The 109,411-nt window shown below is 63.3% G+C and carries 120 protein-coding genes and 1 tRNA gene (2 of these 121 cut by a window edge); 79 read left to right on the top strand and 42 right to left on the bottom strand.

Annotated elements, in window-relative coordinates; translation table 11 throughout:
* Positions 1-65 carry the end of a hypothetical protein gene (locus tag AABF56_RS06565; protein ID WP_272805346.1) on the top strand. Its footprint begins 214 nt before the window's first position, so only the last 65 of its 279 coding nucleotides appear in the window; its start codon lies beyond the left edge, outside the window; the stop codon is at positions 63-65.
* A gap of 208 nt (positions 66-273) precedes the next feature.
* Here AABF56_RS06565 and AABF56_RS06560 read toward each other — a convergent pair whose 3' ends face one another.
* Both AABF56_RS06560 and AABF56_RS06555 read right to left on the bottom strand, forming a co-directional pair.
* Positions 274-750, bottom strand: coding sequence for a DUF2938 domain-containing protein (locus AABF56_RS06560; RefSeq protein WP_272805345.1), 477 nt, complete (start codon positions 748-750; stop codon positions 274-276).
* Between the two features lie 69 nt (positions 751-819).
* Positions 820-1,104: a hypothetical protein gene (locus AABF56_RS06555; RefSeq protein ID WP_244765641.1), complete on the bottom strand. Its 285-nt coding sequence runs from the start codon at positions 1,102-1,104 to the stop codon at positions 820-822.
* Between the two features lie 164 nt (positions 1,105-1,268).
* Here AABF56_RS06555 and AABF56_RS06550 point away from each other — a divergent pair.
* A tRNA-Asn gene (locus tag AABF56_RS06550) sits at positions 1,269-1,343 on the top strand.
* 84 nt (positions 1,344-1,427) lie between these two features.
* Here the strand turns inward: AABF56_RS06550 and AABF56_RS06545 are convergent.
* Complete coding sequence (locus AABF56_RS06545) at positions 1,428-1,619, bottom strand: hypothetical protein (RefSeq protein WP_244765642.1); 192 nt, start codon at positions 1,617-1,619, stop codon at positions 1,428-1,430.
* Between the two features lie 77 nt (positions 1,620-1,696).
* Positions 1,697-1,906 (bottom strand): hypothetical protein, encoded by a 210-nt coding sequence (locus AABF56_RS06540; RefSeq protein WP_244765643.1) that lies wholly within the window; start codon positions 1,904-1,906, stop codon positions 1,697-1,699.
* Positions 1,907-2,135: 229 nt separating this feature from the next.
* Here AABF56_RS06540 and AABF56_RS06535 point away from each other — a divergent pair, with 229 nt between their 5' ends.
* The 8 genes from AABF56_RS06535 (at position 2,136) to AABF56_RS06500 (ending at position 9,305) form a co-directional block, all read left to right on the top strand.
* Positions 2,136-3,401, top strand: a complete 1,266-nt coding sequence (locus AABF56_RS06535) for an SAM-dependent methyltransferase (protein ID WP_272805344.1) — start codon at positions 2,136-2,138, stop codon at positions 3,399-3,401.
* A 125-nt stretch (positions 3,402-3,526) separates the two neighbouring features.
* Positions 3,527-4,567: a cysteine synthase A gene (locus AABF56_RS06530; RefSeq protein ID WP_272805343.1), complete on the top strand. Its 1,041-nt coding sequence runs from the start codon at positions 3,527-3,529 to the stop codon at positions 4,565-4,567.
* Between the two features lie 5 nt (positions 4,568-4,572).
* Positions 4,573-5,310 carry an alanyl-tRNA editing protein gene (locus tag AABF56_RS06525; protein ID WP_272805342.1) on the top strand — a complete coding sequence of 246 codons (738 nt, stop codon included), beginning with the start codon at positions 4,573-4,575 and terminating at the stop codon, positions 5,308-5,310.
* A gap of 117 nt (positions 5,311-5,427) precedes the next feature.
* Positions 5,428-6,282 (top strand): 3-mercaptopyruvate sulfurtransferase, encoded by an 855-nt coding sequence (gene sseA / locus AABF56_RS06520; protein ID WP_272805341.1) that lies wholly within the window; start codon positions 5,428-5,430, stop codon positions 6,280-6,282.
* On the top strand, positions 6,282-6,872 hold the full coding sequence (locus AABF56_RS06515; protein ID WP_272805340.1) for a GNAT family N-acetyltransferase: 591 nt from the start codon (positions 6,282-6,284) through the stop codon (positions 6,870-6,872). Before sseA ends, AABF56_RS06515 begins: the two co-directional genes overlap by 1 nt.
* Before the next feature lie 99 nt (positions 6,873-6,971).
* Positions 6,972-7,532: an OmpA family protein gene (locus AABF56_RS06510; RefSeq protein ID WP_244765649.1), complete on the top strand. Its 561-nt coding sequence runs from the start codon at positions 6,972-6,974 to the stop codon at positions 7,530-7,532.
* Positions 7,533-7,731: 199 nt separating this feature from the next.
* A complete protein-coding gene (locus AABF56_RS06505; protein WP_272805339.1) occupies positions 7,732-8,766 on the top strand; it encodes a phosphotransferase enzyme family protein in 1,035 nt (344 codons plus the stop codon).
* 71 nt (positions 8,767-8,837) lie between these two features.
* A complete protein-coding gene (locus tag AABF56_RS06500; protein WP_272805338.1) occupies positions 8,838-9,305 on the top strand; it encodes a DUF1203 domain-containing protein in 468 nt (155 codons plus the stop codon).
* A 48-nt stretch (positions 9,306-9,353) separates the two neighbouring features.
* On the opposite strand, the gene ald is transcribed toward AABF56_RS06500, so the two are convergent.
* A complete protein-coding gene (gene ald / locus AABF56_RS06495; protein WP_272805337.1) occupies positions 9,354-10,472 on the bottom strand; it encodes an alanine dehydrogenase in 1,119 nt (372 codons plus the stop codon).
* 164 nt (positions 10,473-10,636) lie between these two features.
* On the opposite strand from ald, the gene AABF56_RS06490 reads away from it, so the two are divergent.
* Positions 10,637-11,098, top strand: coding sequence for an Lrp/AsnC family transcriptional regulator (locus AABF56_RS06490; RefSeq protein ID WP_244765653.1), 462 nt, complete (start codon positions 10,637-10,639; stop codon positions 11,096-11,098).
* A gap of 37 nt (positions 11,099-11,135) precedes the next feature.
* Here the strand turns inward: AABF56_RS06490 and AABF56_RS06485 are convergent, their stop codons facing one another.
* From AABF56_RS06485 to ilvA, 3 genes are all read right to left on the bottom strand, one after another.
* Entirely contained in the window at positions 11,136-12,383 is a 1,248-nt protein-coding gene (locus AABF56_RS06485) for a GGDEF domain-containing protein (protein ID WP_244765654.1), read from the bottom strand.
* A gap of 153 nt (positions 12,384-12,536) precedes the next feature.
* On the bottom strand, positions 12,537-12,851 hold the full coding sequence (locus AABF56_RS06480; RefSeq protein ID WP_244765655.1) for an HlyU family transcriptional regulator: 315 nt from the start codon (positions 12,849-12,851) through the stop codon (positions 12,537-12,539).
* A gap of 114 nt (positions 12,852-12,965) precedes the next feature.
* Positions 12,966-14,213, bottom strand: a complete 1,248-nt coding sequence (ilvA, locus tag AABF56_RS06475) for a threonine ammonia-lyase (RefSeq protein WP_272805336.1) — start codon at positions 14,211-14,213, stop codon at positions 12,966-12,968.
* A gap of 260 nt (positions 14,214-14,473) precedes the next feature.
* Between ilvA and AABF56_RS06470 the strand changes: the two genes are divergently transcribed.
* From AABF56_RS06470 to AABF56_RS06455, 4 genes are all read left to right on the top strand, one after another.
* A complete protein-coding gene (locus AABF56_RS06470) occupies positions 14,474-15,928 on the top strand; it encodes a TrkH family potassium uptake protein (RefSeq protein WP_244765657.1) in 1,455 nt (484 codons plus the stop codon).
* Between the two features lie 80 nt (positions 15,929-16,008).
* Positions 16,009-16,587: a hypothetical protein gene (locus AABF56_RS06465; protein ID WP_272805335.1), complete on the top strand. Its 579-nt coding sequence runs from the start codon at positions 16,009-16,011 to the stop codon at positions 16,585-16,587.
* Positions 16,588-16,702: 115 nt separating this feature from the next.
* Complete coding sequence (locus AABF56_RS06460; RefSeq protein ID WP_244765659.1) at positions 16,703-17,347, top strand: DUF47 domain-containing protein; 645 nt, start codon at positions 16,703-16,705, stop codon at positions 17,345-17,347.
* Positions 17,347-18,354 (top strand): inorganic phosphate transporter, encoded by a 1,008-nt coding sequence (locus tag AABF56_RS06455; protein WP_272805334.1) that lies wholly within the window; start codon positions 17,347-17,349, stop codon positions 18,352-18,354. The genes AABF56_RS06460 and AABF56_RS06455 overlap by 1 nt, the downstream gene beginning before the upstream one ends.
* Before the next feature lie 71 nt (positions 18,355-18,425).
* Here the strand turns inward: AABF56_RS06455 and AABF56_RS06450 are convergent, their stop codons facing one another.
* Positions 18,426-19,229, bottom strand: coding sequence for a hypothetical protein (locus tag AABF56_RS06450; protein WP_272805333.1), 804 nt, complete (start codon positions 19,227-19,229; stop codon positions 18,426-18,428).
* Between the two features lie 500 nt (positions 19,230-19,729).
* Between AABF56_RS06450 and AABF56_RS06445 the strand changes: the two genes are divergently transcribed.
* The 7 genes from AABF56_RS06445 (at position 19,730) to AABF56_RS06415 (ending at position 25,294) form a co-directional block, all read left to right on the top strand.
* The gene (locus AABF56_RS06445; protein WP_272805332.1) at positions 19,730-21,145 is read left to right on the top strand and encodes a tyrosine-type recombinase/integrase; all 1,416 of its coding nucleotides are present in this window, start codon (positions 19,730-19,732) and stop codon (positions 21,143-21,145) included.
* Complete coding sequence (locus tag AABF56_RS06440) at positions 21,138-21,440, top strand: helix-turn-helix domain-containing protein (RefSeq protein WP_272805331.1); 303 nt, start codon at positions 21,138-21,140, stop codon at positions 21,438-21,440. The genes AABF56_RS06445 and AABF56_RS06440 overlap by 8 nt, the downstream gene beginning before the upstream one ends.
* Before the next feature lie 112 nt (positions 21,441-21,552).
* Positions 21,553-21,933 carry an XRE family transcriptional regulator gene (locus AABF56_RS06435; RefSeq protein ID WP_272805330.1) on the top strand — a complete coding sequence of 127 codons (381 nt, stop codon included), beginning with the start codon at positions 21,553-21,555 and terminating at the stop codon, positions 21,931-21,933.
* On the top strand, positions 21,926-22,840 hold the full coding sequence (locus AABF56_RS06430; RefSeq protein WP_272805329.1) for an ABC-three component system protein: 915 nt from the start codon (positions 21,926-21,928) through the stop codon (positions 22,838-22,840). The genes AABF56_RS06435 and AABF56_RS06430 overlap by 8 nt, the downstream gene beginning before the upstream one ends.
* Complete coding sequence (locus AABF56_RS06425; RefSeq protein WP_272805328.1) at positions 22,837-23,082, top strand: ABC-three component system middle component 6; 246 nt, start codon at positions 22,837-22,839, stop codon at positions 23,080-23,082. The genes AABF56_RS06430 and AABF56_RS06425 overlap by 4 nt, the downstream gene beginning before the upstream one ends.
* Positions 23,079-24,842, top strand: coding sequence for an ABC-three component system protein (locus tag AABF56_RS06420; RefSeq protein ID WP_272805327.1), 1,764 nt, complete (start codon positions 23,079-23,081; stop codon positions 24,840-24,842). Before AABF56_RS06425 ends, AABF56_RS06420 begins: the two co-directional genes overlap by 4 nt.
* Before the next feature lie 8 nt (positions 24,843-24,850).
* Positions 24,851-25,294, top strand: a complete 444-nt coding sequence (locus tag AABF56_RS06415; RefSeq protein ID WP_272805326.1) for a hypothetical protein — start codon at positions 24,851-24,853, stop codon at positions 25,292-25,294.
* 232 nt (positions 25,295-25,526) lie between these two features.
* On the opposite strand, the gene chrA is transcribed toward AABF56_RS06415, so the two are convergent.
* The 6 genes from chrA to AABF56_RS06385 all read right to left on the bottom strand — a co-directional run bounded on the left by chrA (position 25,527) and on the right by AABF56_RS06385 (position 29,899).
* Positions 25,527-26,726: a chromate efflux transporter gene (gene chrA / locus AABF56_RS06410; RefSeq protein ID WP_272805325.1), complete on the bottom strand. Its 1,200-nt coding sequence runs from the start codon at positions 26,724-26,726 to the stop codon at positions 25,527-25,529.
* A gap of 66 nt (positions 26,727-26,792) precedes the next feature.
* Positions 26,793-27,509, bottom strand: a complete 717-nt coding sequence (gene arsH / locus AABF56_RS06405; RefSeq protein ID WP_272805324.1) for an arsenical resistance protein ArsH — start codon at positions 27,507-27,509, stop codon at positions 26,793-26,795.
* Complete coding sequence (gene arsB, locus AABF56_RS06400; RefSeq protein ID WP_272805323.1) at positions 27,509-28,564, bottom strand: ACR3 family arsenite efflux transporter; 1,056 nt, start codon at positions 28,562-28,564, stop codon at positions 27,509-27,511. The genes arsH and arsB overlap by 1 nt, the downstream gene beginning before the upstream one ends.
* A gap of 9 nt (positions 28,565-28,573) precedes the next feature.
* Positions 28,574-28,999: an arsenate reductase (glutaredoxin) gene (gene arsC, locus AABF56_RS06395; protein ID WP_272805322.1), complete on the bottom strand. Its 426-nt coding sequence runs from the start codon at positions 28,997-28,999 to the stop codon at positions 28,574-28,576.
* Between the two features lie 8 nt (positions 29,000-29,007).
* The gene (locus AABF56_RS06390; RefSeq protein ID WP_272805321.1) at positions 29,008-29,535 is read right to left on the bottom strand and encodes an arsenate reductase ArsC; all 528 of its coding nucleotides are present in this window, start codon (positions 29,533-29,535) and stop codon (positions 29,008-29,010) included.
* Positions 29,528-29,899, bottom strand: coding sequence for an ArsR/SmtB family transcription factor (locus AABF56_RS06385; RefSeq protein WP_046845536.1), 372 nt, complete (start codon positions 29,897-29,899; stop codon positions 29,528-29,530). Before AABF56_RS06385 ends, AABF56_RS06390 begins: the two co-directional genes overlap by 8 nt.
* Before the next feature lie 204 nt (positions 29,900-30,103).
* On the opposite strand from AABF56_RS06385, the gene AABF56_RS06380 reads away from it, so the two are divergent.
* From AABF56_RS06380 to AABF56_RS06305, 16 genes are all read left to right on the top strand, one after another.
* Positions 30,104-31,525, top strand: coding sequence for an IS1182 family transposase (locus AABF56_RS06380; protein ID WP_272805320.1), 1,422 nt, complete (start codon positions 30,104-30,106; stop codon positions 31,523-31,525).
* A 168-nt stretch (positions 31,526-31,693) separates the two neighbouring features.
* Complete coding sequence (locus tag AABF56_RS06375) at positions 31,694-32,656, top strand: ArdC family protein (protein WP_272805319.1); 963 nt, start codon at positions 31,694-31,696, stop codon at positions 32,654-32,656.
* Positions 32,653-33,024: a DUF2958 domain-containing protein gene (locus AABF56_RS06370; protein ID WP_272805318.1), complete on the top strand. Its 372-nt coding sequence runs from the start codon at positions 32,653-32,655 to the stop codon at positions 33,022-33,024. The genes AABF56_RS06375 and AABF56_RS06370 overlap by 4 nt, the downstream gene beginning before the upstream one ends.
* On the top strand, positions 33,024-33,371 hold the full coding sequence (locus AABF56_RS06365) for a hypothetical protein (RefSeq protein WP_272805317.1): 348 nt from the start codon (positions 33,024-33,026) through the stop codon (positions 33,369-33,371). The genes AABF56_RS06370 and AABF56_RS06365 overlap by 1 nt, the downstream gene beginning before the upstream one ends.
* Positions 33,372-33,473: 102 nt before the next feature.
* Entirely contained in the window at positions 33,474-35,633 is a 2,160-nt protein-coding gene (locus AABF56_RS06360; RefSeq protein WP_272805316.1) for a ParB/RepB/Spo0J family partition protein, read from the top strand.
* Positions 35,634-35,714: 81 nt separating this feature from the next.
* On the top strand, positions 35,715-36,020 hold the full coding sequence (locus AABF56_RS06355) for a hypothetical protein (protein ID WP_272805315.1): 306 nt from the start codon (positions 35,715-35,717) through the stop codon (positions 36,018-36,020).
* A 378-nt stretch (positions 36,021-36,398) separates the two neighbouring features.
* Positions 36,399-36,563, top strand: coding sequence for a hypothetical protein (locus AABF56_RS06350; protein ID WP_162854490.1), 165 nt, complete (start codon positions 36,399-36,401; stop codon positions 36,561-36,563).
* A gap of 197 nt (positions 36,564-36,760) precedes the next feature.
* Entirely contained in the window at positions 36,761-37,072 is a 312-nt protein-coding gene (locus AABF56_RS06345; protein ID WP_272805314.1) for a hypothetical protein, read from the top strand.
* A 1-nt stretch (position 37,073) separates the two neighbouring features.
* Positions 37,074-37,490: a hypothetical protein gene (locus AABF56_RS06340; protein ID WP_272805313.1), complete on the top strand. Its 417-nt coding sequence runs from the start codon at positions 37,074-37,076 to the stop codon at positions 37,488-37,490.
* Positions 37,483-38,127, top strand: coding sequence for an antitoxin of toxin-antitoxin stability system (locus AABF56_RS06335; protein ID WP_272805312.1), 645 nt, complete (start codon positions 37,483-37,485; stop codon positions 38,125-38,127). Before AABF56_RS06340 ends, AABF56_RS06335 begins: the two co-directional genes overlap by 8 nt.
* A 159-nt stretch (positions 38,128-38,286) precedes the next feature.
* Positions 38,287-42,636, top strand: coding sequence for a strawberry notch family protein (locus AABF56_RS06330; RefSeq protein WP_272805311.1), 4,350 nt, complete (start codon positions 38,287-38,289; stop codon positions 42,634-42,636).
* Entirely contained in the window at positions 42,637-43,674 is a 1,038-nt protein-coding gene (locus tag AABF56_RS06325; protein WP_272805310.1) for a DUF7146 domain-containing protein, read from the top strand.
* A 369-nt stretch (positions 43,675-44,043) separates the two neighbouring features.
* Positions 44,044-44,979, top strand: coding sequence for a DUF2493 domain-containing protein (locus AABF56_RS06320; protein ID WP_272805309.1), 936 nt, complete (start codon positions 44,044-44,046; stop codon positions 44,977-44,979).
* Between the two features lie 163 nt (positions 44,980-45,142).
* A complete protein-coding gene (locus tag AABF56_RS06315; RefSeq protein WP_272805308.1) occupies positions 45,143-45,559 on the top strand; it encodes a hypothetical protein in 417 nt (138 codons plus the stop codon).
* 28 nt (positions 45,560-45,587) lie between these two features.
* Positions 45,588-45,836, top strand: a complete 249-nt coding sequence (locus tag AABF56_RS06310) for a hypothetical protein (RefSeq protein WP_272805307.1) — start codon at positions 45,588-45,590, stop codon at positions 45,834-45,836.
* A gap of 601 nt (positions 45,837-46,437) precedes the next feature.
* Positions 46,438-46,839, top strand: coding sequence for a single-stranded DNA-binding protein (locus AABF56_RS06305; RefSeq protein ID WP_272805306.1), 402 nt, complete (start codon positions 46,438-46,440; stop codon positions 46,837-46,839).
* Positions 46,840-47,017: 178 nt separating this feature from the next.
* On the opposite strand, the gene AABF56_RS06300 is transcribed toward AABF56_RS06305, so the two are convergent.
* Complete coding sequence (locus AABF56_RS06300) at positions 47,018-47,257, bottom strand: hypothetical protein (protein WP_272805305.1); 240 nt, start codon at positions 47,255-47,257, stop codon at positions 47,018-47,020.
* A gap of 353 nt (positions 47,258-47,610) precedes the next feature.
* Here AABF56_RS06300 and AABF56_RS06295 point away from each other — a divergent pair, with 353 nt between their 5' ends.
* From AABF56_RS06295 to AABF56_RS06225, 16 genes are all read left to right on the top strand, one after another.
* Entirely contained in the window at positions 47,611-47,862 is a 252-nt protein-coding gene (locus tag AABF56_RS06295) for a helix-turn-helix domain-containing protein (protein ID WP_272805304.1), read from the top strand.
* Between the two features lie 99 nt (positions 47,863-47,961).
* Positions 47,962-48,225, top strand: a complete 264-nt coding sequence (locus AABF56_RS06290; RefSeq protein ID WP_272807451.1) for a DUF2285 domain-containing protein — start codon at positions 47,962-47,964, stop codon at positions 48,223-48,225.
* An 83-nt stretch (positions 48,226-48,308) separates the two neighbouring features.
* Complete coding sequence (locus tag AABF56_RS37755; RefSeq protein WP_443021093.1) at positions 48,309-48,665, top strand: transcriptional regulator domain-containing protein; 357 nt, start codon at positions 48,309-48,311, stop codon at positions 48,663-48,665.
* Entirely contained in the window at positions 48,550-49,110 is a 561-nt protein-coding gene (locus tag AABF56_RS06285) for a DUF2285 domain-containing protein (protein ID WP_272805303.1), read from the top strand. The genes AABF56_RS37755 and AABF56_RS06285 overlap by 116 nt, the downstream gene beginning before the upstream one ends.
* Before the next feature lie 135 nt (positions 49,111-49,245).
* Positions 49,246-49,524 carry a helix-turn-helix transcriptional regulator gene (locus tag AABF56_RS06280; RefSeq protein ID WP_272805302.1) on the top strand — a complete coding sequence of 93 codons (279 nt, stop codon included), beginning with the start codon at positions 49,246-49,248 and terminating at the stop codon, positions 49,522-49,524.
* 20 nt (positions 49,525-49,544) lie between these two features.
* Complete coding sequence (locus tag AABF56_RS06275; protein WP_272805301.1) at positions 49,545-50,708, top strand: replication initiator protein A; 1,164 nt, start codon at positions 49,545-49,547, stop codon at positions 50,706-50,708.
* Positions 50,705-51,343: a ParA family partition ATPase gene (parA, locus tag AABF56_RS06270; protein WP_272805300.1), complete on the top strand. Its 639-nt coding sequence runs from the start codon at positions 50,705-50,707 to the stop codon at positions 51,341-51,343. Before AABF56_RS06275 ends, parA begins: the two co-directional genes overlap by 4 nt.
* Positions 51,340-52,098 (top strand): DNA-methyltransferase, encoded by a 759-nt coding sequence (locus AABF56_RS06265; RefSeq protein ID WP_272805299.1) that lies wholly within the window; start codon positions 51,340-51,342, stop codon positions 52,096-52,098. The genes parA and AABF56_RS06265 overlap by 4 nt, the downstream gene beginning before the upstream one ends.
* Entirely contained in the window at positions 52,095-52,361 is a 267-nt protein-coding gene (locus AABF56_RS06260) for a ribbon-helix-helix protein (RefSeq protein WP_272805298.1), read from the top strand. The genes AABF56_RS06265 and AABF56_RS06260 overlap by 4 nt, the downstream gene beginning before the upstream one ends.
* Positions 52,358-52,879, top strand: a complete 522-nt coding sequence (locus AABF56_RS06255; protein ID WP_272805297.1) for a DUF2840 domain-containing protein — start codon at positions 52,358-52,360, stop codon at positions 52,877-52,879. Before AABF56_RS06260 ends, AABF56_RS06255 begins: the two co-directional genes overlap by 4 nt.
* Positions 52,876-53,421 (top strand): S26 family signal peptidase, encoded by a 546-nt coding sequence (locus tag AABF56_RS06250; protein ID WP_272805296.1) that lies wholly within the window; start codon positions 52,876-52,878, stop codon positions 53,419-53,421. The genes AABF56_RS06255 and AABF56_RS06250 overlap by 4 nt, the downstream gene beginning before the upstream one ends.
* Positions 53,400-53,828, top strand: coding sequence for a DUF736 domain-containing protein (locus AABF56_RS06245; RefSeq protein ID WP_445190517.1), 429 nt, complete (start codon positions 53,400-53,402; stop codon positions 53,826-53,828). The genes AABF56_RS06250 and AABF56_RS06245 overlap by 22 nt, the downstream gene beginning before the upstream one ends.
* A gap of 3 nt (positions 53,829-53,831) precedes the next feature.
* Positions 53,832-54,617 carry a lytic transglycosylase domain-containing protein gene (locus tag AABF56_RS06240; protein WP_272805294.1) on the top strand — a complete coding sequence of 262 codons (786 nt, stop codon included), beginning with the start codon at positions 53,832-53,834 and terminating at the stop codon, positions 54,615-54,617.
* Positions 54,618-54,867: 250 nt separating this feature from the next.
* Entirely contained in the window at positions 54,868-56,631 is a 1,764-nt protein-coding gene (locus AABF56_RS06235; protein WP_272805293.1) for a relaxase/mobilization nuclease domain-containing protein, read from the top strand.
* Positions 56,632-56,662: 31 nt separating this feature from the next.
* Positions 56,663-58,654: a conjugal transfer protein TraG gene (locus tag AABF56_RS06230; protein ID WP_272807450.1), complete on the top strand. Its 1,992-nt coding sequence runs from the start codon at positions 56,663-56,665 to the stop codon at positions 58,652-58,654.
* Between the two features lie 3 nt (positions 58,655-58,657).
* Positions 58,658-59,107 carry a CopG family transcriptional regulator gene (locus AABF56_RS06225; RefSeq protein WP_272805292.1) on the top strand — a complete coding sequence of 150 codons (450 nt, stop codon included), beginning with the start codon at positions 58,658-58,660 and terminating at the stop codon, positions 59,105-59,107.
* A 144-nt stretch (positions 59,108-59,251) separates the two neighbouring features.
* Here AABF56_RS06225 and nhaA read toward each other — a convergent pair whose 3' ends face one another.
* Positions 59,252-60,466 (bottom strand): Na+/H+ antiporter NhaA, encoded by a 1,215-nt coding sequence (gene nhaA / locus AABF56_RS06220; RefSeq protein WP_272805291.1) that lies wholly within the window; start codon positions 60,464-60,466, stop codon positions 59,252-59,254.
* 329 nt (positions 60,467-60,795) lie between these two features.
* Between nhaA and trbB the strand changes: the two genes are divergently transcribed.
* The 11 genes from trbB (at position 60,796) to AABF56_RS06165 (ending at position 70,381) form a co-directional block, all read left to right on the top strand.
* On the top strand, positions 60,796-61,785 hold the full coding sequence (gene trbB / locus AABF56_RS06215; protein ID WP_272805290.1) for a P-type conjugative transfer ATPase TrbB: 990 nt from the start codon (positions 60,796-60,798) through the stop codon (positions 61,783-61,785).
* Complete coding sequence (locus AABF56_RS06210; RefSeq protein WP_272805289.1) at positions 61,782-62,114, top strand: TrbC/VirB2 family protein; 333 nt, start codon at positions 61,782-61,784, stop codon at positions 62,112-62,114. The genes trbB and AABF56_RS06210 overlap by 4 nt, the downstream gene beginning before the upstream one ends.
* On the top strand, positions 62,114-62,395 hold the full coding sequence (locus AABF56_RS06205; protein WP_272805288.1) for a VirB3 family type IV secretion system protein: 282 nt from the start codon (positions 62,114-62,116) through the stop codon (positions 62,393-62,395). The genes AABF56_RS06210 and AABF56_RS06205 overlap by 1 nt, the downstream gene beginning before the upstream one ends.
* Before the next feature lie 13 nt (positions 62,396-62,408).
* Positions 62,409-64,865 carry a conjugal transfer protein TrbE gene (gene trbE, locus AABF56_RS06200; protein WP_272805287.1) on the top strand — a complete coding sequence of 819 codons (2,457 nt, stop codon included), beginning with the start codon at positions 62,409-62,411 and terminating at the stop codon, positions 64,863-64,865.
* Positions 64,862-65,641: a P-type conjugative transfer protein TrbJ gene (gene trbJ / locus AABF56_RS06195; protein ID WP_272805286.1), complete on the top strand. Its 780-nt coding sequence runs from the start codon at positions 64,862-64,864 to the stop codon at positions 65,639-65,641. The genes trbE and trbJ overlap by 4 nt, the downstream gene beginning before the upstream one ends.
* A gap of 10 nt (positions 65,642-65,651) precedes the next feature.
* Entirely contained in the window at positions 65,652-65,939 is a 288-nt protein-coding gene (gene trbK-alt, locus AABF56_RS06190) for a putative entry exclusion protein TrbK-alt (RefSeq protein WP_272805285.1), read from the top strand.
* Positions 65,940-65,942: 3 nt separating this feature from the next.
* Entirely contained in the window at positions 65,943-67,301 is a 1,359-nt protein-coding gene (gene trbL, locus AABF56_RS06185; protein WP_272805284.1) for a P-type conjugative transfer protein TrbL, read from the top strand.
* A complete protein-coding gene (gene trbF, locus AABF56_RS06180) occupies positions 67,298-67,987 on the top strand; it encodes a conjugal transfer protein TrbF (RefSeq protein ID WP_272805283.1) in 690 nt (229 codons plus the stop codon). Before trbL ends, trbF begins: the two co-directional genes overlap by 4 nt.
* Positions 67,984-68,967, top strand: a complete 984-nt coding sequence (gene trbG / locus AABF56_RS06175) for a P-type conjugative transfer protein TrbG (RefSeq protein WP_272805282.1) — start codon at positions 67,984-67,986, stop codon at positions 68,965-68,967. Before trbF ends, trbG begins: the two co-directional genes overlap by 4 nt.
* Positions 68,968-69,035: 68 nt before the next feature.
* Positions 69,036-70,163 carry a TrbI/VirB10 family protein gene (locus tag AABF56_RS06170; protein WP_443021152.1) on the top strand — a complete coding sequence of 376 codons (1,128 nt, stop codon included), beginning with the start codon at positions 69,036-69,038 and terminating at the stop codon, positions 70,161-70,163.
* The gene (locus tag AABF56_RS06165) at positions 70,160-70,381 is read left to right on the top strand and encodes a DUF2274 domain-containing protein (RefSeq protein WP_272805280.1); all 222 of its coding nucleotides are present in this window, start codon (positions 70,160-70,162) and stop codon (positions 70,379-70,381) included. Before AABF56_RS06170 ends, AABF56_RS06165 begins: the two co-directional genes overlap by 4 nt.
* 24 nt (positions 70,382-70,405) lie before the next feature.
* On the opposite strand, the gene AABF56_RS06160 is transcribed toward AABF56_RS06165, so the two are convergent.
* The 13 genes from AABF56_RS06160 to AABF56_RS06100 all read right to left on the bottom strand — a co-directional run bounded on the left by AABF56_RS06160 (position 70,406) and on the right by AABF56_RS06100 (position 84,672).
* Positions 70,406-71,383, bottom strand: a complete 978-nt coding sequence (locus tag AABF56_RS06160; protein WP_272805279.1) for a LysR family transcriptional regulator — start codon at positions 71,381-71,383, stop codon at positions 70,406-70,408.
* A 164-nt stretch (positions 71,384-71,547) separates the two neighbouring features.
* Complete coding sequence (locus tag AABF56_RS06155) at positions 71,548-72,000, bottom strand: PTS sugar transporter subunit IIA (RefSeq protein WP_272805278.1); 453 nt, start codon at positions 71,998-72,000, stop codon at positions 71,548-71,550.
* 46 nt (positions 72,001-72,046) lie between these two features.
* Entirely contained in the window at positions 72,047-72,742 is a 696-nt protein-coding gene (locus AABF56_RS06150; protein WP_272805277.1) for a response regulator transcription factor, read from the bottom strand.
* Positions 72,739-75,444, bottom strand: a complete 2,706-nt coding sequence (locus tag AABF56_RS06145; RefSeq protein WP_272805276.1) for a sensor histidine kinase — start codon at positions 75,442-75,444, stop codon at positions 72,739-72,741. The genes AABF56_RS06150 and AABF56_RS06145 overlap by 4 nt, the downstream gene beginning before the upstream one ends.
* 57 nt (positions 75,445-75,501) lie before the next feature.
* Positions 75,502-76,074 carry a potassium-transporting ATPase subunit KdpC gene (gene kdpC, locus AABF56_RS06140; RefSeq protein WP_272805275.1) on the bottom strand — a complete coding sequence of 191 codons (573 nt, stop codon included), beginning with the start codon at positions 76,072-76,074 and terminating at the stop codon, positions 75,502-75,504.
* A 72-nt stretch (positions 76,075-76,146) separates the two neighbouring features.
* The gene (kdpB, locus tag AABF56_RS06135; protein WP_272805274.1) at positions 76,147-78,216 is read right to left on the bottom strand and encodes a potassium-transporting ATPase subunit KdpB; all 2,070 of its coding nucleotides are present in this window, start codon (positions 78,214-78,216) and stop codon (positions 76,147-76,149) included.
* 226 nt (positions 78,217-78,442) lie between these two features.
* A complete protein-coding gene (gene kdpA / locus AABF56_RS06130) occupies positions 78,443-80,146 on the bottom strand; it encodes a potassium-transporting ATPase subunit KdpA (RefSeq protein WP_272805273.1) in 1,704 nt (567 codons plus the stop codon).
* Between the two features lie 616 nt (positions 80,147-80,762).
* Positions 80,763-81,011, bottom strand: a complete 249-nt coding sequence (locus AABF56_RS06125) for a hypothetical protein (RefSeq protein ID WP_272805271.1) — start codon at positions 81,009-81,011, stop codon at positions 80,763-80,765.
* Positions 81,012-81,063: 52 nt separating this feature from the next.
* Positions 81,064-81,258, bottom strand: coding sequence for a hypothetical protein (locus AABF56_RS06120; RefSeq protein ID WP_272805270.1), 195 nt, complete (start codon positions 81,256-81,258; stop codon positions 81,064-81,066).
* A gap of 153 nt (positions 81,259-81,411) precedes the next feature.
* Positions 81,412-82,386 carry a 4-hydroxy-tetrahydrodipicolinate synthase gene (gene dapA / locus AABF56_RS06115; RefSeq protein ID WP_272805269.1) on the bottom strand — a complete coding sequence of 325 codons (975 nt, stop codon included), beginning with the start codon at positions 82,384-82,386 and terminating at the stop codon, positions 81,412-81,414.
* The gene (locus AABF56_RS06110; RefSeq protein ID WP_272805268.1) at positions 82,383-82,745 is read right to left on the bottom strand and encodes a hypothetical protein; all 363 of its coding nucleotides are present in this window, start codon (positions 82,743-82,745) and stop codon (positions 82,383-82,385) included. Before AABF56_RS06110 ends, dapA begins: the two co-directional genes overlap by 4 nt.
* A 423-nt stretch (positions 82,746-83,168) precedes the next feature.
* A complete protein-coding gene (locus tag AABF56_RS06105; RefSeq protein WP_338341904.1) occupies positions 83,169-83,456 on the bottom strand; it encodes a hypothetical protein in 288 nt (95 codons plus the stop codon).
* Between the two features lie 70 nt (positions 83,457-83,526).
* Positions 83,527-84,672, bottom strand: coding sequence for a porin (locus AABF56_RS06100; protein WP_272805266.1), 1,146 nt, complete (start codon positions 84,670-84,672; stop codon positions 83,527-83,529).
* Positions 84,673-84,992: 320 nt separating this feature from the next.
* Here AABF56_RS06100 and AABF56_RS06095 point away from each other — a divergent pair, with 320 nt between their 5' ends.
* On the top strand, positions 84,993-85,769 hold the full coding sequence (locus AABF56_RS06095) for a 2-keto-4-pentenoate hydratase (RefSeq protein WP_272805265.1): 777 nt from the start codon (positions 84,993-84,995) through the stop codon (positions 85,767-85,769).
* A gap of 18 nt (positions 85,770-85,787) precedes the next feature.
* Here AABF56_RS06095 and AABF56_RS06090 read toward each other — a convergent pair whose 3' ends face one another.
* Positions 85,788-86,060, bottom strand: a complete 273-nt coding sequence (locus AABF56_RS06090; protein WP_003168944.1) for a hypothetical protein — start codon at positions 86,058-86,060, stop codon at positions 85,788-85,790.
* A gap of 765 nt (positions 86,061-86,825) precedes the next feature.
* On the opposite strand from AABF56_RS06090, the gene AABF56_RS06085 reads away from it, so the two are divergent.
* Complete coding sequence (locus AABF56_RS06085) at positions 86,826-87,317, top strand: hypothetical protein (RefSeq protein WP_272805264.1); 492 nt, start codon at positions 86,826-86,828, stop codon at positions 87,315-87,317.
* Positions 87,318-88,083: 766 nt separating this feature from the next.
* Here AABF56_RS06085 and wrbA read toward each other — a convergent pair.
* Positions 88,084-88,683 (bottom strand): NAD(P)H:quinone oxidoreductase type IV, encoded by a 600-nt coding sequence (gene wrbA / locus AABF56_RS06080; protein ID WP_272805263.1) that lies wholly within the window; start codon positions 88,681-88,683, stop codon positions 88,084-88,086.
* 171 nt (positions 88,684-88,854) lie between these two features.
* Between wrbA and AABF56_RS06075 the strand changes: the two genes are divergently transcribed.
* The 4 genes from AABF56_RS06075 (at position 88,855) to AABF56_RS06060 (ending at position 91,899) form a co-directional block, all read left to right on the top strand.
* The gene (locus tag AABF56_RS06075; RefSeq protein WP_272805262.1) at positions 88,855-89,610 is read left to right on the top strand and encodes a competence/damage-inducible protein A; all 756 of its coding nucleotides are present in this window, start codon (positions 88,855-88,857) and stop codon (positions 89,608-89,610) included.
* 65 nt (positions 89,611-89,675) lie between these two features.
* Entirely contained in the window at positions 89,676-90,518 is an 843-nt protein-coding gene (locus tag AABF56_RS06070; RefSeq protein WP_272805261.1) for a universal stress protein, read from the top strand.
* 122 nt (positions 90,519-90,640) lie between these two features.
* A complete protein-coding gene (gene gpt / locus AABF56_RS06065; RefSeq protein ID WP_064329880.1) occupies positions 90,641-91,138 on the top strand; it encodes a xanthine phosphoribosyltransferase in 498 nt (165 codons plus the stop codon).
* 179 nt (positions 91,139-91,317) lie between these two features.
* A complete protein-coding gene (locus tag AABF56_RS06060) occupies positions 91,318-91,899 on the top strand; it encodes a hypothetical protein (RefSeq protein WP_272805260.1) in 582 nt (193 codons plus the stop codon).
* A 222-nt stretch (positions 91,900-92,121) separates the two neighbouring features.
* On the opposite strand, the gene AABF56_RS06055 is transcribed toward AABF56_RS06060, so the two are convergent.
* Positions 92,122-92,517, bottom strand: a complete 396-nt coding sequence (locus tag AABF56_RS06055) for a hypothetical protein (protein ID WP_272805259.1) — start codon at positions 92,515-92,517, stop codon at positions 92,122-92,124.
* Positions 92,518-92,523: 6 nt separating this feature from the next.
* On the opposite strand from AABF56_RS06055, the gene AABF56_RS06050 reads away from it, so the two are divergent.
* Positions 92,524-96,342: a vitamin B12-dependent ribonucleotide reductase gene (locus AABF56_RS06050; protein WP_272805258.1), complete on the top strand. Its 3,819-nt coding sequence runs from the start codon at positions 92,524-92,526 to the stop codon at positions 96,340-96,342.
* A 60-nt stretch (positions 96,343-96,402) separates the two neighbouring features.
* On the opposite strand, the gene AABF56_RS06045 is transcribed toward AABF56_RS06050, so the two are convergent.
* Positions 96,403-96,861, bottom strand: a complete 459-nt coding sequence (locus AABF56_RS06045) for a hypothetical protein (RefSeq protein WP_272805257.1) — start codon at positions 96,859-96,861, stop codon at positions 96,403-96,405.
* Positions 96,862-97,107: 246 nt separating this feature from the next.
* On the opposite strand from AABF56_RS06045, the gene AABF56_RS06040 reads away from it, so the two are divergent.
* The 4 genes from AABF56_RS06040 to AABF56_RS06025 all read left to right on the top strand — a co-directional run bounded on the left by AABF56_RS06040 (position 97,108) and on the right by AABF56_RS06025 (position 99,300).
* On the top strand, positions 97,108-98,100 hold the full coding sequence (locus tag AABF56_RS06040; protein WP_272805256.1) for an endonuclease/exonuclease/phosphatase family protein: 993 nt from the start codon (positions 97,108-97,110) through the stop codon (positions 98,098-98,100).
* 64 nt (positions 98,101-98,164) lie between these two features.
* Entirely contained in the window at positions 98,165-98,335 is a 171-nt protein-coding gene (locus tag AABF56_RS06035; RefSeq protein WP_272805255.1) for a hypothetical protein, read from the top strand.
* 50 nt (positions 98,336-98,385) lie between these two features.
* Positions 98,386-99,024 (top strand): alpha/beta hydrolase family protein, encoded by a 639-nt coding sequence (locus tag AABF56_RS06030; protein WP_272805254.1) that lies wholly within the window; start codon positions 98,386-98,388, stop codon positions 99,022-99,024.
* Positions 99,025-99,123: 99 nt separating this feature from the next.
* On the top strand, positions 99,124-99,300 hold the full coding sequence (locus AABF56_RS06025) for a hypothetical protein (RefSeq protein WP_272805253.1): 177 nt from the start codon (positions 99,124-99,126) through the stop codon (positions 99,298-99,300).
* A 110-nt stretch (positions 99,301-99,410) separates the two neighbouring features.
* Here the strand turns inward: AABF56_RS06025 and AABF56_RS06020 are convergent, their stop codons facing one another.
* Entirely contained in the window at positions 99,411-100,355 is a 945-nt protein-coding gene (locus AABF56_RS06020) for an alpha/beta fold hydrolase (protein ID WP_272805252.1), read from the bottom strand.
* 266 nt (positions 100,356-100,621) lie between these two features.
* Between AABF56_RS06020 and AABF56_RS06015 the strand changes: the two genes are divergently transcribed.
* The gene (locus tag AABF56_RS06015) at positions 100,622-100,939 is read left to right on the top strand and encodes a DUF1883 domain-containing protein (RefSeq protein ID WP_244765675.1); all 318 of its coding nucleotides are present in this window, start codon (positions 100,622-100,624) and stop codon (positions 100,937-100,939) included.
* Positions 100,940-100,954: 15 nt separating this feature from the next.
* On the opposite strand, the gene AABF56_RS06010 is transcribed toward AABF56_RS06015, so the two are convergent.
* A complete protein-coding gene (locus AABF56_RS06010; protein ID WP_244765676.1) occupies positions 100,955-102,262 on the bottom strand; it encodes a replication-associated recombination protein A in 1,308 nt (435 codons plus the stop codon).
* A complete protein-coding gene (locus AABF56_RS06005) occupies positions 102,259-103,596 on the bottom strand; it encodes a DegQ family serine endoprotease (RefSeq protein WP_443021151.1) in 1,338 nt (445 codons plus the stop codon). The genes AABF56_RS06010 and AABF56_RS06005 overlap by 4 nt, the downstream gene beginning before the upstream one ends.
* Positions 103,597-103,865: 269 nt before the next feature.
* Here AABF56_RS06005 and msrP point away from each other — a divergent pair, with 269 nt between their 5' ends.
* The gene (msrP, locus tag AABF56_RS06000) at positions 103,866-104,807 is read left to right on the top strand and encodes a protein-methionine-sulfoxide reductase catalytic subunit MsrP (protein WP_272805250.1); all 942 of its coding nucleotides are present in this window, start codon (positions 103,866-103,868) and stop codon (positions 104,805-104,807) included.
* Positions 104,807-105,463 carry a protein-methionine-sulfoxide reductase heme-binding subunit MsrQ gene (msrQ, locus tag AABF56_RS05995; protein ID WP_272805249.1) on the top strand — a complete coding sequence of 219 codons (657 nt, stop codon included), beginning with the start codon at positions 104,807-104,809 and terminating at the stop codon, positions 105,461-105,463. The genes msrP and msrQ overlap by 1 nt, the downstream gene beginning before the upstream one ends.
* Positions 105,464-105,555: 92 nt before the next feature.
* Here msrQ and AABF56_RS05990 read toward each other — a convergent pair whose 3' ends face one another.
* The 5 genes from AABF56_RS05990 to rpsM form a co-directional block, all read right to left on the bottom strand.
* Positions 105,556-106,752 carry a GGDEF domain-containing protein gene (locus AABF56_RS05990; protein ID WP_272805248.1) on the bottom strand — a complete coding sequence of 399 codons (1,197 nt, stop codon included), beginning with the start codon at positions 106,750-106,752 and terminating at the stop codon, positions 105,556-105,558.
* A 161-nt stretch (positions 106,753-106,913) separates the two neighbouring features.
* Entirely contained in the window at positions 106,914-107,339 is a 426-nt protein-coding gene (gene rplQ, locus AABF56_RS05985; protein ID WP_244765681.1) for a 50S ribosomal protein L17, read from the bottom strand.
* Positions 107,340-107,384: 45 nt separating this feature from the next.
* Positions 107,385-108,395 carry a DNA-directed RNA polymerase subunit alpha gene (locus AABF56_RS05980; RefSeq protein ID WP_064329868.1) on the bottom strand — a complete coding sequence of 337 codons (1,011 nt, stop codon included), beginning with the start codon at positions 108,393-108,395 and terminating at the stop codon, positions 107,385-107,387.
* Between the two features lie 103 nt (positions 108,396-108,498).
* On the bottom strand, positions 108,499-108,888 hold the full coding sequence (gene rpsK, locus AABF56_RS05975) for a 30S ribosomal protein S11 (protein ID WP_023513823.1): 390 nt from the start codon (positions 108,886-108,888) through the stop codon (positions 108,499-108,501).
* Between the two features lie 241 nt (positions 108,889-109,129).
* Positions 109,130-109,411, bottom strand: partial view of a 30S ribosomal protein S13 gene (gene rpsM, locus AABF56_RS05970; protein ID WP_064329867.1) — the 3' portion only. It continues 87 nt past the right edge of the window; only the last 282 of its 369 coding nucleotides appear in the window; its start codon lies beyond the right edge, outside the window; the stop codon is at positions 109,130-109,132.

Genomic DNA, 109,411 nt, shown 5'->3' with positions numbered 1-109,411 from the left:
ATCGTTCCCTGGAACTGCTCTCCCGGCGCAGAATCGACATCGTCGAGTTCGGTTTGGGGCGGTAAGCGGTTCAAGGCTCGCGAAAAGGCCGTGATGGGTGGACGAAGCCACCACAACCTGTCAGAAGCAGCGCGGGACGCGACTGCCGATAACGTTAGATCGGGGTCGGGCGACCGATTGACGTCACGTCGCTGCCGCGAGACCACGCTGGCCGTCCCATATGCTCCTCGAGACCGCCGGAACGACTGACCGCCGCGATCCGGCGCCCTGCCCTCACCGCAGCAACAATGCCGTTCCGTAGAGTCCCAGGGCAAAAACCGTGTGCGAAACCAGATTGAGGAACCGCACCTGATTGGCATTGGGAAGCTTCGACGCTGCCACGCCGATGCCGAGGCCGGGCTGGAGGAGGAACCAGCCGGCACCGACGGTGACGATGCCGAGAATCCAGGCCGGCAGGAAGGTCGGGGCGGCGAACCAGGCCTGCCCGACCAGCAGCGCCAGAATCACGCCATAGAGGATGCCGACGGCGTAGTGGCCGATCCAGCCGAGCGCGAGCTCGGACGCATGGGGCTCAGCCCTGCTTATATCGTCGTGAAAGACGGTGCCGTTCTTCAGGTGCCAGAACCAGCGGCCGACCGGCGCCCAGTTCGGCCGCGCCTGGCGGAAGACCTTCCAGAGGACAACCGCCCACAGGTCCATCAGCACGGTGGCGCCGATGCCGATCGCCACGCCCTTCAACAGCAATTCCATATGCGCCCCTCGCCCAAACCTTGCCAGCCCGGTTAGAGCAGGTCCGCATCCGCGATGCAACAAAGCCCTTCAGCGTGCATTGCGCCGCGCCTTGCGGGTGGCCCACCAGACGGCGAGGCGGCGACGCTGGCGGCGGACGAAGGGAGAATCGTGCGAGAGCACCAGAAGGCCGAGCGGCACCATCCAGAATCCGAGCACCGGCAGGAAGCCGAGGAGGCCGCCGACGATGAGAAGGACGCCGATCGTGGTGCGAAGCCAGCGCGATTCCGGCAGTTTCATCCGAAAAGAGCCGATCACGATCTCCCGCGTGCGGGGGTCTATCCCGAAATGCATATTTGTTTTTCGCGTCGTCATCCGCCGTCCGTTTCACCCAAACGCCTGGTTTTCCAAGGCTCGTCCACCTCCCAGTTGGAGACTTCTCCAAAATCAATCAAGTCTCGTGCATTTTTTTGTCAAAAAGCGCTTGGCAAATCGATCAGGCATTTGTATTACGCGCTCACTCCGCGGCGAGCGGATGATCCCTGGTAGCTCAGCGGTAGAGCATTCGACTGTTAATCGACAGGTCGCCGGTTCGAATCCGGCCCGGGGAGCCAGATTCTTGAAGGGCTGCGCTGGATAGCGCGGCCCTTCTGCTTTTCAGCCATCGACAGATTTTCCGCTCCATGAAGCCGCATTGCCTAGCGCGGGCTGACCGGCGGGCGCTTCGTGTTCATCTGGAGTTCGTGACGGCTGGCGAAGCGGCCGAAGAGCCGGAGCAGCTTGCGTTCCTCGGCCTTGTCCAGCCCATTCCTGCGGCAATGTTCGATGACGTCGAGGACATGGCGGGGCTGGCGCGGCGTGAACTGGCGATTGTCGATGTGATGCGTCATCGGGGGCCTCCTCCGTTCGGAATTCGAACAGAGGAAGAATGCGCCGGGCCAAGCCTTTGTTCCCGGCACCCTTCGTGTCAGGCCACCATTCCGGCGCCGGACTGACCAGCCTTGCGGGAGAGGCCGTAATCCCGGTCCGGAAAGGTGCGGCGGAAGGCCTGGCTGCGGTCACGCGGCGGGGCCGTCCGGTCGGCAAGCGGCGTTCCGACCACACCATCCGCATAGGTGCCGGTTGCGATGTCGTCCTCGGGCATGGCCGGGTTCACCTGAAAAAGTCCGAAAAACATGATGCTGTCTCCAGTTTCCCTCCAAACGGCCGGGCGGGACTTGCGTTCCCATCGACACGCCGGATAGACGCAAAATTAACCACGTTTGCTAACAGATCGTTAAAACCCTCCCCTTTTTGCGATCCGCGATAGGCCCCTTCATGATCCGGTCTGTCATGATTCACGTCTTGGCGTTCGGCGCCATTGACGATAGCCTCCACCCAACATCGGGTTGGCAGAGGGGCAATCGATGACGACTGAAATGATTTCAGAAAAGGCATTTTCAGACCACGATACACTGACGGCCGCCAATTTTGCCGAACGCACGAAGCGCCTGCCGTTGCGCGCCAGGATGGTGCTGCGCGGCCTGCTGGGCCTGGAGGCCGGCGCGCTGGCGATGACCGTTCCCGGCGGGCAGACCTTCGTGATCCGCGGCAGGACACAAGGTCCCCGCGCCATCATCCGGCTCAACAACTGGAACCTCGTGCACCGCGCCGTCAGCGCCGGCACGATCGGCGTCGCGGAAAGCTACGTGGACGGCGACTGGGAGAGCCCGGATGCCGGCGCCTTCCTCGAACTCTTCCTCGTCAACACGAATGTCGGCCGCAGCTACACCAACGGCCCGCGCGGCCTCTTCCTCCTCGTGGAGAAGTTCCGTCACTGGCTGAACGCCAACACCCGCCGCGGGTCCAAGCGCAACATCTCGGCGCACTACGATCTCGGCAACGAGTTCTATTCGCAGTGGCTCGACCCGACGATGACCTATTCCTCCGCGCTCTATTCGCGCGGGGCGAACGACCTCACCTCGGCCCAGGTCGCGAAATATCGCGCGCTCGCCGAGGCGACCGGCATCGGCCCGAACGACCATGTGCTGGAAATCGGCTGCGGCTGGGGCGGCTTTGCGGAATTCGCCGCCAGCGAGATCGGCTGCAAGGTGACGGGCCTGACGATCAGCCGCCAGCAGCTCGCCTTCGCGCGCGAGCGCATGGCGAAGGCCGGGCTTGCCGACCGGGTCGAGCTGAAATTCCAGGATTACCGCGACGAGACCGGCACCTATGACCGCATCGTCTCCATCGAAATGTTCGAGGCGGTCGGCGAACGCTACTGGCCGGCCTATTTCGCAAAGCTCAGCGAATGCCTGAAGCCGGGCGGCCGGGCGGGGCTGCAGATCATCACCATCCTGCAGGAGGCCTATGCCGAATACCGGGCCAATCCGGATTTCATCCAGAAATACGTCTTTCCCGGCGGCATGCTGCCGACCCGCGAGCACCTTGCCTCTCTCGGCAGGCAGGTCGGGCTCGCAACGGCCTCCGACATCGGCTTCGGCCACGACTATGCCCGCACGCTCGCCGAATGGCGCCATCGCTTCTGGGCCGCCTGGGAGCGCATCGTGCCGCTCGGCTTCGACGAGCGCTTCCGCAAGCTCTGGGAGTTCTACTTCTATTACTGCGAGGCGGGTTTCCGGGCGCGCAACATCGACGTTCGCCAGGTGGTCTACACGCGGCCTCCCGCCTGACGGCCCGCCATGGAAAAAATCCCTCTGGAAGATCGCTCCATGGGAACACGATTTCTTGCAAAGCGCCGCTTGCCGGCCGAAAAGACGCTTTCCAATCTAGGCATACAACGCGAGGCTCGGGTCCCATGGCAATTCTTCCGTCCGTTCTGGATGCAATCGGCAACACGCCGCTGATCCGGCTCAAGGAGGCCTCGGAGGCGACGGGCTGCGAGATCCTCGGCAAGGCGGAATTCCTGAACCCCGGCCAGTCGGTCAAGGACCGCGCGGCCCTCTCCATCATCCGGGCGGCGGAGCGCTCCGGTGCCCTGCGGCCGGGCGGCGTCATCGTCGAGGGCACGGCGGGCAATACGGGCATCGGCCTTGCCCTCGTCGCGCAGGCGCTCGGCTATCGCACCGTCATCGTCATCCCGGAAACCCAGAGCCAGGAGAAGAAGGACGCATTGCGGCTGCTCGGCGCCGAGCTCGTCGAGGTTCCGGCCGTTCCCTACAAGAACCCGAACAACTACGTAAAACTCTCCGGCCGCCTTGCCGAGCAACTCGCCAAGACCGAGCCGAACGGCGCGATCTGGGCGAACCAGTTCGACAATGTCGCCAACCGCGACGCCCATCTCGAGACGACGGCGCCGGAAATCTGGCGCGACACCGACGGCAAGGTCGACGGCTTCGTCTCGGCGGTCGGCTCGGGCGGCACGCTTGCCGGGGTCGCGGCGGGCCTCAGGGCGAAGAACCCCAACATCAAGATCGCGCTTGCCGATCCGGACGGCGCCGCCCTTTACAACTATTATGCGCATGGCGAGCTGAAATCCTCCGGCAGCTCCATCACCGAAGGCATCGGCCAGGGCCGCATCACCGCCAATCTCGAAGGCTTCACGCCCGACTATTCCTACCAGATCCCCGATTCGGAGGCCGTACCGCTGGTCTTCGACCTGATCGAGAAGGAAGGCATCGCCGTCGGCGGCTCCTCGGGCATCAACATTGCCGGCGCGATCCGGCTCGCCCGGGACCTCGGCCCCGGCCACACGATCGTGACGATCCTGTGCGACTATGCTAACCGCTACCAGTCGAAACTCTTCAACGCGGACTTCCTCGATTCGAAGGGCCTGCCCGTTCCGGGATGGCTGAAGGCGAAATCGGGGATCAAGGTCCCCTACCAGCCGGTCGAATAGGTCCCATGTCCCTCACCACCACTGCCCTCTTCCGCGACGATTTCTATCTTTCGACGAACGAGGCGGTGGTGACGGCGGTGCACCAGGACGGCGGCATTGAGCTCGACCAGACCTGTTTCTACGCGACGTCGGGCGGCCAGCCCGGCGACACCGGTTTCCTGGAGCGTGCCGACGGCAGCCGCATCGCGCTCGGCCCGGCGGTGACCGGCGCGACCAAGGACATCATCCTCCATCGCCCGCTGGAAGGCGAAGCGCTGCCGGTCGTCGGCGAGACGGTGGTCGCCCATATCGACTGGGCGCGCCGCTACAAGCTGATGCGCATGCACACCGCCTGCCACCTGCTCTCCGTCGTCTGTCCCTACCCGATCACCGGCGCGGCCGTCGGCGAGGAGGACAGCCGCGTCGACTTCGACATGACGGAGACGATCGACAAGGACGAGGTGACGGCCAGATTGATGGCACTCGTTGCGGAGAACCATCCGGTCTTCGTGCAGTGGATCACCGACGCCGAGCTTGCCGAAAATCCCGGCATCGTGAAATCGAAGAACGTGCGCCCGCCGATGGGCCTCGGCCGGGTCAGCCTCGTGTGCATCGGCGAGAACTCCGCCATCGACAGCCAGCCCTGCGGCGGCACCCATGTGTCCGAAACCCAGGAAGTGGGCGCCATCCACATCGCCAAGATCGAGAAGAAAGGCAAGGAGAACCGCCGGTTCCGCATCCGCTTCGGTGCGCCGGAGGCTTGACGGGATAGGCTCCACAGCAAAATCGATCTAGGATATTTTCCAGCATATTCAATTTCTTGCAGTGCCCTTCGCGCAATGTGCGCATGCCAGGCCCTGCCAGCCTCATAGGAGAAGACCATGTCCAACGACAGGAGCCGGTTCGTCGTCTCGGCGGATTTCGTGGAAAAGCAGCTCGGCGCGCCGGAATTCCGCATCGTCGATGCCGCCTGGTACCTTCCCGCACAGAACCGCAACGGCGCGGCCGAATATGCCGAAGGCCACATTCCCGGCGCCGTGTTCTTCGACCAGGACGTGATCGCCGATCATTCCGGCACGCTGCCGCACACCGTGCCCTCGCCGGACTTCTTCGCCGCCGAAGTCGGCAAGCTCGGCATTTCCGATACGGACACCATCGTCGTCTATGACGGCCCCGGCATCTTCACCGCCCCGCGCGTCTGGTGGCTGTTCCGCACCATGGGCGCGAAGAACGTCTTCGTGCTGGATGGCGGCCTCGACGGCTGGAAGAAGGAGGGGCGGCCGCTTCAGACCGATCTGCCGGAACCGGCACCGGCCGTCTTCCACACCAATTTCAACCCCTATGCCGTCACCTCCTTCGAGGAGATGCGCGGCATCGTCACGACCGGCGCAAGGCAGATCGCCGATGCCCGCGGCGCCGGCCGCTTCACCGGCGAGGAGGCCGAGCCGCGCGCCGGCATGCGCTCCGGCCACATGCCGGGCGCAAAGAGCATGCCGTCGGGCACCTTTTCCGAGGGCGGGCGGTTCAAGGACCTCGCCAGCCTGCGCCGGCATTTCGAGGAAACCGGCATCGACCTCTCCAAGCCGGTCGTCACGACCTGCGGCTCGGGCATCACCGCCGCCATCATCACGCTGGCCCTGCACTCGCTCGGCCACGAGGACAACACGCTCTATGACGGCTCCTGGTCCGAATGGGGCGGGCGGGACGACACGCCCGTGGTGACGGGGAAAGACTGATGGCGAAGAAGTCCCAGCCTGCGCCGATCGCCGTGCATGTCACCACGCTGGAAATGACCGCGCCGCCGAAGCAGAGCCTGCCGGTGCCGGTCAACGTGCAAACCGCCATCCTCAACGCGCCCGATATCCCGCTCGCCTTCTATCGCTTCCTCTACCGGCAGGTCGGCGGGCGCTGGCACTGGGTGGACCGGCTGCGCATGGACGACGCGACGCTGGCCGCGACGCTGCACGACAAGCGCAACAGCGTGACGGTGCTCTATGTGAACGGCGCGCCCGCCGGCTTCTTCGAACTGCTGCAGGTCGACGACGCGGTGGTGGAGCTTTCCCATTTCGGCCTGTTCGAGCGGGCGCTCGGCCTTGGCATCGGCAAGTGGTTCCTGCTCCAGACGCTCTATGCCGCCTGGGCGCTCGGCCCGAAGCGGGTGACGGTCGATACCAACAATCTCGACCATCCGCGCGCCCTGCAGCTCTACCAGATGTTCGGCTTCTCGCCGGTCGGCACGAAGGATACCGAACTCGTGCCGCTGTCCGACGCCGAGCTCCTGGCGCTCGCCAAGCGGGACTGCCTGCCGCCCTCCGAACCGCGTTAATCATTCTGAACGGAACCCAACGGGCGGTTCAGGTCCGCTTCAGTTCGTCCGTGGCACTTTCAGGCCAACAGACGATCAATCGAGCAAGGAAACACTGCCATGCAACGTCGCGCCTTTCTGACCGCGTTCGCCACCGCCCTCGCCGTTCCCGCCCTTCCGGGCCTCGCGCTCGCGCAGGAGACGCCGTCCTCGGAAATCATCCTTCGCCGGCTCGACGCGGCCCCCACGCGCCGCCTGCGCGAGGAGGAACGGGTGACGGTGCGCGAATTCAAGCGCCGGCCGGACCTGCGCGGCGCCGCGCCGTCGATCAACATCCAGTCGATCAACTTCGCCTTCGGCTCCGCGGAGATTCCGCGCTCGGAATACCGCAAGGTGCGCCAGATCGCCCGCGCCATGGAGCAGCTCCTCAACCGTCGCCGCCGCGCGGTCTTCCTGATCGAGGGCCATACGGATGCCGTCGGGTCCGCCGCCTCCAACCAGATCCTCTCGGAACGCCGCGCCGAATCGCTGAAATGGCTGCTCGTGCAGGAATTCGGCATTCCCTCCCGCGCCCTCGAAACCGTCGGCTACGGCGAGGATTACCTGCTCGTCCAGACGCTCAGCGAGGAATGGCGCAACCGGCGCGTGACGCTGCGCCGCATCGATGAGTTCGTGCGCTAAAATCCGCGACAAATCCGTGACGATCACCGCGGCCCGGTCCTCCGGCAGCCGCGGTGATTGCGTTTCGGGCGACGGGTCCAGACCAATTCGCCGCTGGAAACGCCGTCACAGCTGTGCCATATGACTGTCACGCGCAATTCCGGAGGCGATGGATCCGGTGGACGGATCGATCGGCAGACAAACGGAATTTCTCGCTCGCATGGACAGCCGCACGCCCGACCTTCGCGATTTGCTCAGCAAGCGGGTGCGCATCCTGCACACCAAGCGGCGCCTCAGCATCCAGAAACGCATCGTGGAGTTCGAGCAGCAGACCTATGTGCTGCATTTCTTCCTGCGCAAGTCGACGAAGGACCGCTTCGAGGCGGCGGTGCGAAAGCTCCAGGAAGCAGGCATTTCCGCCCAGCATGTCTGTGCCGGCACCCGCTCGCGGCGCGAGGCCCTGCGGGCCGGCGGCCACTGGCTGGCGCTCTCCTTCCTGCCGGGCACGCCACTGTCGCGCAAAGCCCATCCGAAGGCCCTCGCCGCGCTCGGCGGGACGCTGGCGAAGCTGAACGCGATCGAGGGCGCCGCAGCCGGCGCGCTTTTCGAGCGGCGCCGCCCCGTGCTGCCGCACGAGACCTATCTTTCCCTCGCCGGTGCGGCGCACACGCCCGAGGAGCGGCGCTGGATCGAGGAGAGCCTTGCCCGCATGCGCCGGCTTCCCGCCAACCAGCTGACCCACGGCGATCTCTACGGCAGCAACATCATCGAGCAGGGCGACCATGCGATCGGCCTGATCGACTACGAGCTGATGACCTATGACGTCTCGGGCATCGAGCTTGCCGCCACGCTGATGCGCCCCTTCTGTCGCCAGGGCGCACAGCGGCGAAGCCTGCTCCAGGGCTACCTCGCCGCCTGCCCCGCCGCCCTTGCCGATATCTGGCAGCGCCACGCGACGGACCTCGTCTTCACCGCGGCGACGCGCCTGCTCGCCGCGCGGCAGAGGCGCGTCCGCCACCTCGCCATCCGGGATCGCGTGCTGGCAGCCGGCGAGCGCGTGCTGCCATCCCCGTTGCGCAAACGGGTGGTGGCCCGGCGTGCGGCCATCGCCAAGAACATCGCCTCCGCCCGGGAGAACGAGGCCTATTACCTGCATATCGCCAGGGCCATGGTCGGCCTCTGCCTTGCAGAGCCGGCGATCGACCCCGTGCGCCTCCTGGAGCAGTGCGACAAGCTCTTCCGCAAGCCAGGCTGAGCCGCAAGAAACGGGTGTCGCGGCCGCGGCAAAGGCGGGAAGGTATCGCCACGTCAACCGGAGCCCCCGCCATGTCCATCCGCTTCCTGCCCCTGCCGACCGAAACCGCCGCCGCCTATTGGGCCGGCGGCACGGATGCCTACGGCCTTGCCCCGGAACGGCATGTCTCCGACGGCACCGGCGTGCCCTGTCGCCATTGCCTGCGGCTGGTCGGCGCCGGGGAGCCCTATCTCATCCTGGCGCACCGTCCCTTCCCGGCCGTGCAGCCCTATGCGGAAACCGGGCCGATCTTCCTCCATGCCGAGCCCTGCGCCGCCCACGCGCCCTCGCAAACCCCGCCGCCGATGCTGACAAGCCGCGACTACATCGTGCGCGGCTACTCGGCGGAAGACCGCATCCTCTACGGCACCGGCGCCGTGGTGCCGACGCCCGACATACCGGCCTATGCCGCAACGCTGCTCGCCCGGGAGGATGTCGCCTACCTGCACATCCGCTCGGCCCGCAACAATTGCTACCAGTGCCGCGTCGAGCGGGCATGAAAAAGGCCCGGATCGCTCCGGGCCTCATCCTGTTCGCTGCGTGCCCGGTCAGGCGACGTTGAGCACCGCTTCCGGCGCATAGGCCTCGTAGCCGAGGGCGTCGGCGACCGGACGGTTCGTCACGCGGCCCCTGTGCACGTTGAGACCAGCGCGCAGGTGCCGGTCCTCGGCGATCGCCTTCAGGCCCTTGTCGGCGAGCTGCAGGCCGTAGTGCAGCGTCGCATTGTTCAGGGCGTGGGCCGAGGTGACCGGCACGGCGCCCGGCATGTTGGCGACGCAATAGTGCACCACGCCGTCAACCTCGTAGGTCGGGTCGGAATGGGTGGTGGCGTGCGAGGTCTCGAAGCAGCCGCCCTGGTCGATGGCGACGTCGACGATGACCGCGCCCTTCTTCATGCCCGAGAGCATTTCGCGGGTGACGAGCTTCGGCGCCGCCGCACCGGGGATCAGCACCGCGCCGATGACGAGATCGGCGGAGAAGACCTCCTCTTCCAGCGCGTCGATCGTCGAATAGCGCGTGTGGATGCGCCCGCCGAAGAGGTCGTCGAGCTGGCGCAGGCGCGGGATCGAGCGGTCGAGGATCGACACGTCCGCGCCGAGGCCGGCGGCCATCTTCGCCGCATGCAGGCCGACGACGCCGCCGCCGATGATCGCGACCTTGGCCGGCAGCACGCCCGGCACGCCGCCGAGCAGGATGCCGCGGCCGCCATTGGCCTTCTGCAAGGCCGTCGCGCCCGCCTGGATGGAGAGGCGGCCGGCGACCTCGGACATGGGCGCAAGGAGCGGCAGGCCGCCGCGCTCGTCCGTCACCGTCTCATAGGCGATGGCGGTGACGCCGGAGGTGAGAAGACCCTTGGTCTGGTCCGGATCGGGCGCAAGATGCAGGTAGGTGTAGAGAATCTGTCCGTCGCGGAGCTGCGCCCATTCGGCAGGCTGCGGTTCCTTGACCTTCACCACCATATCGCATTTCTGGAAGATATCGGCGGCGGTGGCGGCAATCCTCGCGCCGGCGGCGCGATAGGCGTCATCATCTGCGCCGATGCCGGCGCCGGCCTTGGTCTCGACGAGAACCTCGTGGCCGTGGGCCACATATTCGCGCACGGCACCGGGCGTCAGACCCACCCGATATTCATGATTCTTGATTTCCTTCGGACAACCGACACGCATGCGCGTTCCTTTCCCAGTCTGTTCCCGTTTTTGCTTGCCGCCGTTCCCGGTGGGATCACCATGGAAGCAGAGGACGGGCGCAATGTCCTTGCAAAGCCGGTTTGCGAAATGCCTGACTGTCGAATATTCTCCGAATATCAGCATGATTTTCGAAGGAAATTCGAATGGCGCACTTGGATGCAATCGATACTGCGATCCTCAAGGCTCTCCAGCAGAACGGGCGGATTTCCAACGCGGAGCTTGCCGAGCGCGTCGGCCTGTCGCCCTCGGCCTGTTCGCGCCGTCTCGACATCCTCGAAAAATCCGGCACCGTCACGGGCTATCACGCCCGCATCTCGCCCAAGGCGCTCGACTACAAGATGATCGCCATCGTGCACATCTCGCTGTCCGGCCAGTTCGCCAAGACGCTCGCGGAATTCGAGGCGGCGGTGAAGCTCTGCCCCAATGTGCTGGTCTGTTACCTGATGTCGGGCGAATACGACTACATCCTGCGCGTCGCCGCCAAGGACCTGGAGGATTACGAGCGTATCCACCGCGACTGGCTGTCGGCGCTGCCCCATGTGGTGAAGATCAATTCGAGCTTCGCGCTGCGCGAGATCATCGACCGGCCGAATGTCGGGGTCTAGGTCATTCCGGTTTCACGCCATTCCGGGCAAATCGGCCTTAGCTTGAAACGACCCGGTTGCGGCCGGCATTCTTCGCAGCATAGAGCCGGGCATCGGCGGCCGAAAGCAGCGCGTTCAGCGTTGTGCCGTCACTGTAGCTGTTGGCGACCCCGATGCTGACCGTCACCGTCACGCCGTCCGGCCGGCGGATTTCGGCCTCGACGGTCCGGCGCAGCATTTCCGCCCGATCGGCACCGACCGCCGGGGGCATGTCCTCGCAGATCACCACGAACTCCTCGCCGCCGAAGCGGAACAGGCGGTCGCCGGCGCGCAGCGCCCGCTGCAGGCAGGCGGCTGTCTCCTTCAGCACGCCATCGCCGGCAAGATGGCCGAAGCGGTCGTTGACCTGCTTGAAATGATCGGCATCGATGATCATCAGCGCCATCGGCTTGCCCTCCGCCAGCATGGCCGACAGGATGCGCGGCGCCTCGAACTCCAGGCGGCTGCGATCATAGACCCCCGTCAGCGCGTCGCGGCCGGAGCGGTCGAGCAGGTCCTCGTAGCGCTCGCGGAAGGTGAGGTCGGCGAAGATATCCGATATCGGCCGCGGCGAGACGGGAATCGCCGAGATGCGCGAATAATGCAGATAGATGGTGATCAGCACCGCATAGGCGCTCGCCGCCATCATCTTGGCGATCCAGCCGCCCCAGAAGACCTCCGGCGGCGCACCGTTGAGGAAATGCAGCGCGGCGAAGAAGCCGATCTGGTCGAAGGTGAGCACGGCAACGCCCGAGACGAAGAACCGCATGGCCGTGCTCTTCCTGAAGACCCGCCCGAGCCGCTCGTAGAGCAGGATGATCACCAGCGAATCGAGATAGAGCAGCGTCGTGCCCCAGAGCATCAGCCAGCCCATCTCGTCGATGAAGGCGAGATCGGCGATGCGTCCCGGCACCACGCCGATCGTCTGGTGATGGCGCAGGAAGAAGCCGAGGCCGACCGTCAGGAAGTTGCCCGCAAGCAGGCCGTAGATCGGCGCGCGCACCACCGCCGCGTCCTCCTTCACATAGAGCAGGAGGATCATCATCAGCTTGCCGGAAAACAGCACCGAAGAGCCCGGCGAGATAACGCCGAAGGGCAATTCGATGTAGAAGACCGCCGCAAGATAGGTCTCAAGAAAATGCATCACGCCGAGCGCGGCGATGAAGACGCCGATGCCCAACTGATGGCGCAGGTGCAGGAGGCCCACCATGAAGACGAAGTAGAACCCGGCCTCGATGAGAAGCAGGATCAGGTTTTCAATACCCATGGGCGGTCCGCAGCATCCTCGACTGCCCGCCAGCTAAACCCGGCGCGAGAGTCGCAACAAGTCGTTTTCCCGCGGATACAGGCAATCGCGCCGGTTCTCCAGCGCTTCCTTGCGATTTTTCACAACGGCGGGCGAAAATCCGCCCGGCGACGTTCAGACCTGCCGGTTTTCCACGCCGTCGCCGAAGAGCGAGGCGCCGTGCTGGTCGACAATCTGCCTGGCCTTGCGGAAGGTGGAGGCGACCGTATCGTCCCGCGAGGAGAAGAGATCGGCGCGGATGAAGCTGCGGGTCAGCACCCGCTCGCCATCCCGCTTCTCGATCCTGCCGGCAAGGCGGTACTGCCCGCCTTCCGCAATGGGGGCCGCGACGAGGGTGAGGTCGTTGTAGGCCTCGGTTTCCTCCGCGACTTTCGCCGGAGCTGCCGAGTCGCCGCCGCGACCGAAGAGTTTTGAAAAGAACGATGCCATGGCCGATTGCTAACACAGGCCGCGGCAGCCTCCAAGGGGAGAGCTGTGGATACTCGCCTCATGGCCGCGGCTTCCACCCTCCGGCAGAAGGCCGCGGCGGGCGGATGCGGAACGCTAGATCACGAGATTGGCCAGAATCTCGTTTTCCGTGATGTCCTGGTAGCGCAGGCCCGCGCCGTCGAAGGCCTTCTTCAGCGCGGCGAAATTCTCCGGCGCCCTGGTCTCGATGCCGATGAGGATCGAACCGAAGTTGCGGGCGGATTTCTTGAGATATTCGAAGCGGGCGATGTCGTCGTCCGGGCCGAGCAGGTTGAGGAAGTCGCGCAGCGCGCCGGGGCGCTGGGCAAGGCGCAGGATGAAGTACTTCTTCAGCCCCGCATGCCGCATGGCCCGCTCCTTGACGTCGGGCAGGCGCTCGAAATCGAAATTGCCGCCGGAAACGACGGCGACGACCGTCTTGCCCTCCAGCGCCTCCCGGCCCAGCGCGTCCAGCGCCGTCAGCGACAGCGCGCCGGCCGGCTCCAGCACCACGCCCTCGACGTTCAGCATGTCGATCATCGTCACGCAGATCGCGTTTTCCGACAGCAGCATCACCTGGTCGGCGGAAAAGCGGCTGAGCGCGGCGAAGTTCAGCGCCCCGATCTGGCCGACCGCAGCACCGTCGACGAAATTGTCGACCTGGTCGAGCGTCACCACGGTTCCGCTTTCGAGGCTGCGCCGCAGGCTCGGCGCGCCGGCCGGCTCGCAGAAGACAAAGCTCGACGGGCCGATCCTGCCGTCGAGATAGCCGGTGATGCCGGAGGCAAGGCCGCCGCCGCCGACCGGCAGCACCACGAGGTCCGGCAGCCTGCCATCGGGCAGCTGCGCGACGAATTCCGCGGCCACCGTCGCCTGCCCCTCGATGATATCGGCATGGTCGAAGGGCGGCACCATCAGCGCGCCGGTCGCCTCCGCATGGTCGCGCGCGGCCTTGTAGCACTGGTCGAAGAAGTCGCCGATGAGCTTGATCGTCACGAAGTCGCCGCCGAACATGCGCGTCTTGTCGATCTTCTGCTGCGGCGTCGTCACCGGCATGAAGACCACGCCCGGCACGCCGAAATGGCGGCAGACGAAGGCAAAGCCCTGCGCGTGGTTGCCGGCCGAGGCGCAGACGAAGCTGCGCGCACCGGCATCGTCGGCGAGAACCTTGCGGAAGAAGTTGAACGCCCCCCGGATCTTGTAGGAGCGCACCGGCGAGAGGTCCTCGCGCTTGAGGTAGATCTCCGCGCCGTAGCGGGCGGAAAGGTGTTCGTTCAGCTGGAGCGGCGTTTCGGGGAAGAGTCCGCGCAGGGCCTCCATGGCCGTGTCGACGTCGGATGTCATGCTCTGGTCCGTGTTCGATAGGATTGGGTTCAAAATGCTGCGTGTCTTGCCTTCGGGAGAAGACAGAGGCAGGGAAAGCCGGTCATTCTTCAAACCTTTCCGACGCCTCGCGGCCGCGGGGCCCACGAAGCAGAACCCGCCCGAACCGGATGGACCGCGCCGCCGCGCCATCCTTGAGTTTGGACGATGCAAAGGCTATGGCATATCGACGCGACGGTTACCACCCGCCCTGGCCACCATGGCCTCTTCGAGACCAGAACTTGAACGCCACCATCTTCCGATCAGCCATCAACATCGCAGCGATCAGCGGGATCTACCTTTCCGTGGCGATGCTGATCCCGGCACTCATCGACGTCTATTACGGCCACCCCGATTCGGAGGTTTTCTTTCTCTCCGCCTTCATGACCGGCGGTCTCTCGCTCACCACCGCCGCGGCCACGCGCGCCGGCCCGCCGCCGTTCAACAAGCGCATGGGCTTTCTGGTCGTCAACATGCTCTGGCTTTCCGGCAGCATCATCGGCGCCATCCCGCTCTGGCTGTCCTCGCTGAACCTCACCTTCGCGCAGGCCTTCTTCGAATCGGTCTCGGCGATCAGCACGACCGGCTCCACCGTCATCGTCGGCCTCGATCACGCGCCGCCCGGCGTGCTGATGTGGCGCTCGCTGCTGCACTGGCTCGGCGGCATCGGCATCCTCGCGCTCGGCCTCTTCATCATGCCGTATCTGCGCGTCGGCGGCATGTCCTTCTTCAAGCTGGAATCGTCGGATACGGCCGACAAGCCCTTCGCCCGCATCGCAAGCTACACCCGCGCCTTCCTCGCCCTCTATATCGGCATCACCCTGCTGTGCGCCGTGATCTATGCCGCGCTCGGCATGAACCGCTTCGACGCGCTGAACCACGCCATGTCGACGGTCGCGACCGGCGGGCTTTCGACGCACGACGCCTCCTTCGGCTATTTCAAGAGCCTGCCGCTGCTGTGGGCCGCCACCTTCTTCATGACGCTTTCCAGCCTGCCCTTCTCGCTGCTCATCCTCTTCGTCGTGCGCGGACGCATCGATGCCTGGCGCGATCCACAGATCCGCGTCTTCCTCGGCTATCTCGTGCTCTTCGCGCTCGCGGCCAGCATATTCCAGCGGCTGGAGAACGGCGTCAGCTTCCACGAGGCGCTTGCCCACTCCTTCTTCACGGTCGCCTCCATTCTCTCGACGACCGGCTTTGCCAGCGACGACTATACGCAATGGGGCCATTTCATCGTGGCGCTCGCCTTCGTCGCCACCTTCATGGGCGGCTGTTCAGGCTCCACTTCCGGCGGCCTGAAGGCCTATCGCCTGATCATCCTCTTCAATTTCATCCGCACCGGCCTCTACCGCCTGATCTATCCGGACGGCATTCATGCCGTCCGCTACGGTCCGATGACGGTCGACGCCGATTTCCAGCGCGGCGTCTTCCTGTTCTTCATCACCTATGTGGCGCTCTCCGCCGTAGGGGCGATCGTGCTCGGGCTGATGGGCTATGACGTCCTGACGGCCGTCTCGGCGGCCGCCACCTCGCTGTCGAATGTCGGCCCCGGCATCACGCAGGCGATCGGCCCGGCCGGCACGTTCGCGGTCTTCCACGATGCGGCGCTCTACGTGCTCTCCTTCCTGATGCTGCTCGGCCGCCTCGAAATCCTGACCGTGCTCGTCATCCTGACGCCGCTCTTCTGGAAGAACTGATCGCGCGACGACCTGCGGGCGTTCTTGACTGTTGCCATGCTTCTTCGCATCCTGCCGCCAACCGGCTGGAGGAAGACGGAATGTTCGTGTCGAAGTCCCTGTTGCGCATGACCTTTGCTGCCGCGCTCGCACCCACGCTCGCCCTTGCCGGTCCCCTCGCGGATGCGGCGAAGAAAGCGGAGGAACAGGCCGCGGCCGGCGACACGGTCGGCGCGCACAACACGATCCGCGATGCCTTCGGGGCCTTCGCAGCCACCCTGCCCTTCTCGATCGGCAAGGCCGTCTTCGTTTCGGCCGCGCCGGAGGGCTACGGCATGTATGCGGTGCGGCCGGAAGCCAGCTTCAAGGCCGGCGAGGCGCTGATCTCCTATGTCGAGCCGGTCGGCCTCACCTGGCGGCCGGCCGACGGAGGCCTGCTCGAATCGCATTTCACCGTCGACCTGGAACTGCTCGATCCGAAGGGCACGGTGCTCGCTGAGCAGAAGGCCTTCGGCTCGTTCGACTTCAAGGGCAGCGTGCGCAACCAGGAGGTCTTCGCCAAACTGACGCTCAATCTCAGCGGCCCGCCGGTCGGCGACTATGTGCTGCGCTACCGCTTCCGCGATGCCGCAAGCGGCGCGGTCGCGATCAGCGAGCAGCCCTTCAAGATCGTTCCCTGACCGACTTTTCCACAGGCACGCAGAGAATTGTGACAAGCCGGAATCGGCGCTTTCCAGAGGATTGACGGTCAATTATGACAGCCGCATGACAACCCCAGCCACGTAAGGGGCACCCATGCTTTCGCTGTTTCGCAAACTCATGCCGCGCGAGGACCGTTTCTTCGATCTCTTCGAGCAGCATTCCCGCACCGTCGTCGGCGCTGCCGAAGCCCTGCAGTCGCTCCTTGCCGGCGGGCCGGACATGGAAAGACACTGCAACCGCATCGTCGAACTGGAAGACAAGGCCGACGACATCACCCGCGAGGTGCTGCTCGCCGTGCGCCGCAGCTTCATCACGCCCTTCGACCGCGGCGACATCAAGGACCTGATCCAGTCGATGGACGACGCCATCGACATGATGCACAAGACGGTCAAGACCATCCGCCTCTACGAGCAGACGAGCTTCCAGCCCGGCATGCAGGAAATGGGCGAGGCCGTCGTCAAGGCCGCCCATCTTATCGCCGAGGCCATTCCGCTGCTCGACAAGGTGGGCGTGCATGCCGGCCGCCTCAGCACGATCGCCGAGGAGGTCACCCGCGTCGAGGGCCGCTCGGACGAGCTGCACGACCAGGGCCTCAAGGACCTCTTCAGGCAATACGGCAAGACCGATCCGATGGCCTATATCATCGGCAGCGAGATCTATGGCGAGCTCGAGAAGGTCGTCGACCGCTTCGAGGACGTCGCCAATGAAATCAGCGGTATCGTGATCGAGAACGTCTGATGGACGCCACCCTCGCCTTTCCGCTGCTCGTCGGCCTCGTCGGCATCGCGCTGCTGTTCGATTTCCTGAACGGCCTGCACGATGCGGCGAACTCGATCGCCACGATCGTCTCGACGCGCGTGCTGCGCCCGCAATATGCCGTCATGTGGGCGGCGTTCTTCAACTTCATCGCCTTCCTGTTCTTCGGCCTGCATGTCGCCGAGACGCTCGGCAAGGGCATCATCGATCCCGGCATCGTCAGCCCGCTCGTCATCTTCGCGGCGCTGATGGGCGCGATCATCTGGAACGTCGTCACCTGGATCTTCGGCATCCCCTCCTCCTCCTCGCACGCCCTCATCGGCGGCCTCGTCGGCGCGGGCCTTGCCAAGACAGGCTTCGACGCGGTCGTCTGGAGCGGCCTCATCAAGACGGCGAGCGCCATCTTCCTGTCGCCCGCCATCGGCTTCCTGCTGGCCCTCATCCTCGTGCTCACGGTCTCCTGGCTCTTCGTGCGCCAGACGCCGTTCGCCGTCGACCGCACTTTCCGCGTCATGCAGTTCATCTCGGCCTCGCTCTATTCGCTCGGCCATGGCGGCAACGACGCGCAGAAGACCATGGGCATCATCGCCGTGCTGCTGTTCTCGCAGGGCTATCTCGGCAACGAGTTCCACGTGCCCTTCTGGGTGGTCATCACCTGCCAGGCGGCGATGGCGCTGGGCACCCTGATGGGCGGCTGGCGCATCGTCCATACGATGGGCTCCAAGATCACCCGCCTCAACCCGATGCAGGGGTTCTGCGCGGAGACGGGCGGGGCGATCACCCTCTTCGCCGCGACCTGGCTCGGCATCCCGGTCTCGACCACGCACACGATCACCGGCGCGATCATCGGTGTCGGCGCCGCGCGCCGCGTCACCGCCGTGCGCTGGGGCATCGCCGGCAACATCGTCTGGGCCTGGATCATCACGCTGCCGTCCGCCGCCGCGATCTCCGCCCTCTTCTTCCTCGCCATCAACGCCGTCACCGGCTGAGGCGAGCCCAAACGGAAACGGCGGAAGCGTTGCCGCTCCCGCCGTTCGGTCATGCCGTTTTCAATCGTCGATCAGAAAAGATCGGATGCGTGGACCGGCTGGCCCAGATCGTGCGCCGCTGCGAAGTGGAACGCATCGGAGCCTGCCGCATCCGAGGCATCCTCGATGGCAAAGGGACGGGCGGCGAAGGCGGCCGTGTCGTGGTCGCCGTCGGGAGCCGCCATCTTCTTGAAGACGAAGGCGTCGGCGCCGCTGTGATCGTCGTCCGCCGGCTCGCCCGCCTTCTTCACGCTGGTGAACTTGAGCTGGATCTTGCTGAAGAGTTCGGCCGTCTTCGACGAATCGAAGAGATACTTGTCGGATTTGTCGTAATAGCTGCCGAAGGCCTTGAGGTTGATCTTGGCCGTGCCGATCACGTCACCGTCACCGTCCACCGCCTTGAACGTCACCACATCGCCGGAAATCTTCGTCGAGGTGATGGTCATCTTTTCGGTGCCGAGGGCGTAAACCAGCTTGAACTTGCTGAAATCCCCATCCTTCTCGAGGTTGAGGCTGTAGTTCATCTTCGTATTGAAGCTGTCGGTGTAGGTCGCCTTGATGGTAAGGCCGGCCTTCGTCTGCGCCGTGGAATAGGCCAGCTTGCTGCTATAGCCCTCGGCCTCGATCTTCAGGCTCAGGCTCGTCGTGGTCTTGCCGACCTTCATCAGGATGTCGGTCTTGCTGTCGCCGAAGCTGCTGTCGACTTCAACGGTGGCCTTCAGGGTCGTGGCGGTCTTGCTGAACTTGGTCAGCGTAACCGTAAAATCACCGACGCCGCTGAGCGAACCGTAGGTCTTCTGGAGATAGGCCTTCGTCAGGTATTTCGGAAATTTCATCTACGCCCCCCAATGGTGCTCCACATTGAAACATTGGGCGCTAAAAAAGCGAAAGTTCTTTTACCTGGCAAGACTTCGCCTATAGATTGCGCCTCTTCGGCGCCGAAGGAAGCAACTGTGTTGCAAGACCGGCACAGTCCGCCCTGGCATCGGCAGAAAAACGACGGTTTCCGACTGCAGGAGCCACGCAACCCGCGCCGCTCTGTCCTTTCGCCGGCCGGCTGCGAATCACCGCCACAAAGGACTTGCGACACCCCGTGGGTGCCGCATGGTGCGGGCGGCGGGGATCGAACCCGCACAGCCAAGGCCGAGGGATTTTAAGCGACGCCTTATCGCCTATCCTTTGTTTATCCGGGGGTATCCGATTTCCCGATAACCGACTGTAGGCACTAGCTTTTTTCAGTTATCGACACATCCTTACCTAACCGGGTGCTCGCTACGGCTGGCTTTCGCGGTGCTCCTATTCTGCACCTGAAATCCGGCCTCAACGGAGGTTAGGAATGCCCAAGATCAAACTCACCAAGACGGCGGTGGACGCCGCAACCCCGCAGGAACGCGACTACGAACTCCGCGATACGACGATACCCGGCTTTCTCGTGAAGGTCACGCCCACCGGGCGAAAAACCTTCATGATCGCGTATGTCACCAACAGCGGCCAACGCCGGAAGCCCGCGATCGGCCGCTATGGCGAGATCACCGTCGAGCAGGCACGCGGCATCGCACAGGACTGGCTTGCCGAAGTCCGGCGCGGAGGAGACCCCAGCGCCGAGCGGATGGCGAGCCGTCAGGCCCCAACGGTCAAGGAACTCTTCGATCGCTTCATCACCGACTATTCCGAAGGCCGCAACAAGCCCTCGACCGTCAAGTCGAATCGGGACCGGGCCAAGCGCCACCTCATTCCGAAACTCGGGCATCTGAAAGTGCCGGAAGTGACGCGCGCCGACATCGCCGATCTCATGAAGAAGATGGCGAAATCACCGGTCAGCGCGAACCGGATGCTCGCGATGTGCCGGAAGATGTTCAATGTCGCCGAGGTCTGGGGGCTTCGCCCGGACGGCTCCAACCCTTGCCGCCATGTCCCGAAATATCCCGAGCGCGGCAAAACCCGTCTCATCACCGATGCGGAAATGCGCAAGCTCTTCGAGTATCTCGATCGCGCCGACGCGGAAGGGCTGGAGCATCCATTCATCCTTCTCGCGATCAGGCTCCAGTTCGAGTTCGCCGCGCGCATGTCGGAGATCGTCGAGCTTGAATGGTCGTGGATCGATTTCGACAATCGCCGTGTCGTCTGGCCGGACAGCAAAACCGGCGGAATGTCGAAGCCTATGAGCGCCGAAGCGCTGCGCCTCTTCGAGACCGCGCCTCGGCTCGAAAGCTCGCCCTTCGTCTGCCCTTCGATCTTCGATCCGGAAAAGCCAATGTCTTCCTACACCTACTACCAAGGCTGGAAGCGTATCTTGAAGCGCGCGGGACTTCCTCATGTCGGCACGCATGGCATCCGTCATCGCTCCGCGACCGACATCGCCAATTCCGGCGTGCCGGTAAAGGTCGGCATGGCGCTCACCGCCCACAAGACGGTGACGATGTTCATGCGCTACGTCCACACTGAGGACGATCCCGTCAGGGCTGCGGCGGAGGCCGTCACGCAGCGCCGTATGGCCGTCATAGGTGTCGAGCATCAGCCGCCCGCACCACCGCCGCCACCCGTCACAGAGTTGCCCTCCATTGCTCCGGTGGTGGTCACCGCTCCGGCCACCCTCGGCCCCGACGGCAAGCCGCTCGGTTTCGAGGATGGCAAATACACCTCGCGCACGCGCCTCGGGAATTATCGTCCGTTCCGTCACCGTAGCGGCGAGAACAGAACCGTACCGTCCGGTAGCAAGCGGGCCGAGGCACAGGAGACAACCCATGCGTGAGGAAGCCAAAGCCCAACGCCGCTGGCCGTCGCCCGACATCCTGCGACGCGCCCAGTTCGTCGCAGATGCCGGCCCGATCCGGTTCGTCGATACCGAAGCCGCAGCGCGATACCTCGCGCTGTCGGCTCACACCCTCGAATGCTACCGCTCCCTCGGGGGCGGTCCCGCCTACCACAAGTTCGGCAAGTGGGTCCGATACGCGGTGGATGATCTCGACGCCTGGGCCACGAGTTGCCGCCGATCAACAGCGGCATCGCCAGAGGCGCCGCGCGTCCTTTTCGTTGACCAAACATAGCCTTAAAGCTATACAGGCACAGATTCATTGTCGGTGGAATCACGACATTGGCTGACCTGTCTTTTGGGCAGCGACGGAACCACGCCAACCCTCATCAAGGAAGGGCAGCAAGATGGGTAGAAGCACCGACCATATCGTTGCTCTCCTTCCTCATGACCACCAGGTCGTCACAGATGCGCGTCAGCAGGATATGACGCGAGAGATCGAGGGTTTGCGCGAACTTCGTCAGATCGCAGGCAAAGCGCAGTCGGATATTGCGTCCGCTTTGAATATTACACAGCCATCCGTCTCCAAGATCGAGAAGCAGACCGACATGCACCTATCGACCTTGCGAAACTACGTAGAAGCCGTTGGTGGCGAATTGGAACTGACTGTTAAGATGCCCGAGCGACCAGCGCTGAGGATTCATCATCTGGGCGAACTTACGCCAATCGGCGCGGAGCCGGTGCGAAAAAAGAGCGACGCGCCGTCGCCAAGGCGGCGTCATGGATGAGTTGCAGCGATCTATTTACGTCGAGCGATTTCAACTGGCGTTTCACAAACTGAAGGGTGCGGCCTTTCAGGATTGGTTCGTGCGGCTAGCAGGGTATGCCTTCGGTCCCGATTTTGAGGAAGTACGTCCCTATGGTCGCCATGGCGATCTGAAATGCGATGGTCGCCGGATCACTTCAGGTTCCGTGTTCCAGTGCTACGCGCCCGACGCCATGAAGGAAGTCGACCTTATCGCCAAGGTCGATGCTGACTTCCACGGCGCCCGTGCGCATTGGGGCGGTAACATGCAGGAATGGGTGTTCGTCCATAACGATGGACGCGGACTTCCGCCAAACGCGGTTCAGCATCTCGACGGGCTTCGTCAGGCCCACACGCCGGTTCAAATCGCAACATGGTCCGAACCGGAACTGCTAGATCTCACCATGAAACTTGATCTGACCGCGCTTCAGGCCCTGTTCGGCCCAGCGGCCTCAATCGCAATCGTTGATCGCCTGGTCATGTCCGATCTAGTGCCGATCATCGAGGCACTCCAGCGCCAAGAACCCAATCCGAGCGATCCGCCCCTAACGCCGCCGTCCCCGGAAAAGCTGGAAAAAAACGCTCTTTCCGAGGAATCCGGCCTTTTTCTGCGCATTGGCCGACGGAAGTCGGCGCTGGTTGATACGTTCTTCCAGAAGGTTCCCCGTCCTGATCTCGGTGAACGCATCGCCGAGGCTTTCCGACTGCGGTATGCCGAGCTGAAAGCCCTCGATCTACCGGCTGACACGATTTTCAAGCACCTTCAGGATTATGCCGGTTTCAACGGCGAGCCGAAGCGTCAGGGAGCGGCACTAGCAGTCCTCGCTTATTTCTTCGATAGCTGCGACATCTTCGAAGATCCGACCACCGTTCCTGTGGAGGCATCATGATCCTCCCGACAAAGCATGTCCGTCCCGATCGCGCGCTCATTGGCGTCGGCGCGGAGGTTCTCGATATTCTAAAGCGACCGATGACCATGTCGCGGCTGTGGGACGAGATGCGCGGACGCCGTTCGCTTCATGCGCCCAATGCTCCAATTGACTATCAGTGGTTCATTCTCTCGCTCGACCTGCTCTTTACGATTGGTGCGCTTGACTTCGATCGCGGCCTGGTGCGGAGGGTTCAACCATGATCCGCCGTTTCGGCAGCGACCTTGCGTCCTTCAAGACACTGACCTTCAAGCCGGGTTTGAACATCCTGCTGGCCGACAAGAGCGAGGGCGCCAACGATCGCCAGTCGAGGAATGGTGCGGGCAAGACCAGTTTCATCGAGCTGGTCCACTTCCTGTTTGGCGCCGACGCGCGCAAGGATAGCATATTCCGTTCTGATGCGCTGACGGCGTGGACCTTCGACGTATCCGTCGACATAGCGCAAGAAACCATCTCGGCCGCCCGTAGCGGCGCCAAGCCGAGCCGGGTCTTTGTCAATGGCGCGGTCGAGAACTGGCCAATCCCACCGCAGTTCGACACACGCGCCGGCCTGTTCGAATTGTCGAACGAGAACTGGAAAGCCAACCTTGGCCAGATCTGGTTCGGCCTGCCCATTTCGGCTGGAGACGAAGCCGAGCGCTTCCAGCCGTCATTCCGCTCGCTCTTCTCTTATTTCGTCCGTCGTCAGAACAGCGGCGGCTTTCAGCAGCCAATGCAACATTCGGGAATGCAGCAGGCGTGGGATCAGCAGGTCTCGATCTGCTATCTGCTTGGCCTCGACTGGAGCATTCCCGGCCGCTTTCAGGAACTGCGCGCGCAGGAGAAGGTCGCTCAGGAACTGCGTAAAGCCGCCCGCAGCGGCGATCTTGGCCGGTTCTTCGGCAAGGCGGCCGACCTCAGAACGAAGCTGACTGTCGCTGAGGCTCGTGCCGTGCGGCTTCGCCGGCAGCTTGAAACGTTCGAGGTGGTGCCAGAATACAAAGCTCTGGAGCGTGAGGCGAACGAAATTACACGCGAGATCGACGGGATGAACGTCGAGAACGTGATCGACGGCGATCTCCTGCAACAGCTCCGCGCATCACTGGTCGATGAGGATGCGCCCGACTTGGGTGATGTTACGAAACTCTATGCGGAGGCCGGCGTCGTCCTACCCGACATGGTGCGGCGGCGTTTTGACGAGGTGGAGCGTTTCCACCGGACTATTATTGAGAACCGGCGCGCGCACCTGACCGCGGAGATTGCCTCGGCAGAGGCTCGTATCGCTGAACGCGATCAGCGCACAGCCGAGCGCGACCGGCGGCGGCGGCAGATAATGGGTGTTCTGCGCTCTGGGGGCGCACTCGAACATTATACATCGCTGCGCGAAGAAGCCGGCCGGGCCGAGGCTGAGGTCGAAGGACTTCGCCAGCGGCTTGACACCGCTGAACGGATCGAAAGCACCAAGGCTGAACTCGACATCGAACGGGCCAACCTGACCAAGGCGCTACGCGACGATATCCACGAACGGACCGACATCATCCGCGAGGCTATCCTCATTTTCGAGTCTCTCTCGGAGTCCCTTTACGAAAAGGCGGGTAGCCTAACGATTGCTGAGACCGGAAGTGGCCCGCAATTCGAGGTTCATATCGATGGGCAGCGGAGCAAGGGCATCACGAACATGCAGATATTCTGCTTCGATCTCATGCTGACCGAAATCAGCCTGAAGAACGGTCGCGGTCCTGGCTTTCTGATCCATGACAGCCATCTGTTCGATGGGGTGGACGAACGGCAGGTTGCGAAGGCGTTGCAGCTTGGCGCCGAACGGGCAGAGGCGGCCGGGTTTCAGTACATTGTCACAATGAACTCTGACGCGCTGCCGCGTGAAGGGTTCAAGACCGGCTTCGATATCCGCTCCTATGTCATGGACACGAAGCTTACCGACGCGACGGACACTGGGGGGCTATTCGGCCTGCGGTTTGAGTAGGCCGTCCCATGCGATCAACTCCCTTCACCCGTCCGACCCTGAGTGCTGCCGTAGAATTGCTCGAACAGCACAGCCAGTCTCGCTTCAACCAGGTCGTGCTTCGTCTCGGGCTTGAGGATGAGATTTCGTCGGATACCGGCATCAGTGTAGCGAAAAAATGCGATCTGTTAGGACGCATTGTTGTCCAGCGTGCCGATGCAGTCCTCGACACGCTCGATGGTCGCATGACGCTCGGCGAAGCCGTCGTACGCCAAGCCACAATGCTGGCACAACCCGACGCGATTCATCCATTACAGACAGCGTTTGCCCGTGGCGGCGAGCTCGAGCTGACAGTGAAACTGCCTTCCCGGCCTGTGCTGCATCTGCGCAGTCTCGGCGACATAGAAATCGGGCAGACAGGATCGCCGGTGGCACGGCGGGGCAAACGCTCCGTGACAGCCGGTCGTGCGTGATGGGCTCCGAATTGCAGGATGATTGGATGATGTAGGGGGAAAGCCTTCCCCCTGGCCGGCGCCGCAGTCGCCGGCACACCTCCTTCTGCGGGGAGACCCCCAGGCTGTGCAGAAACTCTCCCTGATGTCGCTGGCTTGGATCTCGCCGGCTAGCGTTGGCGTGGCGCGACACAATTCAGCATCGTGCTACCTCGGGTTTGACAGAGTGAGCCCTATAGCTTTCGAGACCGCCTTACATCACCAGGCTAAGCGCAGCTCCACCCACGGCCGCCAGCAACACGACGACCCATGGCGGAGCTTTCCAGGCCATCAGCGCCACGAAACAAATCAAGGCCAGTGCGAAATCCGGCATGCCTCCGATTGCGCTGGTGAAGACAGGCGAATAAAGCGCAGCGCCGAGGATTCCGACGACTGCGGCATTGGCGCCCTGCATGGCCGACTGCGCCCACGTCTTACGGCGCAGTTGATCCCAGAAGGGCAACGCCCCGATCAGGATCAGGAAGCCCGGCAGGAAAAGTGCGACAAGAGCGATCGTCGCGCCGGCCACGCCGTTCGGCGCCGGTCCCATGACCGCTCCGAGCCAGGCGGCAAAGGTAAAGAGCGGTCCGGGGACCGCCTGCGCTGCGCCATAACCCGCAAGGAAGGCATCATCGGACACCCATCCTGGCGTGACCGTTTCAGCCTGTAACAGCGGCAACACGACATGTCCGCCACCAAAGACAAGCGAGCCGGCACGAAAGAAGCTGTCCGCCAGCGCCCATCCTTGCGCTTGCCCCGCTAGGACCGGCAGGCCAATCAGTAGGGCGACGAACAGCGCGAAGGTCATCAGTCCGGCTTTGCGTGAAACCGGCACAGGCAGATGCTCGCCAATCGTGACCTGTCCTTTGCCAAGAGCCAGTCCGGCGAGTGCGCCCAGCAGTATGGCCGCCATCATCCCGATCGCTCCCGGCGCCCAGGCAAGCAGAAGCACGGCCACGACCGCGATCGTGGCGCGCTCCTTATCGGGACACAGGTTTTTTGCCATGCCCCACACGGCTTGCGCCACGATGGCGACGGCGACGATCTTGAGACCATGTAGGACGCCAAGCGCTAACGGGCTTTCCAGCCGCGTAGCCGTCATGGCAAGCGCAAGAAGGATCATGGCCGATGGCAGGGTGAAGGCGAGGAAAGCTGCGAACGCGCCGAGCCATCCCGCCCGCGTCAGACCAAGAGCAAAGCCGACCTGGCTGGAAGCCGGACCGGGCAGGAACTGGCACAGTGCCACCAAATCGGCATATGCGCTTTCGCTCAGCCATTTTCGCCGCGTCACCAGCTCGTCCCGGAAATAGCCCAGATGTGCGATCGGTCCACCGAAGGAGGTGAGCCCCAGCTTCAGGAATGCGCGGAATACCTCGGAGACGCTTCCTTGCGACTGTTGCGGGCTATGATCCATTCAAGGGACCTCGTTGGTTGGGGCATTCTTGCGAGCGATGACGTGCGATCGGCGCGGGATAGATTCTCAGGTTGCAGCCGTCAGATTGACCCGCTGCATCAGGGCCTCGCCGCTCTCCTTGCGCTCGGAATAGCGGTCGGTCAGGTAGGGTGAGACGTCGCGCGTCAGAAGCGTAAACTTCATCAGTTCCTCCATTACGTCGACCACTCGATCATAATAGGAGGACGGTTTCATCCGGCCCGCATCGTCGAACTCCTGAAAGGCCTTGGCGATGGAGGACTGGTTGGGGATCGTCACCATGCGCATCCAGCGGCCGAGCACACGCATCTGGTTGACGGCGTTGAAGCTCTGCGAGCCGCCGGAGACCTGCATCACCGCGAGTGTCCGGCCCTGCGTTGGCCTTACCGCGCCGACCGAAAGGGGAATCCAGTCGATCTGCGCCTTCATCACCGCGCTCATTGCGCCGTGCCGCTCCGGGCTGGTCCAGACCTGGCCTTCCGACCAGAGCGAAAGTTCACGTAATTCCTGCACCTTGGGATGATTGACCTCGGCGCCGTCCGGCAATGGCAGGCCATGCGGATCGAAGATGCGTGTTTCCGCGCCAAAGTGTTTGAGCAGGCGCTCGGCCTCGAATGTCAGGAAACGGCTGTAGGATCGCTCGCGGAGCGAGCCATAAAGCAGCAGGATACGCGGCGGATGGGTAGAAGGGTCGGTTACGCGCAGCCGACCAAGGCTGGGAGTATCAACGCAACCGGCATCAAGATTGGGAAGCTCGTCCGGCATCAGCGCTGCGCCTCCGCCAGTCTGGAGACTTTGCCGCCGCGTTCATACCAGCCTTTGGAGCGGTTCACGATCCAGACGACCGAGAGCATCACCGGCACTTCGATCAGCACGCCGACAACCGTGGCGAGCGCCGCGCCCGAATGAAAGCCGAACAGGCTGATGGCGGCGGCGACCGCCAGTTCGAAGAAGTTTGACGCGCCGATCAGCGCCGAGGGACCGGCCACGCAATGTTGTTCGCCGGCAAGCCGGTTGAGCAGATAGGCAAGGCCGGAGTTGAAATAGACCTGAATCAGGATCGGCACTGCCAGCAGGCCGATGATGGCCGGCTGCGCGATGATCTGCTCGCCCTGAAATCCAAACAGCAAAACCAGCGTCGCCAGCAAAGCGACGAGAGAAGCCGGGCCGAGCTTTGCAAGCAGCCGGTCAAGCGCTGCCTGCCCGCCACTTGTCAGCATCCGGCGACGGATGATCTGCGCGATGATGACGGGAATGACGATATAGAGGACGACCGACAGGACCAGCGTGCCCCACGGCACGGTGATGGCTGACAGGCCCAGCAGCAGGCCGACAATCGGCGCAAAGGCGACGACCATGATCGCGTCGTTGAGGGCGACCTGGCTTAATGTGAAATGCGGTTCACCCTTGGTCAGGTTCGACCAGACAAACACCATGGCCGTGCATGGCGCGGCCGCGAGGATTATGAGTCCGGCAATGTAGCTGTCGATCTGGTCCGCCGGGAGATAAGGCCGAAACAGCCATCCGATGAACAACCAGCCCAGTAGCGCCATCGAGAACGGTTTTACCGCCCAGTTGATGAACAGCGTTACGCCGATGCCGCGCCAGTGGCGGCCGACCTCGCCAAGGGCCGCGAAGTCGATCTTGAGCAGCATAGGGATGACCATCAGCCAGATCAGTACCGCCACCGGCAGGTTGACCTTGGCAATTTCCATCGCGCCGATGGCATGAAATGCGCCCGGCAGAAAATGGCCGAGCGCGATGCCGACGACAATGCACAATGCGACCCAGAGGGTCAGGTAGCGTTCAAAGGTGGACATGCAATTCCCTCAGGCCGTTGCGACACGCTGGCCGTGTTCGTCGATCACGCGCTCGCCGTCTTCCTTGACGAACGCGCCGCGTTGCGGCGGCAGCAGGTCGAGCACGTCCTCGGACGGTCGGCAGAGCCGGACGCCCTTAGGGCTGACGACGATGGGTCGGTTGATCAGGATAGGATGCGCCATCATAGCATCGAGCAACTGCTCGTCGCTCAGCGCCGGGTCGCCAAGGCCAAGCTCCGTATAGGGCGTGCCTTTCTCGCGCAGCAGCTCTCGCACCGATATGCCCATGCGCGCGATAAGCCGAGTCAGCATGTCCCGAGATGGCGGCGTCTTCAGATATTCGATGACATGCGGCTCGACGCCCGCATTGCGGATCATCGCCAACGTGTTGCGCGAAGTCCCGCAATCCGGGTTGTGATAGATGATGACATCCATGGCTCGCCTCACGCCGCGCTGTTTCTGGGAGACGACGCGCCATCTGATTGGCCGATCTCGGTCAGCTTCGTGCGCAGCGACGCCTTGTCGAGACTAGCAACCGGCAGGGACGTGAAGGCCGAGATGCGGTTCTTCATGTAGCGGAAGGCCGCAACGAAGGCGGCTTCCTTCTGGATATCCGGGCCATCGACGGCGGCAGGGTCTTCGATGCCCCAATGAGCCGTCATCGGCTGGCCAGGCCAGACAGGGCAGGTTTCGCCGGCGGCACTGTCGCAGACGGTGAACACGAAATCCATGACAGGCGCATCAGGCCCAGCAAACTCTTCCCAACCCTTCGAGCGGAAGCCTTCAGAGGGGTAGTCGAAGCTCTTCAGCACCTTCAGCGCGAAGGGATTGACCGCCCCCTTGGGTTGCGACCCGGCAGAGAAGGCACGAAATCGGCCTTCGCCATCCTTGTTCAGGATGCTTTCCGCGAGGATTGAGCGCGCCGAATTGCCGGTGCAGAGGAACAGGACGTTGAAGATGCGGTCAGTCATGAGTGGCCTCCTTTGCGGTGAGGGTTTGCGGTGAGCAGCAAGGGGAAAAATCGGCGATCAGCGGCGCGCAGATCTCGGGTCGGCCGCCGCAGCAATCCTTGACGAGAAAGCTGGCAAGCGCGCGAACGGCGTCGAGCCTTGCCCGATAAATGATCGACCGGCTATGCCGCTCCGCCTCTATCAGGCTGGCGCGCGTCAGCGTCGCCAGATGTGTGGACATCGTATTGTGGGGGACATCTAACCTGCGGGCGATCTCGCCTGCGGGCAACCCGTCCGGCTCATGCTCCATCAGTAGACGGAACACGTCGAGTCGGGTCGGTTGCGCGAGCGCGGCGAAAGCGAGGATGGCATTATCTGATTCCATGTGTCGAGACTAATCGACATATTGGCGAGCGTCTAGGCAGGGACGATCCGAAGTTTCCACATGGTCGGGTAGCTGGACAGCGCCGCCGAACAGTGAGGACGGGAAGCCCAAGCGCGCTCAGTAGATATTGCTCGTATTGCCAAGCATTTACTGGGGTTATTCACCTGCGGATGGTACACTTAATTATTTGCGGGACGGGGCACGATGGGACGCTTTATTGAGGGATATGACCGGAGCCAGCCGTTACTGCTGCCCGCCTGTGTTGAAGATTACGTGTCGCAGGACTCTCTCGTCCGCGTCATTGATGCCTTCGTCGAAACCCTCGATCTCACGGCGCTCGGCTTCGAGCGCACCGTCTCTGCCCCGACAGGACGACCTGGCTATCACCCCGGCGACATGCTGCGGCTCTACATCTGGGGCTACCTGAACCAGTTGCGCTCCTCGCGACAATTGGAGCGCGCCTGCCAGCGCGACCTGGAGGCCATCTGGCTGATGCGGCGAATGACCCCGGATTATCGGACCATTGCAGCGTTCCGGCACGACAACCCCGAAGCGATCATCGGCACGGGCGCCGCATTCATCAGCTTCTGTCGCGAGAACGGCTTGGTCACTCCTGGCAAGGTGGCGCTGGACGGAACAAAGATGCGGGCGGTTGCCAGCGCGAAGAATATTGCAGGAGCGGATCGTCTGGCACGCGACATCGCTCATACCGAAACAGAAATCGCCTACTATCTCGACCGCCTCAACATAGCAGATCAACACTCGGCGGGCGCGCGCGATCAGACGGTCAATCGCGCGGCGTTTGCCAGCGCGATCGCGTCACTCGAACGCCGTAAGCAGCGCTTGGAAAAGCGGCAGGCCGAACTCGCTGAGCATGATACCAACGTCGTGGTCTTCGGAGAGCCGGATGCACGACCAATGGGATATGGCCGGGCGCCGAAGTTCCCAGCCTATAATCTCCAGAGTGTCGTCGATATCGAAAGCGGGCTGATCATTCACAACGATGTCGCCAACGAAGCCAACGACAGCCAGTTGCTGCATCCAATGGCGATAGCGGCAAAAGAAGTGCTCGACGTCGACCAGCTCGAAGTGCTGGCGGACGGAGGCTACTCGAACGCGCAGGAAGTCGCGCGTTGCGAACGGGACGGTGTCCGCGTGGCAGCGCCGATCAAGCGCGGGGCCATGAGCGCGCAATACTTCCGCCCCGTGCAATTCGTCCATGACGAGCAGACCGACACGATCCGCTGCCCTGCTGGTGAAACCATGTATCCCAAGGGCAAGCATACCCGAAATCGGGCGATCCGTTACAGAACGCCCGCCTGCCAGACTTGCCAGATCAAACAGCAGTGTACGCCGGGATATCAGCGCACCATTCACAGGCTCGTGGATCAGGGCGCGCTTGATCGGATGGAACGTCGGGTTCAGGAGAACCCTGATCTTATGACGATCCGGCGCTGCACGGTCGAACATCCCTTCGGCACCATCAAGCGAATGTCTGGCGGAGGTCGCTTCCTGACCCGCGGTTTGCGGCGGGTGAAAGCCGAAGCTGCCCTCTCGGTCCTGGCATTCAACATTATCCGCGCTTCGAACGCCTTCGGAACCGGAGCGCTGATGTCGCGGGGCTGAGAACCCCGCTCTATTCGGTTTGCGTCATCGCGGCCGCATCGAGTCCTCGCTGAGTTTCTGCACAGCCTGCCCCGCAACGCCCCCTATAGAGTGAGAGTGCGGTCGGGCTTGCCGTGACGGGTTGAGGGCCGGAGGAGAGTCTTCCGGCGCCCGTCGCGGAGAACCGCGATGTCCAGACATGATCGCAGCGTTCGCACCGGCTCGGACCGGACGAACCTATATGACGAAATCACCACCAAAATCATCACCGAGCTTGAGGCTGGTCGCGTGCCATGGGTGCAGCCCTGGGGTACGTCGGCCGCCAAGGCGCCGCTCGGCCTGCCGAAAAACGCCGCTACCTCCCGCAGCTATAGCGGCATCAACGTGCTCATCCTTTGGGGCGCCGTCATCGAGCACGGCTTTCCCTGCCAGGGCTGGCTCACATTTCGGCAGGCGCTTTCTCTCGGCGGCCATGTCCGCAAGGGCGAGCACGGCACCACGGTCGTCTATGCCGACCGTTTTACGCCGGAAGATGAGAAGCGCCGCGCCCGCGAGACCGGCGAGGAAGCGCATGCCATCCCGTTCCTGAAGCGCTTTACGGTTTTCAACGTGGCGCAATGCGACGGGCTGCCCGACGACATCGCCACCGTCGCGCCCCCACCACCGCCCGGCCTGATCGAGCCGAGGGTCGAGGCGCTCATCAAGGCGACCGGCGTCGATTTCCGCATCGGCGGAAACCGGGCCTTCTACGTCCCGTCCCAGGACTATGTGACGGTCCCGCCGCCCCAGGCTTATTTCGAGCCCATCAACTGGCACCGGACGGCGCTGCACGAACTCGGTCACGCCAGCGGCCATCACAGCCGGCTGAACCGCGACCTGACGGGCTCGTTCGGCTCGAAGAAATATGTCTTCGAAGAGCTGATCGCGGAGCAGACTTCGGCCTTTAGCTGTGCCGCGCTCGGCATCGTGCCGACGGTGCGCCACGCCGATTACATTGGCAGTTGGTTGGAGGTCATGCGCGAGGATTCCCGCGCCGTCGTGCGCGCGGCCTCGCAGGCGAGCAAGGCGGCCGACTGGCTGCTCTCCTTCCTGCCGGAAGACGAGCTGCGGCCTGCCACGCCCGAGACCGCCATCGACAGGAGGGCCGCGTGATTCTCCTGACCGACGAACTGCGCGCGCAGCTTCTCGCCAATGGCCGCCAGCGCGACACCGATCATGTGCCAGTCGTCAAATTCTTCAACCCGCTCGGCGCCGGCGTCTGGCTGGCGACCGAACTCGATGCAGACGGCGACATCCTCTTTGGCCTGGCCGATCTCGGCGAGCCAGAGCTTGGCTACTTCTCTCTGGAGGAGATAGCCTCGGTGCGCCTGCCTTTCGGACTCGGCATCGAGCGCGACATTCTCTTTTCCGGCGACTTTCCGATTTCCGTCTGGGCGGAGGCTGCGAGGGAAGCCGGCAGCATTCGTCGCGCAGAACGGATCATCTATGCCGCGGCGCGCGCGCGACGGGACGGCGTCTGATGGTGATGATGTCTCCTGATCGTCTGCGCTCGATGCTGGCGCGCATGGAGGACGCGCTTGCGGATGCGTGGCGCAATCTCGCCGTTGCCGAACGCGTACTTAGCAATCGCGCCGAGGGGGAGACGATTCGCCTCCGCCCGAAATCCCGGCACCACCATCGGCGCATGAGCCGGTGGACCGGCGCGGACGAGGCGGAATACCGGCGAGTGCTCGATCGCCTCCTGGTGGTTGCGGGGCCGGATCTCGACCGACTCCGGCGCAAGATCGACCGGCAGGAGGCGGCGATCCTCGCCTTGCGCCGGAAATACAGGGTGAATGCGGAACGACCGCAGCGCTTCGACTGGTAGCGTCGCGCGCAGCCCGGTCGAGAGTGAGAGAGGGGTTAGGGATTTCGTGACGGGTTGGAAGGTCGAGAGAGGGTCTCGGCCGCCCGTCACGGAGAAACCACCATGGCCAAAGCTGCCAGGAAGTCGAAGAAGCCTGCCGTCGCGATGATCGTCTTCTCGCGTTCGCGTGACATTCCCTTCAATCGCATCCGCCTCTCGGACAGCAACGTCCGCGAAACCGACGTCGAGGCCGGTCTCGACGATCTCACCCACGACATCGACCGTCGCGAGGACATCGTGCAGGGCATCAATGTCCGCGCCATCCTTGATGCCGACGGCAACGAGACCGGCGATTTCGAGACCCCGGCTGGTGGCCGCCGGTTCCGGGCGATCGCGCGTCTGGTCGAGGCCGGACGCTTTCCCGCCGATGGCCTCGTTCCCTGCCTCGTCAAGAAGGCCGACGCCAAGACCTCGGCTGTCGACGACTCGCTCGCGGAAAACGTGCTTCGGCTCGGCCTGCATCCTCTCGACCAGTTTCGGGCGTTCAAGCGCATGTTAGACGACGGCATGACGAAGGAGGAGATCGCCGACGCCTATCGCACCACGCCGCGCTACATCACGCAGCGCATGCGCCTGGCTTCGGTCTCGCCGGCTCTACTGGAAGTCTATGCGCGCAACGGCATGCCGCTGGCGATGCTGGAGGCGTTCACCGTCAATCCCGACCATGCCCGCCAGGAACAGGTCTGGGAGGCTGTCCAGCGCTCCTACAATGTCCAGCCCTGGCAGGTCCGCCAGTTCCTGACCGAGACCACCGTTCCAACCGACGACAAGCGCGTGCGCTTCGTCGGCGTGGACGCCTATGAGCAGGCCGGCGGCGCGATGCTGCGCGACCTCTTCTCCGAGGACGACGGCGGCTGGCTCGAAGCCGTTGCGCTTCTCGACCGCCTGGTTTCGGAGAAGCTGAAGGCCATTGCCGATGAAGTGGCGGCCGAGGGCTGGAAGTGGATCGCTGTCGATACCAGCCATCCCTACGGTTACGACAACGGCCTTCGCGAGATCACCGGCAGCTTCGCCGATCTCACCGACGAGGAGCGCGCCGCGCGCGAGGCATTGCGCAACGAGTACGACGATCTCGAATCGGAATATTCCGAGCACGACGAGCTGCCGGAGGAGATCGATCGGCGGCTGGGCGAGATCGAGGCCGCTCTGGAAGGCTTCGAGAAGCGCCCCGTCATCTATGATCCTGCCGAGGTCGCCCGCGCCGGTGTCTTCATCAGCATCGACCGCGACGGCGAGCCTATCATCGAGCGCGGCTATGTCCGGGCCGAGGACGAGCCGGTGGCCGATGCCGGGCACGGCGAGAACGAAAACACCAGCGTCGCCGGCGGAAATGACGGCGACGTGCAGCGCGCCGTCATCACCATCGGCGGCCAGCCGGCCGAACCCGAAGAGGACGATGACGACGGCGGGATCAAGCCGCTGCCGGAGCGGCTCGTCATCGAGCTGACCGCCCATCGCACCGTCGCGCTTCAGGAAGCGCTCGCCAGCAACCCGCACGTCGCGATGACGGCGCTGCTCCACCGCATGGTGATGGAGCGCTATCATTACTCGGCACCGACCGGGTGCCTGGAGGTTTCCGTTCGCCACAGGTATTTGTCTTCGCAGGGCTCCGATCTCGCCGACAGCCCGTCGGTCAAGGCGATCGGCGAGCGCTTCGACGCCTGGAAGGCCGACATGCCTTCCGACGAAGCGGCGCTCTGGGACTGGATCGCCGCGCTCGACGAGGCGAGCCGCATGGCGCTTCTCGCCCATTGCGTCAGCTATGGCGTGAATGCGCTTTACGAGCGTCCGAACCCTCATAGTGCCTCCGGTATCTCGCAGCATGGCCTTGATCGTCGCCTTGCCGGGGCCGACCGGATCGCCCGCGCCACCGGCCTCGACATGGTGCTCGATGCGGGATGGCGGCCCACGGTCGAGAACTATCTCGGTCGCGTGACCAAGACCCAGATTCTCGCGGCGGTGCGCGAGGGTGCGGGCGAACGCGCGGCCCAGCTTATCGACCATCTGAAAAAGGGCGACATGGCCAAGGAAGCCGAGCGCCTCTTGGCCGATACCGGCTGGCTGCCCGAACCGCTGCGCCTGGTCGATCTCGATGGTGATGCGGCCGCCGACACCGATGGCGAGGTCGAGGCTTTGCCCGACTTCCTCGCCGGCGACGGTGACGACGAGGAAGGCGCGGCTGAAGAAGACGAAGACCGGCAGCACCTCGTCGCTGCGGAATGACCGCATACGGGGCGGCGCAGGCCGCCTCGTATCGTTCGACTCGCCCGGCCATCGCGCCGGGCGTTTTTTATGGAGGTCGTCATGGCTGACCACATCGACATCGACTTCATCTTTCGGACCGACCGCGAAAATCTCCCGGCCGAGCGGTCGCTGCCCTGGGAGGAGACGCGCGACAGTATCACCGTCGTCGTTGAGCCCAAGCCGCATTGGGCCGAGGATTTGCGGGCCTTCCGCATCGATGCCCGCGAATATTGCTACTATGCCGACTGGAGCCGGTCCGGTGCCCGCGCCCGGTTCTATGGCCATATCGATACCTGTGGCGATGACCTGCTGCTGAAGGCCCGCGCCCTGATCGTCCGCGAGATCGCCGAAGGGCATTGGAGCTGACCATCATCCCCGATCGAGTTTCGGTTTCACCAGCGTCCGCCGTCCTTGCCATATCGTGTAGAGCTGGTTTCCGTCTCCGGTCTGAAACACCGACCCGGCTGAGACCGGCATGGAGACTGGCGGGGCGCGGCACCTGCGACGGGATTTCGGCATCCTGTTAGAGGCAGAACACCACCCCCCGCTTCCATTCGCTGACCTTGGTCTGAGCCGTCTCTTTGTCAATCAACCCGTGGAGGGTCGGCTTACGCGAGCGTGCCGCCCTCGCAGATTCGGGACACGCCCGAACGCGCGAGGGTGATTGCAGACCCGTTCAGACACTTCGGGCGCCTGTCGCGCGGGGGGATGGTCCCCCGCCTCCAGAGACAGGAGCCGGAACCCATGTCCTACGCAGATGCCACCGCCTTCGCCGCCAGCCTTGCCACCACGCTGATGGTCTCGATCGTCGTGTTCCAGGCCGGAGACGGAACCCACGGCGCCATGCCCGCCGACGAATTCGACGGCGACGACGAGATGGTGAAACTGGAACTCGACCCATGGAGCTGAGGCGCGCAAGCGCCTCATTCCCGGCGGCCCGGAACGCTCAGGAGGCGTCCGGGCCTTCCTCCTTGCGATGGTTGGCCCATCGCCGGGAACGGCGCCGAGTGGGACGCCTTCAGATGAGAGGAAGAGGTCGGGCCTTTGGCCGTGACGGGTTGCATGCTGAGAGAAAGGCTCTTGGCGCCCGTCGCGGAGTGATCCAGATGACCCATGCCAGCCAATCCAACTGCACCCCGATCGGGCGGATTCTCGCCGACCAGGGGCTGCGCGGATTTCAGCGGCCGCAAAAGCTGCCGTTGCGCATCTCCTGCCTCGGCACAGTCAGCTATGCCGGGGCCACCGATGCCGATTATCGCGACCGCAGCGTCTCGCTTGGCGAGGCTGGTTCGCCGGAAGACTCCATCGCTCTTGCCGCGCTCCGCGTTTCGCGCGGCGATCTCGGTCCCTGCAACGACACCGGGTTGCGCTTTAATCAGTCCGGCCTCGCGTCGGGCTTTGTCGTTTCAGGAGCCTGATATGGCCGACTATTTCACCCACTTCTCCTGCCTGCTCGACGTCGGCACCGCCGATAACGCCGCGCGCGCACTCGAACTCTACAATGCCCTCTGCGACGAGAACGCCGCCGAAGATCCCCCGTCCGACGGCTTCCTGTTGTCGATCCAGCCCGAGCACGGCGGCACGCAGCTCTGGATGCGCGATGACGGGACCGGCGATCCCGAGCATGTCATCCGGTTCGTCATGCGCTGCGCCGCCGAGTTTGGCCTGACCGGGCGATGGGGCATGCAATACGCCAACACTTGTTCGAGGCCGCGGATCGATGGTTTCGGAGGCGGGGCGCATGTGCTCGACCTCGCCACCGGTGAGACGGTGGACTGGATCTATACCGATGGCTGGCTTGCCGCCGTGCTGGACGGAGATGATCCCGATGCCTGAGATCATCGAAACTACGGTCTATCGGCTCGAAGAGCTTTCGGACGAGGCGAAAGAAAAGGCCCGCGCATGGTATCGTGATGGCGGGTTCGATTACGATTGGTATGATGCCGTGTACGAAGATTTCCAGCGCATCGCGGAAATCATCGGCATCAACTTCAAGACCCGTACCGTCCGCCTCATGGGCGGCGGCGTGCGGCACGAGCCGCGTATCTGGTTCCGGGGCTTCTGGTCACAAGGCGATGGCGCCTGCTACGAGGCGCATTATTCTTACCGGAAGAACGCTTCGGCCGAGATCCGGTCCTATGCTCCTCAGGACAGCGCGCTTCACTGCATCGCCGACGCCCTGCAAGCCGTCCAGCGCCGCAACTTCTACCAGCTTCGCGCCGAGGCCACGCATCGCGGTCACTATTACCACGAATATTGCATGTCGATCTCGGTCGAACGCGATAGCCCAACCTGTCAGGACATGACAGCCGATGCCGAGGAAATGGTGACCGAGGCGATGCGCGATCTCGCCCGTTGGCTCTATCGACAGCTCGAATGCGAATACGAACATCTCAATTCGGACTCCGCCGTCGACGAGACCATCGTGGCAAACGATTATACGTTCACATCAGCAGGTCGCCGTTTCGGATGAAAACCCTCAGCGCCCCACCCGTCGGTTGGGGCGCTTTTTCACGTCCACCATCGCTGATCACCTGAGAGGAAGAGGAAGGCCGGGACGGGTTTGAGCCTGTGCGGTCCAGAGAGAGCGCAGCCCGGGCTCATCCCGTTCCCGCTCTCCGAGGTTCTTCCCATGTCATATGCTTCCGCCGCCGCAACCCTTCCGGCTGCCGCGTTTGTCCCTGCCGTTGACACGGCCCTCGCCATCCATCAGGCGGCGCTTCTCCTTCTCCCTCATCTCGAACGCGGCAATCGCGTTGACGCTCTCGCCCTGCGAGGCGCGATGGAAGCCGCCTTCGGCGCGTCCGACGCCAGCGGCGCCTGGGGCTGGAAGACCGCCTATGAAGCCTGCGAGGCGGCGACCGTCCTGTTCTTACGCAAATACGGAAAGGCGCTTTTCCGCAAAGCCGGGTCTCAGGCCGCCAGCCTGCCGCTGCTGACCAGGATCGCCGGGCTTCTCCCCACCCATACGCGCCGCTCCGAAGAGAGCCAAACCTTCCAACAGTTCTCGACCCCGATCCCGCTCGGACTGATCGCAGCCAGCGCCGCCGCCATCACACCCGCCGACCGCGTTCTGGAACCCTCGGCCGGCACCGGCCTCCTCGCCATCCTGGCCGAGATCGCCGGCGGATCGCTTGTGCTGAATGAGTTGGCGGAAACCCGCGCCGATCTTCTCTCCCACCTCTTTCCGGCCACGCCCGCCACGCGCTTCGATGCGGCCCAGATTCACGATCATCTCGATCCCGGCATCGTGCCGACTGTGGTCCTGATGAACCCGCCGTTCTCGGTCGTGGCGAACGTCTCCGGCCGGGTGGCGGACGCCGCCTATCGCCATGTCGCCTCGGCGCTGGCGCGCCTGGCCGATGGCGGGCGGCTCGTGACGATCACCGGTTCGAGCTTCGCCCCTGACACGCCGGCCTGGCGGGACGCCTTCGTCCGGCTTCAGGAACACGGTCGCGTGGTCTTCACCGCCTCCATCGACGGCTCTGTTTATGCCAAGCACGGCACGACGATCGACACGCGCCTGACCGTCATCGACAAGCTGCCTGCCGATGATCCGGCCGCGTTTCCAGCCTCGCCGGGGATCGCTCCGGATGCCGCCACCCTGGTGGGCTGGATCGGACAGCACGTCCCGGTTCGATTGCCCGTCGATGCCACGATCTCGGTTCCCGTCGCCGCTCCGGCAGCCCCACGCACTGCTCGCGGCTATCTCGCGCGCGCCGCTGTATCCGCGCCGGTTCGCGCCGCCGCTGAACCCGAAGGCGTCGAGCTCGCCTATGAGACCGTAGACTGGACGCCTGCCGAGGCCGACCGGATCACAGATGCGATTTATGAAGAATACGGCTTGCAGGCGATCCGTATTTCCGGTTCTCAGGCTCACCCGACCAAGCTCGTGCAATCGGCCGCCATGGCCTCGGTCGCGCCGCCCAGGCCGAGCTACCGACCGCGTCTCCCCGCCAGCCTCGTCACCGACGGCCTGCTGTCGGACGCCCAACTCGAAACCGTCATCTACGCCGGCGAAGCCCATGCGGACTTCCTCGCTGGATCATGGACGGTTGACGAGACCTTCGACGTTGTCTCGGCCGCGCCCGACGATGCACCCAATGCCGTCCGCTTCCGTCGCGGCTTCATGCTCGGCGACGGCACCGGCGCCGGCAAGGGCCGTCAGTCGGCCGGGATCATCCTGGACAACTGGATGCAGGGCCGGCGCAAAGCCGTGTGGATCAGCAAATCCGACAAACTGCTCGAAGACGCGCAGCGCGACTGGTCGGCGCTCGGCATGGAGCGCCTGCTGGTCACGCCGCTGTCGCGGTTCCCGCAGGGCAAGGACATACGGCTGCCGGAAGGCATCCTATTTACAACCTACGCCACGCTACGCTCCGACGAGCGCGGCGAGAAGGTTTCCCGCGTCAAACAAATCGTCGAATGGTTGGGCTCCGACTTCGAAGGAGTGATCATTTTCGACGAGAGCCATGCCATGCAGAACGCCGCAGGTGGCAAGGGTGAGAGGGGCGATGTCGCCGCCTCGCAACAGGGTCGCGCGGGCTTGCGCCTTCAGCACGCCTTGCCGAATGCCCGTATCGTCTACGTCTCGGCGACCGGCGCGACCACGGTACACAATCTCGCCTATGCCCAAAGGCTCGGCTTGTGGGGTGGCGAGGATTTCCCGTTCTCGACGAGGGCCGAATTCGTCGAAGCGATCGAGGCCGGCGGCGTCGCGGCCATGGAGGTTCTGGCCCGCGATCTACGGGCGCTCGGTCTCTATACCGCCCGCTCGCTCTCCTATGACGGCGTCGAATATGAACTGATCGAGCATCAGCTCACACCGGAGCAGACCCGGGTCTACGACGCCTATGCCGGGGCCTTCGCCGTCATCCATAACAATCTCGACGCCGCCATGCAGGCCGCCAACATCACCGGCGGCAATAGCGGGTCCGGCACGCTGAACAGGCAGGCGAAGTCGGCTGCCCGCTCGGCCTTCGAGTCTGCCAAGCAGCGCTTCTTCGGCCATCTGCTCACCAGCATGAAGACGCCGACACTGATCCGCGCTATCGAGCGTGATCTGGAAGACGGTCATGCCGCTGTCATCCAGATCGTGTCGACCGGCGAAGCCCTGATGGAACGTCGCCTTGCCGAGCTTCCGGCCGAGGAATGGAACGACGTCCGCGTTGACATCACGCCCAGGGAATATGTCCTGGACTACCTCGCCCATTCCTTTCCAGTGCAGCTCTACGAGCCCTTCACCGACAGCGAGGGCAATATGTCATCGCGGCCCGTTTTCCGCGACGGCCAGCCCGTCGAGAGCCGCGAAGCCGTCGCCCGCCGTGATCAGCTGATCGAGAAACTGGCTTCGCTCCCTCCCGTTCCGGGCGCGCTCGACCAGATTGTCCAGCGTTTCGGCACCGACCTCGTGGCCGAGGTAACGGGCCGCTCACGGCGCATCGTCCGCAAGACCAGCCCCGGCGGCATTGACCGGCTCGCCGTCGAGAACCGTGCCGGCTCAGCCAATCTCGCGGAAACCGCCGCCTTCATGGACGATCAGAAGCGCATCCTGATCTTCTCGGACGCAGGCGGCACCGGTCGGTCCTACCACGCCGACCTCAACGCGAAGAACCAGCGCCTGCGCATCCACTACCTGCTCGAGCCGGGCTGGAAGGCCGACGCTGCTATTCAGGGCCTGGGCCGTACCAATCGGACCAATCAGGCGCAACCGCCGCTGTTCCGGCCGATCTCGACCGACGTGAAGGCCGAGAAGCGCTTCCTGTCGACCATCGCGCGCCGTCTCGACACGCTGGGCGCGATCACGCGCGGCCAGCGCCAGACCGGCGGTCAGGGCTTGTTCCGTCCCGAGGACAATCTGGAATCGCACTATGCCCGTGATGCGCTGCGTCAGCTCTATCTCCTGCTGGTGCGCGGCAAGGTCGAGGGTTGCTCGCTCCAGACGTTCGAGGACGCCACCGGCCTCAAGCTGATGGACGATACCGGCATCAAGGATGAGCTGCCGCCGATCACCACCTTCCTCAACCGCCTCCTGGCGCTCACCATCGAGCTGCAGGGCGTGCTCTTCACCGCGTTCGAACAGCTTCTCAACGCAAAGATCGAAGGGGCCATCGCCAGCGGCAGCTATGATGTCGGGCTGGAAACGCTCCGCGCCGAGAGCTTCGTCGTCACCAACCGCCAGACCATCCATGTCCATCCCGCCACTAGCGCCGAAGCCCGGCTGCTGACCATCACGCAGCGCGAGCGCAACCGTCCGGTGACGCTCACCGAGGCGCTTGATCAGCTTGCTGATCCTCGCGCGAAGCTGCTCATCAATGAGCGCTCGGGCCGCGCTGCCGTGCAGATCCCGACCACCAGCGTCATGCTGGACGACGGCGAGATCGAACGGCGCATTCGACTGATCCGGCCGATGGAGGCGCAAAACGTTCCGGTCAAGATGATGGGCGAGACCCATTGGGTCGAAGCCGATCAGGGCGCATTCGCATCGGCCTGGACAGCCGAAGTCGCCGAGGTGCCGGAGTTCGCCGACAGCACAATCCACGTCGTGAGCGGCTTGCTGCTGCCGATCTGGAAACGCCTGCCGAACGAGTCGACTCGCGTTTACCGGCTCCAGACCGATGACGGCGAGCGCATCGTCGGCCGCCGCGTTTCCCCGGCCTGGGTCGCGAGCGCCATGACGACCGGTACATCGACGCTGACCTCGGACGACGCGTTCACCGCGCTGATGGACGGCAGGACCATCCTCGATCTGACAGAGGGTCTTCAGCTTCGGCGCAGCCGGGTCATGGGCGCGAACCGCATCGAGCTGTCGGGTTTCACCGACACGATGCGCGATCGCCTGCGGGCCTACGGCCTCTTCCACGAAATCATCTCGTGGAAGCTCAGGATGTTCATTCCGACCGACGCCAGCGGTCCGTCCATTCTGGCCAGAGTCCTGGACCGCTATCCCGTTCAACGCATCGGTGAACGGGAGGCGGCATAGATGGCTCGCCACGACGCCTCCGAACTCGCGCAACGTCTCGGCCGGCAGGCCGAGGCGGTGTGCAAGCACTATCTATCGAACGGTCATCGCGAGGGCCGCTACTGGCTGGTGGGCAATGTCCAGAATACTCCTGGCCGCTCGATGTTCGTGCGCCTGATCGGACCGGAATCCGGCAAGGGCGCAGCGGGGAAATGGACAGACGCCGCGACGGCCGAACATGGCGACCTGCTCGATGTCATCCGTGAAAGCTGCGGCCTTGTCGACTTCAAGGACGTCGCCGAGGAAGCCCGCTCCTTTCTCAGCCTGCCGAGACCCGACCCTGATCCGCAACCCACACCCCGGCCGGGAAAGGCGCCAGCCGGATCGCCGGAAGCGTCACGGCGTCTGTTCGCCATGGCGCAGCCGATTGCGCGCACAATCGTGGAAACGCATCTGCGGAAACGCGGCATTACGGCTTTGCACGACGCCGCAAACCTTCGTTTCCACCCCCGTTGCTACTATCGGCCTGAGGGGCATGGCCCCACCGAGACGTGGCCCGCGATGATCGCCGCCGTCACCGACCTTGACGGCGTCCAGACCGGCGCGCATCGCACCTGGCTCCTGCCCGATGGCAGCGACAAAGCCCCTGTCGATACCCCTCGGCGGGCGATGGGCCATCTCCTCGGGCACGGCGTCCGCTTCGGTGTGCCGCAGGATGTCCTGGGGGCCGGCGAAGGGATTGAGACCGTGCTGTCGGCACGCTCGGGTCTGCCGAAAATGCCGATGCTGGCGGCGCTCTCGGCAGCACACCTCGCTGCCATCCTGTTCCCGGCGTCGCTGCGGCGGCTCTATATCGTGCGTGATCTCGATCCGGCAGGAGATGGCGCGCGAGACAGCCTCGTCGAGCGGGCGAGAAGCGTCGGGATCGAGGCGGTTGTCCTGTCGCCGGGGCTCGGGGACTTCAATGAGGACCTGCGCCACCACGGCATCGATGCACTACGGGCGGCCTTACGGGTTCAGATCGCTCCTGAAGACGTCAGCCGTTTCATGGAAGCATGAGGATGTCGGTGGAGGAAAGGCAGAGGAAGGAGAGCCGTCTTCTGTCCCTGCCATATCCGGTCTGGCGCTTCCTACAGGTGTCGGAGAGACCGCAGCCCACGGCCTTCTTGAGAGGGCGAGCGGCCCACAAACGAGCCAGGCAGGCAATGGCCGGGTCCGGCTAATTTCCGCCGGCGGGAAGCCACCCCACGCGACAGGTCGCGTGGGGACCCCGTCTCAGCCCCGCCTTTGCATCGCGAAACAAATTAGCCGGACCCGGCCATCAAGGCCCTCGCGAAGGCGCGAGGACTGCCAGCCGGTCTCGCCCATGGGCTTTCGTCGCCATGAAGGCCGCGATGGGCGCGGTCGATCCGACGAAGGAAGCACCTCATGCAGACCGAATATGACGAGACAGGGTTCGAGCCAGTCCACACCTCATCTTCCACAGACCACATCCTCACCGAGCTACAGCTCTACGGCTACCGCCCGTTTCAGGATGAACCCGACCCAAGGCCGCTCCCCGAAGGCAACACAGTCGCTGGCGCAGTCGCCGACATCTTCGACGCCCTGATCGTCACCCTCGGCGACACCCGCCTCGAGCCCGACCTCGACGAATTGCTCTGGGGGACTGTCAATCTCTTCCACCGCGCAACCGCCCGGATCGAACGCGAACTGGACGACAACGAGCAGGCGCAGCGCAGCAGTCAGAGGGAACAGGATGGTAGCGAGGTCAAGTCCGTCGAGCTTGAGCGCCTGACGGCAGAGGGGCAGACCTTCATCGAGCGGCGCAACAGCATGGAACTCTTCCGCGATGTCGCCGCCGAGCAGTTCGAGCGCCACACCGGATCGGCCTGGCGACCGCGCTCAGGGTCGATGGTCAACCACCGCAACCTGACCTCGGCGATGATCGACAGCCGCGACTTCCTCGCTGCCAAGCGCCGGGCGGAAACCGAAGTGATGCTGCCGGCCGGTCCCAAGGTCGCCTTCACCGGCGGTCTCGACTGCAACGATCACCGCCTGATCTGGGCCAAGCTCGATCAGGTCCATGCCAAATACCCCGATATGGTGTTGCTGCACGGCGGATCGCCGAAGGGCGCCGAACTGATCGCGGCGAAATGGGCCGACAACCGCAAGGTTCCGCAGGTCGCCTTCAAACCCGACTGGACCAGGCACGCCAAGGCTGCGCCCTTCAAGCGCAACGACGCCATGCTCGATGTCCTGCCGGTCGGCGTCATCGTCTTTCCCGGCACGGGCATCCAGGAGAACCTTGCTGATAAGGCCCGCAAGCTCGGCATCCCGGTCATGAAGTTCGACGGCGGCGCTTAAAGCGCCGCCGCTCGGCGGGTTCGGCCGCCTTTGCTTGACTGTCGAGACACCATCTGGCTCAATTCGAGCCATTCTTGGAGAAACGGCGAAGTAACCTAGTCGCAGGCCGAACGTATCCTCTGGCAGCCTGTCGTGTCCCACAACCCTTCATGTGGAGGCTTCCATGACACTGATCCTGCTCGCCATCTCCCTTTCGATCACGCTCTGCGTGATTGCATTCAACTTCGCGATCTACGCCTTGCCCGTGATGGTCGGAATCACGGCCTTCCAGCACGTCTACGCGGCTGACGCCGGTTTCGTCATGTCGGGCATCGCCGCCATCGGAGCCGCATTCCTTTCCATTGGCTTGGTGATTGCCATTTTAGGCTTTGGGAAGAACCCGCTCCTTCGCCTCATCGCGCTCGCCGCCTTCGCCATACCTGCCTTCATCGCCGGCTATGCGCTCGCTCATGGCGTTGCCAAGAACGCCATCGACTCGGCCATACTTCTGAACATGCTCTGCGGCACCAGCGGGCTGATCGTCGGCATCGCCGCGATGGCCAATCTCAACGGCCTCGGTACGGCGGTCTTTTCGCGCTGAACGTGCGTGGCTTTCCGCTCACGGCGAGATGTTCATCCCGTCAGCTCGCGAATTTCTGGCCGCGCATGCCCGCGCTATCGAAAGCTTATCGGCGACACGCCGGCGCTTCCGGCTGGGCATCGCCAGCCATGTGATGGGACCCGAGGTCCCCACTTTGCTCGCGCGGCTGAAATCCGATCCGTCTCCTGCACGAGAAGACCCGGCGGCTCGCAGCACCGAAGCTTCCGACACCTCGTTCAATCGCAAGGCCATAATCAGCCATATTGTCCTTACCTGACTCGCACCGCTTTTCCTTGGCCTGTCTGGCGGCGACACCAGTTCTCGCGACGGATCTCACCCAGGCAACTGGTCAGCCCTGTCATGGCTGGTCTCGTTCATAGTTGGCGATCGGTCGGCAGTCGGTCTTTCATGCCCTTCTCGCAAGCTGGTACGATGCCTCGTCCGTTGAAGTGACGCTGGTTCCATTCAATCGGCGTCCACCCGATCACCGCTCCTGCGCTGAAACAACTGCGCTCCGAACTGAGTGATGATCGCGAAGTGGTCGGCCGCGTGTTGAAATTGGCGACACCGCCAGCGTGGCGGGAGAGGGCTCCTAGATGGCCCATGTCGCTGGTGAGGACGAAGGGTCTGCTGTCGACTCCTTCCTGAGCTTCTCTGAAGGACCAATCCCTCCTCCTGACTGATCCCCTAATCCCGTTCGGTTTCTGACCGCAACCCGCGCGGCTCCGGACCGTGTTGTCGCGCAAGCGCGACTGCCCGCCCCACTCCGGGCCTTACGGGTCAAGCTGACGCGAGCGTCAGTGCAGGCATCTCCCGACGGTCTTGGCCGGGCATCATCGGAGGGACGGTCCCTCCGGATGAAGCAACGGAGAACCACCATGCAGAACATCGTCATCCTCGCTGGCAACATCGGCCAGGACCCCGAAACTCGAACCACCCAGGGCGGCACCAACATCACCAACTTCACGCTGGCCACCTCGCGCCCGCGCTACTCCGAAGGCCGCGTCGTCCGTGACGATAAGGGCTATCGGGTGCAGGACACCGAATGGCACCGCATCACCTGCTTCAATGGCCTCGGCAAGACGGTCCAGGAGCATTGCGAGAAGGGCATGAAGGTTCTCGTCCGCGGCCGCATCCACTACACCAAGTGGACCGACCAGCAGGGCAACGACCGCTACGGCTGCGAGATCATCGCCGAGACGGTGGACTTCCTCAGCCGGGCCAAGCAGACCCAGAACGACGATGGCAAGTTCATCGAGGACGATGAGATCCCGTTCTGAGCGGGACGCCAGAAGCCCGGCGGCACAAGCCGCCGGGCAATTCTGATGCTCGCGGCATCGGTGATTGGCGCTATCCGCAGGAGATTTCGGTGATCGCCCGCGTTTCTTCGTCGTAGACCACATTTATCCGATCGCGGCCCAGATCCGACGTCACGGCACAAGTCGAACATGCCACCCGCTAGGTCGCGCCTACCGGCTCTTCGGGAAGTGTATCGAGCGGCCGACCGACGAAACGCTGGAATTCTGACGCCCGGCACTGATCGCCGAAATAGTATCTGCGCGATCCATCGGCGCTCTCCGCGATCCAGACACCATCCATACGCGGATGGTTGCGAATCGTGGCGCTCTCCGGCGCCCAATAGGTGAACGGCGGGAGCGGGTCCGCCTCCATCACGACATTGGGCGTGGCAAGGTCCATCTCAGCTACCAGCCTCTCCTGCGCTGATCCGCAACCGATCAACGCCACCATAGTCACAGATGCCGGTGAGGCATCTGCCCGCCATAGAGAAAGTGCGCATCCAGCCCTCTTCAAAGTCAAATCCTCCTGATGCGGGAATGAGGCATTGTCGAGGTTCCTTTGGAAAGCCTCTGTTCCGCCCACGGCCATGTCACGTCTGTCGATGCCAATCGCAAGACGACCGAATCAGTCGGAGTTCGCACGCCGCATGAAACAGCCTTAAACACCGATTCCGGGTCGCCTTTCTGATTAACTCCGACTATAATAGTCGTAGTTCTGGCGTGACAATTGGTGCCGGTGGGAGGTGATCATGCATGATCACCTCCCGACAAACACGGGCCGCGCGCGCATTGCTGGGCTGGACCCAGGAGATGCTCGCGGACAAGGCCAAGGTTTCGCTGACCGCGCTCAAACGCATGGAGTCGGGAAGCGGCCTTCGTGTGTATGAAAGCACCAGCGATCAAATACGCAGAGCCCTGGAAGCCGAAGGCATCGCCTTCATCAATTCGGGACGCAACGAAGGGGTGATTATCGTCGATGCACAGGAAGCCGCCGGACGCAATTAATTTCACTCGTTCACGGGCGTTGCCTCCTCACTGTCACCTTCCTCCTGTAGAAATGGTTAAAAGTGCCTTCCGCCAATGAAGGACCTGCGTGCTGTTTTAATGACGACCATTGATTTCCTCGACGATGCCCCGACAAGTCTGGCGCTCACTGAATATGATCGCCAGCACATCAAACTCTATGCCCGCTTGCTCGATGCGGAAGCCGATGGCGCTGACTGGGGGGAGGCCGTCCAGGTTCTTTTCGGTATCTGCCCAATCGCGGAACCCGAACGTGCCCGCCGTGTCCATGACAGCCATCTGGCCCGCGCTCACTGGATGACCGAGCACGGCTACCGGCAACTCAGGCGCGGCCTGCCACACTGACCCGTGTGTTGCCCGGTACGCAACACCAGTTGCCGGTCACGGCCTAGCAAAGCAGTCGAATCCCCGGAATCAATTCTCTCTGTATGCGTATTCGCTGCACGGGGAGGATCATCATGATGCCCGATACAAGAGGATGGCGATCATCAACGCCATACGACTACTGGGACGACGTAGATGTGGACGCGCTCGCTTGGGAATGCTTGCGACGCAATCCTGATTATCAGCGGGACTATGCAAAGATCGTCAAAGCGCCCCTGAGGCCGGACAACGACACCGAAGCGATCGGCAATCGCTGGGGCTTGCGATTTCCCCGCACGGCCAAGCTTGAACGCCCTCGAGCAGCCCATCTTCTGGACCCCGGAAACCGACACCAGTGTGCTGCATATCGGTCCCGCACCGAAACTTGTGCAGACCGGCCCCGTCGTTCTCGGAGATATTGACATGGAGTTCCAGCGAGCTGCCGCCGAAGGTCTGCATATCTCTGGCTTCACCAAAAGCGGCCGTCTGCATTTGATCGCGCTGAGCGATCTGAGACCAGATCAACCAATCGCCGCCGTCATACCGCTCGATGCTCATAGCCTCGATCGCATTCAGGCGCTAATGCGCCTGTGGCGCGCCATTCACGGCCTTTCCGTTCCACGGGATACCCGCATGACAGCTCAACAACGCCGCCGTCTCAAGAACATGCTGCGCGCCGTCGACGGGCGCATGAATGATGCCGACTACCGCGAGATCGCCGAAGCCATTTTTGGCGTTGAGCGCGTCGCCAGCGATCCCTGGAAGACGTCTGCCTTGCGCGACGCCGTGCTCGATCTGGTCAAGGACGGCTTCGCCATGATCGATGGCGGTTACCGCAAGCTGCTTCGCCACCGTCGCCGTAAATAGCCGGCAATACGATCAGGGGTGTGCGATTTTAGCCACCCTAAGTTCGCACTCCCCCCTCGCAATTCTTCTTCGCCAACGTGGCCTTCGTCCCGCCGCTGATCGCCAGCGGCTCCAGCGAAAGCCACGGAGGCCACCATGACCACCAATCTCGCGACCCTGCCGCCGCGCTTCCTGCGCACCAAGGAAGCCGGCGAGTTTCTCAGCCTGTCGGCACGCACACTCGAAAAGCATCGTACCTACGGCACCGGCCCCGCCTACCGCAAACTCGGCGGCCGCGTCGTCTACGCCATCGACGATCTCGAAGCCTGGGCGGACCGCGGCGCTGTCACCTCGACCTCCGATCCGCGCGGCAGTGTCCTGCCCGCCAAACGGCATGAGCCCGCACCGGCACATGCCGGCCGTCACGCCCGCTGATCCCTGCGGTTTCCTCCTCAATGAAGGCGCGGCATCGCCCATCTCCGGAGCGCGGGCAGCTCGATCTGTTCCACGCGCTTCCCGGCGACATCGCGCCACGAGACGCGCAGGATCTCATGGCCTATCCGTTTTTCTCCCTCTCCAAGAGCCACCGCACCGCGCCGATCGATTTCGTGGCGGGCGACGTCACCATCCGTGTGGAGGCCGTGCCCGACCACGGCATGGCCACGATCTGGGACGCGGACATCCTGATCTGGGCCGCCAGCCAGATCGTCGAGGCGCGCGACAAGGGCTTGCGCACCTCGCGCCTGATGGCCGCCACGCCATACGAAATTCTCAACTTCATCGGCCGCGGCGTCAGCTTGCGCGACTACCAGCGCCTGAAAGCCGCGCTCGATCGGCTCCAGTCGACCACCGTCGCCACATCGATCCGCCAGTCGGCAGAAGGCCGTCGGCATCGCTTCTCCTGGATCAATGAATGGCAGGAGCGCACCGACCGCTATGGCAAGCCTGCCGGCCTCGAGCTGATCGTGCCCGACTGGTTCTATCGCGCCGTCCTCGACGATGCGCTCGTGCTCACCATCGACCGGACCTATTTCGGCCTGACCGGCGGCCTGGATCGCTGGCTCTACCGCCTGGTGCGCAAGCATGGCGGCAGGCAGCGCAATGGCTGGCGCTTCGACTTCCGGCATCTGCACCAGAAATCCGGCAGCCTGTCGCCGTTCAGGCGCTTCGCTTTCGAGCTGCGCAACATCATCCAGCGCCAGCCGCTGCCCGGCTACACGCTGTTTCTGGAGGTCGCGGTCGGCGGCCGTCTGCTGCTTGCTTTCGAGCCCTCCGGCGCCTGTGGAAAAGCTGTGGACGGCCTCGTGCTATCAGGAACCCGACCTATCGTGCTATCGGGAACCGGAGGCTCGTGCTATCGGGAACCCAAACAGGGTATAAGCTCTGGAAATAAAAGACGAAATCGCGCCCTTAACTTAGAGTATAACAAAGAATCTAACCTTGAAGAGCGCGCGCGCGATGTGGAAAACATCGCCGAGAGGCCCGAAAAGGACCTCAAATCATCACCCACCAGCGATGATACGCCCCTTACGTCTTTCCGTAAATCCGTAAACGGTGCCCCTTCATCTTCCGAAGCTCGGCGGCAGTCTTTCGGCGATGAGCCGGGAGGCGCGCAATGATCGTCGCGCTCCTCAACCAGAAGGGAGGCGTCGGCAAGACAACGCTCGCCCTGCATCTGGCCGGTCAATGGGCACGTGAGGGCAAGCGAGTCACCCTGATCGACGCCGACCCGCAAGGCTCGGCTCTGGACTGGTCGCAGCAGCGCAGCCGCGAGGCCCTGCCACGCCTGTTCGGCGTCGTCGGCCTGGCGCGCGACACGCTGCATCGCGAAGCGCCCGAGCTCGCGCGTGACGCCGATCATGTCATCATCGATGGGCCGCCGCGTGTGGCCGGGCTGATGCGTTCGGCGCTGCTTGCCGCCGACCTTGTCCCGATCCCCGTGCAGCCATCGCCGTTCGACGGCTGGGCGTCAGCCGAAATGCTGGCGCTGCTCGCCGAGGCGCGCATCTATCGCCCGCAGCTCGGCGCCCGCTTCGTGCTCAACCGCTGCGGCGCCCGCACCGTCATCGCCCGCGAGACGGCCGAGACGCTTGCCGAGCACGATCCGTCCTTGCTGTCGGCGACCATCGGCCAGCGCGTCGCCTTCGCCGACCTGGCGCAATCCGGCCGCCTCGTGTTCGAGGCCGAGCACGACAGTGTGGCTGCCCGCGAGATCGCCGCCTTCGCCGCGGAAGTGGGGAGGCTGGCGCCATGACGCTCCTCGCGCAGACCATCATCACCGGCGACTGCCGTGTCCTCATGCCGGCGCATGGCCCGTTCGACATGATCTTCGCCGATCCTCCCTATGGCGACACGTCGCTCGCCTGGGATCGCCGCGTCGAGGGCTGGCTGCCGCTCGCCAGGGCCGCGTTGCGACAATCCGGCTCGATGTGGGTGTTCGGCTCGCTGCGCTGCTTCATGGCGACAGCCGCCGCGTTCGACGACGCCGGCTGGAAATGCGCCCAGGAGATCGTCTGGGAGAAGCAAAACGGCTCCGGCTTTCACGCCGACCGCTTCAAGCGCGTCCACGAACTCGTCGTGCAGTTCTACCGCAGCGACGCCCCATGGGGCTCGGTCTACAATGTCGTGCAGACCACGCCCGACGCGACCGCGCGCACCGTCCGTCGCAAGAAATGTCCACCCCATACCGGCCATATCGAAGCCGGTCACTATGTCAGCGAGGACGGCGGGCCGCGCCTTATGCGCTCGGTCATCTACGCCCGCAACGCGCATAGCCGCGCCATTCATCCGACCGAAAAACCCTCCGGCCTGATCGAAATCCTCATCCGGACAAGCTGCCCGCCGGGCGGGCTCGTCGGCGACTGGTTCGCCGGATCGGGCGCGGCTGGCGAGGCCTGCCGTTTCTCCGGCCGGCGCTATCTCGGCTGCGAAATCGATCCGGCGATGGCGCGCAAAGCCGCCGACCGGATCACAGCGCTGCTGCCGCTCGAGACGGGAGACAGGCCATGACGAGGCCGCCACATAGGCGCGGCTTCGCCGCCCGCCCGACAGATCCCGACCAATGGATCAAGGCCGCCGATCGATCCCCGTCGGCCCCATCGTCTGCGCCATCATCGAGCGCCGGCTACACCGCCCGGCTGACCATCGACGTCACGCCTGACCTGCGCGGCCGCATCAAGATTGCTGCCTTCCAGCGCGGCGTCACCGTCGCCGACATGTTGCGCGAGCTGCTCGCGCGCGAATTCCCCCAACCACCAGGAGACCCATCATGACCGGCATCGCGGCACCCCGCATGCGCGGCGGCCCGATGCCGTCGCCCGCACCATCCGACCGTCTCACCCATGTCGAGCTGACATGGGTGGAAAAGCAGATCGAATACTGGATCAGGTTCGGTGAGCACGCACGCGAAACGATCCTCGATCGCCGCCGCCGTGTCCTTTCCTTCCGGCCAAACACGATCTTCGCTTTCGTCCGCTGGGCCTCCAACGACTACGGCACGATCATCTCGCGCATCGACATCGTGCGCGCGATCGAGCCCGGCGAAACCTATCAGACGTTGCCTTTCGTGCGCCCCGGCGGCGACATCCTGCTCAAGACCGAGAGCTGGCCCAACGTCGAGCGCGTCCTGCAACTAATCGACGCCATCGAGGCGATGGATCTCGAACCGGCTGACGCAGCGCCCGACTACTGGCGGCATGTTCACAACCGCCTGACCGCCGGTCAAGAGCCGCGCAGCTACACGCGGGACCAGCATCTGGCGTGGCTGAAGCGCCGGAGGATCGCGCCATGACCGAGCTCAAATGGGCCATGGCCACCTTCGTCGCGACCAGCGCCATCGCGATTTCGACGTGGGTCGATACGCCTACCAAACTCATCTGGAACGCCTCGGCCAGCACGCCGATCGGCTTCTATTCTGTCGAGGCCACGGGTCATCTGGAAGTGACCGATCTGGTCGCGATCGATGCGCCCGAACCGATCGCCAGCTTCCTCGCGACCCGCGGATATCTGCCGCGCGACACGCCGCTCCTGAAACGCGTGCTCGGCCTTCCGGGGCAGACCGTCTGCCGCTCCGGCCCCTTGATCACGATCGATGGCGTGGAGATGGGAACGGCGCTTGAGCGCGACCGCTTCGGCCGCGCGCTGCCTGATTGGCAGGGCTGCCGGGTCGTCGCCAAGGACGATGTCTTCCTCATGAACTGGGACGTCCACGACAGTCTCGACGGGAGGTATTTCGGCCCGATCCCAGCGAGTTCGGTCATCGGCCGTGCGGTTCCCCTGTGGACCGACGAGGACGGCGAAGGCCGTTTCGAATGGCAGGCGCCAACGCGGTGAATGCCCTGCCTTCGGCGGGCGTGCTGCTCGTCGCATCAACCTCCACCGCAATCAGAAAGGAAACCGCCATGCCGCAGATCGGCGAATTCATCCGTGAGAAAACCGGCTTCGTCGGCCGCATCCATACCATCGCAATCCAGTACGAAATCAGCATCGTTGCGGTCGAACCATCCGAGGTCGAGAACGCGCCGAACTATCGCGTCCATCTCGGCCCGGATGACAATGGACCGGAGATCGGGGTGGCCTGGACGGAGTCCAGCGAGAAGGCCGGTGAATATCTCTCGCTGACGATCGATGCCCCCAGCTTCCCGCAGCCGGTCCGCGCCCGCCTGTTCCAGAACGGCGCGGACGCGACCTCATGGTCGCTGCACTGGAGCCGCCCGCAAAAGCGCGGCGAGCGGAAATAGGTCATGCGGATCGTTCGTTTCGGCCCCGCATCACCGATGTCAGCCGGGCGGCCTCGCGCTGCCCGGCGCATCATCCTCCTTCTCCTTTCCGGCCTGACCTTCACCGCGGCGCCGCCGCTCGCCGTTCTGGCGCAGACCGCGCCATCGGCCGAGCAACCGTCTCGCGATCCCCATGCCGCCTTCGTGACGGAAGCCTCGCAGCGCTTCGGCATCCCCGAGCACTGGATCAGGGCCGTGCGCCGCGTCGAAAGCGCCGATGACATCCGCTCCGTGTCGTCGGCCGGGGCGATGGGCCTGATGCAAGTCATGCCCGATACCTGGGCAGACTTGCGCATCCGCCACCGCCTTGGCCATGACCCTTTCGATCCGCGCGACAACATTCTGGCGGGTACGGCATATCTGCGCGAGATGTACGATCTCTACAGATCGCCGGGCTTCCTCGCGGCCTACAATGCCGGTCCCGGGCGGTACGAGGAATACCTCGCCGGCCGTCCCCTCCCGGCCGAAACCCGCGCCTATGTCGCCACGCTCGCGCCGATGATCGGCGTCGGAAACGTGACGCCCGGCCAATCCGGAAACACCGCCGTCGCTGCCGTCGATCCAAATGCCTGGCGTCGTGCGCCACTCTTCGTGACGCCATCCGCGCGCAATCTGGATGCCGGTCGACCGACATCCACCGCGCAGTCCGACGACACTTCGGCTGCGGTTTTGCAGCGCGATGAAACCGCCATTGCTCCGCAATCCGGCGACCTCTTCCTCGCCCGTGCCGGTGAAGGAGAGCAGCCATGAGGGTGTTCGCAGCATGGCGCGGCATGGCGTTGTCTGGAGAGGGCGATGCGGGAGAGAGGGGAGAGCGGAAGGGCACGACAGCAGGACGGCGAGATAAAAGCCTATCGCCAAATTCTCGCAAGCCATTGACATGGCTTGGCTTTTGGCGTGCCGGTCGGTCGGGTCGCGTGCCGCGATTACTGATTTGCTCAGCGATTTCAATGCTGTTTCCGGCACTATGCCGGAATCCCCTCTCTGAAGGGGCGTTCTCATGAGCGAGGGAGACAGCGACTTCCGCATCCGCCCTGGGCGCATCAGATCCACCCGCGCGGGCAAGCCCAAGAGCTTCATCAACCAGGTGCTGAGGGCCTCAAAGAAAGCGGGGCACAGTTCAGGCGAAGTGCGAACAGCCAAGCGTGGGGCAAGTCGCGGTCACTCGACCTTCGGCCGTGGCCGGACCAGCTTCAGCCGCTCGCGTATCTTCAGCGCCTCGCGCCGTGTTGTCGTCAAGGCACGCGTCGTGCGCCACCAGGGCAAGTCGTTTCGTTCGGCGCCGCTGTCGGCGCATCTTTCCTATCTCAAACGCGAAGGCGTCAGCCGCGACGGGGAGAACGGCGTCATGTTCGACGCGACGAACGAGCGCGCCGACGATCTCGCCTTCTCCGATCGCTGTAAGGACGACCGGCACCACTTCCGCTTCATCGTCTCGCCCGAAGACGCCGGCGAGATGACAGACCTGCGTGAGTTCAGCCGCGATCTCGTCAGCCAGATGGAATCCGATCTCGGCACGAAGCTTGACTGGGTCGCGGTAGATCACTGGAACACAGACAATCCTCACGTTCATCTGTTGGTGCGCGGCGTCGACCAGAGCGGCGCCGATCTGGTGATCTCGCGCGACTATATCAGCCGCGGCCTGCGCTCGCGCGCCGAGGATCTTGTCTCGCTTGAACTCGGCCCCCAGCCCGAACACGAAATCCGCAACGCGCTGGAGAAGGAGGTCACCGCTGAGCGCTGGACGCGCCTCGATGTCGAGATCCGCATCGCCGCCGACGAGACCGGCTTCATCGACCTGCGGCCCGAGGCCAATGGCAAATCCGATCCTTTACTCCGCCGCCTGATTGTTGGCCGGCTCCAGCATCTCGAAAAGATGGGGCTGGCGGAACAAGGCTCTCCTGGCGAGTGGACCGTCGGGCTTCAGGCCGAACGTACGCTGCGCGATCTCGGCATGCGCGGCGATATCATCAAGACCATGCACCGCGCCTTCACCGAGCGCGGCCAGGACCGCGGCTTCAGCGACTATGTGATCGACGGGGGCGGTGCCGGCTCTCCCATCATCGGCCGCCTGGTCGACCGCGGTCTGCATGACGAGCTGACCGGCGAAGCCTATGCCGTGATCGACGGCACAGACGGCCGCGCCCATCATGTCCGCTTCCGGGGGATCGAAGCCTTCGAGCATTCCCCGCCCATCGGCGGCGTCGTCGAGGTGCGCCGCTTCGGCGGAGAGGACGATCGGCGACCAACGCTGGTACTCGCCAACCGGTCCGACTTCGATCTCAATCGGCAGATCACGGCGCCGGGGGCAACCTGGCTCGATCATCGCCTTGTGGAACGCGAGGCCATGCCGATGTCGACGGGTGGTTTCGGCGCCGAGGTCCGCGACGCCATGAAGGCCCGCGCCGAACATCTGGCCAAGGAGGGTCTGGCGCGGCGCCAGGGCCAGCGCATCATCCTGCAGCGCGATCTCCTCAACACGCTTCGTCAGCGCGAGCTCGATGCCGTGGCTACGAGACTCCAGGCGGAGACCGGACTGCCGTTCCAGAAGGCGCAGGCCGGTGAGCATGTTGCTGGGGTCTATCGTCAACGTCTGGCGCTTACTTCCGGCCGCTTCGCCGTCATCGACAACGGGCTCGGCTTTCAGCTCGTGCCATGGACCCCGCCGCTCGAAAAGAAACTCGGCCAGCACATTGCCGGCGTCGCCAAGGGCAACGGCGGCATCGAGTGGAGCCTCGGCCGGCAACGAGGGCTTGGCCTGTGACCTCCGCAAACAACAAGAAAGGACCCAAGTAATGTCCGCGACCAAAATCCTCTGGGGCCAGATACTCGTTGTCTTCCTCATCGTGCTGTTCACGACATGGGGCGCGACCCAGTACGTGGCGTGGCAACTCGGCTATCAGGCGCAACTCGGAACGCCCTGGTTCGTGCTCGGCGGCGTGCCCATCTACTATCCGCCTGCCATCTTCTGGTGGTGGTATTTCTTCGATGCCTACGCTCCAGATGTCTTTGCCAGGGGCGGGATCATCGCAGCGTCCGGTGGCTTCATCGCCATCGCGGTCGCCATCGGCATGTCGGTGTGGCGCGCGCGCGAGCAGAAGAACATCGAGACCTACGGTTCGGCCCGCTGGGCGAAGCCGCAGGAGGTCAAGGCCGCAGGCCTGCTCAATCCCGATGGCGTGGTGCTCGGCAAGCTCGATCGCAACTATCTCCGCCATGATGGCCCCGAGCACGTTTTGTGTTTCGCCCCGACCAGGAGCGGCAAAGGCGTCGGACTGGTGGTGCCCACCCTGCTGACCTGGCCGGGCTCTGTCGTGGTCCACGACATCAAGGGCGAGAATTGGCAACTCACCGCCGGGTTCCGCTCGAAGCACGGCCGCGTACTGCTCTTCGACCCGACCAACATCAAATCCGCCGCCTACAATCCTCTGCTCGAAGTGCGCCGCGGCGAATGGGAGGTGCGCGACGTCCAGAATGTCGCCGACGTGCTGGTCGATCCGGAGGGTTCTCTGGAGAAGCGTAACCATTGGGAGAAAACCAGTCACTCCCTGTTGGTCGGCGCGATCCTCCATGTTCTCTATGCCGAGCAGGACAAGACCCTGGCCGGCGTCGCCGGGTTCCTGTCCGATCCGAAGCGCCCGATCGAGACGACGCTGGCGGCGATGATGACTACGCCGCATCTGGGCGAAGCGGGCCCGCACCCGGTTATCGCTTCGACGGCCCGCGAACTCCTTAACAAGTCCGACAACGAACGCTCCGGCGTCTTGTCGACTGCCATGTCCTTCCTCGGTCTCTATCGCGATCCCGTCGTGGCCGAGGTGACGCGGCGCTGCGATTGGCGCATCGCCGATCTGATCGAAGACGAGCGTCCGGCGACCCTCTATCTCGTGGTGCCGCCCTCTGACATCTCCCGCACCAAGCCGCTGATCCGGCTCGTACTCAACCAGATCGGCCGCCGTCTCACAGAGGATCTGCACACCAAGAGCCGCCGCCATCGCGTACTGATGATGCTCGACGAGTTTCCGGCACTCGGCCGGCTCGACTTCTTCGAGAGCGCGCTCGCCTTCATGGCCGGCTACGGCATGAAAGCGTTCCTCATCGCCCAGTCGCTCAATCAGATCGAAAAGGCCTATGGCGCCAACAACTCGATCCTCGACAACTGCCATGTGCGCGTCAGCTTCGCCACCAACGACGAACGCACCGCCAAGCGTGTGTCGGATGCGCTTGGCACCGCCACCGAGATGAAGGCGATGAAGAACTATGCCGGTCACCGGCTATCACCCTGGCTCGGTCATCTGATGGTCTCGCGTTCGGAAACTGCACGCCCCCTCATGACGCCCGGCGAGATCATGCAGCTTCCGCCCAATGATGAGATCGTCATGCTGGCGGCAACACCGCCGATCCGGGCCAACAAGGCGCGATATTTCGAGGACAAACGCTTCACCGAGCGCGTCCTGCTGCCACCGGACCCGGCCACGACCAGCCGCACGACACGTAAGGATGCATGGACCGAGCTGAAGCTGCTGACACCGGACGCCGTCCTGCTGGCCGAGATTCAGAAGGCTGAACAGGATGCGGCGAACAGTGGCCTGCGGCGCGAGCCGGAACTTCCCGATCACGTCGCCATCGTCAAGGAAACGACCGAACCCAATCCGGCGGACGAGTTCAAGGCTCTGCTGGACGACGAGCCGGAGGATGCCGCGCGTCAACGCCAGGCGCTTCGCCGCCAGATGAGCGGCATCGCGCGTCAGGTCTCCATGGACCCCAACGACAATATGGATCTCTGAGCCATGCGCGACCGTATGAACGTGTATTTCCAACCCGACATGCTGCGCCAGATCGCCGACCTCGCCGACCGCAAGAAAATCTCGCGCTCAGCAATCGTCGAGGCCGCTGTAGCCTCCTTCCTCTCGCCGGACGGCGCCGACAAGCGCGAGGCCGCTTTAGCCCGACGGCTCGATCGGATGACACGACAGATTCAACGCATTGAACGCGACCTCGGCATCACTGCCGAGACGCTGGCGCTATTCGTACGCTTCTGGCTTTCCGTCACACCTCCGCTCCCGGGAGATGCAAACGCAGCAGCACAGGCAAAAGGCCGCGAACGCTATGAGGGCTTCATCGAAACCGTCGGACGGCGCCTGCAGCAAGGCCAAAGCTTCCTGCGCGAAATACCCGACGATGTTGATGACGGGCGATCGCCAACATCGTCAGATGAAGTTCTTCGTCCGGATCGGTGAGTGCCATGGCAGATTGCAAGCCCTAACTTTTCATAACGCTAACCGTCGCGGCGCGAAGATTAGGAACCTGCAATCGTCGAGGCGATGCTCAATCCTGATGGATCGATGATCCGTTCGAGGCGCTCCCGACAGGGAGTATATTCCCTACAAAACTATCGTCGACGCCGCCTTCCGACGGTCTGATACACGAAGAACCGCATAACCAGCCAGCCCTGCGATTAGGGATCCGGCTAAAATCCCGAACTTGACGCGATCCTGCATCGCAGGATCGTCAAACGCCAGCAGGCCAATGAACAGGCTCATTGTGAAGCCAATTCCGCACAGCAGCGCAACGCCGAGTGTCTGCCCCCAGCTCGCGGCGGCGGGAAGATCGGCAAGACCTAGCCGCACCAGAGCGGCTACGGTGCCGAACACGCCGACCAGCTTACCGACTACGAGACCAGCCGCCACACCGAGCGTCAGTGGCTCGATCAAGACAGCAGGGGTGACGCCTGTAAAGGAAACGCCAGCATTGGCAAAGCCGAAAATGGGAACAATCAGAAAGGCGACAGGCTTTTGCAGGGCATGTTCGAGCTGATGCAACGGCGAAACCGAGGGCGATGCTTCCGGCGTCCCGGGCGTGAGGCGAATAGGAATGGTCAACGCCAGTATGACGCCGGCCAGTGTGGCATGAACGCCGGAGCGCAACACCAGCACCCAAAGCACAGCTCCGAGAACCAGATAGAGCCAAAGGCGCATGACACCCAACCTGTTCAGGAGGATCAGAGCGCTGATAACCAGAGCCGCGCCACCGAGAGCAACGAAGTTCAAATCGGTCGTATAGAATAGTGCGATCACGATGACCGCACCGAGATCATCAATGATCGCCAGTGCTGCGAGGAAGATTTTCAACGACGCCGGCACTTTTGGCCCGAGCAAAGACAGGACACCGAGCGCAAAGGCGATGTCGGTCGCAGACGGGATTGCCCATCCACGCAAGGCGGCAGGATCGCCGAGATTAAATGCAATGTAGATCAATGCCGGAAAGGCCATCCCGCCAGCAGCGGCGGCCCCCGGTAGCAACCGACGACTCCAGCTCGACAATTGCCCGTCCAACATCTCGCGCTTGATCTCAAGCCCGACCAACAGAAAGAACAAGGCCATTAGCGCGTCATTTATCCAGTGCTGGACGCTCAACGGGCCGATATAGGCATGCAGCGCCGAGAAGTAGCTCCCGGCGACAGGCGAATTTGCGGTGAGGATGGCGAGCACTGCAACGGCCATGAGAAGGATGCCGCCAGAGGCTTCATTGTCGAGGAATTGCCGGAGCGTGGAATTGATACGGCCCCGATTAGGGCTGACAGGCTGAGTTGAGGCCATAAGGCTGCATCCTCTGGGAAAGAGTTGTTCTTTTTCTCCGTATTAGGGTGAGACCCTGGCGCACGCAGCACACGCCATGATTCGCTTAGCATACTCAGGCCGCTCGGCATGGCGAGCAAAACCGGAGCAATTATCCGGTTCTTTGAGATTTTTCCTTCGACCACCGGCCATCAGATTGTGGTGATGACCAGGCTCCGCCGCCGTTTTCCTGTATTTGCACGCCACAGCCCTACTACGACAAAGACTTGTTGAATCAGCCCAACTTCAGGCTCTTTTAATCGTCCCCGATCCAGGGCCAGCCGAACGGTCCCTGAACGCAAGGGGACGACATGGCGGCATCTCACCAGAAATCGGAGGCGATCACGCGCGGCGCGCGCATGCTGCGCACAGCCCTTGGACCGGCCATCGCACGGTTTCTGGAAGACCCATCGATCGTCGAGGTGATGCTCAATCCCGACGGCCGGCTCTGGATCGACCGCCTCTCCGAAGGTCTCTCCGACACGGGTGAACGACTGGCGCCCGCCGATGGCGAACGAATCGTCCGTTTGGTCGCCCACCATGTCGGCGCCGAAGTCCACCCCGGCAGCCCACGCGTCTCAGCCGAACTGCCCGAGACGGGGGAACGGTTCGAGGGACTGCTGCCGCCTGTTGTCGCTGCGCCTGCCTTCGCCATCCGCAAACCTGCTGTGGCGGTGTTCACGCTCGACGATTATGTCGCTGCCGGCATTATGTCAGCGAACCAAGCCGAGGCCCTACGAGCAGCGGTGTCCTCGCGCGCCAACATTCTCGTTGCCGGCGGCACCTCGACCGGCAAGACCACACTAACAAATGCGCTTCTCGCCGAGGTCTCGAAGACCACGGATCGCGTCGTCATCATCGAGGACACGCGCGAACTGCAATGCACGGCGCCCAACCTCGTCGCCATGCGGACGAAGGACGGCGTCGCCACGCTCTCCGATCTGGTCCGCTCTTCGCTGCGCCTGCGCCCCGACCGCATTCCGATCGGCGAAGTGCGTGGGGCCGAGGCCCTTGATCTCCTCAAGGCATGGGGCACCGGTCACCCTGGCGGCATCGGAACGATTCACGCGGGCACCGGCATCGGCGCGCTGCGCCGCCTCGAACAGCTCATCCAGGAAGCCGTCGTCACCGTCCCGCGCGCGCTTATCGCCGAGACCATCAATCTCGTCGCCGTGCTCGCCGGGCGCGGATCGCAGCGCCGGCTGGTGGAGCTTGCCCGCGTCGAGGGTCTCGGCCCCGACGGCGATTACCGCATCACCCCCGCAACCCAAGCCCCCAGCCCAACAGGAGAGCCCTCATGATCCGCCGCGCTCGGCGCATTCGCCGTCACGTCGCGACGGCCGTCGCCGTCACCTATACCAGCCTCATCCTCGCGCCCGCCGCCCATGCATCCGGCTCGTCCATGCCGTGGGAAGCACCGCTTCAATCGATCCTGCAATCGATCGAAGGACCGGTCGCCAAAATCATCGCCGTCATCATCATTATCGTCACCGGCCTGACGCTGGCCTTCGGCGACTCGTCCGGCGGCTTCCGCCGGCTCATCCAGATCGTCTTCGGCCTGTCGATCGCCTTCGCGGCGTCGAGCTTCTTTCTGTCCTTCTTCTCGTTTGGCGGCGGGGCGCTCGTCTGATGGCGACCGGCTTCGAACAACTCGACGAGGTTCCGGGCTTCACCGTGCCAGTCCACCGGGCGCTGACCGAGCATATCCTGCTCGGCGGCGCCCCACGCTCGATCGCCATCATGAACGGCACGCTGGCAGGCGCCGTCGGTCTCGGCCTGCGTCTCTGGCTGGTGGGCCTCGCCATCTGGGTCATCGGCCACTTCGCCGCCGTCTGGGCTGCCAAGCGCGATCCGCTGTTCGTCGAGGTTGGCCGGAGGCATCTGCGCATTCCCGGTCACCTTTCGGTCTGAGGGAGCTGCGACCATGATGAACCTTGCCGAATATCGCCGTACCGCCGCCCGTCTCGCCGACTACCTGCCCTGGGTCGCCCTCGTCGGTGAGGGTGCTATCCTCAACAAGGACGGTTCATTCCAGCGCACGGCGCGCTTTCGTGGCCCGGACCTCGACAGCGCCGTCGCGGCCGAGCTCGTTGCCATCGCTGGACGCCTCAACAACGCCTTCCGCCGTCTCGGTTCCGGCTGGGCGATCTTCGTCGAGGCGCAGCGCCATGAGGCCTCGACCTATCCCGAAAGCCGCTTTCCCGATCCCGCCTCGGCGCTGATCGACGCCGAGCGCAAGGCTGATTTCGAGGAAGCCGGCACGCATTTCATCTCCAGCTACTTCTTGACCTTCACCTATCTGCCGCCGGCCGAGGACGCAGCGCGCACGGAATCCTGGCTCTACGAAGGGCGAGATCGGACCGGCGTCGATCCTCACGAAATCCTCCGGGGCTTCATTGACCGCACCGACAGGGTGCTCGCTCTACTCGACGGCTTCATGCCCGAGTGCGGCTGGCTCGATGACGCCGAGACGCTGACCTATCTGCATTCCTGCGTTTCGACCAATCGGCATCGTGTGCGGGTTCCAGAGACGCCGATGTATCTGGACGCGCTGCTCGCCGATCAACCGCTTACCGGCGGTCTGGAGCCACGTCTCGGCAACTCGCATCTTCGCATCCTCACCATCGTCGGCTTTCCGACCGCGACCACGCCCGGCATCCTCGACGAGCTCAACCGTCTCGCATTCCCCTATCGCTGGTCGACGCGGGCAGTCCTGCTCGACAAGACCGATGCGACCAAGCTGCTGACGAAGATCAGGCGGCAATGGTTCGCCAAGCGCAAGTCGATCGGCGCCATCCTGAAAGAGGTGATGACCAACGAGGCGTCCGCGCTCGTCGACACCGACGCCGCCAACAAGGCGGCGGATGCCGATCTCGCGCTTCAGGAGCTCGGCGCCGACTATGCCGGCCAGGCCTATGTGACGGCGACCATCACCGTCTGGGATAGCGATCCGAACATCGCCGACGAGAAGCTGCGGCTGGTCGAGAAGGTGATCCAAGGCCGCGACTTCACCGCCATGGCCGAAACCATCAATGCCGTCGATGCCTGGCTCGGCTCGCTGCCAGGGCATGTCTACGCCAATGTCCGGCAGCCGCCGATCTCGACGCTCAATCTCGCCCACATGATCCCCCTAAGCGCAGTGTGGGCGGGGCCGGAACGGGATGAACACTTCGGGTCGCCCCCCTTGCTGTTCGGCAAGACCGAGGGAAGCACCCCGTTCCGGTTTTCCCTTCATGTCGGCGATGTCGGCCATACGCTGGTCGTCGGCCCGACCGGCGCGGGCAAATCTGTTCTGCTCGCCCTCATGGCCTTGCAGTTCCGCCGCTATGCAAACTCCCAGGTCTTCGCCTTCGACTTCGGCGGCTCGATCCGGGCGGCCGCTCTGGCCATGGGCGGCGACTGGCACGATCTCGGCGGCGACCTGACAGAAGGCTCCGAGTTCTCCGTCTCGCTCCAGCCGCTCGCCCGCATCCATGAGGTGCCCGAACGCGCCTGGGCCGCCGACTGGCTCGTCGCCATTCTGATGCGCGAGGGCATCCAGATCACGCCAGAGGTGAAGGAGCATCTGTGGTCGGCGCTGACCTCGCTCGCCTCCGCACCGGTCGGGGAAAGGACCATCACTGGTCTTTGCGTTCTCCTGCAATCGAACGATCTGAAGCAGGCGCTGCGGTCCTATTGCGTCGGCGGTCCCTATGGCCGGCTGCTCGACGCCGAACAGGAGCATCTCGGTCACGGCTCGGTGCAGGCGTTCGAGATCGAGGGCCTCGTCGGCACCGGCTCCGCGCCAGCGGTGCTCGCTTATCTCTTCCATCGCATCGGCGACCGGCTCGACGGCTCGCCAACCTTGCTCATCATCGACGAGGGCTGGCTGGCGCTCGACGACGAGGGCTTCGCCGGACAGCTACGCGAATGGCTGAAGACGCTGCGCAAGAAGAACGCCAGCGTCATCTTCGCCACCCAGTCGCTCAGCGACATTGATGGCTCGGCGATCGCGCCAGCGATCATCGAGAGCTGCCCGACGCGGCTGTTGTTGCCGAACGAACGCGCGATCGAGCCGCAGATCACGGCGATCTATCGCCGCTTCGGCCTTAACGACCGCCAGATCGAGATCCTCGCCCGTGCCACGCCCAAGCGTGACTATTACTGCCAGTCGCGGCGCGGCAATCGCCTGTTCGATCTGGGCCTGTCCGAAGTGGGACTCGCCCTCACGGCCGCGTCCTCGAAAACCGATCAGGCGGCCATCGCCCGCATCTTCGCGGAACATGGCCCGGACGGCTTTCTCGACGCCTGGCTGCGCCTGCGCGGCGTCGATTGGGCCGCCGATCTCATCCCCGATCTCTCCAATCTCATTCCCCAAGCCACCAAGGAGGCTAAGTCATGACTATCCATCGTTCCCCTTCGCGCACCACGTTGTTGGCGGCAACCATGCTGGCGGTCCCGCTGGCGCTTGCTCCTGTGTTCATCGCGCCGGCGCATGCTCAGTTCGGCTTTGGCAGGATCGTTTTCGACCCCTCCAACTATGCGGAAAACGTGCTCACCGCCGCGCGCACGCTTGAGCAGATCAACAACCAGATCACCCAGCTCCAGAACGAAGCGCAGATGCTCATCAACCAGGCCCGCAATCTCGCGAGCCTGCCACATTCCTCGCTCCAGCAGCTTCAACAGAGTGTTCAGCGCACGCAGCAGCTTCTCGCCCAAGCGCAGAACATCGCCTTCGACGTCCAGAACATCGATCAAATGTTTCAGCAGCAATACGGCAATGTCTCGCTGTCCACGACGGACCAGCAACTCGTCACTGATGCCCGATCGCGCTGGCAGAACACGGTCGGCGGATTGCAGGACGCGATGCGCGTGCAAGCCGGCGTGGTCGGCAACATCGACACAAACCGCACGGAAATGTCGACGCTAGTCGGCCAGAGTCAGGGCGCCACGGGCGCACTCCAGGCGACGCAAGCCGGTAACCAGCTTCTCGCGCTCCAGTCGCAACAGCTCTCCGACCTTGTCGCACTGCTCGCGGCCAACGGTCGCGCGGGCGCACTGACTGAGGCCGAGAGGGCTGCGGCGGCCGAACAGGGGCGGGAGCAACGCCGCCGATTCTTGACACCCGGTTCTGGTTATCAGCCGGGCAACGCGCAGATGTTCAACAACGGCAACTGAGGGCGAGAGCATGGACGGCAAGATGCTGGCCCGGCTGGGCGCCGTCGTCTTCGTCGCCGTCGCGATCACCGCGACGGCGATCGAGATGACCCGGAAAGAGGAGGCTCCCTCAACAGAGCCCGTGCGCCTCATCGAGCCTTCGCGCGATCCGCTGCGCGAGGGTCAACGCCGGTGCCAGCAGCTTGGACAGAGGGCAATCGACGATACCGAATGCCTTCGCGTCTGGGCAGAGACCCGCGATCGCTTCCTCGGCCGCTCACAGCAGCCGGCCCCTCCCACTGCGAGCGAAGGGAGATAGATCATGGGCGGCACAGGCGTCATCGATACCTTCCTCGGGACTTTCACCCGCTACATCGACTCAGGCTTCGGTCTGCTCGGCGGCGAAGTCGCCTTCATCGCGACCACCCTGATCGTCATCGATGTGACGCTCGCTGCCCTGTTCTGGTCCTGGGGCGCCGACGACGACATCATCGCGCGCCTCGTGAAGAAGACGCTGTTCGTCGGCGTCTTCGCCTACATCATCGGCAACTGGAACAATCTGGCGAATATCATCTTCGACAGCTTCGCCGGCCTCGGTCTTAAAGGCTCTGGCACGAGCTTCACCGCGCAAGACCTGATGCGCCCCGGCAAGGTGGCGCAGACCGGCCTCGACGCGGCGCGACCGCTGCTCGATTCCATCTCCGACCTGATGGGCTGGATCGCCTTCTTCGAGAATTTCATCCAGATCGCCTGCCTGCTCTTTGCCTGGGCGCTGGTGCTGCTCGCTTTCTTCATTCTGGCTGTCCAGCTCTTCGTGACGCTCATCGAATTCAAGCTGACCACGCTCGCCGGCTTCGTGCTCATCCCGTTCGGCCTGTTCGGCAAGACCGCCTTCATGGCAGAGCGCGTCCTGGGCAACGTCGTCTCGTCCGGGATCAAGGTGCTGGTGCTCGCGGTCGTCATCGGCATCGGCTCGACCTTGTTCTCGCAATTCACCGCAGGATTCGGCGGCCAGACGCCATCGATCGACGACGCCATGGCCGTCGTGCTCGCAGCACTTTCCCTTCTTGGCCTCGGCATCTTCGGCCCCGGAATTGCCAACGGGCTCGTGTCGGGTGGTCCGCAGCTTGGCGCCGGTGCTGCTGTCGGCACGGGCCTCGCCGTAGGCGGAGCGGCCCTCGCCGCAGGCGGGGCAGCCGGCCTTGCCGTGAAGGGAGGAGGAGCGGCTCTTTCCGGTGGAGCAGCCGCTGTTCGTGGCGGTGCAGTCGCAGCAGGCGCCGCTTCGTCGGCCTACAGCCTTGGCTCGCTCGGACAGTCCGGGGCGTCCGGCATGGCATCCGGTCTCGGGGGCGTCGCCCGCGCCGCAGGCTCAGCCGCCGTCTCGCCGCTCAAGCGTGCCGCATCGAAAGCCACCGAAAGCGTCAAATCCAGCTTCTCCGATGGTGCGAAGGCCGGCTTCGGCGTGACCGGCGGCTCTTCGACCATGGGAACCATCGGCGGCGGTGATGCCGCTGCGGCGTCTGCCAGTTCGCCGCGCGACGGTGCGCCTGACTGGGCAAAGCGCATGAAACGCAGCCAGGCCCTCAGCCATGGCGTCTCGGCCGCCGCACACGCCGTCCGGTCTGGCGACAGCCACGGCGGCGGCTCTTCCGTCAATCTTTCCGAAAGTGACCGCTCATGAGCCTCTTCAAACGTCCCGCTACCCATTACGGCAAGACGCCGGAACCCGAAACGCCCTATCAAAAGGCCGCACAGGTCTGGGACGAGCGTATCGGCTCCGCCCGCGTCCAGGCAAAGAACTGGCGCTTTATGGCCTTCGGCAGCCTGGTCCTTTCGGCCGGCTTCGCCGCAGCTCTGGTCTGGCAGTCGGCGCGCGGAACCGTCGTGCCCTGGGTGGTACAGGTCGACAATCTCGGCCAGGCGCAGACCGTAGCGCCGGCTTCGGCGGACTATCGTCCCAACGATCCGCAGATCGCCTTCCATCTGGCTCGCTTCATCGAACAGACCCGCGCCATCCCGGCCGATCCGATCATCGTGCGGCAAAACTGGCTACGGGCCTATGAATGGACCACGGATCGCGGTGCGGCGGCGCTCAACGACTATGCCCGCGCCAACGATCCCTTTACCCGCGTCGGCCGCCAGCAGATCGCCGTCGAAGTGTCGAGCGTCATCCGCGCATCGCCGGACTCGTTCCGCGTCGCCTGGACCGAACGCCACTACGAAAATGGCCAGCTCTCCAAGACAGAGCGCTGGACCGCGATCCTGACCATCGTGATCCAGACGCCGCGCGACGCCGAGAGGCTGCGCGCCAATCCGCTCGGGATCTATGTCAACGCCATCAACTGGTCGCGGGAGATGAGCCAATGAGCCGCCCGACGATAAGCAAACCCGCCTTTGAGGCTTTCCGTAAACCCGCTTTGGCGCTTGTCCTGCTTTCCGCGACTGCGCTGGCCGGCTGCGCGACCAATCGGCCACCCCAGATCAGCTATGATGCGGATGTGCCGCCGCTGCCGGCCGTGCCAGCGGTCGCCACCGATCAGCGCCCGAGGCCCTTGCATGTGCCCCCGGCCTGGACGCCGGCACGAGGCGGCGCCACGGCCAGCACGCCGGAAGGACGCGTCGAGAACGCCAACACCGCAGCCCGCGTGCAGCCGCGCCGCGAAGGCTATTACAATTCGATCCAGATCTATCCGTGGAGCGAAGGCGCCCTCTACCAAGTCTATGCCGCGCCCGGTCAGATCACCAATATCGCACTAGAGCCAGGCGAGAACCTCACCGGCGCCGGCCCGATCGCCGCCGGCGACACCGCCCGCTGGATCATCGGGGACACTGAAAGCGGTAGCGGCGTAAGCCGCCGCGTCCATATCCTCGTCAAGCCGTCGCGCGCCGACATCACGACGAACCTCGTCGTGACCACGGACCGCCGCGTCTACATGATCGAGCTGCGCTCGGGCGAAAAACCCTATATGCCCGCCGTGGCCTGGGCCTATCCTGCACCACCGGTAGGCCAGCGGCAGACCGTTCCGGCCACGCCGGTCATCCCGATCGCGTCCGCGCGCAACTACCGCTACGGCCTGGCCGGTGACACACCGCCCTGGCGGCCGGTCTCCATCTACGACGATGGACGCCGCGTCTATGTCGAGTTTCCGCGCGGCATCGCCCAAGGCGAGATGCCGCCGCTCTTCGTCATCGGATCGGACGGCGAGCCGCAGATCGTCAATAGCCGCATCTACCAGAACATCCTGATCGTCGATCGTCTCTTCGGCGCGGCCGAGCTGCGCCTCGGCGGCGGCGATCGCCAGCAGACCGTCAGGATTTTCCGTACTGATGGGAGACCCTCGTCATGAGCAGCCAGGAAGATAACCGAGAAGAAGACACCTCGCTCACCGGTCCCACTGTCGATTCCTCGTCCACGATGCGGCTGCGCGCCGAACCGCCGCGCGTAACGCGCTTGTCACGCAAGGTGCTGGCCAGCGTGGGCCTTATCGCAAGTATCGGGATTGGCGGCGCCCTCATCTATGCGCTCCAGACCCGGGACGGCGGGCCGGGAAACGAAGAGCTCTATTCGACGGATAACCGCGCGACCGCTGACGGTCTCGCCGGGCTCCCGCGCGATTACACCGGTCCTCTCCTGGGTCCGCCGCTGCCCGGCGATCTCGGGCGGCCGATCCTCGACGCCCAGAACCGCGGTCAACCCGTCATGCCACCGGTGATGGCCACGCCCCAGGTCGATCCCGAGGAGCAGCGCCGTCTGGCCGAGGAAGAAGCAGCACGAACGAGCCGCGTCTTCTTCCAGACCGGTCCCGGAACGGCAGCGGGTTCCACAACGCCTCCTGGCGTCGCCAGCCCAAATCTCGCTGGCCTCGGGCTGCCTGGGCAGACGGGCGCGTCGACTGCCCAGGACCGGCAGAACGCCTTTCTCAATGCCGGCGTCGATCGTCGCACCGTTGCACCGGATAGCGTCATGGCGCCAGCCTCACCCTATGTGCTTCAGGCCGGTGCAGTCATATCTGCTGCCCTCATCACCGGCATCCGCTCGGACCTGCCCGGCCAGATCACCGCTCAAGTCACCGAGCACATCTATGACAGCCCGACCGGCCACATCCTGCTGGTGCCCCAGGGCACCCGCATTATCGGCGAATACAGCAATGATGTCGGATTCGGGCAACGTCGCGTGCTGCTGGTCTGGAACCGTCTCATCATGCCCAACGGCCGGTCGATCGTACTGGAACGCCAGCCCGGCGCCGATACGCAAGGCTACGCCGGACTGGAAGATGGCGTCGACTACCACTGGTGGGATCTGGCGAAGGCTGCCGGCCTCTCGACGCTTCTGGCCGTCGGCACCGAACTCGCTGTTGATGACGAAGACCGCCTGATCCGCGCAATTCGTGATGGCGCACAGGATACGATCAACGATGCAGGTCAGCAGATCATCCGCCGTCAGTTGCAGGTCGCGCCGACGCTTACAATCCGGCCGGGGTATCCTGTCCGGGTGATCGTCACGCGCGATCTCGTCCTCGAGCCCTATGGAGAAGCGCAATGAGCAAACTGAAGCTCGGCCCAATCGCCGAGGATAAGCCGGTGAAGATAACGCTGGATCTGCCCGGCGCTCTGCACCGTGACCTCAGTGCATATGCGGAGGCGCTTGGCCGCGAATCCGGCCAGCCCGTCATCGACCCCAAAAAGCTCATCGTTCCGATGCTCGAACGGTTCATGGCAACCGACCGAGGGTTCGCCAAGGCGCGCCGAAATCGCGAATGAGCGAAATCCTGCCGTCCGGCACGATCAGATGAACCGATGCAGACGCCCTCCAGCGCCTTTGGCAGCCAGACTCGAGGCCAGCGAAAGAAAACGCCGAAGTGAGGGGTTATCCCGGTCGGGCGCCCAAACCGCGCTGAACGGTACTATGTCTTCGTCCTCGACCAGAGGTCGGAGCATGAGCCGAGGGACGGAGACAGAGCGCCAGCCGGCCGACACAACGGTTATGCCTCGGCCGATCGCCACCATGTTCATCAATGTCTCCTGGTTGCATGGCATGATCTTGATAGCGGGATACGTACTGTAATCCGCTAGACGGCGAACTATGTAATCGTGGACTTCGAGCCCAGGCGCACATTTCGTCACCAGAAATTTCTGATCACGAAGCCATGGCCATTCAATCGCTTCGCGTTCAGCCAAATGATGGTCGGCCGATAGCGCTACATGAACCCGTTCCTGCCAGAGTTCAGCCGTCTCAAAACCCGCGATCACACCATTGCCTGTGAAGAAAGCGATATCCAGTTGACGGGACCGCAGGGCGGCGATGTGCTCTATCCGTCCTCCATCCCTGATCTCTATGGCCACCTTTGGGTGTAGAAGCGCATACCTTTCGATCAGCTCTCTCAGAAACCCGCCCGCAAGCGATGTGAGAACCCCAATGCTCAAACTACCGTTTTCGCCGCGGCCGGCCGCTCCCGCAGTTCGTGTCGCCTGCATGATCAAGTCGATGGCTGGGCGGACGGTGGCGACAAATTGCTCCCCCGCATTTGTTAGGCGAATACCCGACGGACAGCGCTCGAAAAATGAAACTCCCACCACATCCTCAACGCGTTGTACGCCTCGGCTCACGGTCGCCGGATACTGACCGAGGGCATCTGCAGCACGTCGAAAACTGCGATGCTCAGCCGCGGCTACGACATACTGGAGCGAACTCAGATCAAAAGGGATCTTCGTGGGCCCAGGAGGAGGGGTTGGGTCCTCACAGTGCAAATTCTCCTCATCCATCCGCTCGCCTCAATCAATCGGCGGAGGAAGTGATAATTGCCTCAAGATCAATACATTCTGGCAACTACAGAATTGGTGTGACGCTGGAATGGTCAGCCCTGCCAATCCCACCCCAACAATGCCTCTAGCCTCCACGACTTCTGCAGCCGCTCGTACGAGGCCCGTCATCCCGGTTGCTCAACTAGAATAGAATAAGCGGCATGCTCCGACTTGGCGCCGCGCAGCATTTTCATGACTTGCTCATCGCGCATCCTACGGGCAACCGCCGCGAGAATCTTCAGATACTCGTTGCTGCCTTCGGGGGCCGACAGAAGCAGAAAAACAACATCGACCGGAAGGTCGTCCACCGCCTCGAAATCGATCGGCCTCTTCAGCACCATCAGCGCCGCAAAGGATGTCTCGAGCCCCGGGACTGGCGCATGAGGCATGGCGACGCCATGTCCGATGCCGGTCGACCCAAGCCGCTCCCGGCCAAGCAGAGCAGTGTGTATCGCTTCCTCGGTTAGCCCTGTGCGAGCGGCTGCATGGGCGGCCAGCTTCTTGATCAGGACCGCTTTCGTCGAGATGGATAGATCAAGGATCACGTCCTCTGGTGCAATGGCAGATGACAAGTTCATAGGGATACTCACGTTAAGTCGCTCGCCTGTAGACGAACGCGCGCGGTCACTGATCCGGCTCACGGAGGCGGTAACCGACACCTGTTTCAGTCAGGATATATTGCGGCTGATCGGGTGTGGCCTCGATCTTCTGCCGCAACTGGCGGACATAGACCCGCAGATATTGGACATCTGTAGCGCCGCCCCACACATGCTTCAGAATGTGCTGGTGTGTGATGACTTTGCCCGCGTGCTGCACGAGGACGCGCAGAATGTCGTATTCCTTGGGTGAGAGCTTCACCTCCTTATCTGCGACCTTGACGATCCGCTTCACCAGGTCGACCGAGAGATCGCCAACCTGGAATATCGGGCGTTCGCCCTGTTGCTGAAGCTTGTGCCTGAGCGCCACCCGAATGCGCGCAGCTAACTCGCGCATCCCGAATGGTTTGGTGAGATAATCGTCGGCGCCCAGTTCCAGCGCCTTGACGATGCCCGTTTCATCGGTCCGGCTGGAAAGGACCACAATCGGCAGCTCGATGAGCTCGGCACGCCACCTTTCGAGTAGGTCATGGCCTGAGATATCTGGCAGCCCAAGATCGAGCAAAATCAGATCGGGCTTCTCCTCGGTGAGGATCGCGACGGCTTCCTCGCCGCTTGCGGCCTCGACCATGGCGTAGCCCTCGGCCGTCAGCCCAACGCGCAGAAGTTTCCTGATCGGCGGCTCGTCATCGACGACGAGAATCTTGACTACGGACGTACTCATATCCTTCCTTCCAAAGTCGAGGGCTCCGGTCCGATCGGAAACCGCAGCGTGAAAATGGCACCGGGTCTGTCAGCCCGGTTGGTCGCTAAAATCGTTCCGCCCATCGCCTCGACAAATCCCTTGCAGATAGAGAGACCGAGCCCGGTCCCAGCCTGAACGTGGTCCTTCTTCCGGACCCGATAGAAGCTATCGAAAATTCTCGTCAGATCATCAGAGGGCATGCCGGGCCCTTCATCGACGATCTGCAAGACAACGTGGGCGTCTTCCGCCCAGGCTCTTATCGAGATCAGCGAGCCTGTTGGCGCGTATTTGCGTGCGTTGTCGAGCAGATTGAACAGCACCTGCTCGAACAGGACCGGATCGAGGCGGACCATCGGCAGATCCGGAGGTACGGCAAGGCTTAGCTTATGGAGAGCCAGTATCTTCTCGGCTCGGCGCAGGGCGCTGCCAACGCTGTCGCCGATGAACAGCGGCGTAAGCGATACCGCCGCAGCGCCGGATTCCAGCCGAGTCATGTCGAGCAGGTTCGCGATGAACCGGTTCAGCCGTTCGGCCTCTTCGACAATCGTCGTCAGCAGTTCGACCCGGCCGGAGTCCGTCAGGGATGTCGAATAGTCTCTCAGCGCTCCCGCCGACCCGAGGATCGACGCCAAAGGCGTCTTGAGGTCATGCGAGAGCGACGTCAAAAGCGCGGAGCGCAGCTTGTCCGCCTCGGCGGCCAGACGCGCATTGTCGACATCCGCGACCAGTTGGATGCGCTCGATCGCCAGAGCAGCCTGATCCGCCAGAGAGTCGAAAAGCCGCTGTTCTGCGGGCGTCAGAACCGGCCCTTGCTTGTCATTGTCCAGACCGATAACGCCGACCCGTGTCCTGCCGGTCTTCAGAGGGAGATAAAGGCGCTTCGCTCCCGGTAGCGTGTCCGCCCCACGCCCTGCAGGCTTGTCATGCTCCCAGGCCCATTGGGCCGCCGCAATGTCGGCATCGTCGAGCGTGTCATCGGGCGGGAAACCCGCCTGGACCGCGATGCGGCCATTCTCCGGCAACAGAGCAACCACCCTGACCTGAAGCATGGAAGCGATCTGATAGACCGTGGCCCAGAGAACGTCGCCCAACGTACCGGCACCGGCGAGCTTCTTGCTGAAGAGATAAAGGCCCTCGGTCGTTTTGGCTCTTTGGCGCGCCGTCACGGCTTGCCGTTGAACCCGGCCCGCCAGATTGCTGGCAATCACCGCGACGCCGAGAAAGAACGCGAAGGCGACGACGCTTTCCGGGTCGCCGATATCCAGCGTGTAGCGCGGTTCGAGGAAAAAGAAGTTAAAAACTAGCGCGCCAACCACGGAAGCGAACAAAGCCGGCCAAAGGCCCCCGCCCATCGCCGAGGCCAGCACCGCCATCAGAAAGACGAGGGCGATGTTGCGGACATCCAAAAAGCGCGACAGCGCCGTTCCGATGCCCAACGCCACGGCGACGTAAAGGGAACTCCAAAGATAGTGGCCGAAGTCGAGCCGTCGTTTCGGCCGCGCACTGAGCGTCGCTGGAGGTCGCGTTTCCTCGCCGTTGCCCGGCGAGATGACATGCACGCTCACGTCCGTCTTGGCGCGGATCAGATCATGCGAAACGGAGCCTGCGAAAATCTCCCGCCACCTGGGCGAGGTCGGCATGCCGACGATGACGTGCGTGTAGTTGTTGGTCGATGCGTAGGCCAGAATCTCTTGCGCAACGTTCTCGCCGGGCAGCGTAACCGCCTCGGCCCCGAGTTGCTCGGCAAGACGCAATGCACTGGCGATCTTGTCCTTTTGCTGCTCGGAGAGCCGGGCATCCTTGCTCGTCTCGACGTGAACAGCGGCCCACGGCGCACGAAGCCGGTCCGCCTGGCGGCGGCCATAGCGCACGAGAGCCGTCGCTCCGGGCCGTTCGTTGATGCACACCAAGACGCGCTCGCCGGCCGACCACGGCCCGGCGATCGCATGCGCCTGCATATGCGTCACCAATTGATCGTCAACGCGTTGGGCTGTCCGTCGAAGCGCAAGTTCTCGCAGCGCGGTCAGGTTGCTCGGCGAAAAGTAGTTCTGCGTCGCACGCTTGGCTGTCTTGGGTAGGTAGACCTTGCCCTCATTCAGCCGCTTGATCAGATCGCCCGGTGTGATGTCGATGATTTCGATGTCGTCGGCGCGGTCGATGATCGAATCCGGAACAGTCTCGCGCACCCGGATGCGCGTGATCTGGGCCACGACGTCGTTGAGGCTCTCGACGTGCTGGATGTTGAGCGTGCTGTAGACGTCTATGCCGTTGGCGAGCAGTTCCTCGACATCGAGATAGCGCTTGGGATGGCGACTGCCGGGCGCGTTGGTATGCGCGAGCTCATCCACCAGAACGAGCGCCGGCTTCCGCGCCAGAATCGCGTCGATGTCCATTTCATCGAGCACATGCCCTCGATAGGGCACAGTGCGGCGCGGAACGATCTCGAACCCTTCAACCAGAGCCTCGGTCTCGGCCCGCCCGTGGGTCTCGACCACCCCGATGACCACGTCGATCCCATCGGCCCGCTGAGCCCGGCCCGACATGAGCATTTCATATGTCTTGCCCACACCCGGCGCCGCCCCAAGAAAGATCTTGAGGTGGCCGCGCGTCTCCCGCTGCGCACTTTCCAGCAACGCGTCAGGCGATGGACGGCTCTGCTCTCGTATTGGGTCGTCAGACACTTAATGACTCCGGATCAACGGTCAGGACGGCTATTATAGCCGTCCTGACATCTTGATTCAGCCTCTGTTGGCGTCGTCGAGCGCCAGGTTCAGCTTGAGAACGTTGACCACGGGCTCGCCCATGAAACCGAGCATGCGCGGCTCGACGAGCTCATCGACCAATGCGCGCACGACAGCCTCATCAATGCCGCGCGCTTTGGCGACACGCCCCACCTGGAAGTAGGCGGCTTCGGGCGTGATGTGCGGATCGAGCCCGCTGCCCGAGGCCGTCACGAGGTTCATCGGGACCGCCTGGTCACCGTTCGCCGCGCGCTGAGCCTCTGTATCAGCGGCGACGCGATCGCGAAGCGCCTGGCTGGTGGGACCAAGATTGGAGCCGCTGGAGGCGCCGGCGTCATAGCCGTCCGAGCCGGCCGCCGACGCACGCGGATGGAAATAGCGCTCGCCGGTGAACCGCTGGCCGATCAGTTCGGAGCCGATGACCGTGCCTTCACGCTCGATCAAACTTCCATTGGCCTGTTGGGGGAAAATAGCTTGCGCGATACCGGTTACGCCAAGGGGGTAGATGAGACCGGTGATGACGGTTAGTGCGACAATAAAGAAAATCGCGGGTCTGATTTGCTTGAGCATCGTTTCTGTCCTGAGTGGTCCGCGGCTGATGGATATCGCTCCGCGGCTTGTGTCTGTGATGACCGCTTTCGACTAAACGAGACCAGCGGCTGTGATGGCCATATCGATGAGCTTGATGCCGGCGAAGGGCACGAGAATGCCGCCCAGCCCGTAAATCAGAAGATTCCGGGACAGCAGCGAACCCGCTCCGATGGCTCGATACTTCACGCCTTTCAGCGACAGCGGGATCAGCGCCACAATGATGAGGGCGTTGAAGATGATCGCGGACAGGATGGCGCTCTGCGGTGAAGCGAGGCCCATGATGTTGAGCGCGCCAAGCTGGGGATAGAACGCCAGGAACATCGCCGGGATGATCGCGAAATACTTCGCGATGTCGTTGGCGATCGAGAACGTCGTCAGCGCGCCGCGCGTCATCAGCAATTGCTTGCCGATTTCCACGATCTCGATCAGCTTGGTCGGATCGCTATCGAGATCCACCATGTTGCCGGCCTCGCGTGCTGCCACCGTGCCGGTGTTCATAGCGACGCCAACGTCCGCCTGGGCGAGTGCCGGGGCGTCGTTGGTGCCGTCGCCGCACATGGCGACAAGCTTGCCCTTGGCCTGTTCCTCGCGGATCAGCGCCAGCTTGTTCTCCGGCGTTGCCTGCGCCAGGAAGTCATCGACGCCGGCTTCGGCAGCGATGGCAGCCGCGGTCATCGGGTTGTCGCCGGTGATCATCACCGTGCGAATGCCCATGCGGCGCAGCTCGGCGAACCGTTCCTTGATGCCGCCCTTGACGATGTCCTTGAGGTAGATGACGCCGAGCAAGCGGCCATCCTTCACCACGGCGAGCGGCGTGCCGCCTGCCTTGGCGATCTGGTCGGCGATGCCCTGAAGCTCACGAACGCTTTCAGCGGAAGCACGCGGGCTGCCGGTTGCGACCGTAGCCAGCTCGACATGATTCAGAACCGCGTCGACCGCACCCTTGCGGATCGATGAGCCGTCCAGGTCGACGCCGCTCATGCGGGTTTGTGCCGTGAATGGGACAAAGGTCGCGTTCAGACTCGCCATGTCGCGCGCACGAATGCTGTACTTTTCCTTGGCAAGCACAACGATCGATCGGCCTTCCGGGGTTTCGTCGGCAAGCGAAGCAAGCTGCGCCGCATCGGCGAGTTCCTTTTCGGTAACGCCTCTGATGGGCCGGAACTCGCTGGCCTGACGGTTGCCGAGCGTAATCGTGCCGGTCTTGTCGAGCAGCAGCGTGTCGACGTCGCCAGCTGCCTCGACCGCGCGGCCGGACATGGCCAGAACATTGAAGCGAACCAACCGGTCCATGCCGGCGATGCCGATGGCCGATAGCAGCGCGCCAATGGTGGTCGGGATCAGCGTGACGAACAGAGCGACAAGGACGATGATGGGAACATACCCTCCCGCATAGGTCGCAAAGCTCGGGATGGTCACCACGGCCAGCACGAAGATCAACGTCATCCCTGCAAGCAGGATGTTGAGCGCGATTTCGTTCGGCGTTTTCTGGCGTTCAGCGCCTTCGACCAGAGCGATCATCTTGTCGATGAACGTCGATCCTGCCGCAGCGGTGATCCGAACCTTGATCTTGTCGGAAAGGACCTGAGTGCCGCCGGTGACAGCGGAGCGATCACCGCCAGATTCACGGATGACTGGAGCAGACTCGCCCGTAATCGCCGCTTCGTTCACCGAGGCCACCCCCTCGATGACCTCACCATCCGAGGGAATGATGTCACCCGGTTCGACCAGAACGATATCACCGACCTTGAGGCTGTTGCCTGCCACCATTTTGTAGTCGCCGTTGCCGTTCGACAGCAGCTTCGCCTGGGTCTCGGTGCGGGTACGCCGTAGCGAATCCGCCTGCGCCTTGCCGCGCCCTTCGGCCACGGCTTCTGCGAAATTGGCGAACAGCACCGTGAACCAAAGCCACAGAACGATCTGCAGGGAGAAACCGACGCTTTCGGCTCCTGTGACAATATCCTTGAGCAGGAGCACCGTCGTCAGGACTGATACGACCGCGACAACGAACATCACCGGATTTTTAGCGAGGCTCTTCGGATTCAGTTTCCGAAACGCGTCTCCTATGGCCGGAACGAGTATGCGAGCGTCGAGTATGCTCGCGGATTTGGACTGGTTCATTTGAAACTCCAGCGAGTTTGTTCTTGGGGGCGACCACCCGGTCACACCGCCGCGAGCAATTCAGTGATAAGTTTGGCGAGGAGCACCACCGCTCCTAACACCAGTGTCATGCCGAGAATGATGGTCGATGCCCTGGGCGGCCTCGCCGCTCCTCGCTCCTGAAACAAGGAGCGAGGATTCATGGCTAATCGGATCGATCTCAGCCATTTGGCCGTCATCGCTGTTCTCAGAACGTCTGGCCCGCGAGCATGGCGAAGTGCTCGACGATTGGACCCAACGCCAGTGCAGGGAAGAACGTCAGGCCGCCGACGATCAGAATCACACCCACCAGAAGACCTACAAACAGAGGCCCGGTCGTAGGCAGGGTACCGCTGGACTCGGGAACCGTTTTCTTGGCGACCAGGGAGCCAGCGATAGCCAGCGCTGGAACGATCACCATGAAGCGTCCCATCAACATCGCCAGGCCAATCGTGATGTTGTACCAAGGCGTGTTGGCCGAAAGACCTGCAAAGGCCGAACCATTGTTCGCGGTGCCTGAAGTGTAGGCGTAAAGGACCTCGGAGAAGCCGTGTGGACCCGCGTTCGCCATCGAAGCCACACCCGTGTCGAGCACTACGGCAATCGCGGTGAAGCCAAGTATCGAAAGAGGCAGACACAAGACAGCCAGCATGGCCATCTTCACTTCCTTCGCCTCAATCTTCTTGCCGAGATATTCGGGTGTACGCCCGACCATGAGCCCTGCAACGAAGATCGCGACGACGACGAACAGGATGATGCCGTAGAAGCCTGCGCCGACACCGCCAATGATGATTTCGCCGAGCATCATGTTGATGATCGGGATCATCCCGCCCAGCGGCATGAAGCTGTCGTGCATGGCTATGACCGCGCCGCACGACGCAGCGGTCGTAACGACTGCAAAGAGCGCCGACGTGACGATACCGAAACGGGTTTCCTTTCCTTCCATGTTGCCGCCCTCAAGGCCAAGCGAATGGAGAATCGGATTGCCCGCAGCCTCGGCCCAATAGGTAATTGCGACACCGGCGAGGAACAGGACGCCCATGGCGGTGAAGATAGCCCAGCCTTTTTTCTCGCTGCCGACCATGCGACCAAACACGTTGGTCAGAGCAGCGCCGATGGCGAAGATCGAGACCATGTGGATGAGGTTGGTGAAGGCATTCGGGTTTTCGAACGGGTGCGAAGCGTTGACGTTGAAGAAGCCGCCGCCGTTCGTTCCCAGATGCTTGATCATCATCTGAGATGCGACCGGCCCCTGAGCGATGGTTTGCTGCGCGCCTTCAACCGTTGTTGCGATGGTGTACGGGTTGAGGTTCTGCGGAACGCCCTGCCAGACCAGGACCAGGCTGCCGACAAAGCAGATCGGCAACAAGACGTAGAGCGTGATGCGGGTGAGATCGACCCAGAAATTGCCGACCGTTTTGCCAGATGCCCGGGAAAACCCGCGAATCAATGCCACCGCAATCGCGATGCCCGTCGCTGCCGACACGAAGTTCTGCACGGTAAGACCCGCCATCTGGGTCAAATAGCTCATGGTGGTCTCGCCGCCATAGCCCTGCCAGTTGGTATTGGTCATGAAGCTGACAGCGGTATTGAAAGCGCTGGTCGGCTCAATCGCTCCCAGTCCCTGAGGGTTGAACGGCAACCCTCCCTGGAGACGTTGAACGAGGTAGAGAACCGTGAAGCCGGCGAGGTTGAAGAGCAGCACGGCCAGCGCATAGGTCGTCCAATGCTGCTCCTCTTTCTCATTCGTTCCAGCGACACGGTACAGTCCCCGTTCGAGCGGCCCAAAAATGGCCGAAAGGATCGTACGCTCGCCGTTCAGGACGCGGGTGAGATAGCCGCCGAGCGGCTTCACCAGCGCGATGATGATCCCGGCAAAGACCAGGATCTGTATCCATCCATTTATTGTCATCGGTGGTTTCTTTCCGAGCTACTGTCTTGATCAGAACCGCTCGGGACGAGCGAGGGCATAGAGCAAATAGCCAGTCACAAAGACCGCAACGCCTGCTCCGAGGAAGTATTCCAAGATCATGATTGATTTCTCCCAGTCAGAGCTTTTCGCAAACTCTGATGTATCCAAACATCAGTGCGAAAAATCCAACACCTATTGCCAGCACAATAACGTCCATTGCTTTCGCCTCCGGCGCCGCAGTTGATACGAATGGCCAGCCAAGACGGAAAACCTAGCAAGCCACAGCCATAATTCTTCCAGCGCTCCCGTGCGTAGGCGCGGGTGCCGGAGGAGGAATTTGGCGGGAATATGGACGCGAACCGCATATAGGTTCGAGAGAGGGCAAGGCCCCAAGAAATATGAATCTAATAGTAATTCCGGCCTAGGATATAAAAAATCCATAGGATCTAATCGATATCTAGCTGTGAACCGACTCTGGCCAAAAAGTTAGCCCGCCGACTCGGCCGAGTCGGCGGGCTTCGCATCGTTCGTTTCGAGACGCTGTTATTGAAGCCTGACTAGTCCGCTATCGCGACACCATCGGGTGAGCAATGCGGGGCAACATGGCGCCCACTGGCTAAGCGGCCGCGCGGTGCCCAAACAGTGGGTCAAGGCTCAGGCTCTGGTTGTCGCTCATGCAGATCACGGCGCCTGGCACATTGTTGCTTTCCTGGCGGGCGAAATGAATCGCCGCATCCTTGCTGACGAAGCAGCCGCCGACGAGATTGCGCTCATCGCGAACAGTCCAGCATCCTCGATTGTCCTGGCCGACAAAAAAATGATTCAGAGGTTGAGGAGGCTCTTTCGGTTGAATGGCGCTTGCCATAGGGGATAATCCTGATTGTTCGTTGAAGACTGAGCTTTGGACGTCGGTGGCGCTAGCCCGCCAGTGAGGTCACAATGGCGACAGCCGCGATCACGATGGCCATCACGGCTCCAAGCCGCAGGAACATTCCGACATCAGCCATCTGCTCATCAGAGCGCACGGCGGCCTTGACCTCGCCTTCCGTCTGACGAGCGCCCGGCTTGTTCAGTTGTTGCATCGCGTAAAAGTAGTAACCACGAGGGTACATCGCAGAAATCCTTTCTTGATATCGGCAGGCTCTCCAAACTGTCCAGTCAGAGACTGCCTTCGCCGATACGTTGAATTTAGCGATCTCGGGATTTGTTCTCCATTTTACGGAAAGTCGGATTCCATAGTATTTTCATTGGAGAACACAGCATCATCATGCTGTTCGTATAGGGGAAGCCTGCTCAGGCCGAGAGGGGATGAGAGACCGATCGGCGGTCAGAGACGTATCGATCGCCAGAGCGTCGATATCGGCCATAGCAGCGCGAACTCTCTCTGCCGTGCTTTCGCTCACTTCCACCAACGGAAGGCGGACAGCAGGAGAATAGCCTCGCGCGCAGTGCAACGCGAACTTGACCGGGCATGGATTGGTTTCAAGTTCCAGCGCATCGAACAACGGGTAGAGATGGGCGTTGATGCGCCGAGCTTCGAGGTAATCACCACGTCGTACCGCTCCGAAGGTCGCAGCCGCCAACATCGGTGCGATATTCGAGACGACCGAGATCGCGCCATCACCCCCAGTCATCATAAAGGCCAGCATCGATCGGTCATGTCCGGAAAGCTGCGTGAAACGATCGCCAAAGCGGACGGCCATCGTGCTTACCCGCGTCGGATCTCCACTTGCGTCCTTGATGCCTACGATACCGGGCAGGTACGCAAGACGGTCGAGAGTTTCGATCCTGATATCAACGGCAGTACGCGAAGGCACGTTGTAGATGATGATCGGCAGCTCCGCGGATTGCGCGACGCTTTCGAAATGCCGGAACAGGCCTTCCTGGCTCGGCCGACTATAGTAAGGCGTTACCACCAAAGCCCCGTCTGCACCAAGGCGACCGGCCTCGCGGGTCAACTCCACGGTACGCCGGGTGTCGTTTGTCCCCGAGCCGGCGATCACCGGCACACGGCCATTTGAGACCTCGACGCACAACCGGATCACCGCCGCCCATTCCGGATGAGACAGGGTCGGCGCCTCGCCCGTGGTGCCGCAGGCGACAAGCCCCTGCACGCCCTGGTCGATCTGCCAGTTGGCAAGCTCCGCCAAGGCGTCGAAATCGATAGCCTCACCCCTATACGGGGTGACAAGTGCGGTCATCAGACCGCCGAATAACGGCGGCTCGCCTTTGGGGTTCATGCTGCCTCTTCTCCACCTTTCGAGAGTTCTTTTGGCCGACGCTGGCGACGATCGAGGGAGCCCAGCAAGGCGATCAGCATGGCGGCCGCCAGGTCATCGTGTCGGCCCATGCACCTGCGCAAATTTCCTCGATCGTTCCACGCCACGCTACAACGCCAACGATCTCCCGAGCGCCCCATCGACCAGGGGTGCCGTGTTGGCTGCAGATGAGCTCCGAGTTCGATAACCCCCTCAAGCAAGGCATCCGCTTCGAGCAGATCACGGAGCCTGCGGTGCCGTCGAAACTGCGGCTGGTCTTCGCGCTCCTCGATAATCCTCACAGCCAGCCAGATGTGGTGTTCCTTGAGAACTCGAGCCATCTCCAATTGAGTCCTCAGGCTTGTCAGCGCAGTCAGAGGAATTTCGCCCGAACCAAGTCTTGGGTCGTCGGGTTGGAGAGCGGGAGCAGCAGGGCGTGTCATGCCGCTCTCAGAAAAACTATCGCTACGACCTGCACCGCGGCACAGCTCGCAGCAAACATCAGGAGCAGGTATTCCGATCTACGGCGTCGCTCGCGTTTGCTGAACTTCGGTTTCGACCGCGGCAACCTGGGGTGAGCGGGACGGCCTGCAACTCTCCATTCAGCCGCCATTGCTGAGCACCAGATAGATGCTGGGGCCTGCGGTAGCAATAACAGCGCAACCGGCGACCACCACCAGAACGATGATCTCCACGCCGCGACGGATGAGGTGTCGGGAGACTTGGCGCTTGCTTGGTACAGCCTGGCTCAATTTTTACCCTCACTACCCAATCTGACGGGGCTCGCGCCGCCGGCTGATGTTCATCATCTCCAGGCAGAAGCGACCGTCTGACAGTTGAAGATAGAGGCGGTAGCAGCCGTAGCTCTCGCCTATCAGCCGTGCCGCGACGACTGCATCATTGCGCGTCGGGTGGCACCACTCCGAGTCTTCACCTTCAAGATGCACAGTCCAGCGATCGTCATAGTTCCGATAGACCCAGAGCACGGGCAGGACCGGATACAAAGTCGCTGCGGCCTGAGGCGCCGCCGATTTCGAGTTGATGAATTCCAAAGCCATATTTCACCTAACCAAGCGGAGAGTCTGCGGAGCCGATGGCTCCGCATTTCGTCTCGACTCTGCCCTAGAAAAGCACGCCAGCCTCGAACATCCCGCGAACCTGGTCGCGCTTGTCGAAACTGGACCCTAAGCCGTAGCCTTCGGTGACCCGATCAATGCGGGTGTACGAGAGCTCGGTGCGCGCGAAGAAGATCCCGCGCTGGTAGGTCGGCGTCACTGTCAGCGACCACGCCCTGCTTTTCGGCCCGTAGAGTAGATTGGTGGGGGCACAGTCAGCGGCGACGCCGCAATCTCCTCCGCTTGAAGCGATATACTCGGCGCGTCCAGCGATCGAGAAATTCTCATCGATCGCATATCGAGCCAGCAGTGCTCCGCCGAATGTTTGAGCCGAGCGATCGATCCCGATGTCCCTGTTCGAGCGGACCGTTGTGTATTGCAGGTAGGGCTGAAGCGTCAGCGGGCCGTCGACATAGGTGTAGATCACATTGAAGATGCTGCTGTTGTTCTGCGCCAGTGGCGTCGCGGCGCCGGTCTTGCCGGACTCTGCAAAGTTGCCTGCGGCGACAAGCGTGATCGTGCTCGACGGCGTCGCCGCATAAGACACCAGACCGGATACCCAGTTGTAATTCCCTGAGTAGAAACCATCATTGACCGACACCGAAGCGTTCAGCGGCCCATTGCTATAGTTCACCTGAACACCGCGGCTGATGGCCGGCTCCTGGTTCCAGAGCAAGCCGCGCGCGATATTCAAATTCTGGAACGTGAAGGTCGATTCCGCGCCAATCAACGTCGGCAGCAAACCAGCCTGAACTGAGAAATTCGGCGATAGCTGGAGCTTGCCATAGGCAACCGGCACAGGCCCGTAGAACTGATCGGTTACGTCGGTTGCGCGGGTATAGGCCGAGCCCAAAGCGGGCAGCGAGTAGGCGCCAGCCTGAACGAAGAACGTCAAAGGCGCCCCAGTCGTTTGCACCTGTATTTGGGCATTGCCAATATCGAGGAGGGGATCCGCCGTCCGGGGATCGATGCTAGGAATGCCGTTCCTCTGCGCATTGCCGATACCTGTGAGCTGACCGGTGATATGAAGCCGGCCAAACACGCCCGCATCCGTACTCATCGGATCGGGGTTCGGGCGCAGAGGACCACCAAAGCTCGGCGCGCTCAGGGGTTCCGCCGCTGCCTGGCCAAGACCCATCATCGAACCGGCCATGATCGCGACCGCGCCGACCGCGCCCCGGCAAAGCGTCCGCCGACGCCGAGACCCCGGTCTTGTTGGACGACCGGCCTCGGCTGTGGCCGTTGCGGCGGGTGCGAGGGACGGTGTAAGCGGCTTCATACCTTCAGATCCTTCCGGTTTGGTGGGACCCTCAAGCTAAATAGAGCCGCATATTATTTCGACGGGAGCTCAGCCGCGCTGCGATAGTATTTTCATAAGAAAAAGCCCTGACAAAAATATACGTACTCATATAGTCGGATTTTTATTTGACTGAGCACGACTTTGCGCCCTCTCTCGCGCGGGAGTGTGCTTCTATGATTGACCAAAATCTCGACTATCTCGCTAACTTGCTTTGCCAAAACCGTCGGCAGGGAATTACCTCAGATATTCCGTTCGATCTGCTTCGAAGCGAGGATGACGCCTGGGCGGTGCAGTCAGCAGCAATCTCGGCCTTCGCCAATGACGCGGTAGGCTACGCCCTGATAGGCACTTGCCCCGCCATCCGCAGCACGCTTGGCCTTGCCAGTCCCATCTACTGCCCGATCCCTGTGGGAACAGTTCTTCAGGACTCCCACGGGCCGTTCCGGCTTCCCCAAGGCTTCATCGGAGCACAATGCGAAATCGTCTTTACGATAGGAGGTCCCCTGAGGGCGGACCATTGGCCCATCACTCGCGATCAATTTTGCAAGGCGATCCTCAGCTACCAACCGGCTATCGGTCTTGTCGGGCGACGTGGTCACCTGACTGAGCAACCGCACCTGGCCGCCATCGCTGACTATGCGTTCCATGTTTCGACGATCGTCGACAAATATCATGAGCCGACAGGCCTGGAGGCCATCGACAGGATCGACATGCGAGCGTCGATCAATAACGTTCCGGTGTTTCAGTCGGCATCGGGAGAGGGGCTGGTTGATCCGATAAACTCTGCGCTCTGGCTCGTGAATGACCTGATCGCCAGAGGTAATTATCTCAGCGCCGGCGATATCGTAGCAACCGGATCGATCATCCCGATGCTGCTGCAAATCCTTCCTGGTCAGGAACTGAAGGTCGAGTTGTCAGGCGTTGGCGACGCATCCGCACGGTTCCTTTGAACCAACAGAAGCAGCCGATCAGACGGCCAACTGATGGCCACTGAAAATGTAGAGACCCAACGCCGTCGCCGCCAACCATAGAGCCTCATCCCAATAGGTGAACCTGGTCTTGCCGAATCGTTCGCCGCGATGAACTGCGTAAGCGACGGCCATTACGCCGTATATGCCGGTCCACAGCGCGAATGTGGCAAGGAAGTTCTCGCTCTTCAGAATGTAGGCGATTGCCGCAGCGACGACCAGCTTGATGCCATAGCGCCCAATGTGCTCTCGCGACTGCTCGTCTAACCGCATAACACGCCTGGATCGTTCGTTAGATCAGGCCGAAGACGAGAGACAGCCGGTAGCCGACATACCCAACGCCGATCGCGGTAATCGCCAGGACAAGCAGCAAGCCAAGCCCACCATTCCCTGGCTCTTTCTGAGGGCGCGGTGCCTCGTTCTGTTTGTTCCGGACTCGATTATTCCCAGCCATTTCCGATGAGCGCTCCCTCCGCGCTCCAGTGCGCAGCTATGTCTAGGACGCTGCTGCATAGGAATTCGAGAGGGACGACCTTCAAGCTACATAGCCAGTTTTTATTTGCGGACGCTCGAAATAAACCCGAGGCTGTTGAACGGTGGGGGCAAGGTTTCAGCGAAGCCGACCGTATTACTGAGCAGAAGGACGTCGATCGCCAGGAGGACGAGCGCAAACCCAAAAAACAGCGATATGGCTGTTTTCCGTGGTCGTGGGGACGGACGCCGAATGCAACTCGGCGTGATCTCGTGATCTAGTGACGTCAAAAATGCTTCCATAGGCTATAGGCCGTTGGAAGCAGGGCGAAGGTCGCGGCTATGATAAACATCGCCGACAAAACAATAATTTCCACAACGATCCTTTTCCACCCACTTCCGTTAGTACTCGCCGATACCTCCTTGTCGCCCTCGGGAAAATTCGGCTTGGTCTTCTCGGTCTTGGCAGTCTGGGGATAAGGCATTGGTCCGTTCAACCTCGATGTCCGTACTTGAACCCCGACGCTTTGAAGCACCAGTGTTCAACAATTCCGATGTGAAGCGACCATGCGTGAGTTGAAGATAAAGGCGGTACGCGCCGCGCATCTGGCCAAAGGTCTTGGCGGCTTCGACTGCATCCTGCCGATACGGGAAGGCGACATCGTCTGCGTCACCATCCGTGCACAAGCGCCATTGCCTGTCGTAATCTTGAAATATCCAGAGCACGGGCGCTACGCCTTGCGCTCGACAAGAGCAATATTCATCAAAGGCACGCATTACTTCAGAACCGCCACAGTCGATTCAACTGCGTATTGCGTTGCCTCAAAGCGCATAGGAATTCGAGACTGCCGCATGCCTCAAAAAATAAAATTCCCTTTATTCCAAGACCGATGTCGAAATCAGACCGCTATATCTTCTAGCAGAGCTGATGTTCGAAGAAGGGGACCATCACCGAAACACGCGAGAACCGTGAATGACCAAATCGTATGTTCAGCGTTCCTGCAAACAACACGGGCTGCAAAACGAACGCCGACAGGAGGGCGTTCCGACGCGATTTGATGAACCGTCCTCAGTCACGAGGGCATGCGTAAAAGATTGGTGCGGACGACGGGACTCGAACCCGTACTCTCACTGAGAAGCAGATTTTCGTACCACTTCGGCTTTCGCCGCCGCCGTTCGGCGTTCGTGGTCTGGACTGTCCCTTCGCCATGGCCCGAAGGCTTTAGGCGCCGCCCGTCCAGTCTCTACACCTTCCCCAAACGGGGCTTGGCTCGGGATTGGCTTGGGGCATTTGCCCGTTAGCGTTCCCCGACTTTGAGCGGTTCTACTCCGCAGATTTCCCTGCGGGCACTCCAAATTAAAGTCTGCTGCGTCTACCGATTTCGCCACGTCCGCATTCTACCGCCGATTCTATCCTTCGCTGTCTGCTCCTATTCTGCACCTAGCGTCGAACCAGCCTTCTATCCCCTCCGAACTGCAGCGCCAATAAGGCATTGAAACCAAGTCACTTCTTGCCCTTCCAACTTTTTTGCGGATTGGTAGAAAAAAGACTTTTTAAGTCCCTTGCGTCTACCAGTTTCGCCACGCCCGCGTGTCCCGCTTTTCGGAAAGTCGAGGAGGTTCGTCAATAGGGCGTTCCGGAAATCTCCGGCCTTTCCCATCTCGGAAAGAGAGCGATGAAGCCGAACCTTCGGATGTCGGACGATCGAGGAACCGGATACCCGCGTTTCGCGCGGTTTGCGGGCGAGGATATATCGCGGCTACGAAAAGCGGCGCGGCCTTATGCAGGCCGCGCCGCTCTGTTCGGCGACGTTTCAGGAGAACGTCAGGCCGAAAGCTTGGCCGCGATCCTGGCGACATGGGCGCCCTGGAAGCGGGCGGCGTCCAGTTCGACTTCGGACGGCTGGCGCGAGCCGTCGCCGTCGGTGATCGTCGAGGCGCCGTAGGGCGAGCCGCCCTTGACGGCTTCGACGCCCATCTGGCCCTGGAAGGCATAAGGCAGGCCGGCGACGACGAGGCCGTGATGCAGCAGCGTCGGGATGAAGCCGAGGATGGTCGATTCCTGGCCGCCGTGCTGGGTGGCCGAGGAGGTGAAGACCGAGCCGACCTTGCCGACAAGCTTGCCCTGCGCCCAGAGGCTGCCCGTCTGGTCCCAGAAATTGCGCATCTGCGAGGCGACCGTGCCGAAGCGCGTGCCGGCGCCGACGATGATGGCATCGTAGCTGGCCAGCTCGTCGACGGTGGCGATCTCGGCCTTCTGGTCGAGCTTGAAGTGCGAGGCCGTCGCCACCTCTTCCGGCACCAGCTCCGGAACGCGCTTGACGGTCACCTCCGCCCCGGCCGACTTCACGCCTTCCGCCACGGCATAGGCCATGGCTTCGATATGGCCATAGGCCGAGTAGTAAAGAACCAGTACGTTTGCCATCGTCGTCTCCTGTTTCGATGATGCCTTTCCGCTTGATCGCGGCGTCTCGTTGGATGTAGCACTTCGGGGTGGCGGTCCCCCAGCGGCCGCCCGGTCGACAGACTGTTCACCCGTCATTGACAATGCCGTTCCTTCCGGTCGGCATTTCTGTCCGAACTTCAGAGAGCGCCCATGAGTTCCCGTCCCATCGCCACCGCCGCCATGCTCGCCATCGGCGACGAACTGCTCTCCGGGCGCACCAAGGACAAGAATATCGGCCAGCTTGCCGACGTGCTCTTCCTCGCCGGCATCGATCTCAAGGAGGTGCGCATCGTCGGCGACGACGAGGACGCGATCGTCGAGGCGCTGAATGCGTTGCGCGCGCGCCATACCTATGTCTTCACCTCCGGCGGCATCGGCCCGACCCATGACGACATCACGGCGGATGCCGTCTCGAAGGCCTTCGGCGTGCCCTGCCTCTACGATCCGCTCGCCATGCAGCTGCTTGGCGCCATGTACGAGCGCCGCGGCGTGGAGTTCAACGCGGCGCGCCAGCGCATGGCGCGCATGCCCGAAGGCGCCGTCCATATCGAGAACGCCGTCTCGACGGCACCGGGCTTCCACATCGGCAATGTCTATGTCATGGCCGGCGTGCCGCAGGTCTTCACCGCCATGCTCGACGCCGTCGTGCCGAAGCTTGAAGGCGGCGTGCCGATGCTCTCGCGCTCCGTCGCCTCGCCCTTCGGCGAGGGCGACATCGGCAGCGCGCTGGCGGAGATCCAGAAGAAGCACCCGGAAACCAGCATCGGCTCCTATCCGCGCTTCAGCGAGAACCGCTTCTCGACGGAAATCGTCATCCGCAGCCGCGAAGACGCTCCGGCGGAAGCGGCCGAACGTGATATACTCCAGATGATTGCCGAAATCGCCGCGGCCAAGGCCGCGTCTTGATCCCGATCAAGGTTTGGCGACACCGGCAGGCGCATGCTTCCAGGGACCCAGAACAGGAGGCCGAAATGACCTACAAGACCATCGTGGCGGTGCTGAGCGCCGCCGAGGACGCCGGCAAGGTGACGGACCATGCGCTCGCGCTTGCGCGCAGCACCGGCGGCCATGTCATCGGCATCCATGCGGAAGCGCCGGTCGTGGTCACGCTGATCGCGCCGATGGAATATCCCGACCCGAACGCCGTGCTCGACCTGCAGGAGCGCGCCCAGCGCCAGTCGCGCGAGGTCGAGCAGGCCTTCAAGTCGCGCTGCGAACGCGACGACATCTCCTATGAATGGCGCCTCTTCACCGGCACCGCCGGTTATGCCTCGGCCGGCGTCATCGACAGTGCCCGCGGCGCCGACATCGTCATTGCCGGCCAGTTCGACCCCGATCTCGACGGCCCGGCGCGCGAGGACATCGAGGACCTGCTCTACGAAAGCGGCCGCCCGGTCTACCTCGTCTCCAACGCGCCGGCGGGTCCCGCGCCGATCGAGCGCGTGCTGCTCGCCTGGAACGGCTCACGCGAAGCGGCCCGCGCCGCCTTCGACGCCCTGCCCTTCCTGAAGGGCGCGAAGGAGGTCGAGATCTTTACCGTCGATCCGCCGGAAAACGCCATGCAGTCGCGCGATTTCTGCGGCGTGGAGCTTGCGGCGACGCTCGCCCGCCACGGCGTCAAGACCACGGTCGCCTCCGGCGCCTCCGACGGCCATTCGGTGGCCGAGGTGCTGAACCGGCGCGCGACGGACATCGATGCCGGCCTCATCGTCATGGGCGCCTACAGCCATTCACGGCTGCGCCAGCGCCTCTTCGGCGGCGTCACCAGCGCCATGATGCGCCATGCCCGCGTGCCGACGCTGATGTCGCGGTAGGCCCCGCCGCCGCGACTTCGCTGTGGATCGCCCGGCTTCTGCGGCCGGGCGATGATTTTCATGGGGGCCGAACTGCGTTAGGGAGAAGGAATCTTCTTTTTTCCGCCTATCAGGAGCCCGCCATGTCGCTGCCCGACAAAGCCTTCCCCGTATCCTGGGACCAGTTTCATCGCGACGCGCGCGCGCTTGCCTGGCGGCTGGCGGATGGCGGGCGCGAATGGCGGGCGATCGTCTGCATCACCCGCGGCGGCCTCGTGCCGGCGGCGATCGTCTCGCGCGAGCTGAACATCCGCGTCATCGAGACCGTCTGTGTCGCCTCCTACCATGACTATGTCTCGCAGGGCGAAATGCATGTCCTGAAGGGCATCTCGGAGGAGCTCAGCAAGGAAGGCGGCGAAGGCATCCTCATCGTCGACGACCTGACGGATACCGGCAAGACCGCCGCCGAGGTGCGCGCCATGCTGCCGAAGGCGCATTTCGCCGCCGTCTATGCCAAGCCGAAGGGCCGCCCGCTGGTCGACACCTTCGTCACCGAGGTCAGCCAGGACACCTGGATCTATTTCCCCTGGGACATGGGCTTCACCTACCAGGAACCGATCGCCAAGGGCACGCGCGGCTGAGCCTCTCGGCGGCGAGAAACGTCTTCAATGTTGCATCGCAACATACTGATCCGATTTTTCTTTTTCCGATAGCCGGTGGATGCGGGACCGCGCCTGCCGGCTTAATCTTTCCGCAATTCGCGCAAAGGATAGTGCTTGTGTTCACCGTGTGCCAACGGTGACGGGAGGCATGGGCACAGATGCGTTATGCAAGGCCGGCATTCGCGGCGACCCTCGTCGGCGCGCTGTTCTTCTGCGAAACGGCCGGCGGACAGCCGGACGTGCGCATCACCGCAGTCACCGAATTCATCGACGCCGCCGTGCGCCCCTGGCTGGACGAACCCGCGATCCTCAACGCCGTCATCGCCCAGAACGCCGCCCATGCCGGGCTCAGCCAGGCGGAGATCGACGATCTCGACGCCCGCTGGCGCAGCGAGCTTTCCAGCGCCGACCGGCCGATGATCGAGGCGCAGCTCTCCAATCCGCTCTCCCTCTACCTCAAGGGCCGGCAACGCGCGGCGGACGGCCTGATCACCGAAATCTTCGTCATGGACAATCGCGGCCTCAATGTCGGCCAGAGCGACGTCACCTCCGATTACTGGCAGGGCGACGAGGCGAAATGGCAGAAGAGTTTCGGCGCGGGTGCGCTCCATATCGAGGAGGCGGAGCGCGACGAGTCCACCCAGCTCATGCAGTCGCAGGCAAGCCTGCCGATCCGCGACCCGGCGACCGGCGCCGTCATCGGCGCCATCACCATCGGCGTCAATCTCGACGCGCTTTGACGCTACGGCAGAGAATCACTTTATCCACGGTTCACAACTTCGTCCGGATGGCTATTCCCGGATGTCGGGGGTGGAAAAGATCCCGGGAATTCACCTGTTATTTTTTTCGCTTTTCCACAGCCACATGCTTCGCCGTCTTTTCTTTTGCCCCGAACCCGCTGATTTTTCAGGCGTCCGGCGATGTCCCCATTTTCCACAGCCGGCAGGCACAAGATGTAGCGTTCAAACTTCCATCACAAACCAACCCTTGACGGGAATCGGCCAGATGAGGTTAATGAATTCAAGTTGCGGCGGCGACTGGACCGTAATGTTACGAGGTCGGTTCTCATCACGAAATCGCGTTTGATGCGCATGTGGCCGGGTGGATGATCCGCTCGCCGCAGGGGTTTTTTCGCGCTCGTTTTCCTGAAACGCCACCGCATCCGATTGGGCTGGAAAAAAGAAGCTGTTGATACTATATTTAGTATTTGCAGCCAAACTCAGCACAAGATACAGGAAGTCGAGATTGATCGGCTTTCCCGCACGGACTGGACGATTTGGGCTGGCTGCAAGCAGTTGCGGCCGGACGGGGATAAATTGCGCCCTGTTTTTAAGGCAGGATGCGGCAGCGAAGGACAACGGACAATGCGCATAGAACGTCGTTTCACCAAACCCGGCCAGTCGGCCTATGCGGAGATCGAATTCCGCAAGGCCGTGAGCGAGATCAAGAACCCGGACGGCTCCATCGTCTTCCGCCTCGCCGATATCGACGTGCCGGCCCAGTTCTCCCAGGTCGCGGCGGACATCCTTGCCCAGAAATATTTCCGCAAGGCCGGCGTGCCCGCGCGCCTGAAGAAGGTCGAGGAGAACGACGTCCCCTCCTTCCTGTGGCGCTCCGTTCCCGACACCGAAGCCCTGAAGGCGCTCCCCGAGGGTGAGCGCTACGGCTCGGAAACCGACGCCCGCCAGGTCTTCGACCGTCTCGCCGGCACCTGGACCTACTGGGGCTGGAAGGGCAAGTATTTCGCCTCCGAGGAAGACGCTGCCGCCTTCAAGGACGAACTCGCCTATATGCTCGCCACCCAGCGCGTCGCCCCGAACTCGCCGCAGTGGTTCAACACGGGCCTGCACTGGGCCTATGGCATCGACGGCCCCGGCCAGGGCCATTTCTATGTCGATCCCTTCACCGGCAAGCTGACGAAGTCCAAGTCCGCCTACGAGCATCCCCAGCCGCACGCCTGCTTCATCCAGTCCGTCGAGGACGACCTCGTCAACGAGAACGGCATCATGGACCTGTGGGTGCGTGAGGCGCGCCTCTTCAAGTACGGCTCCGGCACCGGCTCCAACTTCTCGCACCTGCGCGGCGAAGGCGAAAGGCTTTCGGGCGGCGGCCGTTCCTCGGGCCTGATGAGCTTCCTGAAGATCGGCGACCGCGCGGCGGGCGCCATCAAGTCCGGCGGCACGACGCGCCGCGCGGCCAAGATGGTCGTGGTCGACATCGACCATCCGGATATCGAGGACTACATCAACTGGAAGGTCAAGGAAGAGCAGAAGGTGGCGGCCCTCGTCACCGGCTCGAAGATCGTCGCCAAGCACCTGAAGGCCATCATGAAGGCCTGCATCAATTGCTCGGCCGATGGCGACCAGTGCTACGACCCGGCGGAAAACCCGGCCCTCAAGCGCGAGATCCGCGCCGCCAAGAAGGACCAGGTTCCGGAAAACTACATCAAGCGCGTCATCCAGTTCGCCAGGCAGGGCTACAAGGACATCGAGTTCAAGACCTACGACACGGACTGGGATTCGGAAGCCTATCTCACCGTCTCCGGCCAGAACTCCAACAACTCCGTCTCGCTGAAGGACGATTTTTTGCGCGCCGTCGAGAATGACGGGGACTGGAACCTCACCGCCCGCAAGGACGGCAAGGTGATGAAGACGCTGAAGGCACGGGACCTGTGGGAATCGATCTCCTACGCCGCCTGGGCCTCGGCCGATCCGGGCCTTCACTTCAACACGACGATGAACGACTGGCACACCTGCCCGGCTGCCGGCCCGATCCGTGCGTCGAACCCGTGCTCGGAATACATGTTCCTCGACGACACGGCCTGCAACCTCGCCTCGCTCAACCTTCTCCAGTTCAAGGACGCGGCGACGAAGAAGATCAACATCGCCGACTATGAACACGCCGTCCGCCTGTGGACCATCGTGCTCGAAGTCTCCGTGATGATGGCGCAGTTCCCCTCGCGCCAGATCGCCGAACTCTCCTACGAGTACCGCACGCTCGGCCTCGGCTATGCCAATATCGGCGGCCTGCTGATGTCCTCCGGCATTCCGTACGATTCGGCCGAAGGCCGCGCCATCGCCGGCGCCCTGACCGCCATCATGACCGGTGTCGCCTATGCGACCTCGGCCGAGATGGCCGGCGAGCTCGGCCCGTTCCCGAACTTCGCGCCGAACCGCGAGAACATGCTGCGCGTCATGCGCAACCATCGCCGCGCCGCCTACGGCGAGACCGTCGGCTACGAGGCCCTTTCGGTCAATCCGGTCGCCCTCATCCATGCCGATTGCTCGGATGAGGCGCTCGTCGCCCATGCCGTCGCCGCCTGGGACAAGGCCGTCGAACTCGGCGAGAAGCACGGCTACCGCAACGCCCAGACGACCGTGATCGCGCCGACCGGCACGATCGGCCTCGTCATGGACTGCGACACGACCGGCATCGAGCCCGACTTCGCGCTGGTGAAGTTCAAGAAGCTCGCCGGCGGCGGCTACTTCAAGATCATCAACCGCGCCGTTCCCGAAGCCCTGCGCACGCTCGGCTATTCGGAAAGCCAGATCGCCGAAATCGAGGCCTATGCCGTCGGCCACGGCAACTTCAACCAGGCGCCCGCCGTCAACCCCGGCGCGCTGAAGGCCAAGGGCTTCCCGGACGACAAGATCGAAGCCGTCAATGCAGGCCTCAAATCCGCCTTCGACATCAAGTTCGCCTTCAACCAGTGGACGCTCGGCGCCGACTTCCTGAAGGACGTGCTGAAGGTCTCGGACGAACAGCTCGCCGACATGTCCTTCAACCTCTTGGAGCATATCGGCTTCACGAAGAAGGAGATCGAGGCCGCCAACATCCATGTCTGCGGTGCGATGACGCTGGAAGGCGCCCCCTTCCTCAAGGCCGAGCATCTGGCGGTCTTCGATTGCGCCAATCCCTGCGGCAAGATCGGCAAGCGCTACCTTTCGGTCGAAAGCCACATCCGCATGATGGCCGCCGCCCAGCCGTTCATCTCGGGCGCCATCTCCAAGACGATCAACATGCCGAACGAGGCGACCGTCGAGGACTGCAAGAACGCCTACATGCTCTCCTGGAAGCTCGCGCTGAAGGCCAACGCGCTCTATCGCGACGGCTCGAAGCTCTCCCAGCCGCTCAACGCCTCGCTGATCGAGGACGCGGAGGACGAGGACGATGCGGTCGAGGCGCTGGCCGCCGCGCCTGCCGCCGCCCAGGCCGTCACGGTGACGGAAAAGATCGTCGAGAAGATCATCGAGCGTGTCGTCCGCGACCGTGAGAAACTGCCGAACCGCCGCCAGGGCTACACCCAGAAGGCCGTCATCGGCGGGCACAAGGTCTATCTGCGCACCGGCGAATTCGGCGACGGCCGCCTCGGCGAGATCTTCATCGACATGCACAAGGAAGGCGCCGCCTTCCGCGCGATGATGAACAACTTCGCCATCGCCATCTCGCTCGGCCTGCAGTACGGCGTGCCGCTGGAGGAATATGTGGAGGCCTTCACCTTCACCAAGTTCGAGCCGGCCGGCATGGTGCAGGGCAACGACGCCATCAAGAACGCGACGTCGATCCTCGACTATGTCTTCCGCGAGCTTGCCGTCTCCTATCTCGGCCGCCACGACCTTGCCCATGTCGATACGTCCGATTTCTCCAACACGGCGCTCGGCAAGGGCATCCAGGAAGGCAAGACGAACCTGATCTCGACCGGCTGGACGCGCGGCCACAAGCCGACGCTCATCCAGGGCGGCCAGGCTGGCGATCGCCCGCTCGCAGAGCCCAAGGGCGCCGCCACCGCCGCCCCGGCCAAGGCTTCGTCCGTCAGCAACATCACCTCGTTCGCCGGCAGCGCGGCCCGCAAGATCGAGCCGGTGACGGCGATCTCCCCCTCCGAAATCGTCGCCTTCAAGCGCGACTACGAGGAACGCGCCGCCGAATTCGCGGAAGAAGTGGCGGACGAGGCAGCCGAGGAGACGCCCGAAGGCGTGACCGCCCTCTTCTCCGACAAGGCAGCCGCCGAAGCCGCCAGTGCCAAGGCCGACGCCAAGAAGCTGGAGAACGAGCGCCGCATGCGCTCCATCGCGCAGGGCTACACGGGCAACATGTGCTCCGAGTGCCAGAACTTCACCATGGTGCGCAACGGCACCTGCGAGAAGTGCGACACCTGCGGCTCGACGAGCGGCTGCAGCTAATCGCCGCCCTTTACCACAGGACAGACGAGAACCCGGGGAGCGATCCCCGGGTTTTTTCATTCAGCGGGCGAGTTCGAACTGGATCTCGATCCTGTGACAGGCCGCGCCCGGTCCGTTCCAGCCGTGATAGACCTCGCGGCTTTCGCCGGAGAAGACGTGCCGCGACAGCTCGATCTCCGCGACCAGCGGCGCATAGCCCTGGGTGAAGAGCGTGCGCAGCGAACCTTGGTGGACCCGCGAGGCAACGATGGTGGGTTCGAGATGGCGCAGTTCCACCGTGCCTCCATATTCCTCCGGACCCTCCACGGGCCGGCAGATCTGCCAGTCGAACGGCGTCCTGCCGTCCTTCGGCAGGCCATGAGCAATGAAGATCCAGGGGCCGGCGACGGTCAGCCCATAGTCGCCGACCGCCCCCTCGATGATCGGCGCAAGCTCCACAGCCGCCTGCCTGATCTCGGGAATGCGAAGGCGGCGCCGCATGCACAGCACCCACATGTCCGGTGTCTCGATGATGTTCATGGTCCCTCCCGTTTCGACGCAGACCTATGATCGCGATTGTTTTCGAGCAAGCGGCTCCCTGGAAAGCCATGCCAAACTTGAGGCCGGAAGGCGCAAAAGGCGGAAAATCATTTCAAGACGGCCAATCCTTCCCGCGAACCGCGGGCCAGGCACGATGTCATTGCGATGCGGGAAAGGGCGGGTTACATGCAAGCCTCCCGTTGCGGGAATCGACCTGCCCGTCCCGTGATGCAGAAGGAACAGTCGATGCCGATAGCGCCGTTCAAGGGGCCGATCGCCCTTGCCTACCGCGTCCTCGTCCTGCCGGGCGTCATTGCCTATCTCTTCGCCGTCAGCATCGTCGTGCTTGCCGCCGACCGGTTCTGGCTCGTCGATCTTCTCACCTTCGCCTGGCCCTACATCATCGCCACCGGCGCCCTGCTCGTCGTGGCCGCCCTGGTGACGCGGCGCCTGAAGGCGATCGTGATTGCGGGGGCCGGCCTTGCGGTCGCCCTGATCCCGGCGGCCGATGTGCCGACCGCCCGCGCCTCCGCCGCCGCAGGCGGCCTGAAGGTGCTGACCGCCAATCTCTTCGTCCGGAATGCGCAGGATCCTGCCGTCTTCATCGCGATGCTGCGCCGGGAAAAACCCGATATCGTCATCCTGCAGGAGACGACGAAGCGCTGGGAGGAGGCGCTTTCCGCCGCCGGCCTCTATGCCTATGAAAGCAATTCGGACGTACGCGAGCGCGATGCCATCAAGGTCTTCTCCGTCCTGCCGATCCGCTCGCAGACCGAATTGAAGCGCGCCTTCACCGAGGAGCGCGCCTACAAGCAGCCGCTCCGCCTGGAACTGGACATGCGCGGCAAGCCGCTCTTCCTCTACGCCTTCCACCCCGAAACGCCGCGCCGGCTCTGGCAGTGGCACGATCGCAACGCCTATCTCTCGGCGGCCGCCGACGCGGTGCGCGGCGACCTCGAGACGGCGCCGGTCATCGTCGCGGGCGACTGGAACACGCCGACCTGGTCGCCCTTCTTCCGTGCCTTCCTCAAGCAGGCGGGCCTTGCCTCCACCGCGGGCGGCTGGCTGCAGCCGGTCACGCGGTTCAGCCAGAAACTCGACACGGTCGCCTATATCGGCGCCTCGATCGACCATATCGTCGTCTCGCCGGATATTTCCGTGCGGGCACGCCGCGTCGGTCCGAATTTCGGCTCGAACCATCTGCCCGTCATCGCCGAACTGGCGCTGCCGGAAACCTGACCCCCTCGCCCCTGAGGAAAAACACCCTATCTTAGGGGGCGAAGCCATTTCGAGGGAGACGATCATGCCGACGGAAAAGGACAGCCCCAAAGCGTCGCTCGAGGAGGAACGCGCCCGGCAGAAGCGAAAGTCGGCCAAAGCCGAGCAGGACGACTATCTGGAGGAGGCGCTGGAAGAGACCTTTCCGGCGAGCGACCCGATCGCCCCCGGCGAGGTGAAGGATCACGCCAAGTGAGCGGCGATACGGCGCATGCCCGGCCCTTGCCGCGAACGGTCTGACCGGCGATGAGCACCGCCTTCCTTTTCACCGGCCCGGACGATGCCGCCGTCACCCTGCTTCTTGCCCATGGCAGCGGCGCGCCGATGGATTCGCCAGCCATGAACGCGGCAGCGGATGCCCTGGCGGCGGAGGGCCTGCGCGTCGCGCGCTTCGAATTCTCCTACATGGCCGCCCGGCGCACCGAAGGCAGCCGCCGCCCGCCGCCCAGGGCCGAGACGCTGAATCCCGAATTTCGCGCGGCCGTCGCGGATCTCGCCGCCACGGGGCCGCTCGTCATCGGCGGCAAGTCGATGGGCGGCCGTGTCGCCAGCATGGTGGCCGACGGGCTTCTTGCAGAAGGCCGCATCGCCGGCCTGCTTTGCCTCGGCTATCCGTTCCACCCGCCGGAAAAGCCGGCGCAGCTGCGCACGGCCCACCTCATGGCGCTCGCAACGCCAAGCCTCATCTGCCAGGGTACGCGCGATCCCTTCGGCACGAAGAACGAGGTGCCCGGCTACGGACTGCCGGAGCGCATCCGCTTCCTGTGGCTGGAAGACGGCGACCATGACCTCAAGCCGCGCAAGAGCGTTTCCGGCTTTACCGCCGCCGACCACCTCGCCACCATGGCCCACACCGTGAAGGCCTGGGCGGCAGGCCTCGGCTGACCCCTGTTCCATGCGGAACAGCGCCTGAAACCGTCCCATGCGAAGGTTCGGTCACTGGATGGAACGAACCATCCCGACCGAACCAGAGGGGACTTCGACATGCGCAATCTCATCCTTGCCGCCGCCATCGCTTTCACCGCCGCCGCCTCCTTCGCCGCGCCGTCGCAGGCCGGCTATTACAGCTACGGCTACCAGCCCGCCTGCTTCATCAAGAAGATCAAGAGCTACGACTACTACGGCAACCTGATCATCAAACGCGTCCGCGTCTGCCACTAGCCGGCGCCCCGATCAGGGGTCGATCGAAGCATGGCCGCCGCTGGCAGACGGCCTCACGGACGCGACGAAGCCCGGATGCCCTCCCATGCATCCGGGCTTCTCCTTTTCGACTATTCGCCGCTCACCTGCCCGGCCCAGCTTTGCGCACCGGATTCGCCATCGAGGAACGGCAGGGCCGTGCTGACGAGTGCGGGGGCTGCAAAGGTCTCGTAGTGGGTGAGGCCCGGCAGGATGGCGAGACGGTTCTTCGCCATGTTCTCCCGCATCCAGCCGGCATCCCTCAGCCCGCCGCCGAGCTTCTGGTAGAATTCGACGATATGTTCCGGGCGGATCATGTCGCTGTCGCCAAAGATCAGCATGACGGGCATGGAGAGCTTTGCCACCGCATCGGAGGCGTCGTAATCGACGCGCATGGCCGCGCCCATCGCGTCGAGCAGCTTCGGGAATTCGGAAACGTCCGGCGCGACGGCGCCATAGGACCTGTACATCGGCGTCTCCTTCATCATCTCCGCCATGGCTCCGGAGACCGCCTCCTGCTGCGGCAGCATTTCCGGGAAGAAGCCGTTCCTGGCGAAGGGCGCCGAGGCGATGACGAGGCGGCGCACCTTGTCCGGCGCGCCGGCGGCCATGTGCAGCGCCACGCCGCCGCCGAAGGAATAGCCGAGCACGTCGACTTGGTCGTAGCCCAGTTCCTCCACGAGCTCGGCCATGTCGGCGCCGATGGCGGTTATGTCGATCGGCCGCGTGCCGAGCGGCGTGCGGCCATGGCCCTGCAAGTCGACGCCGATCACCTGGCGGTTGTCCTGCAGCGTCTTGAGGTTGGCGCCGAACATCTCGATCTGGCCGAGGCCGCCATGCAGCAGGAGCAGCGGCTCGCCCTTGCCGCGGATCTCGTAATAGTAGTCGATGCCGTTCACCGTCAGGTGCCCCGCCTTGTCCGGCTTGCCGGCCTCGCCCTGCAACGGGTTCTCGGCCACATCCTCCGCCTGCGCCGAAAGGGGGGCGAAGGCGGCAAGGGCGGCGGTCAGGAGGGTGATGATGGTCAGCTTCGGCATGGTCCGTCTCCTCGGGTTCCGGCCGGCGGCCCGCCGGCTTCATGCACCAAGGACGCGGCGGAGCGCGCCGCCCCGACAGGGCTCGCGAAATTTTCGGCAGACGCCTGCCAGCTGGATTCAGGTTCCTGCCGGATTGATTCCGCTAGCGGCGGCAACGGTTTGAAAAGCCTGCTCTATTTCCGATCGGCCCGTCCGGTCGGCGCGGAAGGGAACATTAACCCGGCCATGCGAATATTAGCGCCGAACCAGATATATCCGGGAAGACGATGGCACACAGCTTCTCCTACACGCACTATGACCTCGACATGCAGCGCGCCGGTACGGTCATCGAGATCACGCTCTCGGCCATCGCCAATGTGCGGCTGATGAGCCACGGCAATTTCGATCTCTTCAAGAATGCCCGCCAGCACAAGTTCCTCGGCGGCGTCGCCAAGCAGTCGCCGATCCGGCTGAAAATCCCGGAAAACGGCCACTGGCATGTGGTGGTCGACATGGAGGGGCATCCCGGCAAGGCCGAGTCGTCGATCAGGATCGTGCCGGCCGCCCCGCAGAAGCCCGTGCAGCGCTTCAGCGCCGCCTCCTGACGGGCGCGGCGGGTCTCAGCCCCGCTCCCGGCGCAGCTTCGCCCACCATTCCAGCCGCTTCTTCAGCTCCCGCTCGAAGCCGCGTTCGGGCGGATCGTAGAAGGTTTTCCGCCCCATCTTCTCCGGGAAATAATCCTGTCCGGAAAAGGCGTCCGGCATGTCGTGGTCGTAGCGGTAGCCGTCGCCGTAGCCCTCGCCCTTCATCAGCTTCGTCGGCGCATTGAGGATGTGCTTCGGCGGCAGCAGCGAGCCGTTTTCCTTCGCCGCGCGCATCGCGGATTTGTAGGCGGTGTAGACGGCGTTCGATTTCGGTGCGGTGGCGAGATAGACGCAGGCCTGCGCCAGCGCCAGTTCCCCCTCCGGAGAGCCGAGGAAATCGTAGGCATCCTTGGCGGCATTGCAGACGACGAGCGCCTGCGGATCGGCAAGGCCGATGTCCTCCACCGCCATGCGCACCATGCGCCGGCAGAGGAACAGCGGGTCCTCGCCGGCATCCAGCATGCGGGTGAGATAGTAGAGCGCCGCATCGGGATCGGACCCGCGCACGGACTTGTGCAGCGCGGAGATGAGATTGTAGTGGCCGTCCTGCGACTTGTCGTAGACGGGGGCCCGGCGCTGCACGATGCGGAAGAGATCGTCCTGACCGAAGGTCTCGCCGGCGCGGGCGGCGCGCCAGACTTCCTCGGCAAGCGTCAGCACCGCCCGCCCGTCCCCATCGGCCATGCGCAGCAGCGAGGCGCGCGCTTCTTCGTCGAGCGGCAGCGGTTTTTCCTCGATCGCCTCGGCACGCTTCAAAAGCTCCTCGAGGCTCTGTTCGTCATGCGGCTTGAAGGTGAGCACGCGGGCGCGGGAGAGAAGCGCGGCATTGAGCTCGAAGGACGGGTTCTCCGTCGTCGCGCCGACGAGCACGATCGTGCCGTCCTCCATGACCGGCAGGAAACTGTCCTGCTGGGCGCGGTTGAAACGATGGATCTCATCGACGAAGAGCAGCGTCTGCCGGCCGCCCATGCGGCGCTGGCGCGCGGCCTCGAATACCTTCTTGAGATCGGCGACGCCGGAGAAGATCGCCGAGATCTGTTCGAAGGCGAGCCCCGTTTCGCCGGACAGGAGGCGCGCCACCGTCGTCTTGCCCGTGCCGGGCGGACCCCAGAAGATCATCGAGCCGAGCGAGCCGGCCTCGATCATGCGCGAGAGCACGCCGTCGGGACCCGTCAGGTGCTCCTGGCCGGACACTTCGCCCAGCGTGCGGGGGCGCAGGCGATCGGCCAGGGGCCGCTTTGCCGCCATCTCCTCCGGTTCACGCGGGGCGAAGAGGTCGCTCATCGGAAGAACTGGCGGATGCGCTGGCCGTCACGCTCGATCTCGACGCGCCAGATGGACGGGTCCTCGTTGACGAGCGAGGCGAGGCTTTCGGTCGAGGCGACCTCGGTGCCGTTGAGCGCGATGATGATATCGCGCGGCTGGAGGCCGATGCGCGCCGCCGGCGAGCCGCGATTGACCTCGGTGACGACGACGCCGGCCGTGGTGCGGTTGGTCGGCATGCGCAGTTCCTCCGCCACGCGCGGCGAGAGGTTGGCGACGACCGCGCCGGAGAAGGGATTGCGGCCTTCGATCAGCCGCTCGTCGCGCGGCGTGGTCTCGGGCGCGCGGTCGAGCGAGAGCGTCAGGTCCTCTTCCTTGCCATTGGCAATGACGGTGATGCGCGCCGTGCCGCCGATGCCCACGGTGGTGAGGCGATAGCCGAGGGCGTCGGGATGCTCGACGGGAACGCCGTTGACGGCGGTGACCACCTGCCCGGGCTTCATGCCGGCCTTTTCCGCCGGACTGCCGGCCTGCACCTGCGAGATGAGCGCGCCGCGGGCGCGATCCAGGTCGAGCGCTTCGGCGACCTCCGAGGTCACCGCATCGAAGGTGGCGCCGATGAACGGGCGGTCGAAGGTGGCGCTGCCGTTTTCGGCGCTGGCGACGAAGGTCTTCACCAGGTTGGCCGGGATGGCGAAGCCGACGCCGTTCGAGCCGCCGCCGCGCGAGAAGATCGCGGTGTTGATGCCGATCAGCTCGCCGTTCATGTTGATGAGGCCGCCGCCGGAATTGCCGGGATTGATCGAGGCGTCCGTCTGGATGAAGAAGCCGAAATCCCCGGAACGGACCTGGTTGCGGGCAAGCGCCGAGACGATGCCGCTCGTCACCGTCTGGCCGACGCCGAACGGATTGCCGATGGCGAGCACGAGGTCGCCGACCTCGACCGCGTCGCTGTCGCCAAGCGGCAGGGCCGTGAAATCCGCATCCGCCTTGATCTTCAGCACGGCAAGGTCGACGCGCTCGTCCTTCAGCACCACGGTGCTTTCATATTCGCGGCCATCCGCCAGCGCGACCTTGATGTCGCTCGCGCCCTCGATGACATGGTTGTTCGTCACCACGATGCCCTTGGCGCCGACGATGACGCCCGAGCCGAGCGAGGACTGCTTTTCGCTGCGGTTCGGCATGCGCTGGCCGAAGAACTCCTCGAAGAAGGGGTCGCCGTCGAAGATCGAGCGGCGCTCGACGACGCGCTCGGCATAGACATTGACCACGGCGTTCTCGACCTGCTTGACCAGCGGCGCGAAGGAGAGCTGCATTTCCGTGCGCGATTGCGGCACGGTGCGCTCCTCGGCCATTGCGGGCGCCGCAAAGGCGAGAGCAACGGCAAGCGGGGCGGCAAGCAGGATGCGGACGTTCGGCATGGACGAGTCTCCTTCGTTTCTGCGTCACGATCAGATAGGATCTCGCGGGAAAAAAGGCAAATTGTGGAGGAGGCGCCGATTGCGGCGATCTCACGCGGCGCGCACGAAAATGTGGTCGCCACAAATCTTTCGCCGCCGTTGAAACAACATCCGCCGCGTTTACGTAGGTACCAGGGAAACAACCGAAAAGATCGAGCCCCGCCATGTCTCTCTACCGCCCGCCCCGCATTCCCGCTTCGCAGATCACGCCGGAACACTGTTTCCTCGCGCGCCGCTCGTTTCTGGCGGCCGCGGCCGGTGGAGCGCTTCTGGCGTCGGGCATGCCCGCTTTCGCCGAAGCCCTGAAGGCATCGAAATCGCCCTACGCGGTGGACGAGGCGCTGACGCCCGAAAAGGACGTGACCAGCTACAACAATTTCTACGAGTTCGGCATGGGCAAGGGCGACCCGATCGCCAATTCGGAAAAATTCAAGCCGACGCCCTGGACGGTGAAGGTCGATGGGCTTGTCGGCAAGCCGAAGGAGTTCGGGCTGGAAGAGCTGATGGCCCTGCCGCTGGAAGAGCGGGTCTACCGCATGCGCTGCGTGGAGGCCTGGTCGATGGTCATCCCCTGGATCGGCTTTCCGCTTTCCGCGCTGCTCGACAAGGTGGAGCCGCTGGGCGACGCACGATATGTCGCCTTCGAAACCGTCGTCAGACCGGAGGAGATGCCCGGCCAGTCCGGCTATTTCCAGTCCCTGCCCTGGCCCTATGTCGAGGGCCTCAGGCTCGACGAGGCGCGCCATCCGCTGACGATCCTCTCCGTCGGCGTCTACGGCAAGACGCTGCCGAACCAGAACGGCGCGCCGATCCGCCTCGTCGTGCCGTGGAAATACGGCTTCAAGGGCATCAAGTCGATCGTGAAGATCACGCTCACCGACAAGCAGCCGCCCTCCACCTGGAATCTCGCCGCGCCGAACGAGTACGGTTTCTACGCCAATGTGAACCCGGAGGTCGACCATCCGCGCTGGAGCCAGGCGAGCGAGAACCGTATCGGCGAAGGCGGCTTCTTCGGCGCCAATCGCCGGCCGACCCTGCCCTTCAACGGCTATGCCGAGGAGGTCGCCGGCCTCTACAGCGGCATGGACCTCAGGGCGAACTACTGATGGCGCGCCTGCCGACCCTTCCGCGCAAATACCACGCGGCCTCGATCTGGCTGCTCTATGCCCTTGGCCTCGTGCCGGCGGCCTGGGGCTTCTGGCTCGGCGCCACGGGCCGCCTGCCCGGCAACCCGGTCAAGGAATTCGAGCACCTGCTCGGCCTCTGGGCGCTGCGGTTCCTCATCGCCACGCTCGCCGTCACGCCGATCCGCGACCTCTTCGCCATCAACTGGGTGCGCTATCGCCGCGCGCTCGGGCTGCTGGCGTTCTGGTACGTGCTGATGCATTTCCTCACCTACATGCTACTCGATCAGTACCTGAATTTTTCGGCGATCCTGGTCGATATCGCCAAGCGGCCCTTCATCACCATCGGCATGGCCGCCTTCGTGCTGCTCATCCCGCTGGCGCTGACCTCCAATGCCTGGTCGATCCGCAGGCTCGGCATGCGCTGGGTGAAGCTGCATCGGCTGGTCTACGTCATCGCCGCCGCCGGCGCGCTGCATTTTGCCATGTCGGTGAAGGTCGTGGGGCTGGAGCCGTGGACCTATATCGGGCTTGTGGCGCTGCTTCTCCTCTATCGGCTGGCGCGGCCGCTGATCCGGGGCAGCGGAAGAGGAAAGCCGCGGGCCTCCGCGTTTCGCGGACAGGAACGCTCGGCCTGAGGCGTTTCGCACTCTTGCAGGAAATGCTCTGGATTCCTGCTTTTACCGCATTTCCGGACGCAAAACCGCTTCGCACTTTTGCTGGAAATGCTCTAGGAGGCGCGGCCGGGACCGCTCGTCTCGTCCTTCACCACGAAGAGCTTCGCCCCTGCCGACAGCGGGACATCGGCCGCGTTGCTGACGACGCGGTTCCGGCCATTGCTCTTGGCAAGGTAGAGCAGCCGGTCCGCGCGGCTGATCGCGTCATGGATGGTGTGATCTCCGGCGGCCGTGACCGCCACCCCGAAACTTGCGGTGATCGGGCGATCGATGCCGATGCGGCCGAGGTCGCGTTCCGACAGGGCGAGACGCAAGGTGTTCGCGAGCATATGGGCGTCCTGCAGGCGGCAGTTCGGCAGATAGGCGATGAACTCCTCCCCACCGAAGCGCGCGACCGCGACGCCGGGCCAGGCGAGCGTGCGCAGGAGGGTGGCCACCTCGCGAATGGCCTCGTCTCCGGCGGCGTGCCCGAAGCGGTCGTTGATCGCCTTGAACCAGTCGATATCGGCGACGATGATGGCCGCTTCGGTTTTCCCCGCATGCTCGCCGAGGCGCTGCTCGAAACCGCGACGGTTGAGAAGGCCCGTCAGCGGATCCTCCGCCGCTGCCTTGCGGTGCCCTTCGACGATCCGCAGCGCCACGGAGGCAAGCGCCGTCAGGGCCAGGAGCAAAGCGCCGATCGTCGCCGTGATCTGCATGACGAAGGCGTAGGACGAGCCGATGAAGGCGTCCATGGCGAGGCTGCCCGCCATGACGAAGAAAACGATCGTGCGCAGGGTCGTCTCCAGCATCACGAAGACGACGGCCCCGAGCAGCGCGCGATCGACCCAGGTGCCCGACCGGCGCCAGGAGGACAGCAGGGCAACCAGCAGCAGCAGGCTGCAGGCGATATCGCTGACGAAGAGCTCGAAGCGCAGGCTTTGCGCGACGAAGACCGCGTAGGCGATGATGCCATAGGCGACGGCGGCGATGCCGAGACGAAGGGCGAGATGCCGCGACGCGTCGAAATGGGTGGAAAGGCCCTGGCTGTAGAGGAGGAAGGCGCTGAGGAACGCGGCATCCGCCGTCATCGCGACAAGAGGCACCGGCGCAACGGCCTGCAGAAGCGGCGCGAGGAAACCGAGGGCCGCACAGAGATAACCGCTGCCCCAGAACAGGGCGGCACGGTTGCCGAAGCGCGCGACGATGAGAAACGCCACGCCGAACAGGGTGAGAACCACCGGCAGCAGGAATGCGAAATTCTCGGCCATCGCCCAAACTCGATTAAACTCGGCCGGGACTTTAAGCCCCGGGGCTAAAGACAATCCCTAGCGACATGGTTTCCAAATCCTTGCGGGCGCCATTTCCGCAAAGAAAAAGCCGGACGCTTTCGCGTCCGGCTTCAAGACGTCCGGTCGGGACGCTCGTTCGATCAGGCGGCTTCGGCAGCGTCCGCCTCGGCGGCAACGCGGGCCTTGTCGGCTGCGCCCTTGGCGTCGACGTCGCGGTCGACGAACTCGATGACGGCGAGCGGGGCGTTGTCGCCATGACGGTAGCCAGCCTTCATGATGCGCAGGTAGCCACCATTACGGCTGGCATAGCGCGTCGCGATCGCGTCGAACAGCTTGCCGACAACGGCAACGTCGCGGATCTGCGAGATCGCCTGGCGGCGAGCGTGCAGGTCGCCGCGCTTGCCGAGGGTGACGAGCTTTTCGACGATCGGGCGAATTTCCTTCGCCTTCGGCAGCGTGGTTACGATCTGCTCATGCTGAATGAGCGAGGCAGCCATGTTGGCGAACATCGCCTTGCGGTGGCTGGCGGTACGGTTGAGTTTGCGACCCGAATTCTGGTGGCGCATCTCGGTTCTCCTTCACATGCAGGCAGTCGCCTGCCGTTTGATGGGTTAATACTGGTCTTCGTAGCGCTTGGCGAGATCTTCGATGTTCTCGGGCGGCCATGCCGGCACTTCCATGCCGAGGTGCAGGCCCATGGAAGCGAGAACTTCCTTGATTTCGTTCAGCGACTTGCGACCAAAATTCGGAGTGCGAAGCATTTCGGCTTCGGTCTTCTGAATGAGATCGCCGATATAGACGATGTTGTCGTTCTTCAGGCAGTTCGCCGAACGGACCGAAAGTTCCAGTTCGTCGACCTTCTTGAGGAGCGCCGGGTTGAAAGCCAGTTCCGTGACCGATTCCTCTTCGGCTTCCTTCTGCGGCTCGTCGAAGTTGACGAAGACCGAGAGCTGGTCCTGGAGGATGCGGGCCGCGAACGCGATCGCATCTTCGCCCGTGACGGAACCGTCGGTCTCGATGGTCATCGTCAGCTTGTCGTAGTCGAGAACCTGGCCTTCACGGGTGTTTTCCACCTTGTAGGACACTTTCTTGACCGGCGAATACAGGCTGTCGACCGGGATGAGGCCGATCGGCGCGTCTTCGGAGCGGTTGCGGTCGGCCGGGACATAGCCCTTGCCGTTGTTGACCGTGAACTCCATGCGGATCTCCGCGCCCTCGTCGAGGGTGCAGATGACATGGTTGGGGTTCAGGATCTCGATGTCGCCGACCGTCTGGATGTCGCCAGCCGTCACGACGCCCGGGCCCTGCTTGCGCACGACCATGCGCTTGGAATCATCGCCATCCATCTTGATGGCGATTTCCTTGATGTTGAGCACGATGTCGGTCACGTCTTCCCGGACACCCGGGATGGACGAGAACTCGTGCAGCACGCCGTCGATCTGCACGGCGGTGACAGCCGCACCGCGCAGCGACGACAGGAGAACGCGACGCAGCGCGTTGCCGAGGGTCAGGCCGAAGCCACGCTCCAGCGGCTCGGCAACAAGGCTTGCCTTGGTGCGGCCGGAGGAGGTGAACTCGACCTTGTTCGGCTTGATCAGTTCCTGCCAGTTTTTCTGGATCATATGTTTTGCCTTCCGTTCGCCGCCACCATCCAATCGTGACGGCCGAGCCCTGAAGTTCCGCGAAAGCCGGAAACCGGCTTCCGCGAGAGTTCGAATGCGATGATCAGACGCGGCGCTTCTTGCGCGGGCGGCAACCGTTGTGCGGGATCGGGGTCACGTCGCGGATCGACGTGATCATGAAGCCGGCAGCCTGGAGGGCGCGCAGAGCCGATTCACGGCCGGAACCCGGACCGCAGACTTCGACTTCCAGCGACTTCATGCCGTGTTCCTGAGCCTTCTTGGCGCAGTCTTCGGCAGCGATCTGGGCGGCGAACGGGGTCGACTTGCGCGAACCCTTGAAGCCCTTCGCACCGGCCGACGACCAGGCAATCGCGTTGCCCTGTGCGTCGGTGATGGTGATCATCGTGTTGTTGAACGAAGAATTGACGTGAGCAACACCCGAGGTGATGTTCTTGCGTTCGCGACGGCGGACGCGTGCGGCTTCCTTGGCCATGGATAGTCCTTTCGTTGATCTCGACACCGCCGTAGTTCCAGCGGCTCCACCGGGCCGGGGTGACACCCTGCCCTGAACAGTATTTGCAGATGCGCCCGAAGGCCGCATCTGCGGCGATATCGTCACTGCCGTAATGCCAGCAGCTCCACCGACCGGGGCATTTGCCTGGCGCAACACCCCGCTCGAAACTCAAAAGAGGCCGGCGCGGCGCGCCAGCCTCCTGTTCCCCGTTTCCGGGAAATTACTTCTTCTTGCCTGCGATGGCCTTGGCCGGACCCTTGCGGGTGCGGGCATTGGTATGCGTGCGCTGGCCGCGGACCGGAAGGCCGCGACGGTGACGCAGGCCGCGGTAGCAGCCGAGGTCCATGAGACGCTTGATGTTCATCGAGGTCTCGCGACGCAGGTCGCCTTCGACCTGGTAGTCGCGGTCGATGGCTTCACGGATCTGCAGGATCTCTGCGTCCGTGAGCTGATGCACGCGACGATCAGCCGGGATGCCGACCTTCTCGATGATTTCCTGTGC

The organism is Shinella sp. WSC3-e, assembly GCF_945994535.1.
GTDB classification, from domain to species: domain Bacteria; phylum Pseudomonadota; class Alphaproteobacteria; order Rhizobiales; family Rhizobiaceae; genus Shinella; species Shinella yambaruensis.
Note: the sequence above shows the minus strand (reverse complement) of the source record. Positions and strands in the feature narration are given on the sequence as shown.

What these genes read in the sequence shown, in the direction of transcription:
- ilvA (WP_272805336.1), bottom strand. Translation starts at nt 14,213, where the DNA reads ATGACATCCGACGTCGACACGGCCATGGAGGCCCTGCGCGGACTCTTC.
- AABF56_RS06250 (WP_272805296.1), top strand. Translation starts at nt 52,876, where the DNA reads ATGACCGAGCTCAAATGGGCCATGGCCACCTTCGTCGCGACCAGCGCC.
- AABF56_RS06050 (WP_272805258.1), top strand. Translation starts at nt 92,524, where the DNA reads ATGCGCATAGAACGTCGTTTCACCAAACCCGGCCAGTCGGCCTATGCG.
- AABF56_RS06205 (WP_272805288.1), top strand. Translation starts at nt 62,114, where the DNA reads ATGGCGACCGGCTTCGAACAACTCGACGAGGTTCCGGGCTTCACCGTG.
- AABF56_RS06435 (WP_272805330.1), top strand. Translation starts at nt 21,553, where the DNA reads ATGGGTAGAAGCACCGACCATATCGTTGCTCTCCTTCCTCATGACCAC.
- AABF56_RS06120 (WP_272805270.1), bottom strand. Translation starts at nt 81,258, where the DNA reads ATGTACCCTCGTGGTTACTACTTTTACGCGATGCAACAACTGAACAAG.
- AABF56_RS06170 (WP_443021152.1), top strand. Translation starts at nt 69,036, where the DNA reads ATGCGGCTGCGCGCCGAACCGCCGCGCGTAACGCGCTTGTCACGCAAG.
- AABF56_RS06380 (WP_272805320.1), top strand. Translation starts at nt 30,104, where the DNA reads ATGGGACGCTTTATTGAGGGATATGACCGGAGCCAGCCGTTACTGCTG.
- AABF56_RS06330 (WP_272805311.1), top strand. Translation starts at nt 38,287, where the DNA reads ATGTCATATGCTTCCGCCGCCGCAACCCTTCCGGCTGCCGCGTTTGTC.
- AABF56_RS06110 (WP_272805268.1), bottom strand. Translation starts at nt 82,745, where the DNA reads ATGGCTCGAGTTCTCAAGGAACACCACATCTGGCTGGCTGTGAGGATT.
- gpt (WP_064329880.1), top strand. Translation starts at nt 90,641, where the DNA reads ATGTCGCTGCCCGACAAAGCCTTCCCCGTATCCTGGGACCAGTTTCAT.
- AABF56_RS06310 (WP_272805307.1), top strand. Translation starts at nt 45,588, where the DNA reads ATGTTCATCCCGTCAGCTCGCGAATTTCTGGCCGCGCATGCCCGCGCT.
- AABF56_RS06355 (WP_272805315.1), top strand. Translation starts at nt 35,715, where the DNA reads ATGGCTGACCACATCGACATCGACTTCATCTTTCGGACCGACCGCGAA.
- AABF56_RS06255 (WP_272805297.1), top strand. Translation starts at nt 52,358, where the DNA reads ATGACCGGCATCGCGGCACCCCGCATGCGCGGCGGCCCGATGCCGTCG.
- AABF56_RS06385 (WP_046845536.1), bottom strand. Translation starts at nt 29,899, where the DNA reads ATGGAATCAGATAATGCCATCCTCGCTTTCGCCGCGCTCGCGCAACCG.
- AABF56_RS06030 (WP_272805254.1), top strand. Translation starts at nt 98,386, where the DNA reads ATGAGCACCGCCTTCCTTTTCACCGGCCCGGACGATGCCGCCGTCACC.
- AABF56_RS06390 (WP_272805321.1), bottom strand. Translation starts at nt 29,535, where the DNA reads ATGACTGACCGCATCTTCAACGTCCTGTTCCTCTGCACCGGCAATTCG.
- AABF56_RS06450 (WP_272805333.1), bottom strand. Translation starts at nt 19,229, where the DNA reads ATGAAATTTCCGAAATACCTGACGAAGGCCTATCTCCAGAAGACCTAC.
- AABF56_RS06260 (WP_272805298.1), top strand. Translation starts at nt 52,095, where the DNA reads ATGACGAGGCCGCCACATAGGCGCGGCTTCGCCGCCCGCCCGACAGAT.
- AABF56_RS06280 (WP_272805302.1), top strand. Translation starts at nt 49,246, where the DNA reads ATGACCACCAATCTCGCGACCCTGCCGCCGCGCTTCCTGCGCACCAAG.
- dapA (WP_272805269.1), bottom strand. Translation starts at nt 82,386, where the DNA reads ATGAACCCCAAAGGCGAGCCGCCGTTATTCGGCGGTCTGATGACCGCA.
- AABF56_RS06430 (WP_272805329.1), top strand. Translation starts at nt 21,926, where the DNA reads ATGGATGAGTTGCAGCGATCTATTTACGTCGAGCGATTTCAACTGGCG.
- AABF56_RS06500 (WP_272805338.1), top strand. Translation starts at nt 8,838, where the DNA reads ATGTCCATCCGCTTCCTGCCCCTGCCGACCGAAACCGCCGCCGCCTAT.
- kdpA (WP_272805273.1), bottom strand. Translation starts at nt 80,146, where the DNA reads ATGACAATAAATGGATGGATACAGATCCTGGTCTTTGCCGGGATCATC.
- AABF56_RS06350 (WP_162854490.1), top strand. Translation starts at nt 36,399, where the DNA reads ATGTCCTACGCAGATGCCACCGCCTTCGCCGCCAGCCTTGCCACCACG.
- AABF56_RS06375 (WP_272805319.1), top strand. Translation starts at nt 31,694, where the DNA reads ATGTCCAGACATGATCGCAGCGTTCGCACCGGCTCGGACCGGACGAAC.
- AABF56_RS06100 (WP_272805266.1), bottom strand. Translation starts at nt 84,672, where the DNA reads ATGGCCGGTTCGATGATGGGTCTTGGCCAGGCAGCGGCGGAACCCCTG.
- AABF56_RS06340 (WP_272805313.1), top strand. Translation starts at nt 37,074, where the DNA reads ATGGCCGACTATTTCACCCACTTCTCCTGCCTGCTCGACGTCGGCACC.
- AABF56_RS06560 (WP_272805345.1), bottom strand. Translation starts at nt 750, where the DNA reads ATGGAATTGCTGTTGAAGGGCGTGGCGATCGGCATCGGCGCCACCGTG.
- AABF56_RS06535 (WP_272805344.1), top strand. Translation starts at nt 2,136, where the DNA reads ATGACGACTGAAATGATTTCAGAAAAGGCATTTTCAGACCACGATACA.
- AABF56_RS06020 (WP_272805252.1), bottom strand. Translation starts at nt 100,355, where the DNA reads ATGCCGAAGCTGACCATCATCACCCTCCTGACCGCCGCCCTTGCCGCC.
- AABF56_RS06045 (WP_272805257.1), bottom strand. Translation starts at nt 96,861, where the DNA reads ATGAACATCATCGAGACACCGGACATGTGGGTGCTGTGCATGCGGCGC.
- AABF56_RS06455 (WP_272805334.1), top strand. Translation starts at nt 17,347, where the DNA reads ATGGACGCCACCCTCGCCTTTCCGCTGCTCGTCGGCCTCGTCGGCATC.
- AABF56_RS05990 (WP_272805248.1), bottom strand. Translation starts at nt 106,752, where the DNA reads ATGGCCGAGAATTTCGCATTCCTGCTGCCGGTGGTTCTCACCCTGTTC.
- AABF56_RS06210 (WP_272805289.1), top strand. Translation starts at nt 61,782, where the DNA reads ATGATCCGCCGCGCTCGGCGCATTCGCCGTCACGTCGCGACGGCCGTC.
- AABF56_RS06305 (WP_272805306.1), top strand. Translation starts at nt 46,438, where the DNA reads ATGCAGAACATCGTCATCCTCGCTGGCAACATCGGCCAGGACCCCGAA.
- AABF56_RS06015 (WP_244765675.1), top strand. Translation starts at nt 100,622, where the DNA reads ATGGCACACAGCTTCTCCTACACGCACTATGACCTCGACATGCAGCGC.
- AABF56_RS06540 (WP_244765643.1), bottom strand. Translation starts at nt 1,906, where the DNA reads ATGTTTTTCGGACTTTTTCAGGTGAACCCGGCCATGCCCGAGGACGAC.
- AABF56_RS06245 (WP_445190517.1), top strand. Translation starts at nt 53,400, where the DNA reads ATGGCAGGCGCCAACGCGGTGAATGCCCTGCCTTCGGCGGGCGTGCTG.
- AABF56_RS06070 (WP_272805261.1), top strand. Translation starts at nt 89,676, where the DNA reads ATGACCTACAAGACCATCGTGGCGGTGCTGAGCGCCGCCGAGGACGCC.
- trbK-alt (WP_272805285.1), top strand. Translation starts at nt 65,652, where the DNA reads ATGGACGGCAAGATGCTGGCCCGGCTGGGCGCCGTCGTCTTCGTCGCC.
- AABF56_RS06295 (WP_272805304.1), top strand. Translation starts at nt 47,611, where the DNA reads ATGATCACCTCCCGACAAACACGGGCCGCGCGCGCATTGCTGGGCTGG.
- trbF (WP_272805283.1), top strand. Translation starts at nt 67,298, where the DNA reads ATGAGCCTCTTCAAACGTCCCGCTACCCATTACGGCAAGACGCCGGAA.
- AABF56_RS06240 (WP_272805294.1), top strand. Translation starts at nt 53,832, where the DNA reads ATGCGGATCGTTCGTTTCGGCCCCGCATCACCGATGTCAGCCGGGCGG.
- parA (WP_272805300.1), top strand. Translation starts at nt 50,705, where the DNA reads ATGATCGTCGCGCTCCTCAACCAGAAGGGAGGCGTCGGCAAGACAACG.
- AABF56_RS06155 (WP_272805278.1), bottom strand. Translation starts at nt 72,000, where the DNA reads ATGAACTTGTCATCTGCCATTGCACCAGAGGACGTGATCCTTGATCTA.
- trbE (WP_272805287.1), top strand. Translation starts at nt 62,409, where the DNA reads ATGATGAACCTTGCCGAATATCGCCGTACCGCCGCCCGTCTCGCCGAC.
- arsH (WP_272805324.1), bottom strand. Translation starts at nt 27,509, where the DNA reads ATGCCGGACGAGCTTCCCAATCTTGATGCCGGTTGCGTTGATACTCCC.
- trbG (WP_272805282.1), top strand. Translation starts at nt 67,984, where the DNA reads ATGAGCCGCCCGACGATAAGCAAACCCGCCTTTGAGGCTTTCCGTAAA.
- wrbA (WP_272805263.1), bottom strand. Translation starts at nt 88,683, where the DNA reads ATGGCAAACGTACTGGTTCTTTACTACTCGGCCTATGGCCATATCGAA.
- nhaA (WP_272805291.1), bottom strand. Translation starts at nt 60,466, where the DNA reads ATGGCCTCAACTCAGCCTGTCAGCCCTAATCGGGGCCGTATCAATTCC.
- trbJ (WP_272805286.1), top strand. Translation starts at nt 64,862, where the DNA reads ATGACTATCCATCGTTCCCCTTCGCGCACCACGTTGTTGGCGGCAACC.
- AABF56_RS06300 (WP_272805305.1), bottom strand. Translation starts at nt 47,257, where the DNA reads ATGGACCTTGCCACGCCCAATGTCGTGATGGAGGCGGACCCGCTCCCG.
- AABF56_RS06425 (WP_272805328.1), top strand. Translation starts at nt 22,837, where the DNA reads ATGATCCTCCCGACAAAGCATGTCCGTCCCGATCGCGCGCTCATTGGC.
- AABF56_RS06415 (WP_272805326.1), top strand. Translation starts at nt 24,851, where the DNA reads ATGCGATCAACTCCCTTCACCCGTCCGACCCTGAGTGCTGCCGTAGAA.
- AABF56_RS06320 (WP_272805309.1), top strand. Translation starts at nt 44,044, where the DNA reads ATGCAGACCGAATATGACGAGACAGGGTTCGAGCCAGTCCACACCTCA.
- kdpB (WP_272805274.1), bottom strand. Translation starts at nt 78,216, where the DNA reads ATGAACCAGTCCAAATCCGCGAGCATACTCGACGCTCGCATACTCGTT.
- AABF56_RS06365 (WP_272805317.1), top strand. Translation starts at nt 33,024, where the DNA reads ATGGTGATGATGTCTCCTGATCGTCTGCGCTCGATGCTGGCGCGCATG.
- AABF56_RS06095 (WP_272805265.1), top strand. Translation starts at nt 84,993, where the DNA reads ATGATTGACCAAAATCTCGACTATCTCGCTAACTTGCTTTGCCAAAAC.
- AABF56_RS06090 (WP_003168944.1), bottom strand. Translation starts at nt 86,060, where the DNA reads ATGCGGTTAGACGAGCAGTCGCGAGAGCACATTGGGCGCTATGGCATC.
- msrQ (WP_272805249.1), top strand. Translation starts at nt 104,807, where the DNA reads ATGGCGCGCCTGCCGACCCTTCCGCGCAAATACCACGCGGCCTCGATC.
- ald (WP_272805337.1), bottom strand. Translation starts at nt 10,472, where the DNA reads ATGCGTGTCGGTTGTCCGAAGGAAATCAAGAATCATGAATATCGGGTG.
- AABF56_RS06165 (WP_272805280.1), top strand. Translation starts at nt 70,160, where the DNA reads ATGAGCAAACTGAAGCTCGGCCCAATCGCCGAGGATAAGCCGGTGAAG.
- AABF56_RS06005 (WP_443021151.1), bottom strand. Translation starts at nt 103,596, where the DNA reads ATGGCCGAGGAGCGCACCGTGCCGCAATCGCGCACGGAAATGCAGCTC.
- AABF56_RS06465 (WP_272805335.1), top strand. Translation starts at nt 16,009, where the DNA reads ATGTTCGTGTCGAAGTCCCTGTTGCGCATGACCTTTGCTGCCGCGCTC.
- msrP (WP_272805250.1), top strand. Translation starts at nt 103,866, where the DNA reads ATGTCTCTCTACCGCCCGCCCCGCATTCCCGCTTCGCAGATCACGCCG.
- AABF56_RS06510 (WP_244765649.1), top strand. Translation starts at nt 6,972, where the DNA reads ATGCAACGTCGCGCCTTTCTGACCGCGTTCGCCACCGCCCTCGCCGTT.
- AABF56_RS06235 (WP_272805293.1), top strand. Translation starts at nt 54,868, where the DNA reads ATGAGCGAGGGAGACAGCGACTTCCGCATCCGCCCTGGGCGCATCAGA.
- AABF56_RS06325 (WP_272805310.1), top strand. Translation starts at nt 42,637, where the DNA reads ATGGCTCGCCACGACGCCTCCGAACTCGCGCAACGTCTCGGCCGGCAG.
- AABF56_RS06485 (WP_244765654.1), bottom strand. Translation starts at nt 12,383, where the DNA reads ATGGGTATTGAAAACCTGATCCTGCTTCTCATCGAGGCCGGGTTCTAC.
- AABF56_RS06160 (WP_272805279.1), bottom strand. Translation starts at nt 71,383, where the DNA reads ATGGATGAGGAGAATTTGCACTGTGAGGACCCAACCCCTCCTCCTGGG.
- AABF56_RS06530 (WP_272805343.1), top strand. Translation starts at nt 3,527, where the DNA reads ATGGCAATTCTTCCGTCCGTTCTGGATGCAATCGGCAACACGCCGCTG.
- AABF56_RS06460 (WP_244765659.1), top strand. Translation starts at nt 16,703, where the DNA reads ATGCTTTCGCTGTTTCGCAAACTCATGCCGCGCGAGGACCGTTTCTTC.
- AABF56_RS06335 (WP_272805312.1), top strand. Translation starts at nt 37,483, where the DNA reads ATGCCTGAGATCATCGAAACTACGGTCTATCGGCTCGAAGAGCTTTCG.
- AABF56_RS06445 (WP_272805332.1), top strand. Translation starts at nt 19,730, where the DNA reads ATGCCCAAGATCAAACTCACCAAGACGGCGGTGGACGCCGCAACCCCG.
- AABF56_RS06290 (WP_272807451.1), top strand. Translation starts at nt 47,962, where the DNA reads ATGACGACCATTGATTTCCTCGACGATGCCCCGACAAGTCTGGCGCTC.
- arsC (WP_272805322.1), bottom strand. Translation starts at nt 28,999, where the DNA reads ATGGATGTCATCATCTATCACAACCCGGATTGCGGGACTTCGCGCAAC.
- trbB (WP_272805290.1), top strand. Translation starts at nt 60,796, where the DNA reads ATGGCGGCATCTCACCAGAAATCGGAGGCGATCACGCGCGGCGCGCGC.
- AABF56_RS06265 (WP_272805299.1), top strand. Translation starts at nt 51,340, where the DNA reads ATGACGCTCCTCGCGCAGACCATCATCACCGGCGACTGCCGTGTCCTC.
- AABF56_RS06480 (WP_244765655.1), bottom strand. Translation starts at nt 12,851, where the DNA reads ATGGCATCGTTCTTTTCAAAACTCTTCGGTCGCGGCGGCGACTCGGCA.
- AABF56_RS06025 (WP_272805253.1), top strand. Translation starts at nt 99,124, where the DNA reads ATGCGCAATCTCATCCTTGCCGCCGCCATCGCTTTCACCGCCGCCGCC.
- AABF56_RS06545 (WP_244765642.1), bottom strand. Translation starts at nt 1,619, where the DNA reads ATGACGCATCACATCGACAATCGCCAGTTCACGCCGCGCCAGCCCCGC.
- AABF56_RS06315 (WP_272805308.1), top strand. Translation starts at nt 45,143, where the DNA reads ATGACACTGATCCTGCTCGCCATCTCCCTTTCGATCACGCTCTGCGTG.
- AABF56_RS06125 (WP_272805271.1), bottom strand. Translation starts at nt 81,011, where the DNA reads ATGGCAAGCGCCATTCAACCGAAAGAGCCTCCTCAACCTCTGAATCAT.
- AABF56_RS06010 (WP_244765676.1), bottom strand. Translation starts at nt 102,262, where the DNA reads ATGAGCGACCTCTTCGCCCCGCGTGAACCGGAGGAGATGGCGGCAAAG.
- AABF56_RS05980 (WP_064329868.1), bottom strand. Translation starts at nt 108,395, where the DNA reads ATGATCCAGAAAAACTGGCAGGAACTGATCAAGCCGAACAAGGTCGAG.
- AABF56_RS06505 (WP_272805339.1), top strand. Translation starts at nt 7,732, where the DNA reads ATGGACAGCCGCACGCCCGACCTTCGCGATTTGCTCAGCAAGCGGGTG.
- AABF56_RS06060 (WP_272805260.1), top strand. Translation starts at nt 91,318, where the DNA reads ATGCGTTATGCAAGGCCGGCATTCGCGGCGACCCTCGTCGGCGCGCTG.
- AABF56_RS06035 (WP_272805255.1), top strand. Translation starts at nt 98,165, where the DNA reads ATGCCGACGGAAAAGGACAGCCCCAAAGCGTCGCTCGAGGAGGAACGC.
- AABF56_RS06420 (WP_272805327.1), top strand. Translation starts at nt 23,079, where the DNA reads ATGATCCGCCGTTTCGGCAGCGACCTTGCGTCCTTCAAGACACTGACC.
- AABF56_RS06075 (WP_272805262.1), top strand. Translation starts at nt 88,855, where the DNA reads ATGAGTTCCCGTCCCATCGCCACCGCCGCCATGCTCGCCATCGGCGAC.
- AABF56_RS06555 (WP_244765641.1), bottom strand. Translation starts at nt 1,104, where the DNA reads ATGACGACGCGAAAAACAAATATGCATTTCGGGATAGACCCCCGCACG.
- AABF56_RS06150 (WP_272805277.1), bottom strand. Translation starts at nt 72,742, where the DNA reads ATGAGTACGTCCGTAGTCAAGATTCTCGTCGTCGATGACGAGCCGCCG.
- AABF56_RS06515 (WP_272805340.1), top strand. Translation starts at nt 6,282, where the DNA reads ATGGCGAAGAAGTCCCAGCCTGCGCCGATCGCCGTGCATGTCACCACG.
- AABF56_RS06525 (WP_272805342.1), top strand. Translation starts at nt 4,573, where the DNA reads ATGTCCCTCACCACCACTGCCCTCTTCCGCGACGATTTCTATCTTTCG.
- AABF56_RS06225 (WP_272805292.1), top strand. Translation starts at nt 58,658, where the DNA reads ATGCGCGACCGTATGAACGTGTATTTCCAACCCGACATGCTGCGCCAG.
- AABF56_RS06345 (WP_272805314.1), top strand. Translation starts at nt 36,761, where the DNA reads ATGACCCATGCCAGCCAATCCAACTGCACCCCGATCGGGCGGATTCTC.
- AABF56_RS06040 (WP_272805256.1), top strand. Translation starts at nt 97,108, where the DNA reads ATGCCGATAGCGCCGTTCAAGGGGCCGATCGCCCTTGCCTACCGCGTC.
- AABF56_RS06440 (WP_272805331.1), top strand. Translation starts at nt 21,138, where the DNA reads ATGCGTGAGGAAGCCAAAGCCCAACGCCGCTGGCCGTCGCCCGACATC.
- sseA (WP_272805341.1), top strand. Translation starts at nt 5,428, where the DNA reads ATGTCCAACGACAGGAGCCGGTTCGTCGTCTCGGCGGATTTCGTGGAA.
- AABF56_RS06490 (WP_244765653.1), top strand. Translation starts at nt 10,637, where the DNA reads ATGGCGCACTTGGATGCAATCGATACTGCGATCCTCAAGGCTCTCCAG.
- arsB (WP_272805323.1), bottom strand. Translation starts at nt 28,564, where the DNA reads ATGTCCACCTTTGAACGCTACCTGACCCTCTGGGTCGCATTGTGCATT.
- AABF56_RS06230 (WP_272807450.1), top strand. Translation starts at nt 56,663, where the DNA reads ATGTCCGCGACCAAAATCCTCTGGGGCCAGATACTCGTTGTCTTCCTC.
- AABF56_RS06275 (WP_272805301.1), top strand. Translation starts at nt 49,545, where the DNA reads ATGAAGGCGCGGCATCGCCCATCTCCGGAGCGCGGGCAGCTCGATCTG.
- trbL (WP_272805284.1), top strand. Translation starts at nt 65,943, where the DNA reads ATGGGCGGCACAGGCGTCATCGATACCTTCCTCGGGACTTTCACCCGC.
- kdpC (WP_272805275.1), bottom strand. Translation starts at nt 76,074, where the DNA reads ATGCTCAAGCAAATCAGACCCGCGATTTTCTTTATTGTCGCACTAACC.
- rpsK (WP_023513823.1), bottom strand. Translation starts at nt 108,888, where the DNA reads ATGGCCAAGGAAGCCGCACGCGTCCGCCGTCGCGAACGCAAGAACATC.
- rplQ (WP_244765681.1), bottom strand. Translation starts at nt 107,339, where the DNA reads ATGCGCCACCAGAATTCGGGTCGCAAACTCAACCGTACCGCCAGCCAC.
- AABF56_RS06360 (WP_272805316.1), top strand. Translation starts at nt 33,474, where the DNA reads ATGGCCAAAGCTGCCAGGAAGTCGAAGAAGCCTGCCGTCGCGATGATC.
- chrA (WP_272805325.1), bottom strand. Translation starts at nt 26,726, where the DNA reads ATGGATCATAGCCCGCAACAGTCGCAAGGAAGCGTCTCCGAGGTATTC.
- AABF56_RS06085 (WP_272805264.1), top strand. Translation starts at nt 86,826, where the DNA reads ATGCGTGAGTTGAAGATAAAGGCGGTACGCGCCGCGCATCTGGCCAAA.
- AABF56_RS37755 (WP_443021093.1), top strand. Translation starts at nt 48,309, where the DNA reads ATGCGTATTCGCTGCACGGGGAGGATCATCATGATGCCCGATACAAGA.